Annotated in this window: 107 protein-coding genes and 1 pseudogene (2 of these 108 cut by a window edge); 51 read left to right on the forward strand and 57 right to left on the reverse strand. The window is 67.0% G+C overall.

Annotated elements, in window-relative coordinates:
- On the forward strand, positions 1–42 hold the 3' portion of the coding sequence (locus AC3WMA_RS10985) for an aminotransferase class III-fold pyridoxal phosphate-dependent enzyme (protein WP_492285394.1). The gene continues 2,967 nt to the left of window position 1, outside the view; only the last 42 of its 3,009 coding nucleotides appear in the window; its start codon lies off the left edge, out of view; its stop codon occupies positions 40–42.
- Positions 43–128: 86 nt separating this feature from the next.
- Entirely contained in the window at positions 129–1,157 is a 1,029-nt protein-coding gene (locus tag AC3WMA_RS10990) for a LysR family transcriptional regulator (protein ID WP_492285395.1), read from the forward strand.
- On the opposite strand, the gene AC3WMA_RS10995 is transcribed toward AC3WMA_RS10990, so the two are convergent.
- The 10 genes and pseudogenes from AC3WMA_RS10995 to pip all read right to left on the reverse strand — a co-directional run bounded on the left by AC3WMA_RS10995 (position 1,076) and on the right by pip (position 13,160).
- A complete protein-coding gene (locus AC3WMA_RS10995; protein WP_492285396.1) occupies positions 1,076–2,428 on the reverse strand; it encodes an MmgE/PrpD family protein in 1,353 nt (450 codons plus the stop codon). The genes AC3WMA_RS10990 and AC3WMA_RS10995 overlap by 82 nt on opposite strands.
- A gap of 37 nt (positions 2,429–2,465) precedes the next feature.
- Entirely contained in the window at positions 2,466–3,476 is a 1,011-nt protein-coding gene (locus AC3WMA_RS11000; protein ID WP_492285397.1) for a serine hydrolase domain-containing protein, read from the reverse strand.
- Between the two features lie 43 nt (positions 3,477–3,519).
- Entirely contained in the window at positions 3,520–4,314 is a 795-nt protein-coding gene (locus tag AC3WMA_RS11005; protein ID WP_492285398.1) for an ABC transporter ATP-binding protein, read from the reverse strand.
- Positions 4,311–5,099 (reverse strand): annotated as a pseudogene (locus AC3WMA_RS11010) (ABC transporter ATP-binding protein); the annotation flags it as partial. The gene AC3WMA_RS11005 and the pseudogene AC3WMA_RS11010, both read right to left, overlap by 4 nt.
- Before the next feature lie 70 nt (positions 5,100–5,169).
- Positions 5,170–6,102: an ABC transporter permease gene (locus AC3WMA_RS11015; RefSeq protein ID WP_492285399.1), complete on the reverse strand. Its 933-nt coding sequence runs from the start codon at positions 6,100–6,102 to the stop codon at positions 5,170–5,172.
- Positions 6,103–6,105: 3 nt separating this feature from the next.
- Entirely contained in the window at positions 6,106–7,176 is a 1,071-nt protein-coding gene (locus tag AC3WMA_RS11020; protein ID WP_492285400.1) for an ABC transporter permease, read from the reverse strand.
- A gap of 10 nt (positions 7,177–7,186) precedes the next feature.
- Positions 7,187–8,824 carry an ABC transporter substrate-binding protein gene (locus AC3WMA_RS11025; protein WP_492285401.1) on the reverse strand — a complete coding sequence of 546 codons (1,638 nt, stop codon included), beginning with the start codon at positions 8,822–8,824 and terminating at the stop codon, positions 7,187–7,189.
- Positions 8,825–8,914: 90 nt separating this feature from the next.
- Positions 8,915–10,342, reverse strand: a complete 1,428-nt coding sequence (locus AC3WMA_RS11030) for a M20 family metallopeptidase (protein WP_492285402.1) — start codon at positions 10,340–10,342, stop codon at positions 8,915–8,917.
- A 15-nt stretch (positions 10,343–10,357) separates the two neighbouring features.
- On the reverse strand, positions 10,358–12,172 hold the full coding sequence (locus AC3WMA_RS11035; RefSeq protein ID WP_492285403.1) for a S9 family peptidase: 1,815 nt from the start codon (positions 12,170–12,172) through the stop codon (positions 10,358–10,360).
- A gap of 10 nt (positions 12,173–12,182) precedes the next feature.
- The gene (gene pip / locus AC3WMA_RS11040; RefSeq protein ID WP_492285404.1) at positions 12,183–13,160 is read right to left on the reverse strand and encodes a prolyl aminopeptidase; all 978 of its coding nucleotides are present in this window, start codon (positions 13,158–13,160) and stop codon (positions 12,183–12,185) included.
- Positions 13,161–13,402: 242 nt separating this feature from the next.
- Between pip and AC3WMA_RS11045 the strand changes: the two genes are divergently transcribed.
- Positions 13,403–14,446, forward strand: a complete 1,044-nt coding sequence (locus AC3WMA_RS11045) for a transporter substrate-binding domain-containing protein (RefSeq protein ID WP_492285405.1) — start codon at positions 13,403–13,405, stop codon at positions 14,444–14,446.
- A gap of 177 nt (positions 14,447–14,623) precedes the next feature.
- Positions 14,624–15,142 carry a phosphatase domain-containing putative toxin gene (locus AC3WMA_RS11050; protein WP_492285406.1) on the forward strand — a complete coding sequence of 173 codons (519 nt, stop codon included), beginning with the start codon at positions 14,624–14,626 and terminating at the stop codon, positions 15,140–15,142.
- Here AC3WMA_RS11050 and AC3WMA_RS11055 read toward each other — a convergent pair.
- The 3 genes from AC3WMA_RS11055 to AC3WMA_RS11065 form a co-directional block, all read right to left on the reverse strand.
- Complete coding sequence (locus tag AC3WMA_RS11055) at positions 15,118–15,804, reverse strand: GntR family transcriptional regulator (protein WP_492285407.1); 687 nt, start codon at positions 15,802–15,804, stop codon at positions 15,118–15,120. The two genes, AC3WMA_RS11050 and AC3WMA_RS11055, sit on opposite strands and share 25 nt — an antisense overlap.
- Before the next feature lie 75 nt (positions 15,805–15,879).
- Positions 15,880–16,977 carry an amino acid ABC transporter permease gene (locus tag AC3WMA_RS11060; RefSeq protein WP_492285408.1) on the reverse strand — a complete coding sequence of 366 codons (1,098 nt, stop codon included), beginning with the start codon at positions 16,975–16,977 and terminating at the stop codon, positions 15,880–15,882.
- Between the two features lies 1 nt (position 16,978).
- Entirely contained in the window at positions 16,979–18,247 is a 1,269-nt protein-coding gene (locus AC3WMA_RS11065; RefSeq protein ID WP_492285409.1) for an amino acid ABC transporter permease, read from the reverse strand.
- 120 nt (positions 18,248–18,367) lie between these two features.
- Here AC3WMA_RS11065 and AC3WMA_RS11070 point away from each other — a divergent pair, with 120 nt between their 5' ends.
- The 3 genes from AC3WMA_RS11070 (at position 18,368) to hpxZ (ending at position 20,697) form a co-directional block, all read left to right on the forward strand.
- Complete coding sequence (locus AC3WMA_RS11070; RefSeq protein ID WP_492285410.1) at positions 18,368–18,928, forward strand: phosphatase domain-containing protein; 561 nt, start codon at positions 18,368–18,370, stop codon at positions 18,926–18,928.
- 192 nt (positions 18,929–19,120) lie between these two features.
- A complete protein-coding gene (locus tag AC3WMA_RS11075) occupies positions 19,121–20,296 on the forward strand; it encodes an amidase (RefSeq protein ID WP_492285411.1) in 1,176 nt (391 codons plus the stop codon).
- On the forward strand, positions 20,293–20,697 hold the full coding sequence (gene hpxZ, locus AC3WMA_RS11080) for an oxalurate catabolism protein HpxZ (RefSeq protein ID WP_492285412.1): 405 nt from the start codon (positions 20,293–20,295) through the stop codon (positions 20,695–20,697). The genes AC3WMA_RS11075 and hpxZ overlap by 4 nt, the downstream gene beginning before the upstream one ends.
- A 15-nt stretch (positions 20,698–20,712) precedes the next feature.
- Here the strand turns inward: hpxZ and AC3WMA_RS11085 are convergent, their stop codons facing one another.
- The 9 genes from AC3WMA_RS11085 to AC3WMA_RS11125 form a co-directional block, all read right to left on the reverse strand.
- On the reverse strand, positions 20,713–21,015 hold the full coding sequence (locus tag AC3WMA_RS11085; RefSeq protein ID WP_492285413.1) for an alkylphosphonate utilization protein: 303 nt from the start codon (positions 21,013–21,015) through the stop codon (positions 20,713–20,715).
- Positions 21,016–21,202: 187 nt separating this feature from the next.
- Positions 21,203–21,748: a carboxymuconolactone decarboxylase family protein gene (locus AC3WMA_RS11090; protein WP_492285414.1), complete on the reverse strand. Its 546-nt coding sequence runs from the start codon at positions 21,746–21,748 to the stop codon at positions 21,203–21,205.
- A 17-nt stretch (positions 21,749–21,765) separates the two neighbouring features.
- Positions 21,766–22,629, reverse strand: a complete 864-nt coding sequence (locus AC3WMA_RS11095) for a carbon-nitrogen hydrolase family protein (RefSeq protein ID WP_492285415.1) — start codon at positions 22,627–22,629, stop codon at positions 21,766–21,768.
- Positions 22,626–24,293 carry an ABC transporter ATP-binding protein gene (locus AC3WMA_RS11100; RefSeq protein WP_492285416.1) on the reverse strand — a complete coding sequence of 556 codons (1,668 nt, stop codon included), beginning with the start codon at positions 24,291–24,293 and terminating at the stop codon, positions 22,626–22,628. The genes AC3WMA_RS11095 and AC3WMA_RS11100 overlap by 4 nt, the downstream gene beginning before the upstream one ends.
- Positions 24,293–25,165 carry an ABC transporter permease gene (locus AC3WMA_RS11105; protein WP_492285417.1) on the reverse strand — a complete coding sequence of 291 codons (873 nt, stop codon included), beginning with the start codon at positions 25,163–25,165 and terminating at the stop codon, positions 24,293–24,295. The genes AC3WMA_RS11100 and AC3WMA_RS11105 overlap by 1 nt, the downstream gene beginning before the upstream one ends.
- A complete protein-coding gene (locus AC3WMA_RS11110; protein WP_492285418.1) occupies positions 25,162–26,106 on the reverse strand; it encodes an ABC transporter permease in 945 nt (314 codons plus the stop codon). The genes AC3WMA_RS11105 and AC3WMA_RS11110 overlap by 4 nt, the downstream gene beginning before the upstream one ends.
- A gap of 99 nt (positions 26,107–26,205) precedes the next feature.
- Positions 26,206–27,786, reverse strand: coding sequence for an ABC transporter substrate-binding protein (locus AC3WMA_RS11115; protein ID WP_492285419.1), 1,581 nt, complete (start codon positions 27,784–27,786; stop codon positions 26,206–26,208).
- A gap of 43 nt (positions 27,787–27,829) precedes the next feature.
- Positions 27,830–29,299 (reverse strand): M81 family metallopeptidase, encoded by a 1,470-nt coding sequence (locus tag AC3WMA_RS11120; protein ID WP_492285420.1) that lies wholly within the window; start codon positions 29,297–29,299, stop codon positions 27,830–27,832.
- Between the two features lie 7 nt (positions 29,300–29,306).
- Positions 29,307–30,632: an aspartate aminotransferase family protein gene (locus tag AC3WMA_RS11125; protein WP_492285421.1), complete on the reverse strand. Its 1,326-nt coding sequence runs from the start codon at positions 30,630–30,632 to the stop codon at positions 29,307–29,309.
- A 240-nt stretch (positions 30,633–30,872) separates the two neighbouring features.
- Between AC3WMA_RS11125 and AC3WMA_RS11130 the strand changes: the two genes are divergently transcribed.
- Complete coding sequence (locus AC3WMA_RS11130) at positions 30,873–31,763, forward strand: MurR/RpiR family transcriptional regulator (RefSeq protein WP_257732721.1); 891 nt, start codon at positions 30,873–30,875, stop codon at positions 31,761–31,763.
- A 6-nt stretch (positions 31,764–31,769) separates the two neighbouring features.
- Here AC3WMA_RS11130 and aptA read toward each other — a convergent pair whose 3' ends face one another.
- Entirely contained in the window at positions 31,770–33,119 is a 1,350-nt protein-coding gene (aptA, locus tag AC3WMA_RS11135) for an omega-aminotransferase AptA (protein ID WP_492285422.1), read from the reverse strand.
- A gap of 140 nt (positions 33,120–33,259) precedes the next feature.
- Here aptA and AC3WMA_RS11140 point away from each other — a divergent pair, with 140 nt between their 5' ends.
- The 5 genes from AC3WMA_RS11140 (at position 33,260) to AC3WMA_RS11160 (ending at position 39,074) form a co-directional block, all read left to right on the forward strand.
- Positions 33,260–33,808 (forward strand): cupin domain-containing protein, encoded by a 549-nt coding sequence (locus AC3WMA_RS11140; protein ID WP_492285423.1) that lies wholly within the window; start codon positions 33,260–33,262, stop codon positions 33,806–33,808.
- A gap of 452 nt (positions 33,809–34,260) precedes the next feature.
- Positions 34,261–35,865, forward strand: coding sequence for an ABC transporter substrate-binding protein (locus AC3WMA_RS11145; RefSeq protein WP_492285424.1), 1,605 nt, complete (start codon positions 34,261–34,263; stop codon positions 35,863–35,865).
- A 10-nt stretch (positions 35,866–35,875) separates the two neighbouring features.
- On the forward strand, positions 35,876–36,817 hold the full coding sequence (locus AC3WMA_RS11150; RefSeq protein ID WP_492285425.1) for an ABC transporter permease: 942 nt from the start codon (positions 35,876–35,878) through the stop codon (positions 36,815–36,817).
- Complete coding sequence (locus AC3WMA_RS11155) at positions 36,814–37,686, forward strand: ABC transporter permease (RefSeq protein ID WP_492285426.1); 873 nt, start codon at positions 36,814–36,816, stop codon at positions 37,684–37,686. The genes AC3WMA_RS11150 and AC3WMA_RS11155 overlap by 4 nt, the downstream gene beginning before the upstream one ends.
- Positions 37,687–37,880: 194 nt before the next feature.
- Positions 37,881–39,074 (forward strand): amidohydrolase family protein, encoded by a 1,194-nt coding sequence (locus AC3WMA_RS11160; RefSeq protein ID WP_492285427.1) that lies wholly within the window; start codon positions 37,881–37,883, stop codon positions 39,072–39,074.
- Positions 39,075–39,373: 299 nt separating this feature from the next.
- Here the strand turns inward: AC3WMA_RS11160 and arcC are convergent, their stop codons facing one another.
- The 6 genes from arcC to AC3WMA_RS11190 all read right to left on the reverse strand — a co-directional run bounded on the left by arcC (position 39,374) and on the right by AC3WMA_RS11190 (position 47,254).
- Positions 39,374–40,357, reverse strand: coding sequence for a carbamate kinase (arcC, locus tag AC3WMA_RS11165; protein WP_492285428.1), 984 nt, complete (start codon positions 40,355–40,357; stop codon positions 39,374–39,376).
- Positions 40,358–40,455: 98 nt separating this feature from the next.
- On the reverse strand, positions 40,456–41,886 hold the full coding sequence (locus AC3WMA_RS11170; protein WP_492285429.1) for a YlbE family protein: 1,431 nt from the start codon (positions 41,884–41,886) through the stop codon (positions 40,456–40,458).
- A gap of 2 nt (positions 41,887–41,888) precedes the next feature.
- A complete protein-coding gene (gene fdrA / locus AC3WMA_RS11175; RefSeq protein ID WP_492285430.1) occupies positions 41,889–43,433 on the reverse strand; it encodes an acyl-CoA synthetase FdrA in 1,545 nt (514 codons plus the stop codon).
- Positions 43,411–44,313 (reverse strand): oxamate carbamoyltransferase subunit AllH family protein, encoded by a 903-nt coding sequence (locus AC3WMA_RS11180; protein WP_492285431.1) that lies wholly within the window; start codon positions 44,311–44,313, stop codon positions 43,411–43,413. The genes fdrA and AC3WMA_RS11180 overlap by 23 nt, the downstream gene beginning before the upstream one ends.
- Before the next feature lie 39 nt (positions 44,314–44,352).
- Positions 44,353–45,585, reverse strand: a complete 1,233-nt coding sequence (locus AC3WMA_RS11185) for an ankyrin repeat domain-containing protein (protein ID WP_492285432.1) — start codon at positions 45,583–45,585, stop codon at positions 44,353–44,355.
- Between the two features lie 94 nt (positions 45,586–45,679).
- Entirely contained in the window at positions 45,680–47,254 is a 1,575-nt protein-coding gene (locus AC3WMA_RS11190) for a SulP family inorganic anion transporter (protein WP_492285433.1), read from the reverse strand.
- Positions 47,255–47,465: 211 nt separating this feature from the next.
- Here AC3WMA_RS11190 and AC3WMA_RS11195 point away from each other — a divergent pair, with 211 nt between their 5' ends.
- From AC3WMA_RS11195 to AC3WMA_RS11255, 13 genes are all read left to right on the forward strand, one after another.
- Positions 47,466–49,151, forward strand: a complete 1,686-nt coding sequence (locus AC3WMA_RS11195; protein WP_492285434.1) for a PucR family transcriptional regulator — start codon at positions 47,466–47,468, stop codon at positions 49,149–49,151.
- Between the two features lie 414 nt (positions 49,152–49,565).
- The gene (locus tag AC3WMA_RS11200) at positions 49,566–50,657 is read left to right on the forward strand and encodes a LacI family DNA-binding transcriptional regulator (protein WP_492285435.1); all 1,092 of its coding nucleotides are present in this window, start codon (positions 49,566–49,568) and stop codon (positions 50,655–50,657) included.
- Positions 50,658–50,798: 141 nt separating this feature from the next.
- On the forward strand, positions 50,799–52,454 hold the full coding sequence (locus AC3WMA_RS11205; RefSeq protein WP_492285436.1) for an FGGY-family carbohydrate kinase: 1,656 nt from the start codon (positions 50,799–50,801) through the stop codon (positions 52,452–52,454).
- Positions 52,451–53,179: an SDR family oxidoreductase gene (locus tag AC3WMA_RS11210; RefSeq protein ID WP_492285437.1), complete on the forward strand. Its 729-nt coding sequence runs from the start codon at positions 52,451–52,453 to the stop codon at positions 53,177–53,179. Before AC3WMA_RS11205 ends, AC3WMA_RS11210 begins: the two co-directional genes overlap by 4 nt.
- A gap of 89 nt (positions 53,180–53,268) precedes the next feature.
- A complete protein-coding gene (locus tag AC3WMA_RS11215; protein WP_492285438.1) occupies positions 53,269–54,309 on the forward strand; it encodes a zinc-dependent alcohol dehydrogenase in 1,041 nt (346 codons plus the stop codon).
- Positions 54,310–54,329: 20 nt separating this feature from the next.
- Positions 54,330–55,790, forward strand: a complete 1,461-nt coding sequence (xylB, locus tag AC3WMA_RS11220) for a xylulokinase (protein WP_492285439.1) — start codon at positions 54,330–54,332, stop codon at positions 55,788–55,790.
- A gap of 73 nt (positions 55,791–55,863) precedes the next feature.
- Entirely contained in the window at positions 55,864–56,541 is a 678-nt protein-coding gene (locus AC3WMA_RS11225) for an HAD family hydrolase (protein WP_492285440.1), read from the forward strand.
- 7 nt (positions 56,542–56,548) lie between these two features.
- Positions 56,549–57,496, forward strand: a complete 948-nt coding sequence (locus AC3WMA_RS11230) for a sugar-binding transcriptional regulator (RefSeq protein ID WP_492285441.1) — start codon at positions 56,549–56,551, stop codon at positions 57,494–57,496.
- Between the two features lie 278 nt (positions 57,497–57,774).
- Entirely contained in the window at positions 57,775–59,088 is a 1,314-nt protein-coding gene (locus AC3WMA_RS11235) for an extracellular solute-binding protein (protein WP_492285442.1), read from the forward strand.
- Positions 59,072–60,079 carry an ABC transporter permease subunit gene (locus tag AC3WMA_RS11240; RefSeq protein WP_492285443.1) on the forward strand — a complete coding sequence of 336 codons (1,008 nt, stop codon included), beginning with the start codon at positions 59,072–59,074 and terminating at the stop codon, positions 60,077–60,079. Before AC3WMA_RS11235 ends, AC3WMA_RS11240 begins: the two co-directional genes overlap by 17 nt.
- A gap of 7 nt (positions 60,080–60,086) precedes the next feature.
- Positions 60,087–60,977, forward strand: coding sequence for an ABC transporter permease subunit (locus AC3WMA_RS11245; protein WP_492285444.1), 891 nt, complete (start codon positions 60,087–60,089; stop codon positions 60,975–60,977).
- 30 nt (positions 60,978–61,007) lie between these two features.
- Entirely contained in the window at positions 61,008–61,748 is a 741-nt protein-coding gene (locus tag AC3WMA_RS11250; protein ID WP_492285445.1) for a glycerophosphodiester phosphodiesterase family protein, read from the forward strand.
- A gap of 3 nt (positions 61,749–61,751) precedes the next feature.
- The gene (locus AC3WMA_RS11255) at positions 61,752–63,236 is read left to right on the forward strand and encodes a mannitol dehydrogenase family protein (protein WP_492285446.1); all 1,485 of its coding nucleotides are present in this window, start codon (positions 61,752–61,754) and stop codon (positions 63,234–63,236) included.
- 57 nt (positions 63,237–63,293) lie between these two features.
- Here the strand turns inward: AC3WMA_RS11255 and AC3WMA_RS11260 are convergent, their stop codons facing one another.
- Positions 63,294–63,596 (reverse strand): hypothetical protein, encoded by a 303-nt coding sequence (locus AC3WMA_RS11260; protein WP_492285447.1) that lies wholly within the window; start codon positions 63,594–63,596, stop codon positions 63,294–63,296.
- 308 nt (positions 63,597–63,904) lie between these two features.
- Positions 63,905–64,594, reverse strand: coding sequence for a GntR family transcriptional regulator (locus tag AC3WMA_RS11265; RefSeq protein ID WP_492285448.1), 690 nt, complete (start codon positions 64,592–64,594; stop codon positions 63,905–63,907).
- 156 nt (positions 64,595–64,750) lie between these two features.
- Between AC3WMA_RS11265 and AC3WMA_RS11270 the strand changes: the two genes are divergently transcribed.
- The 6 genes from AC3WMA_RS11270 to AC3WMA_RS11295 all read left to right on the forward strand — a co-directional run bounded on the left by AC3WMA_RS11270 (position 64,751) and on the right by AC3WMA_RS11295 (position 69,603).
- On the forward strand, positions 64,751–65,737 hold the full coding sequence (locus AC3WMA_RS11270; protein WP_492285449.1) for a TRAP transporter substrate-binding protein: 987 nt from the start codon (positions 64,751–64,753) through the stop codon (positions 65,735–65,737).
- Positions 65,738–65,808: 71 nt separating this feature from the next.
- On the forward strand, positions 65,809–66,342 hold the full coding sequence (locus AC3WMA_RS11275) for a TRAP transporter small permease (protein WP_492285450.1): 534 nt from the start codon (positions 65,809–65,811) through the stop codon (positions 66,340–66,342).
- Between the two features lie 3 nt (positions 66,343–66,345).
- Positions 66,346–67,626 (forward strand): TRAP transporter large permease, encoded by a 1,281-nt coding sequence (locus tag AC3WMA_RS11280; RefSeq protein WP_492285451.1) that lies wholly within the window; start codon positions 66,346–66,348, stop codon positions 67,624–67,626.
- 10 nt (positions 67,627–67,636) lie between these two features.
- Positions 67,637–68,473, forward strand: coding sequence for a 5-dehydro-4-deoxy-D-glucuronate isomerase (gene kduI, locus AC3WMA_RS11285; protein WP_492285452.1), 837 nt, complete (start codon positions 67,637–67,639; stop codon positions 68,471–68,473).
- Positions 68,473–69,243 (forward strand): 2-dehydro-3-deoxy-D-gluconate 5-dehydrogenase KduD, encoded by a 771-nt coding sequence (gene kduD, locus AC3WMA_RS11290; RefSeq protein WP_492285453.1) that lies wholly within the window; start codon positions 68,473–68,475, stop codon positions 69,241–69,243. Before kduI ends, kduD begins: the two co-directional genes overlap by 1 nt.
- 12 nt (positions 69,244–69,255) lie before the next feature.
- Positions 69,256–69,603, forward strand: coding sequence for a cupin domain-containing protein (locus AC3WMA_RS11295; protein ID WP_492285454.1), 348 nt, complete (start codon positions 69,256–69,258; stop codon positions 69,601–69,603).
- On the opposite strand, the gene nagA is transcribed toward AC3WMA_RS11295, so the two are convergent.
- From nagA to AC3WMA_RS11310, 3 genes are read right to left on the reverse strand one after another with little or no spacing between them, the layout of a single operon-like run.
- Positions 69,600–70,715 (reverse strand): N-acetylglucosamine-6-phosphate deacetylase, encoded by a 1,116-nt coding sequence (gene nagA, locus AC3WMA_RS11300; protein ID WP_492285455.1) that lies wholly within the window; start codon positions 70,713–70,715, stop codon positions 69,600–69,602. The two genes, AC3WMA_RS11295 and nagA, sit on opposite strands and share 4 nt — an antisense overlap.
- Complete coding sequence (locus AC3WMA_RS11305; protein ID WP_336810659.1) at positions 70,712–71,485, reverse strand: GntR family transcriptional regulator; 774 nt, start codon at positions 71,483–71,485, stop codon at positions 70,712–70,714. Before AC3WMA_RS11305 ends, nagA begins: the two co-directional genes overlap by 4 nt.
- Positions 71,482–72,408, reverse strand: coding sequence for an N-acetylmuramic acid 6-phosphate etherase (locus tag AC3WMA_RS11310; RefSeq protein WP_492285456.1), 927 nt, complete (start codon positions 72,406–72,408; stop codon positions 71,482–71,484). The genes AC3WMA_RS11305 and AC3WMA_RS11310 overlap by 4 nt, the downstream gene beginning before the upstream one ends.
- A gap of 74 nt (positions 72,409–72,482) precedes the next feature.
- Between AC3WMA_RS11310 and AC3WMA_RS11315 the strand changes: the two genes are divergently transcribed.
- Complete coding sequence (locus tag AC3WMA_RS11315; RefSeq protein WP_492285457.1) at positions 72,483–73,382, forward strand: DMT family transporter; 900 nt, start codon at positions 72,483–72,485, stop codon at positions 73,380–73,382.
- Here the strand turns inward: AC3WMA_RS11315 and AC3WMA_RS11320 are convergent.
- Positions 73,379–74,482 carry an anhydro-N-acetylmuramic acid kinase gene (locus AC3WMA_RS11320; protein ID WP_492285458.1) on the reverse strand — a complete coding sequence of 368 codons (1,104 nt, stop codon included), beginning with the start codon at positions 74,480–74,482 and terminating at the stop codon, positions 73,379–73,381. The two genes, AC3WMA_RS11315 and AC3WMA_RS11320, sit on opposite strands and share 4 nt — an antisense overlap.
- A gap of 166 nt (positions 74,483–74,648) precedes the next feature.
- Between AC3WMA_RS11320 and AC3WMA_RS11325 the strand changes: the two genes are divergently transcribed.
- Genes AC3WMA_RS11325 through AC3WMA_RS11350 form a run of 6 tightly spaced genes read left to right on the forward strand, consistent with a single transcriptional unit; the run spans position 74,649 to position 80,539 of the window.
- Positions 74,649–76,178, forward strand: a complete 1,530-nt coding sequence (locus AC3WMA_RS11325) for an ABC transporter substrate-binding protein (RefSeq protein WP_492285459.1) — start codon at positions 74,649–74,651, stop codon at positions 76,176–76,178.
- A gap of 18 nt (positions 76,179–76,196) precedes the next feature.
- Positions 76,197–77,150 carry an ABC transporter permease gene (locus tag AC3WMA_RS11330; RefSeq protein WP_492285460.1) on the forward strand — a complete coding sequence of 318 codons (954 nt, stop codon included), beginning with the start codon at positions 76,197–76,199 and terminating at the stop codon, positions 77,148–77,150.
- Complete coding sequence (locus AC3WMA_RS11335) at positions 77,147–77,965, forward strand: ABC transporter permease (protein WP_492285461.1); 819 nt, start codon at positions 77,147–77,149, stop codon at positions 77,963–77,965. Before AC3WMA_RS11330 ends, AC3WMA_RS11335 begins: the two co-directional genes overlap by 4 nt.
- Positions 77,962–78,411, forward strand: coding sequence for a GNAT family N-acetyltransferase (locus tag AC3WMA_RS11340; RefSeq protein ID WP_492285462.1), 450 nt, complete (start codon positions 77,962–77,964; stop codon positions 78,409–78,411). The genes AC3WMA_RS11335 and AC3WMA_RS11340 overlap by 4 nt, the downstream gene beginning before the upstream one ends.
- Positions 78,411–79,670, forward strand: coding sequence for a UDP-N-acetylglucosamine 1-carboxyvinyltransferase (gene murA, locus AC3WMA_RS11345; protein WP_492285463.1), 1,260 nt, complete (start codon positions 78,411–78,413; stop codon positions 79,668–79,670). The genes AC3WMA_RS11340 and murA overlap by 1 nt, the downstream gene beginning before the upstream one ends.
- The gene (locus tag AC3WMA_RS11350; protein ID WP_492285464.1) at positions 79,667–80,539 is read left to right on the forward strand and encodes a glucosamine kinase nucleotide-binding domain-containing protein; all 873 of its coding nucleotides are present in this window, start codon (positions 79,667–79,669) and stop codon (positions 80,537–80,539) included. The genes murA and AC3WMA_RS11350 overlap by 4 nt, the downstream gene beginning before the upstream one ends.
- Here AC3WMA_RS11350 and AC3WMA_RS11355 read toward each other — a convergent pair.
- The 14 genes from AC3WMA_RS11355 to AC3WMA_RS11420 form a co-directional block, all read right to left on the reverse strand.
- Positions 80,536–81,099: a histidine phosphatase family protein gene (locus tag AC3WMA_RS11355; RefSeq protein ID WP_492285465.1), complete on the reverse strand. Its 564-nt coding sequence runs from the start codon at positions 81,097–81,099 to the stop codon at positions 80,536–80,538. The genes AC3WMA_RS11350 and AC3WMA_RS11355 overlap by 4 nt on opposite strands.
- Positions 81,100–81,142: 43 nt before the next feature.
- A complete protein-coding gene (locus AC3WMA_RS11360) occupies positions 81,143–82,081 on the reverse strand; it encodes an N-acetylglucosamine kinase (protein ID WP_492285466.1) in 939 nt (312 codons plus the stop codon).
- The gene (locus tag AC3WMA_RS11365; protein ID WP_492285467.1) at positions 82,068–82,751 is read right to left on the reverse strand and encodes an N-acetylmannosamine-6-phosphate 2-epimerase; all 684 of its coding nucleotides are present in this window, start codon (positions 82,749–82,751) and stop codon (positions 82,068–82,070) included. The genes AC3WMA_RS11360 and AC3WMA_RS11365 overlap by 14 nt, the downstream gene beginning before the upstream one ends.
- Positions 82,748–83,602, reverse strand: a complete 855-nt coding sequence (locus AC3WMA_RS11370) for a carbohydrate ABC transporter permease (protein ID WP_492285468.1) — start codon at positions 83,600–83,602, stop codon at positions 82,748–82,750. Before AC3WMA_RS11370 ends, AC3WMA_RS11365 begins: the two co-directional genes overlap by 4 nt.
- Positions 83,602–84,534 (reverse strand): carbohydrate ABC transporter permease, encoded by a 933-nt coding sequence (locus tag AC3WMA_RS11375; protein ID WP_492285469.1) that lies wholly within the window; start codon positions 84,532–84,534, stop codon positions 83,602–83,604. The genes AC3WMA_RS11370 and AC3WMA_RS11375 overlap by 1 nt, the downstream gene beginning before the upstream one ends.
- A 110-nt stretch (positions 84,535–84,644) precedes the next feature.
- Entirely contained in the window at positions 84,645–85,922 is a 1,278-nt protein-coding gene (locus AC3WMA_RS11380; RefSeq protein WP_492285470.1) for an extracellular solute-binding protein, read from the reverse strand.
- Between the two features lie 29 nt (positions 85,923–85,951).
- Positions 85,952–86,899, reverse strand: coding sequence for a hypothetical protein (locus AC3WMA_RS11385; protein ID WP_492285471.1), 948 nt, complete (start codon positions 86,897–86,899; stop codon positions 85,952–85,954).
- 141 nt (positions 86,900–87,040) lie between these two features.
- Positions 87,041–87,487 (reverse strand): DUF411 domain-containing protein, encoded by a 447-nt coding sequence (locus tag AC3WMA_RS11390; RefSeq protein ID WP_492285472.1) that lies wholly within the window; start codon positions 87,485–87,487, stop codon positions 87,041–87,043.
- Between the two features lie 144 nt (positions 87,488–87,631).
- A complete protein-coding gene (locus tag AC3WMA_RS11395) occupies positions 87,632–87,823 on the reverse strand; it encodes a heavy-metal-associated domain-containing protein (RefSeq protein ID WP_492285473.1) in 192 nt (63 codons plus the stop codon).
- 164 nt (positions 87,824–87,987) lie between these two features.
- On the reverse strand, positions 87,988–88,266 hold the full coding sequence (locus AC3WMA_RS11400) for a copper-binding protein (protein ID WP_492285474.1): 279 nt from the start codon (positions 88,264–88,266) through the stop codon (positions 87,988–87,990).
- Positions 88,267–88,291: 25 nt separating this feature from the next.
- Entirely contained in the window at positions 88,292–88,774 is a 483-nt protein-coding gene (locus tag AC3WMA_RS11405) for a cupredoxin domain-containing protein (RefSeq protein WP_492285475.1), read from the reverse strand.
- A gap of 28 nt (positions 88,775–88,802) precedes the next feature.
- Entirely contained in the window at positions 88,803–90,239 is a 1,437-nt protein-coding gene (locus AC3WMA_RS11410) for a multicopper oxidase family protein (RefSeq protein WP_492285476.1), read from the reverse strand.
- 21 nt (positions 90,240–90,260) lie between these two features.
- Positions 90,261–91,784 carry a TolC family protein gene (locus AC3WMA_RS11415; protein WP_492285477.1) on the reverse strand — a complete coding sequence of 508 codons (1,524 nt, stop codon included), beginning with the start codon at positions 91,782–91,784 and terminating at the stop codon, positions 90,261–90,263.
- Positions 91,781–91,999: a hypothetical protein gene (locus tag AC3WMA_RS11420; RefSeq protein WP_492285478.1), complete on the reverse strand. Its 219-nt coding sequence runs from the start codon at positions 91,997–91,999 to the stop codon at positions 91,781–91,783. The genes AC3WMA_RS11415 and AC3WMA_RS11420 overlap by 4 nt, the downstream gene beginning before the upstream one ends.
- Positions 92,000–92,120: 121 nt before the next feature.
- Here AC3WMA_RS11420 and AC3WMA_RS11425 point away from each other — a divergent pair, with 121 nt between their 5' ends.
- Both AC3WMA_RS11425 and AC3WMA_RS11430 read left to right on the forward strand, forming a co-directional pair.
- The gene (locus tag AC3WMA_RS11425) at positions 92,121–92,945 is read left to right on the forward strand and encodes a response regulator (RefSeq protein ID WP_492285479.1); all 825 of its coding nucleotides are present in this window, start codon (positions 92,121–92,123) and stop codon (positions 92,943–92,945) included.
- Positions 92,942–94,360, forward strand: coding sequence for an ATP-binding protein (locus AC3WMA_RS11430; RefSeq protein ID WP_492285480.1), 1,419 nt, complete (start codon positions 92,942–92,944; stop codon positions 94,358–94,360). Before AC3WMA_RS11425 ends, AC3WMA_RS11430 begins: the two co-directional genes overlap by 4 nt.
- 22 nt (positions 94,361–94,382) lie before the next feature.
- On the opposite strand, the gene AC3WMA_RS11435 is transcribed toward AC3WMA_RS11430, so the two are convergent.
- Positions 94,383–95,372, reverse strand: a complete 990-nt coding sequence (locus tag AC3WMA_RS11435) for a GlxA family transcriptional regulator (RefSeq protein ID WP_492285481.1) — start codon at positions 95,370–95,372, stop codon at positions 94,383–94,385.
- 142 nt (positions 95,373–95,514) lie between these two features.
- Here AC3WMA_RS11435 and AC3WMA_RS11440 point away from each other — a divergent pair, with 142 nt between their 5' ends.
- The 10 genes from AC3WMA_RS11440 to AC3WMA_RS11485 all read left to right on the forward strand — a co-directional run bounded on the left by AC3WMA_RS11440 (position 95,515) and on the right by AC3WMA_RS11485 (position 105,751).
- The gene (locus tag AC3WMA_RS11440) at positions 95,515–96,342 is read left to right on the forward strand and encodes an alpha/beta fold hydrolase (RefSeq protein ID WP_492285482.1); all 828 of its coding nucleotides are present in this window, start codon (positions 95,515–95,517) and stop codon (positions 96,340–96,342) included.
- Positions 96,343–96,448: 106 nt separating this feature from the next.
- Positions 96,449–97,228, forward strand: a complete 780-nt coding sequence (locus tag AC3WMA_RS11445; protein ID WP_492285483.1) for an SDR family NAD(P)-dependent oxidoreductase — start codon at positions 96,449–96,451, stop codon at positions 97,226–97,228.
- 28 nt (positions 97,229–97,256) lie between these two features.
- Positions 97,257–97,757: a hypothetical protein gene (locus tag AC3WMA_RS11450; RefSeq protein WP_492285484.1), complete on the forward strand. Its 501-nt coding sequence runs from the start codon at positions 97,257–97,259 to the stop codon at positions 97,755–97,757.
- A gap of 192 nt (positions 97,758–97,949) precedes the next feature.
- The gene (locus tag AC3WMA_RS11455) at positions 97,950–98,378 is read left to right on the forward strand and encodes a RidA family protein (RefSeq protein WP_492285485.1); all 429 of its coding nucleotides are present in this window, start codon (positions 97,950–97,952) and stop codon (positions 98,376–98,378) included.
- Positions 98,379–98,392: 14 nt separating this feature from the next.
- Positions 98,393–99,550: an NAD(P)/FAD-dependent oxidoreductase gene (locus AC3WMA_RS11460; RefSeq protein ID WP_492285486.1), complete on the forward strand. Its 1,158-nt coding sequence runs from the start codon at positions 98,393–98,395 to the stop codon at positions 99,548–99,550.
- A gap of 14 nt (positions 99,551–99,564) precedes the next feature.
- The gene (locus AC3WMA_RS11465; protein ID WP_492285487.1) at positions 99,565–100,278 is read left to right on the forward strand and encodes an SDR family NAD(P)-dependent oxidoreductase; all 714 of its coding nucleotides are present in this window, start codon (positions 99,565–99,567) and stop codon (positions 100,276–100,278) included.
- 71 nt (positions 100,279–100,349) lie between these two features.
- On the forward strand, positions 100,350–101,903 hold the full coding sequence (locus AC3WMA_RS11470; RefSeq protein ID WP_492285488.1) for an ABC transporter substrate-binding protein: 1,554 nt from the start codon (positions 100,350–100,352) through the stop codon (positions 101,901–101,903).
- Positions 101,904–102,099: 196 nt separating this feature from the next.
- Positions 102,100–103,038: an ABC transporter permease gene (locus AC3WMA_RS11475; protein ID WP_492285489.1), complete on the forward strand. Its 939-nt coding sequence runs from the start codon at positions 102,100–102,102 to the stop codon at positions 103,036–103,038.
- A complete protein-coding gene (locus tag AC3WMA_RS11480) occupies positions 103,035–103,925 on the forward strand; it encodes an ABC transporter permease (RefSeq protein WP_492285490.1) in 891 nt (296 codons plus the stop codon). The genes AC3WMA_RS11475 and AC3WMA_RS11480 overlap by 4 nt, the downstream gene beginning before the upstream one ends.
- Positions 103,922–105,751, forward strand: a complete 1,830-nt coding sequence (locus tag AC3WMA_RS11485) for an ABC transporter ATP-binding protein (RefSeq protein WP_492285491.1) — start codon at positions 103,922–103,924, stop codon at positions 105,749–105,751. Before AC3WMA_RS11480 ends, AC3WMA_RS11485 begins: the two co-directional genes overlap by 4 nt.
- A 38-nt stretch (positions 105,752–105,789) precedes the next feature.
- Here the strand turns inward: AC3WMA_RS11485 and AC3WMA_RS11490 are convergent, their stop codons facing one another.
- The 7 genes from AC3WMA_RS11490 to AC3WMA_RS11520 all read right to left on the reverse strand — a co-directional run.
- Entirely contained in the window at positions 105,790–106,395 is a 606-nt protein-coding gene (locus AC3WMA_RS11490) for a histidine phosphatase family protein (protein ID WP_336814700.1), read from the reverse strand.
- Positions 106,392–107,495, reverse strand: coding sequence for an ABC transporter ATP-binding protein (locus AC3WMA_RS11495; RefSeq protein ID WP_492285492.1), 1,104 nt, complete (start codon positions 107,493–107,495; stop codon positions 106,392–106,394). Before AC3WMA_RS11495 ends, AC3WMA_RS11490 begins: the two co-directional genes overlap by 4 nt.
- Entirely contained in the window at positions 107,495–109,234 is a 1,740-nt protein-coding gene (locus AC3WMA_RS11500) for an ABC transporter permease (RefSeq protein ID WP_492285493.1), read from the reverse strand. Before AC3WMA_RS11500 ends, AC3WMA_RS11495 begins: the two co-directional genes overlap by 1 nt.
- Before the next feature lie 62 nt (positions 109,235–109,296).
- Entirely contained in the window at positions 109,297–110,409 is a 1,113-nt protein-coding gene (locus AC3WMA_RS11505; protein WP_492286092.1) for an ABC transporter substrate-binding protein, read from the reverse strand.
- A 42-nt stretch (positions 110,410–110,451) separates the two neighbouring features.
- On the reverse strand, positions 110,452–111,288 hold the full coding sequence (locus AC3WMA_RS11510; RefSeq protein ID WP_492285494.1) for a MurR/RpiR family transcriptional regulator: 837 nt from the start codon (positions 111,286–111,288) through the stop codon (positions 110,452–110,454).
- 181 nt (positions 111,289–111,469) lie between these two features.
- Entirely contained in the window at positions 111,470–112,354 is an 885-nt protein-coding gene (locus tag AC3WMA_RS11515) for an inositol monophosphatase family protein (RefSeq protein ID WP_492285495.1), read from the reverse strand.
- A gap of 42 nt (positions 112,355–112,396) precedes the next feature.
- Positions 112,397–113,219, reverse strand: partial view of an ABC transporter ATP-binding protein gene (locus AC3WMA_RS11520; protein ID WP_492285496.1) — the 3' portion only. It continues 311 nt past the right edge of the window; only the last 823 of its 1,134 coding nucleotides appear in the window; the start codon falls outside the window, past its right edge; the stop codon is at positions 112,397–112,399.

The raw sequence follows: 113,219 nt of genomic DNA on the forward strand, positions 1-113,219 counted from the left end.
CGGCTGCGGATCTGCCTGCGCGAGGTCGAAGCCGCGCGCTAGCCGGCCGGCACGGCGCCTGCATGCACCGGTCCGCTTCTGGCGCGGCCGGGGCGGCCGTGCCATCCTGCGCGCGCGGAGGAGTGGTTATGGAGTTGAAATGGCTGGAAGACGTCCTGAGCCTTGCCTCGACGCTCAGCTTCTCGCGCTCCGCCCGTGAACGGAACGTCACGCAATCGGCCCTGAGCCGCCGGGTCCGGCAGCTCGAGGACTGGCTTGGCGCGCCTCTCTTCGACCGCAGCAGCTACCCGATCCGCCTCACCGAAGCCGGCAAGACGTTCCTGCCACGGGCGCAGGAAATCCTCAGGCAGGTGCAATGTGCCCGCCAGGAGGTGCTCCAACAGCGGGAGGATGTCTCGGAGATGCTGGTCTTCGCGACGCTGAACACCCTGTCGCTCACCTTCTTTCCCGGCCTCGTCCGCCGCATCGAGGACAGGCTCGGCCCGCTGAAGACGCGCTTCTGCGACCAACGCGCCTCCTTCGGCGGCAATGTCGCGCTGCTCAACCGCGGCGAATGCGATTTCCTGCTGACCTATGCGCATCCGACGGTATCGCCGGAACTCGACGCCGAACACTTCATGTATCGCCATCTCGGCAGCGAGCGGGCCATCCCCGTCTCACTGCCCGATGATGACGGCGAGCCGCTTCACGGCTTCTGTTCCGGCGACGCTCCCGTCCGCCTTCTGAGCTACGGCAACAGCTCCTTCTTCGCGCGCCGGCTCGCCCTGCTCTTCGCCGAACGGCCGACGCCGCTGATCACCGTCTACGAGAACCCGATGTCGGTCGGCCTCAAGGCCATGGTGCTGGCCGGGCGTGGCGCGGCCTGGGTTCCCGAGAGCCTCGTCGTCGACGAGTTGCACGACGGCCGGCTCGTCCCGGCGGCCGACCCGTCCTGGTACATCACGGCCGAGATCCGGCTCTACCGGGCCAGGCAGCAGGGCCGGCCCGCCCTCGAGCGATTCTGGGAGGCTATCGCGGTCGAAGTTCAGCCGGAGCCCCCGGCCGAACCGGCCCGGACAGCCGCCGGAAGGCGCGGCTATGCGCGCGCCGCCTCGGCAGGCTCCGACAACAGGAAGCCGAGATCCGCCGCTGCGTCGATCTCGGTAAGCCGGGTATAGAGCGCGTCCGCGCCCGGCAGCCCGGCGCAGCAGTCCGCGAACTTCGCCGCGCGGTCATTGTCGTCGAACGGAACCGCGATCGAGCCCTTGGCTTCCCGCCGCTCGGCCTTGAGCACGCGCCCGTCCTTGAGGCTGATGGTGACACGATGTGGCTGGCGCCCGCCCGCCTCCTCGCTCTTCTCGTAGGATCGCATCACCGTCAGCGGCAGCAGGCGCCGGACTTCTGCGCGCGCTACCGCTTCCGGCGTGAAATCGGCAACCGATAGGCGATCCTGCAAGAGCGCGAGCGCCACGCAGTAATGCATCGAGAAGCGGCCCTGCATCTCGTCCTGCGGATCGGGATAGGCGAGGTTGCGGGCATTGGCGATGCCGACCAGCGTATCGACCGACGCGACGTCGTCGGCGCCGAAACCGTGCTCCGCCCTGAGGTCGAGGATCGCATCGACCGTATTATGCGTCGAGCCGCAGCAGGGATGGCGCTTCGGAGTCAGGCCGTCACTCTCGATCACATGCGGCGAGGCAAGCGCCATCTGGTCCCAGCCGGCGGCGCTATCGTCGCCGAACAATTCAGCGATGCCCATTGGGCATTCCAGGATGTCGAGCCGCCCTGTCATGCCGGCGGCTGCAAGAGCTGCCGCATCGACGGCATTGCGCGCCGCAAGCCCGGCATGAAGCGGCTTTGCCGGCGTGCCGAACTGGCCTTTCGGGCCGGAGGCCATGCTGGCGGCGACGCTCATGGCCCGCGCGATGCCGGCGGCATCGAGCCCCATCAGCCAGGCCGTGCCCGCCGCCGTGCCAATGGCGCCGACGGTCGAGGTCGCATGCCAGCCGATCGTGTAATGCGCCGGGTTGATGCCGCGCCCGACGGCGGCCTGCGCCTCCAGCCCGACGAGATAGGCATCGACGAAGGTCCGCCCGCTCGCACCGCGCCCCTGCGCCACCGCGAGCAGCGCCGGCACCAGCACCGCCGAGGCATGGGTGATGCCCGGCCTGAAATTGTCGTCATAATCGAGCGCATGCGCCGCCGTGCCGTTGACCAGCGCGGCGACCGCCTCCGTCGCCCTGCCACCACCCGCGACCGCAGCCGCTCCCTGCGGGCCGATGCCGGACGCGAAGGCCTGTCGCACGGCCTGCGTCGCCTGATCGCTGATGCCGGCCAGCATGCAGGCCACCGTATCGGTGATGGCGTGATGCGCCCTCAGCCGCGCGAGCGGCGAGAAGACCGGCCCGGAGCGGCTCCATGCGGCGATACGTTCGATGGCGCTGGGCATGATCACTCCCGGTCGGTCTGGCGGAGGCTAAGGCTGCTCAATCCTGCCGGCGTGCTTCGAGGATCAGGCGCAGCAGGCGGCCGAAGGCGAAGCGGTTCACCTCCGTGCCCTTGATGTCGGTGTTGACGCGGTGAACGATCACGAGGTCGAGCGACGGGATGACTAGGCAGTTCTGCCCGCCGACGCCTTGCGCGCTGTAGCTGCCGGCCGGCAGCACGACGCCCGGGAATCCTGCGCCGGAGCGCTCGGTCCACCACATATAGCCGTAGCCGCCGCGCGGCCCGGCATCGGAAAGCGGCAGCACGCTGGTCGCGACCCAGTTGGCCGGGATGACCTGCTTGCCCTGCCAGCGCCCCTGCCGCAGGAACATCAGGCCGAAGCGGGCGAGATCGCGCGTCGACATCCGGAACGGATAGGCAGGGTGAACCGAGCAATCGTCCGGTTCCAGCCAGCCATCGCGCCGCTCGCCGTCGAGGCGGAAATCCTCCATGCCGAGCGGGTGGCCGATCCGCGTCAGGAAATCCTCATGGATGCCGGCGCCGGTCAGCGCCGTGAAGATCGTGCCGAGCGCGTTGAAGTCCCAGTTGTTGTAGAGCCAGAAGGTGCCCGGCGGCTGCGAATGACGCGGCGGCTTGATCGACTTCATCCAGGGCGATTCATAGCCGGCCGGATGGAAGATGCCCGAGCGCGCCGTCAGCAGATCGTAGATCGTCGCGGCCTTCTCGCGCTCGCTCAAGCCTTCCTTATCGTCGATGCCGAGATCGGCGAGCGTGCGCGACAGGTCGATCCGACCCTCTTCCTCATGGATGCCGATCAGCGCGCTGAGGAAGCTCTTGCGGACGGAATGGCACAGGTAGCGATGAGCGAGATCGCCGCGGCTCGCCACCACCCGCCCGCCCTGCACGATCATCACCGTCGCGGTCGAGATGGTGTCGGCATAGCGCCAGGCGCGGTCGAGCCCCTCGCGCGACCAGCCGGCCGCTTCCGGCGCGACGCTCTCCCAGTCCTTCGCCGGCCAATGCTCTCCCGCCAGGGACTTACCCGTCATGCCTGCCTCGTCCATCCGCTGATCTTCCGAAAGTGCCGATCGCTCACGCGATCGGGCGATAGCCCACGCTCGCCTCGAGGAATTCGCGCGTATAGGGCTCCTGCGCTCGGCCGGCCCTGACATCGGCCGAGCTCATCTCCTCGAGGATGCGCCCCTCGCTCATCATCGCGACGCGCTCGCAGAGATGCGTCACCACCGCGAGATCGTGGCTGACCATCAGATAGGTCAGGTCGCGGTCACGGCGGAGCTGCTTCAGCAGGTTGAGGATTTCCGCCTGCACCGAGACGTCGAGCGCCGAGGTCGGCTCGTCCAGCAGCAGCAGCTCCGGCTCGATGATGAGCGCGCGGGCGATCGCGACGCGCTGGCGCTGGCCGCCCGAAAGCTCGTGCGGAAAGCGATAGCGGAAGGACGGCCCGAGGCCGACGGCGGTCAGTATCTCGTCGATGCGCTCCTGCGGCCGGTCGAAGCCGTGGATCTTCAGCGGCTCGGCCAGCACGTTCTGCACCATCTTGCGCGGATGCAGCGAGGCATAGGGGTCCTGGAACACCATCTGCACGCGCCGGAAGAAGGCCTTGTCGCGCGTATGCGGCACTTCGCGGTCATGGAAGGCGATCGAACCGCCATACTCGCTGTTCAAGCCCGCGAGCGCGCGCAGCACCGTCGACTTGCCGCAGCCGGATTCGCCGATCAGGCCAAAAGCCTCGCCATGGCCGAGCGTGAAGGAGACATCGTCCACCGCCTTCAACGCCGACGTACCGCGGCCGAAGATGACGGAGAGATGGCTGACCGTGAGGGCAGCCGGGCGGTTCGCCGCCATGACCGGATCGCTCGCGTTCATGCCCGGCTCCCGCTCTGCAAGGTCGGCCCGTCCAGCCAGGCCGGATCGCGGCTCGGCACCTGCAGCATGTCGGTCTGCCGGTCGAGGCGCGGCAGGCTGTCGAGCAAGGCGCGGGTGTAGGGATGGCGCGCATTGCGCAATTCGCGCGCCGGGATGTCTTCCATGATCCGGCCGGCATACATGACCAGCACGCGGTCGCAGAAATCCGCCACGAGATTGAGGTCGTGGCTGATGAAGATCAGACCGGCGCCGCGCCGCGTCACCAATTCGTCGAGGATGCTCAGCACCTGCCGCCGGATGGTGACGTCGAGCGCCGAGGTCGGCTCGTCCGCGATGATCAGGTCGGGCTCGGGGATCAGCATCATCGCGATCATGATGCGCTGGCCCATGCCGCCCGAAACCTCGTGCGGATAGAGCTTGAAGACGCGGGCGGGGTCGCGGATCTTCACCGCCTCCAGCATGGCGAGCGCCCGGGCCTCGGCCTCCTTGCCGCCGACCTTGTGATGCAGGCGGTAGGCCTCGGTGATCTGCTCGCCGACCCGCATCAGCGGATTGAGCGAGAATTTCGGGTCCTGCAGGATCATCGAGATGCGGTTGCCGCGGATCGTCCGCATCTGCCGTTCGCTGACGCCGAGCAGGTCGATCCCGTCGAAGGACAGTTTCCTGGCGGAGATCGTCGCGGCCTTCGGCGTCAGCTTCAGGATCGTGCGTCCGGTCAGCGACTTGCCCGAACCGGATTCGCCGACGATGCCGACCTTCTCGCGGCCCACGCTGAAGGAGATGCCGCGCACCGCCTGCACCGAGCGATGTGCGCCCTTGAAGGTGACGGAGAGGTCCTCGACCTCGAGCAGCGGCTTATCCATGACGCGGATCCAGGATGTCGCGCAGACCGTCGCCGAACAGGTTGAAGGCCAGGCTGGTGACGAGGATGGCGAGGCCGGGAATGCCGGCGATCCAGCCATTGGTCAGGATGAACTCGCGACCGGACGCCAGCATCGCGCCCCATTCCGGGCTCGGCGGCTGGGCACCCAGACCGAGGAAGCCGAGGCCCGCGGCCGTCAGGATGATCGACGCCATGTTGAGCGTGATGCGCACCACGACGGAAGGGATGCACATCGGCACGACATGGCCGAGGATGATCCGGAGCGGCGACGCGCCTTGCAGCCGCACCGCCGCGATATAGTCGGACTTGCGGATCGACAGCGTCTCCGCTCGCGCCAGGCGCGCGATCGGTGGCCAGGCCGCGAGCGCGATCGCGATGATCGCATGGTCGATGCCGGGGCCGAGCGCCGCGACGAAGGCGAGCGCCAGTACAAGGCTCGGGAAGGCCAGGAAGATGTCGACGATGCGCATCAGCACGATATCGGCCCAGCCGCCGAGATAGCCGGAGGTCGTGCCGACGATCAGCCCCAGCGGCGCCGCGATCACCGCGGTCAGCAGGGCAATGTAGAGCGTGATGCGCGCGCCGAAGACCAGCCGGCTGAAGATATCGCGGCCGAGCTCGTCGGTGCCGAACCAATGCGCGGCCGAGGGCCGTTGCAGGCGGTTCGTCAGGTCCTGCGCGTAGATGTCATGCGTCGCAACCAATGGCGCGAACAGCGCCACCAGCGCGATCAGCACGATGATGGCGAGCCCGAACATGGCGGCGGGGTTCGCCCTGAGCCGCCACCATTTCAGCGAGAGTTGCTGCATCCGCGCCTGGAAGGGCGAGGAGGGCACGGGCGCCGCGAGCCAGGCCCGGAGGCCCCGCTCGCTGGCCTGGTCGATGGAGTGTGGTGTCATGGCCATGCCTCAGCGGGTCCGCGGGTCGAAGACCCGGTAGAGCAGGTCGCACAACAGGTTGAGCGTGACGAAGATGACGCCGACCAGGAGCGTGCAGCCGACGACGGCGTTCATGTCGCCGGCGAGCAGCGCATTGGTCAGGTAGCGGCCGAAGCCCGGCCAGGCGAAGACCGTCTCGGTCAGGACCGCGCCTTCGAGCAGGAAGGCGTAGGACAGCGCGACCACCGTCACCACCTGCACGGCGATATTGCGGAAGGCATGGCCCCAGACGGTCCGCGCCCAGGACAGGCCCTTCACGCGCGCCGTCACGACGTATTCCTGGCTGAGCTGCTCCATCATGAAGCTGCGGGTCATGCGGCTGATATAGGCGAGCGAGCTGAAGGCCAGGATCGAGGCCGGCAGGATGATGTGCGACACCGCATTGCGGAACATCTCCCAGTTGCCGGCAAGCAAGCTGTCGATCAGCAGGAAGCCGGTGACCGGTTCGAGGTCGAACTCATAGGTGAAGTCGATACGGCCGGGGCCGCCGACCCAGCCCAGCGTCGCGTAGAACAGCACGAGCCCCATCAGGCCGAGCCAGAAATTCGGGGCCGAATAGCCGATCAGCCCGACCACGCGGACGATCTGGTCGAGCCAGGAACCGCGATACATTGCCGAGAGCACGCCGAGCGGAATGCCGAAGCTCGTGCCGATCACGATCGCCACGCTGGCGAGCTCGATCGTCGCCGGGAAGACGCGGGCGATATCGGCCACGACCGGCTTGCCGGTGGTCAGCGCCATCCCGAAATCGAGATGCAGCACGCCCCAGAGATAGCGGCCGAACTGGATGTAGAGCGGCTGGTCGAGGCCCAGCTGCTTGTACATCGCCTGATAGGCTTCCTGGGTCACGTTGTCGCCGAGCACGGCGACGACGGGATCGAGCGGCAGCAGGCGGCCGATGAAGAAGGTCAGCGCCGCAAGCCCGAGCAGGGTGACGGCGAAGGAGGCGAGGGTCCGGCCGGAAGCCTTGAGCCAGGACGGGAGGATAGCCCGCCCTGGATCGGAGCTCAGGCCGGGCGCCGCGGCGGCGGTCCGGGACATTGCGGCGGCCTTACTTGGCCGCGCGCTCGTAATAGGTCCGGAAGCCGTTCCAGGTCCACGACTTCAGGTCCTTGCGCACGCCGGCGACGCTGTTCATCTGGAACATGAAGGCCATCGGTCCCTTGGCCATCACTTCCTTCTGGATCGTTGCGTAGAGCGCGTCGCGCTTGGCCGTATCGGGCTCCAGCAGGGCCTGCTCGATCTGCTTGTTGAGGTCGAGATCCTGATAGGCCGAGCGCCAGCTCGGATACTGGGTCTGCTTGGCTTCGAGCCGGTTGTCGGGGTTGAAGACGAGGCGCGAGGCGTTGCCATGCGCGTCCGGCACGCCGGTCTGCCAGGCCAGCATCGCCGACTGATACTCACGCCCGCGCACCTTGCTGAAGAGCTGGGCATTGGCCATGCGCTCAAGCGAGAGCTTGACGCCGACCTTCGCGGCATTCTGCTGGACACTCTGGGCGATCGGATTGGCATGCGGCAGCGTGCCGAAGATCATCGTCGCCTCGAAGCCGTTGGGATAGCCGGCCTCCGCCAAGAGCTGCTTGGCCTTGTCGAGGTCGAGCTTGAAGGGCTGGCCCTCCTTGGCGTCGAGCGCTCCGACGGCGCCGAGCTGGGCGAAGCTGGCACGCGGCACGCCGAGATGGGTCATCACGGTCTTGCCGAGGCCGTCATAGTCGATCAGGTAGCGCATCGCGAGGCGCACCTTCTCCTTGGAGAACGGGCCGTCCGCGACATTGAAGCCCCAGTAGAACAATTGCGGCCGCAGGACCTTGTCGATCGTGATGTCCTTCGAGCTTTCGAGGTCCCTGAGGTCCTCGGGCGTCAGGTCGCGCGCCACGTCGACATCGCCCTGGCTGAGCAGCAGGCGCTGCGTGCCGGGCTCCGCGACATGGCGGATCAGCACGCGCTTCAGCGCCGGAGCCTTGCCCCAATAGTTGTCATTGGCCTCCAGCACGATCGACTCGCCGGCATTCCAGCGCGTCAGCTTGTAGGGGCCGACGCAGGCCGTGCGCGTCGCCAGGTACTTGTTGCCGAGATCGCTGCCCTGCTCGTTCGCCAGCAGGGTCTTCTTGTCCATGACCATGGAAACCCGGTTGGCCGCGATCGCCTGCAGCACCAGCGTCGTCGGATAGGGCTGGTCGAGCTTGAGGGTCAGCGTGTCGCCGGCACCCGCGACGATGCGCTGCTCGATATTGTCCTTGGTGAAGCCGTACTCGGTCAGCGTCGCGGCATTGCCGAAGTTCAGCTTGACGACGCGGTGCAGCGACCAGGCGACATCCTCGGCCGTGACCGGATTGCCGGAGGGGAACTTGGCGCCCTTGTGCAGGTGGAAGGTGATCTCCTTGCGGTCCGGAGAGACATCCCAGCGCTCGGCGAAGCTCGGCACGACCTTGCGCTCGTCGGCCTGGTCAAAATCGACCAACGTGTCGCAAGTGTTCTGCAGAATCTCGTTGGTGACGACCTCGCCGACCTGGGCGGGGTCGAATGTGCTGATCGCGTCGATGTTCCAGGCCATCACCAGGGCGTTCTTGGGCGTCGCGGCAATGGCAGCTCCCGCGCCCGCGCAGAGGGCGGCTGCGGCAACGGCTGAGAGCAACTTGTGCCCGGCGAGGCGCGGCGTGGTTCCGGTCTTGTCGTTTCGGTTGGCCATGATCTCGATCCCGCTCTTTGATTGTTGTTTGATTGAAGACGTCTTGGTCGCCGGGAGCAACTTTGCGGGATGCTCCCGGGAGATGCCGGCTCAGGCGGCCTGAGGCCGCGGCTTGATCGGCGGCTTCACATCGGCCGGGATCGGGCAGACATAGGGCGTCTGCGTCGTCCGCTCGTGGTGATCCTTCTTGGCGCGCGCCAGCAGCGTCTCGTCGCTGATCACGTCGACCGCCGTCGCCGCCATGATCTTGGCGGCATGGACCATGCCCTTATGCGCGGCCGGAGCCTTGCCCTGGGCCGTGATCTGCCAGGAATGGCCAGGCGTGCCGATCGCATGGGTCGCGACCCGCGCCTGGATGGTCGGCACCTTCCAGCTGACATCGGCGACATCGGTCGAGCCGATCATCGGCACGCCGCGCGTACCCTGCGGCACCACGAAATCGCAGAGCGGCGTGTCCTCGCGCGGGGCGATGCCGGTGCGGCGGTAGTCGTTGAGGATATCGGCCGGGCCGAGCGTCGCCTGGATCTTGGCCGCATAGGCCTTGTCGGCCGCATCGAAGGGCACGGGGCCGAGCCGGTCGATGTTCTTGAACATCGCGTCTTCCAATGGCGTGTTGCCGAGCATGTTGGAGACCGCGCTCATGATCGAGATCGAGACCGTGGTCTCGGTCATCAGCGCCGCACCCTCGGCGATCTTCTTCACGCGCTCGTTGAGCTCAAGCATGCCGGCGAGGTCGCGCGCCCGGATGGCGTAGCGCACCTTGGCCGAAGCCTGCACGACGTTGGGCGCGATGCCGCCGGCATCGAGATAGGCATAGTGGATGCGCGCATCGGACGGCGCATGCTCGCGCATGTAGTTGACGCCGACATTCATGAGTTCCACGGCATCGAGCGCCGAGCGGCCGAGATGCGGCGCAGCAGCCGCGTGCGACGCGCGGCCGGTGAACTGGAAATCCATCCGGGTATTGGCGAGCGACAAGGCATCGTCGACCTTGGTCATTGTCGCAGGGTGCCAGGAGATCGCGACATCGACATCGTCGAAGGCGCCGGCCCGCACCATGAAAGCCTTGGCCGCGCCGCCCTCTTCCGCCGGGCAGCCGAAATAGCGCACGCGTCCGGGCCGGCCGGTCTTCGCAAGCCAGTCCTTCACAGCGGTCGCCGCCAAAAGCGCGGCCGAGCCCAGCATGTTGTGGCCGCAGCCATGGCCGTGGCCGCCAGCCTCGACCGGCTTCGGCTCGGCGATACCGGCCTCCTGGCTCAGACCGGGCAGCGCATCATATTCGCCGAGGATGGCGATGACCGGGCCGCCCTCGCCCGCCTCGCCCATCACGGCGGTCGGGATGCCCGCGACGTTCTCGGTGATGCGGAAGCCCTGCTCCTTGAGCATCGCGATATGCTCGGCGACCGAGCCGTACTCGGTATAGGCGATCTCGGGCATGCCCCAGACGCGGTCGCTCAGCGCCTCGAAAGGCTGCCGCTTGGCGTCGACCAGCTCCCAGATGATCTCGGAATTCTGCATGGCTGGTTATTCCTTCTACAGATGCTCTCGCAGGAAAAGGGCCACGCCGCCGAAGACGGTGCGGCGGTTCTCGATCCGGGCGAAGCCATGGCCCTCATGCGGGATGCGCACATACTCGACCGGGCGGCCGAGGCCGCGCAGCACCGAATAGACCATCTCGCTTTCGCCCGGTGGCACGCGGGGATCGTCGAAGCCCTGCGCGATGAAGAGCGGCACGCGGATCTGGTCGAGCTTGTGGATCGGCGAGAAGCGGATCAGGTTCTCGCGGTCGGCGACCGGATCGCCATATTCAACCGCGCGCAGATAGCGCCGCCACGGCCCCGTCGTCTCCAGCAGCGTCAGGAAATTGGCGATGCCGTAGAACTCGATCCCGACCTTCCACAGGTCCGGCTGCTCGGTCAGCGCCGCCAGCACCATGAAGCCGCCATAGGAGCGGCCATAGACCGCGACGCGGTCATCGTTCACATCCGACTGCTCGCGCAGCCAGAGCCTGACCGCTTTGAGATCGGCGACGCTGTCCATGCGCAGATGCTTGTCGTCGAGATGGTGGTAGCTGCGGCCATAGCCGGTCGAGCCACGAACATTCGGCGCGATCACCATGATGCCCTGGCTCAGGAAGAACTGCAGGTCGGCGCGGAAGATCGGGGTCCACTGCGCCTCCGGCCCGCCATGGACCACGACGACGGCCGGATAGCCGCCCTCAGGCGCCTTGCCGCGCGGCCGATAGACGAAGAACGGCACCTCCAGCCCGTCGAAGCTCTTCGTGCTCGCGACCGTCGGCTCGACGAAGGTGGCCTGATCGAGCCCGGCCTTCGAGGCATCCGTCAGCCGCTTGACCTGCTTGGTCGCAATGTCGAAGCGCCAGATGTCCGGCGAGGAGGTCGAGCCGTCGAGCGGGAAGACGAGCCCCGACCCATCCGGGAGCCAGGCAACGGAGCCGATCGAGCCGGCAGGAAACCCTTCGACCTCGAACTCGGCCCCACCGGCGATGTCGCGCACGAAGATGCGGTTCCAGCCGCGATCATTCGCGACATAGGCGAGGCGGTTCTGGTCCGGCGCCAGCGCCACCGCCTCGATATCCTGCCCGTCGCGCTCGACGATCCAGTTCAGCGTGCCCTCAGTCGCCGAGCGGAAGGCGACGCCGAGGAACTCACGGCCCTGATCGGTGATGCTGAAGAAGCCGCTGCCATCCTTCTTCATCCGGTTGGCGGCATAGCGGGCGCGGCCCTCATGCGGCAGCAGGGCCTCGCGCGCGCCGCTTTCGAGATCGAGCCGGTAGAGGTCCTGGTCGTTCATCGCATGCGTGGCATCAGTGACCAGCAGCGAACCCCCGTCCGGGAAGAAGGCCACCGCCTCGCGATAGCCATTGCCCTCGAAGACGCGCCGCGCCGCCCGCGTCGCCATGTCCATCACATAGATGTCCATATGCTCGCGGTCGCGCGCGTTCGAGGCAAAGGCGATGCGCTGCCCGTCCGGCGCCCAGCAGCCCCAGACATGGACCACGGTCGGATCGTCGGTCAGCGGCTGCGGCACGCCGGAGGCGCCCGGCACGAGCCAGAGCTGATGCCGCTCGTCGCCGCCGCAATCCATGGTGAAGAGCAGGTCGCGGCTCTTCGGGTTGAAGGCGATCGCGCCGACCGGTTCCGGCATGTCGGTCAGGCGCCAGGGCGCACCGCCCGCCAGCGGCCTAAGCCAGATCTGATGCGTGCCGCTTTCGTCGCTGAGATAGGCGAGGAGCTCGCCATCCGGCGCAACCGCCGGGCTCTTGGCGCTGCGGATTTCGAGATAGGGCTCGATGCCCAGACGGATCTGGCCGGCGGCTTCGTACATCCTCGTTCCTTCAGGCCGCGAGGGCCAACATCGAGTCGCGCAGGCGATCGGTCGCATCGCGCAGCGCCAACGACAGGGCCGGCGCGCTCGGCGTCGCCGCATGATTGGCCTCGGTCACGATGGTGAAGCGCGCCTCGGGCCAGGCCGTCTTGAGGCGCCAGGCCGTGCACATCGGCGTCACGATATCGTAGCGCCCCTGCACGATCTCCGCCGGAAGGTGCCGGATGCGCGAGACGTCGCGCAGCAATTGGCCGGGTTCGAGGAAGGCGCCGTTGACGCAGTAATGTGTGAAGATGCGGGCGAGCGCGAGCGCCGCATCCGGCTCCGTCAATGCCGCGACATGCTCGGCATCGGGCAGGAAGGTCTGCGTCTTCCCCGAGAACGTGCGCAAGGCGACCGCGGCGGCCAGCTGCTGCTCAGGGTCGGGATCGGTAAGCCGGCGATAATAGGCGCCGAGCAGGTCGCCGCGCTCCGCCTCCGGCACAAATTGGGCGAAGACCTCCCAATGGTCCGGAAAGATCGTGCGCGAGCCGTGGAACCACCAGTCGATCTCGGCGCGCTCGGCCATGAAGATGCCGTGCAGGCGGAAGCCGAGGCAGCGCTCGGGATGAGCTTGGCCATAGGCGAGCCCGAGGCAGCTGCCCCAGGAACCGCCCGTCACCAGCCAGCGCGCGATGCCGAGATGCTCCCGGATGCGTTCGAGATCGGCGATCAGTGCCTGGGTGGTATTGCCCGCCAGTTCTGCCAGGGGGCTGGACCGCCCTGCCCCACGCTGGTCGAAGGTCACGATCCGGAAGGCGGATGGATCGAAGGTCCTGCGCTGCGCCGGCTTGGTGCCGCCGCCGGGCCCGCCATGCAGGAAGACCACGGGAATGCCGTCGGGATTGCCGCTCTCATCGACATGAAGCTCATGCCCGTCGCCGACCGGCAGGCGCAGGGACCGATAAGGCTCAACCGCCTCGTAGAGAGCGTTCTGGTCGTCTGGCACGCCGGGCTCCGCCGAACCGGAGCATCGCGACGCTCCTCGATAGGGGGAGGATGGCATGCCCGAAGCGCTGCTGGCTAATGCATTCGCGGCGCATTGTTATGACGATCTGGAATAGATTAGCGCCTTCCGTGGGCGCGACACCCGACCTTCCCCAAACCTCGCAGCCGATGCAAGAGCGGCGTTTGACGTATGTCTGAGTTGCTGTATACAGCTCTATAGCTCGATAATGGGAGAAGATCGGGATGGCATACAGCATCATTCGTGCGGCGCTCGCCGCGGCAACGCTCACCCTGGTCGCGCCAGCGGCGCAGGCCGGGCCGGTGCTCGACAAGGTCAAGGAAGACGGCAAGATCATCTGCCTGGTGAACCCGAATTCGCCGGGCTTCTCGGTTCCCGACAGCGCCGGCCGCTTCCAGGGCTTCAATGTCGAGTTCTGCCGCATGGCCGCGGTCGCGATCTTCGGCGACGCCAACAAGGCGGAATTGCGCGGCATCGGCTTCTCCGACAGCCTGAAGGCGATCATCAGCGGCAGCGCCCATATCGCCTCGCGCGGCATCACCGCGACCGGCACGCGCGACGCCGATCCCGGCGTCTCCTTCGTCACCACCACCTTCTATGACGGCCAGGGCTTCATGGTGCCCAAGAGCCTCGGCATGACCAAGCTCGCCGACCTGTCCGGCGCGACGGTCTGCGCCGAGGAAGGCTCGACCACCCTGCTCTATCTGGCCGACTGGTTCGGCGAGGCGAAGCTGCCCTACAAGGTCGAGAACATCGCCGACAAGACCGCCCGCCTCCAGGCCTTCTTCTCCGGGAAATGCGACGCCGTCGCGAGCTCGGTCTCGGCGCTCGCCGCCGACCGCCTGCTGGCACCGAAGCCGGACGATTACGTGCTGGTGCCCCAGCGCTCCGCGACCGAACCGCTCGCGCTCGTCTCCCGCCCCGATACCGAGCTGGAGAAGACCCTGTTCTGGGGCGTGCAGGTCATGGTCGCGGCCGAGGAATTCGGTCTGACGTCGAAGAACGTCGAAGCCAAGCTCGCCGCGCTCAAGGACCTGCCGGTCGACGCCCAGCGCCTGATCGCGCCGAACGGCCCGACCGCCGACATGGCCAAGAAGCTCGGCCTGCGCCCGGACTGGGCCTTCCAGATCATCAAGCAGGTCGGCAATTACGGCGAGGTCTTCGAAAAGCATATCGGCAAGGCCTCGCCGCTGGCGATGGACCGCGCCCAGTCGCCGAACCGCCTCGCCCGCGACGGCGGCCTGATCTTCTCTTATCCGGTTCGGTAAGACCCTCGACCGGGATACCCGAACCGAGCCCTTCCGGAGCGATCCGGGAGGGCTTTTCGTTTGAGAGTGCTCCGCACCGGCATGCCTACAAGAGTGGACAATCCCCGCAGCAATCCGCTTCATGGAAGCGACGAGCACCGCATCTCCCGATGGCGGGAAATGAGGGCGGAGGGGCGCATGGCTGAAGGGATCGCCTGGGTCGAGCCGCCGGGCCTGGCCGGGGCGATCGGCATGTTGCCGCTGCCCGGACTCGTAATCGCCCGGCGCGGCGAGCGCTTCGTCGATGCTGCCTTGCAGGAGGAAGTTCTGGACGCCCTCGCCACCCGGCAAACCGCGCTATTGGTGGTCCTGCTCGAAGACGGCGAATGCGACCCCGACGAGATCGAGGATCTCGGTCACGCTGCAAAAGAACGATCGATCGCCCTGCTCGCTGCTCCGATCGCCGATTTCTCCGCGCCCGACCAGCGGCTCGACTGGCCCGCCCTGATCGAACGCCTCGCCGGAGAACTCCGCCAGGGGCGCCGCATCGCCTTCTGCTGCCTCGCCGGCTATGGCCGCTCGGGCATGATGGCGGCACGGTTGCTGATCGCGACAGGCTCGACGCCGGAAGCCGCGATCACGGCCGTGCGGACGGCACGTCCCGGCGCGATCGAAAGCGAGGAGCAGGTCGCCTATTTGCTGTCCTGCACGCCGTAGCGCGCCAACATCCGCTCGAGATGGGCGGCATGTAGCCGGAACAGCTCCGGCGCCGACAGGGCCGTCGCTTTCCCGGCGACCGCCGCGATCTCCTCGACCAGCAGCGCATGCATCGCAGCCGGCTCCTGCTTCAGCCAGCCGACCCAGCTGCGGGCGGTACGGAAGAAGATGGTGTCGTCCATCTGCCGGAGCGCCTCGTCGCCGATCAGCGCATTGCGAACCTCATGATGCGTCCGCCAGACATCCCAGGCCTCCTTCAGCGAGGAAGCCGGCTTGAGCAGCCCCGCCAGCGCCTGCAACCGGGCATAGTCGGAGCCCAGCGTCGAGGGTAATTGGAGCGGGATCAGATCGGCGATCAAGCGCGTGAGCCCGATGCGGAAGCGCAGCATGTCGGCCGATTGCGGGCCTACATAAGAAACGATCGTACCGACGCCGTTGCGGGTCTCGGCGAGCTGTTCGTAGACCAGCCGCTGCAGCACCTGCCGGATCGGCGTGCGGCTGACGCGGAATTCGGTCGCCAGCGCCGTCTCGTGAATGACATGGCCTTCGTCATACTCGCGCAGGCAGATGCGGTCGCGCACGATCTCGAAGATCACGTCGTTGCGCGAGCGGACCAGCTGGCGCAGCTGGCGCGTATCCGAACCGGCGATATCGACCGTCATCGTCTCTCTTCCTGCCCGCCCTGTGCTTAGAGCATCGCTCGCAAGGCTGGCCACTTCTTTTGTTGCTGACGGCTTCTAGCGCGCCTTGACGGCGCCATGGCCGAGGCGGCGGGCCCGTTCCGAGATCAGCCAGCAGCCGATGAAGTAGAACAGGCCGATCGCCAGGTTCGCCTCCAGCGAATAGGCCTGCCATTGCGGATCGGCATAGGCCATGCGCGCGGTCGAGAGCAGGTCGTGCATGCCAACGATCGCGACGAGCGAGGTATCCTTGAAGCTGCCGATGATCGAATTGGTGATGCCCGGGATCGCCGTGCGCAATGCCTGCGGCAGCACGATGAGCCGGATGCGCTGCGCTGCTGAAAGCCCGAGGCTCGCCGCCGCCTCGGTCTGGCCCTTCGGCAGGGCCTGCAGGCCCGCCCGCACATCCTCGGCGAAATAGGCGGCATAGAACAGGGTGAGCACGATCAGGATCGCGGCGACCGGCTCGATCGCGGCACCGCGCGACAGGAGCAGCGGCAGGATGAAGATGCCAGCGAACAGCACCGCGACCATCGGGATCGCCCGGACGGCCTCGATATAGCCGACGGCGAACAGCGATAGACCGCGCTGACCGGACCAGCGCGCCAGAGCGAGCACGACGCCGAGCGGAAAGGCCGCGGCCATGCTGAAAGCCGAGAGGAAGAGGATCAGCGGCAGGCCGTTCCAGCGATGCGATTCGACCACAGGGAGACCGGCGACGCCGCCGCGCAGCAGCAGATAGGCGAAGGCGCCGGAGACCACCACGAGCACGGCCCTGCCTGCAACACCGATGGGCGCCTTGGCGAAGGCGAGGATGGCCGCGATCATCACGGCACTGGCGAGATAGGCGCGCCAGCGCTCGGGCTCGGGATAGGTCCCGGTCAGGACGAGATTGGCCTTCTCGCGCAGGAAGGCCCAGCAGGCGCCGCTCGCCGCCGCGCATTCGGCCCTGCTGCCGGAAAAGGGCACGGCATCGACCAAGCCCCAGCTCAGCGCCTTCGCGACGAAAGCCACGACCCCGTACAGCACGAGCCCGGTGAGCAGCGTGTTCCACCAGCTGGAGAACAGGTTCGACCGAAGCCAGCGGCCGGCCGCAACGAGGCGGCGGCTCCGCGGCGGCCCGGCGACGAGGGGCGTCTCGGCGAGCGTGGTCATCTCAACGCCCCCTGATGCGGAAGACATGGTTGCACCAGTTGACCCCGGCCGAGATCAGCAGGTTCGCGATCAGGAAGAACAGCGCGACCAGCGTCATCAATTCGATCGGCCGGAAGGTCTGGTTGACCGAGGTACTGACCACGCTGAGCAGGTCGGAGTAGCCGATCGCAAGCGCGATCGAGGTGTTCTTCAGCAGGTTGGAATACTGGTTGCCAAGCGGCGGCGTAATGACGCGCAAGGCCTGCGGCAGCACGATCAGGCGCATCGTCCGCAGACGGCTCAGGCCCAGCGCCAGCGCTGCCTCATGCTGGCCGCGCGAGGTCGCCAGGATGCCGCCCTCGACGATCGCGCCGATCTGCCCGCCATGATAGACCGAGAGCGCCAGGACGAGCGCGGCGAATTGCAGGGAGAGCCCCATGCCGCCGCTGACATTGAAGCCGGTGAGCTTCGGCACCGACCAGCCGATTTCCACCAGCCCCGACAGGGTGAGCCCGGCATAGAGCGCGAAGCCCGCCAACAGCACCGGCAGGGCGACCGGCCGGCGCTGGCCTGTCGCGTCCTGATGCCGCTTGACCGCCCGCGCCCAGAGCACCCAGCCGGCGAGCCAGAGACAAGCCGTCAGTATCAGCGCGAGCCCGCCATGCCCGATCACCGGCGACGGCAAGGCGAGCCCGCGATTGCTCAGCATCGCGCCGAAGGGGCCGGTCCAGGCCGCCTTGATATGCGGCAGGCCGCGGACCAGCGCGACATAGAGCGCGATCACGATCAGGAGCTTGGGCAGGTTGCGCAGCAGCTCGACATAGAGCCGCGCGAGATTGCGTACGAGCCAGTTCGAACTGGTCATGGCGATGCCGACGACGAGGCCGATGACGCTCGCCAGCACCAGCGTCACCGCCGCGGCGGCCAGCGTGTTCAGGATGCCGACGAGCAGCACATAGGCATAGGTATCGCGCGGCGAATAGGCGATCAGGCTCTCGCTGACATCGAAGCCGGCCTGCTGCCAAAGGAAGGAGAAATCGATCTCCATCCCGGCCGCCGCGAGATTGGCCGAGACGTTCCGCGCCCCCAGCGTGCCCACACCGACCAGCCCGAGCAGGACGACAAGCGGCCAGACCAGCCCTTGCAGGCGCTCGCGCAAAGGCGCGCCCGGAGGCGGCGGACTCGGCGGCTTGAGTGCGCCGGCAGCGAACGCCTCGCCGCCCAAAGCGGGCACGGGTCCGATCTCGCAGGCAGGGTCGCGTGTGGACAGCATGATGATATAGCTGTACACAGCTATATCATCATGTCAATCAGCGAGCCCTGAAGCTCGTTCGAGCGGCGCGGATGCCGCTTCGCGCCACGCACCTGCCGCAGGTAGAATGCCCCCCTGCTTCACTCTCTGGAGGATTGTTTGCACAGCCCGGCACCTTCCGTATCCAGCCTCAACCTGCCCGGCTTTGCGGGTGCGCTCCTGCTCGGGCCTTGTCCCGGCCGGCGCAAGGAGGTGCTGGACGATGCCGCATCGCAGGCCGCGTTGAGGGATGATCTATCGCGGCTGGCAGAGATGGGCGCAGCCGGGCTGCTCAGCCTCGTCGAAGCCAAGGAATTGCCGGGCGGCCTCGACGGCTTCGCCGCAGCCGTCCATGCCGCCGGACTGGAATGGACCCATCTCGCCATTCCCGATTACGGCGTGCCGGATGCGGACTTCATGGCCGGCTGGCGCCAGCTCGACCTGGCGCGCCGTTTGCGCGAGGGCGAGAGCTGGGCGATCCATTGCCGCGCCGGGCTCGGCCGCACCGGAACGATTGCCGCTCTGCTGCTAGTCGAGAATGGTTTAGGCGCGGCCGAAGCGATCGCACGGATTCGCCGCGAGCATGATGCCGCCGCTGTCGAGACCGAGGCGCAGGAAAGCTTCCTGGTGGCGCACGAACAGGCGGCCGTTCGGCCGGCAGCGGCACGAAGCGTATCCTGACCCAAGGCCAGAGGCACTAGCCGAAACCTTACGTTGATCGGGGTGGCGGCGAACCGCGCACTGCCGTTTGCTGCGGCGGCAAACCTGTTAGGCTGCCCCTCGACCCTGAGTCGAACAGCCGACAGGAACAGAAGCCGTGCCGATGCCGACCCGACCGATCTCCCTGGGCGAAACGCGGTCGCCGAGGCCGTGATGGAGGATCGCGTCAACGCCTTCGTGCCCGGGCCGCGCAGCCGCATCGCTGGCCGGCCCGGCGGGCCGCTCGACGGGCTGACCTTTGCCGTCAAGGACCTGTTCGACGTCGCGGGCACGCCGACCGGCGGCGGCAACCATGACTGGGCCCGAACCAATCCCATCCCGAAACGCCATGCCTGGGCGGTGCAGACCCTGCTCGATGCCGGCGCCGAATTCGTCGGCAAGACCATCACCGACGAGGTTTCACTCGGCATCCTCGGCGAGAACGCCTTCGACGGCACGCCGCTGAACACGGCCGCGCCCGAGCGCGTGCCCGGCGGCTCCTCCTCCGGCTCCGCCGCGGCCGTCGCCGCCGGGCTCTGCGACATCGCCTTGGGCACCGATACCGGCGGCTCGATGCGCGTGCCCGGCAGCTTCTGCGGGCTCTACAGCATCCGGCCGACCCATGGGCGGATTGATCTCACCGGGCTAATGCCGCAGGCGCCGAGCTCCGACACGGCCGGCTGGTTCACCCGCGACGCCGCGACCTTCGCCCGCGTCGGTACGGTCTTGCTTGGCGAGGCGCCCGGCTCGCTGCCAACGAAGCTGCTCGTCGCCGCCGATGCCTTCGGCTTCGCCGATCCGGACGTTGCGGAAGCGCTCCGGCCGATGGTCGAGCGGCTCGCCCGCGTTCTGGGCGCGACACCGCGCGACGAGATCATGGCGCCGCAGGGCCTGTCCGTCTGGGCGCGGGCGCAGCGCAGCCTGCAGCCGGTCGAGGCCTGGCAGACCTTCCGTCCCTGGATCGAGCGGGATAATCCGCGCATGGCCTTCACCGTCGCGGCCGGGCTGATCGCCGGCTCCCAGGTGTCGGCCAACGAGCAGAACTGGGCGGCGCTGATGCGCGAGGAAGCCCGCGCGCGCCTGCGCTATCTGCTGCCAGCGGGCACCATCCTGTGCCTGCCGACGACGCCCTTCCCGGCTCCGCTGCGTGGTTTGCCGATGCCGGCGCTCAGGCCGATGCGCGACCGCATCACCTGCCTCTGCGCACAAGGCGGCTTGGCAGGCCACCCGCAGGTCAACCTGCCCGGCGCTTTCGTCGACGGCGCGCCCGTCGGCCTGTCCATCATCGGCGGGCGCGGCACGGATGCCAGCCTCATCGCCGTCGCACAGGCCATGGAGGCCGCATCATGACCGACCTGACCCCGAATATCCCAGACGTGGTGGCCGAGATCAGCGCCCTGTTCGAGCGTTACGAACAGGCGCTGGTCGACAAGGATGTCGACGTGCTCGACGCCTCGTTCTGGAACAGCCCCTACACGATCCGCTACGCGCTGCATGAGAACGGCTACGGCTTCAAGGAGATCCACGGCCACCGCGTCGCCCGCCCGCCGGGACCGGGGATCAAGGAGAAGCGGATCCGGCTGGAGATCCTGACGCTGGGGCGCGACATTGCCACGGTGAACCTGGAGTTCAAGGTGCGCGGGCGCGACGTCATCGGCCGGCAGAGCCAAAGCTGGGTCCGCTTTCCCGATCTGGGCTGGAAGGTCGTCTCCGCCCATGTCTCGACGATGGAGGGGCCGCGCCTCTGGTAGGCACGGCCCAAAGCCTCAGCGCTTGCGCACGAACTCCGTCCGCAGCACGAGCCCCTTGATCGCGTCGTGGCGGCAATCGATCTCCTCGACATTCTCCGTCAGGCGGATCGTGCGGATCACCGTGCCCTGCTTCAGGGTCTGGTTGGCACCCTTCACCTTGAGGTCCTTGACCAGCACGACGGAATCGCCGTCGGCGAGCGCGTTGCCGGCAGCGTCGCGCACCACCGGCGCAGCAGCGGCCGCGGCCGTCTGCTTCACGTCCGAGGCCGGGCGCCATTCCCCGGTCGCCTCGTCATAGATGTAATCGTCGTCGGACATGTCTTTCCCGTCTTGCGGCCGGGCGCTCGCCATCGGCCCGGTCGGGCGGGGTTACACGATGCCCGGCGACTTCGCCAAATCGAGGCTAGAGTATCGGACTGAGTACCGTGCTCAGTCCGATACTCTAGCTCTTTGATCTTGCATCGGCTTTGCCCGAAAACCGCGTGCCACTTTTCGGGCCGATGCTCTAGACGTTGCCCAGCGGCTTCTCGGCCATCTCGGTCGCGATGGCCTCATCGATCGGCGTCTCATAGGTCATCAGCATGTAGCCGAGCACCGAGTAGAAGCCGACCGTCGCGATCAGGTCGAACACCGCCTCGCGCCCGATCGCCGCGGCAAGCTCGGCCTCCTGCGGCAGCGAAAGGCGCTTGCTATCGAAGAGCGCATCGACCGCCCGCACGATCAGCCCGTCCTCGCCATCAGGCTCGCCGCGCAGCGCGGCGATGCGGGCGTCGCTCATGCCGAGCACCCGCGCCCGGCTGACATGATGCGCCCATTCATAGGGCGAGCCCATGCGATGGGCCGCGCGCAGGATCACGACTTCGGAGCGCACCGGCCCGAGCGCGCTGTCCTTGACGACATGCTGGCGCAAGGGCGCCCAGGCCTTCAGCAGCGCCGGATGATGCGCCATCGTCCGGTAGACGTTGAGTGCGGTGGCGAAGCCGCCCTTCATCTCGGCGAGCGCTTCGGGCCAGTCGGCATCGCTGATCGGCGGGCAGGGAGAAGTCGTCATCGAAGGTCTCGTCGGGATCAGGGTGTCAGGTACTTGGCGTAGAGAGCGGGCGCCCGGTCGGCCCAGATGCCCGTGAAGCTGCGATAGCGCGCGACCTCGGCCAGGTCGATCTCGACCCGCAGCACGTCCTCGCGATCATGGTCGAGCGCGCCGAGCACGCGTCCGTCCGGCGCGACCGCACAGGAGCGGCCGAAGAAGCGCTGCCCGCCGCGGCTGCCGCTGCGATTGCAGCTCAGGAAGAACACGCCGTTCTCGGTCGCCCGCGTATAGGCGCGGTGGATGAAGAGCGCCTCGTCGGTGACCGGCGCGTTCTCGGCCCCGAAGGAAGCCCAGACCGAGGTCACGATGCTCGCGCCCTGAAGCGCGAGGATGCGGGTGATCTCAGGGAAGCGGATATCGTAGCAGACCTGCATGCCGAGCCGCGTCCCGAAGGCGGGATAGGTGTCGATGCTGTCGCCGCCGGTGAAGAACAGCTTCTCGTTCTGCCACTGGTGGATCTTGGTGTTGTCGCCGATCACGCCTTCCGGCCCGATCAACAGCGAGGCATTGCGCATCACACCGGCGCGAAGCGGATCGCGCAGGCCGAGCCCGATGACGAGATGCACGCGATGCTTCGCAGCGAGCGCGACGAGCGCCCTGATCTCCTCGCCGTCCGGCGCCGCGCAGGCCTCGTAGAGCGCCGCCCCGAAATGCGGGACATCGCTGATCACAGCCCCACCCGGCACCAGCGGCTCGACATAGCCGGTATTGGCGAGCTCCGGGAACAGGATGAGCTGCGCACCCTTCGCCGCTTCGGTCGCAACGAAGTCGTGGATGCGCCGGAAATTCTCGGCCGGCGCCAGGGACTGGACGTCCATCTGGACGAGGCTGGCGGAAATCATGCGGTCGCTCCAGCGATGCGGCGCCCGGCCGCGAAATCCCAGTCCCGGCCCGGCGCCGCGTTGATCAGCGCACGGGTATACTCATGGCTCGGCCTGCCCAAAACCTCGGCGGCCGGCCCCATCTCGACGACGCTGCCGCGCTGCATCACCATCACCTCGTCGCAGATCTGCGCGGCCACGCGCAGATCATGGGTGATGAACAGGACCGCCAGATTACGCCGCTCCTGGATCTCGGCCAGCAGCGCGAGCACCTGCGCCTGCACGGAGACGTCGAGCGCCGAGACCGCCTCATCCGCGACGATCACCTCCGGCTCCATCATCAGGGCGCGCGCGATCGCGATGCGCTGGCGCTGGCCGCCGGAGAACTGGTGCGGGAAGCGTTCGAGGCTCGTGCTGGGCAGGCCGACCACCTCCATCAATTCACCCGCACGCTTGAGCGCAGTCTCGCGGCCCTCGCCGAGATTGAGCGGCCCCTCGATCAGGCTCTCGCCGATGCGCAGGCGCGGGTTGAGCGAGCGGTTCGGGTCCTGGAACACCATCTGCACGCGTCGCCGCGCCGGCGCCAGAGCCTGCTGGCCCTGCAGGTTGGCGATGTCCTGCCCGTTGACGCGGATTTCGCCGCCGGTCGGATGCTCCAACCGCATCAGGCAGCGCGCCACTGTCGACTTGCCCGATCCGCTTTCGCCGACGATGCCGAGCGTGCGCCCGCGCGCCAGGCCGAAGCTGACATCCTTCACCGCGCGCACGCTGCGGCTCTCGCGACCCATCAGCTTTCCAAGCAGCGAGCCGAAGCTGAAGGTCTTCTCGAGATTGCGGATTTCCAGCACCGTCTCGCCCCCAGCCGATGCGCGCGGGGCGCGCGGCGTCAGTGACGGCACCGATTGCAGCAGGTCGCGCGTATAGGCCTCGCGCGGCCGGCTCAGCACCTGCTCGACCGCTCCGGTTTCGACGATCTCGCCGCGGCGCATCACGCAGACCCGGTCCGCGATATCGACGACCACGCCCATGTCATGGGTGATGAACAGGACGGCGGTATTCTGCTTGTCCTGCAATTCGCGGATCAGGCTGAGGATCTGCTTCTGCGTGGTGACGTCGAGCGCGGTCGTCGGCTCGTCGGCGATGAGCAGCTTAGGCTTGAGCGCGAGCGCCATCGCGATCATCACGCGCTGGCGCTGCCCGCCCGAAAGCTGGTGCGGATAGCTGTCATAGATGCGCGGGGGATCAGGCAGATGCACGGCCTCGAATGCGGCGAGCGCGGCTTCCTTGCGTTCCTTCGGCCGCATCTTCGTATGGGCCCAATAGACCTCGTCCATCTGCAGCCCGATGGTCAGCACCGGGTTCAGCGCGGTCATCGGCTCCTGGAAGATCATCGCCATCTCGGCGCCGCGCAGCGCCTTGGTCCGGGCCGGCGTCGCGGTCAGGATATCTTCGCCATTGAGTCTGACCGTGCCGGCCGTCGCGCGCAATTCGTCGCGCGGCAGCAGGTCCATCGCGACCAGCGAGGTCACCGACTTGCCGGAGCCGGATTCGCCGACGAGGCAGAGCGTCTCGCCGGGATGGATGTCGAAGCTGATGCCCTTCAGGATGTCGCTGGGCTGGCGCCCCCGCGTCGCGACCTTGAGGTCGCGGACGGAGAGCACGGGCTGGGTCGCGGCGGTCGCCATCACGGAGCCCTCCCCTGCATTTTCGGATCGAGCCGGTCGCGCAGCGCGTCGCCGAGCAAGTTGATCGAGAGGATGCAGAGCGACAGCACGATCGCCGGCCAGAACACCAGCCAGGGATTGATCGCGAAATAGAGCCGCCCCTCGGCCATGATATTGCCCCAGCTCGGAACCTCGGTGCCGATGCCGACGCCGAGGAAGGAGAGCGCCGCCTCGGTCAGGATGGCGGAGGCGTACATATAGGTACCCTGCACGATCAATGGCGCGATCGTCGTCGGCAGCAGATGCTTGCGGATCAGCTTGCCCGGCCGGGTGCCGAGCAGCACGGCGGCATCGACATAGGTCTCCTCGCGCGCCGCGATAACCCGCGCCCGGACGAGGCGCACCACCTGCGGGATCGCTGGGATCATGATCGCGATGATGACGGTGACCAGCCCGCCCCGGACCAGCGCGACGATGGCGATGGCGAGCAGGATCCCGGGGATCGCCATCAGCCCGTCCATCATCCGCATCAGCACGCCGTCGATGCCGCGATACCAGCCGGCGATCAGGCCGAGCGGCAGTCCGATCACGATCGCGCCGATGGCGACGCCCGCCCCGACCAGCAGCGAGACCCGCGCGCCATAGACCACGCGCGAATAGAGATCGCGGCCGAAGGAATCCGTGCCCAGCCAATAGGTGTCGGAGGCCGGCTTCAGACGCATCGCGGCGTTGAGCTTGGTCGGCTCGAAATTGGCGAGCTGCGGCGCGAACACCGCCATCACGATCACGGCGACGAGCACCACAACGGCGAGCACCGTCGTCCAGTGCGGCGGATTGTCGAGCAGGCGGCGGCGCGGATGCGCACCCTGCGCGGGGTTCGACGGAGCGCTCATTGGTAGCGGATCCTCGGGTCGGTCAGGGCATAGGAGAGATCGATCAGCAGGTTGATCAACACATAGGTGCCGGCCGTCAGCAGGATGATCGCCTGGATCAGCGGATAGTCGCGGGCGAGCACGCCATCGACCACGAGCCGGCCGAGACCGGGAATGTTGAACACCGTCTCGGTGACAACGACGCCGGAAACCATCATGGCAAAGCCCGTTCCGACCACGGTAAGGATCGGGATCGCCGCATTGCGCAGCGCATGGCGGAACAGCACGATCCGCTCGCCCAATCCCTTGGCGCGGGCCGTGCGGACATAGTCCTCCCGCAGCACCTCCAGCATCGAGGCCCGCGTCATCCGCGAGACCAGCGCGATATAGAAGAAGGAGAGCGCCAGGCCGGGCATCAGGATGCGGTGGAAGAACGGGCCGAAGCCCTCGGCCAGTGGCCTGTAGCCCTGCACCGGGAACCATTTCAGGTTGACCGCGAAGACCGCGATCAGCACGTAGCCGATCACGAAGATCGGCACGGAGAAGCCGACGACCGAGAGCGCCATGACGAAGCGGTCGACCATGCCGCCATGGCGCCAGGCGGCGAGCACGCCGAGCGGCAGCGAAATCACCACCGTGAAGATCATCGCCATGACGGCGAGCGCCAATGTCGGACCGACGCGCTGGCCGATCATCTCCAGCACGGGGCGCTGCGAGATCAGCGACGGCCCGAAATCGCCCCCGGCCATGTTGGCGATCCAGGAGATGAACTGACCGGCAATCGGCTTGTCGAGGCCGAGATTCTCGCGGATGGCCGCAAGCTGCGCCGGCGTCGCCTGATCACCGGCGATGGCCTGCGCCGGATCGCCCGGCGTCAATCGCAGCAAGAGGAAGACGAACAGCGCCACGAAGAATATGACGGGGATCGCCATCGCGAGCCTGCGCAGGAAATAGGAAGCCATGGAGTTCTCCACGCGCCTGGGCATCCACCCAAGCGGGCGATGCCGGAAACCGGGCCGGTCAGGCCGGGCGGTGGATCACCGCCACCCGGCGCCTCGGCGTTACTTGCTGACACCCCAGAACAGGGTGATCGGGCCGGGCTGAAGGTTCTTCAGCTTGGCGTTCCAGGCGGCGACGGACTGGAACTCGCCGGCATTGAAGTAGAAGCCCTCGTCGAAGGCGATCTGCTGGATCTCCCGGCCGATCTTCTTCTGCTCGTCGAGGGTCGCGGCGGTGATGTAGGCCGTGCGCAATTCCTCGACGCGGGCGCTCTTCGGCCAGCCGGACCAGGCGGTGTCGGCGCCGGACGCGTCGAGCATCGCATGCACGGTCGGGTTCCAGATGCCGGACACGCCCCAATAGGTGAAGAACATGTTCCAGCCGCCCTGCGCCACCGGCTGCCAGCCGTTCTTGCGCGACTGCAGCGTGGCCCAGTCCATCGAGGCGACATCGACCTTGAAGCCGGCCTCGCGCAGGCGCTCGGCCGCGACGATCGGCTGGGTCGAGAGGATCGTCAGGTCCGTCGGCTGCATCATCAGCACCGGCGTGCCGTTGTAGCCGGAGGCCTTGAGCAGCTCCTTCGCCGTGGCCATGCGCTCCTTGGCGCTGCCCTTCAGGTAGTCCGCGCCGGCATCGGAGGCGAGCGGCACGTCGCAGCCATAGACCGAGGCGCAGAGCTTGTAATGCTGGCTGTCGCCGATCGCGGTCTGCATCAGCTGGTCCTGGTCCAGCGCATACATCGCCGCCTGGCGGACCTTCGGATTGTCGAAGGGCGGCAGGCGATGGTTGAAGCGGCCGGTCACCTGGCTGCCCAGCGCGTTGATGGCGCCGGTCTTGATCTCGTCATTGGCCTTGAGCAGCGGCAGCAGGTCGATCGTCACCTGCTCGATCAGATCGACATCGCCGGACTGGAGCGCGTTGATCGAGGTCTGCATGTCCGGCATCGCCTTCCACACGACCTTGTCGACATTGATCACCTTGCCGCCGGCGGTCCAGCTCATCGGCTCGGAGCGCGGCTTGTAGTCCTTGTTCTTGACATAGACGGCCTGATCGCCCGGCCGGTACTGCTCCGCCACGAAGCGGAACGGGCCGGAGCCGACCATCTCGGTGACCTGCTTGCCGGCCGGCGTCTCGGCGAGGCGCTTCGGCATCATGAAGGGCGGCACCGGCGAGGGCTTGGCCAGCAACTCCAGCACCTGGCCGAAGGGCTTGGCCAGCTTAATCACCAGCACGGTGTCGGAGGTCGCCTCGATCGAGGCGACATGCGCCATCATCGTGCGGGCGGCGCCGTCGTTCTCGCCCCAGCGCTTCAGCGAAGCGACGCAATCGGCGGCCGTCACCGGCGTGCCGTCATGCCATTTCAGGCCGTCGCGCAGCGTCAGAGTATAGGTCAGCTTGTCGGCCGAGACGGCGTAGTCGGCCATCTGCGGCTGCGGGTTGTACTTGGCGTCCATGCCGAGCAGCGTGTCGAACACCATGAAGCCGTGCGTGCGCACGATCTGCGCTGTGCTCAGGATCGGGTCGAGCGAGCGAAGCGGCGCCTGCATGACGACATTGAGCGTCGTCTCGGCCAGGGCCGGCATCGCGGAAAAGGAGCCTGCGACCAGCGCGGCAGCCCCGAAAGACTTGAACCGAAACGTCATTGTTATCCCCTCGTTTTTGGTTGCTTGGATGGGTCGAGCGTCGTCAGGCGGGAGCGTTGCTCCACGGGTAGGCCTTGGCCGTATCGAGCTGGCGGTATGGGATCAGCCTGACATCGGCGGGGCCGAGATCGGGCGTGTCGACCACGAGGATGCGGTCGGCCATCGGCTCGTAATAGTCGCGGAAATGCGTCTTCGAGCGCAGCAGGATGACGTCGTAATCTTCCGGCCGCTCGCCGAAGATGAAGAACGGATCGCCATCGACCGCGAAGGCGAAATGCGAGACCACGGAGACGCGGATCGCCCCGATCTGGAGGAGCGCGGTGAGCCCGAGATCGACGAATGAGCCGCGCTGGTAGCGCCCGGAGACGTTGAAGGATTTCGGCCCCGACCAGATGACCCGCGCCACGGCCTCGACCGGCCCGCCGGTCTCCGGCGCCGTCTTGCCGGCGAGCGCGACCTTGATCTCGGCGCCCTCGCCTGCCGCGTGGGCCTGAGCGGCGGTCTCTGGATCGAGCAGGAAGGGCACATTGACCCGCCCGACATCGCACTTGAGCAACGCCTGCAGCAGATGGGTCGAGTCGTTCATCCGGTCGGCATGTTCGAGCAGCACGATCGGCCGGCCCTGCGCGGGTTGGCGCTCGATATCGGCGAGCGCTTCCTCGACGCTCAGGATCGGCATGGCGTTCGCGATCGCCGCGCGCCCCGCGCGCAGACGATCCGAAAAGGCCTGCGCCTTAGCTTCGGCCGCCTCCTGCCCGTCCCAGTCCAGGCAGATCACCGACATGCCGGTATTGGCGCTGTCGGCATAGGAGAAGCCGGCCATGATCGAGATGTCGCAATCGCCCACCTGCTCGGCGACGCGCGCCTCGGCGATGATCGAGGCCAGCGGCTCCAGTGCCGTCGCCGACATGATCGAGGGAATGACGACATCCGGCCGCGCCGCCGCGAGACCGGGCCGGCGCCCCTCGCGCAGCAAGCGGATCAGCGCGCGGGCCGCGCGTTCGCCGGTCTCGCCCATGTCGATATGCGGGGAATGGCGATAGGCGACGGCGATATCGGCGCCGCGCAAGGTCTCGCGATCGATATTGCCGTGATAGTCGAGCGCGACGGCGATCGGCAGCGCCGGGAAGGCCGCGCGCACCGCGTCGATGACATGACGCTCGACATCGGGATATCCCGCCGCCCAGCAGGCGCCGTGCAGGAACAGGATGACGCCGTCGAGCGGGCCGCTGCGGGCGAGCCCTGAGATGATCTCGCTGGTGTAGTGCGCGACAGCCTCATGCGCCGTAGGCCCAAGCGCGCCGAGCAGCGTGTGGAACAGCGGCACGAATTCCGCGCCCTCCGCCTCGCAGATATTCAGGCAGCCGCCCGGCACGGTGTTGGTGCCGCGAAACCGCTCCGTCAGCTCCGGCCCGCGCACGCAGACGCGCTCGAACTCCGCCAGCTCCACGATCTGCGGAACGGCCGTGACCGATTCGAGATTGAAGCCGGCGAAGGCGATGCGAAGCGTCATGCCGGCATCAGCCCTTGACCGCTGCGTCGATCGCGCCGGCGATCCGCTCGACGATCTGGTCGATCTCTTCGGGGCTGATGATGTAAGGCGGCGCCAGCAGCACATGATCGCCCAAGCGCCCGTCGATGGTGCCGCCCATCGGGTAGCACAGCAGGCCGCGCGCCATCGCTTCCTTCTTGATCCGGGCATGCATCTTCAGCGCCGGGTCGAAGGGCGTCTTGGTCTCCTTGTCGGCGACGATCTCGATGCCGCGGAACAGGCCGCGCCCGCGGATATCGCCGACATGGGGATGCTGGCCGAGACGCGCGTCGAGCCCGGCCTGCAGGCGCTCGCCCATCAGGCGGACATTTTCCAGCATCTCCGGCTGCGAGATCAGCTCGACGACCTTGAGCGCCGCCGCCGCCGCCATCGGATGGCAGATATAGGTGTGGCCGTGCTGGAACAGGCCGGAGCCTTCGGCGAAGGCGCGGTAGATATTCTCTGAGAGCAGCACGGCGCCGATCGGCTGGTAGCCGCCGCCCAGCCCCTTGGCGATGGTGACGAGATCGGGCGAGATGCCCTCCTGCTCGCAGGCGAACACCGTGCCGGTGCGGCCCATGCCGCACATCACCTCGTCAAGGATCAGCAGGACGCCGTATTTGTCGCAGATGCTGCGGATGCGGGCGAAGTAATCCGCGACCGGCCCGACGGCGCCGAGCGTCGCGCCGACCACCGGCTCGGCGATGAAGGCGATGACCTCGTCCGCGCCAAGCTCCAGGATCTTGGCTTCCAGCTCGTCGGCCAGCCGGGCGGCATAGGCTTCCGGCGTTTCGCCGTCCTTCTGGTCGCGATAGGCGTAGCAGGGCGAGACATGGTGCGTCTCGGGCAGGATCGGCTGGAACTGCGCCCGCCGCCAGGCATTGCCGCCGGCGGCAAGAGCGCCCAGCGTGTTGCCGTGATAGCTCTGCCGGCGCGCGATGAAATGGCGGCGCTGCGGCTGGCCGATCTCGACGAAATACTGCCGCGCCATCTTCATGGCAGCCTCGACGGCCTCCGAGCCGCCCGAGACGAGATAGACGTAGTCGAGCCCCTCCGGTGCCAGCGCGACCAGCCGCTCGGCCAGCTCCTCCGCGACATCGGTGGTGAAGAAAGACGTGTGGGCGTAGGCGATACGGTCCATCTGCGCCTGCATCGCGGCCATGACCTCGGGATGGCCGTGGCCGAGGCAGGAAACGGCGGCGCCGCCGGAACCGTCGATGTAGCTGCGCCCGTCCGCGTCGGTGATGAAGACACCCTGCCCCGCGACGGCTTGCGGCAGGCGGCCGCCGATCGAGCGATGGAGAATCCTGGTCATCTCGACATTCCCGGATTGGCGCGGACAGAGCGCCGCGGCGCGCAGCCTCATGACACGCCTCGCGCAGAGATGCAACATTTGTTTTATATGATACAAAAACGAAACGATTGACTTCTAAACTGTTGCGACGGAACAATCCGACGCAACAGCCTTTTAGGCTGAGGGAAAGCCGAGAAACCGTTTGAAATCCGTCCGCCGCGCGGGAATGGTCGCGATCGGACAGAGAAGGGCGCGATTCAAATGTTGCAGGCCGATCCCTTGCGCGAGCGCATCGTCAGCCTCTTCGACGGCATGTCCCCGCAATTGCGGCAGGCGGCGCGCTACATCATCGAGCATCCGCAGGAGGTGGCGCTGGTCTCGATGCGGGAACTCGCCCGCAATGCCGGCGTGCAGCCCTCAACGATGACGCGGCTCGCCAAGTTCCTCGGGCTTGCCGGCTATGACGACATCCGCGCCCATCATGCCGAGGCGATCCGCTTCCGCGTCGACGGTTTCGCAGCGCGTGCGATGCAGACCGAGGAGAACGAGCAGGACATGGCGGCGGCGCAATTGTCGCGCCGCATGCTGCAGGGCCTCGCCGCCCAGATCGCGCGCCTGACGGAGCCGGCCTCGCTCGAACGCCTCGCCGCCGCCGCCGACCGGCTGGCGCAGGCCCGCCGCATCTTCGTGCTCGGGCTGCGTTCATGCCATTCGGTGGCCTGGCACTTCCATTACGTGATGACGCTGCTCGGCGAGAAGACGACCCATCTCGATGGGCCGGCCGACACGGTGGGCGACGGGCTGATCCGGGCCGGCGCGGAGGATGTCCTCCTCGCCATCTCGATCAACCCCTATGCCCTGCACAGCCTGGAGCTGGCGCAACTCGCCCGCGAGAAAGGACTCGGCATCGTCGCGATCACCGATAGCGAGGTCTCGCCACTGGTCGGGCTCGCCGATCTCACCATCCTCTGCTCGACCGAAAGCCAGAGCTTCTTCCACACGCTGGCGCCGGCGCTGGCGATCTCCGAGGTGCTCTGCGGGTTGCTCGCCAACAAGGACCGCACGGCAGCGCTCGCCGCGCTCCAGCGCGCCGACCGCCACCTGCTCTCGCTGAACACCTATGCGACGGCGATTCCGCGCCGCCGCATCTGAGGACCGTCAGGCGACCCGCTTCAGCGCGCCGCGCAGCGTCTCGACCATCTCGCCGATCTGGTCCTCCTCGACGATCAGCGGCGGCGACAGCGCTATGATATCGCCGGTGACGCGGATCAGCAGCCCCTTCTCGAAGCAGTCGACGAAGACCTCATAGGCGCGCGCGCCGGCAGCGCCATCGCGCGAGGAAAGCTCGATGCCGGCGACGAGGCCGAGATTGCGGATGTCGATCACATGCGGGGCATCCCGCAGCGAATGCATCGCGTTCTCCCAGGCCGGCGCCAGCTTCGCCGCCCGCGTCAGCAGCCCTTCGGCGGCATAGATATCGAGCGTGGCGATGCCCGCCGCGCAGGCGACCGGATGGCCGGAATAGGTATAGCCGTGGAAGAGCTCGATCATGCCTTCCGGCCCGGTCATCAAGCCATCATGCACCTTCCGGCTGGCGAAGACCGCGCCCATTGGCACCGCGCCGTTGGTCAGGCCCTTGGCCGTGGTCATCAGGTCCGGCATCACCCCGAAATAATCGGCGGCGAAGGGCGTGCCGAGACGGCCGAAGCCGGTGATGACCTCGTCGAAGACCAGGAGGATGCCGTGCTTGGTCGCGATCTCGCGCAGGCGCTGCAGATAACCCTTCGGCGGCAGCAGTACGCCGGTGGAGCCGGCCATCGGCTCGACGATCACGGCGGCAATCGTCTCCGCGCCATGCAGCGCGACCAGCCGCTCGAGATCGTCGGCAAGCTCGGCGCCATGCTCGGGCATGCCGCGGGTGAAGGCGTTGCGTGCAAGATCATGGGTATGGCGCAAGTGGTCGGTGCCCGGCAGCTGCGGGAAGACGCGGCGGTTGTTGACGAGACCGCCGACCGAGATGCCGCCGAAGCCGACGCCGTGATAGCCACGCTCGCGCCCGATCAGGCGGGTCCGCGTGCCCTGGCCGATGGCGCGCTGATAGGCGACCGCGATCTTGAGCGCGGTATCGACCGATTCCGACCCAGAGCCGGTGAAGAACACCCGGTCGAGCTTGTTCGCGCCCTCGCCCGGGGCGATGGCGGCGAGCCGCTCGGCAAAATCAAAAACGATCGGATGGCCCATCTGGAAGGCCGGCGCGAAATCAAGCTCGGCGATCTGGTGCGAGACGGCCTCGCTGATCTGCCGGCGGCCATGGCCGGCATTGCAGCACCACAGGCCCGCGGTGCCGTCCATGACCTTGCGGCCATCCTCGGTGGCGTAATGCATGCCGCTGGCGCTGGCGAGCAGGCGCGGCGCCTGCTTGAACTGCCGGTTCGCGGTGAACGGCATCCAGAAGGCATCGAGCGAACGGGCGTTCTGCAGCGCGGACGGCTTGGTGTTGACGGTCATGACGGCCTCCCTTTATGGCCCGTCAGTGCTCATGTTTTCGTCAGCGCAACAAGTCTGTTTCAGTGTCGCTTTAATCCCTTGAAAAATATGGACTGATCTGGATAACGTTCAAGATTCAGAACAGCAGGAACAGGCCGGCGATGCATATCGATGTCGGAGCCCGTCTCAGATATGTCCGGATGCAGCGGGGCCTGTCTCAGCGCGCGCTCGCCAAGCAGGCCGGCGTGACCAATTCCTCGATCTCGCTGATCGAGGCGAACGAGGTGAACCCCTCGGTCGGCGTCCTCAAGCGCATCCTCGACGGCATCCCGATCAGCCTGTCGGAGTTCTTCGCCTTCGAGCCGGAGAAGCCGCGGCAGGTCTTCTACCAGGCCGAAGAGCTGGTCGAGATCGGCAAGGGCGGCATCTCCTTCCGCCAGGTCGGCGAGAACCTGTTCGGCCGCGCCCTCCAGATCATCAAGGAGCGCTACGAGCCCGGCGCCGATACCGGCCGCGTGCTGCTGACCCATGAGGGCGAGGAAGGTGGCGTCGTGCTCGCCGGCCGGATCGAGCTCACCGTCGGCGAGGAGCGTCGCATCCTCGGCCCCGGCGACGCCTATTATTTCGAGAGCACCCGCCCGCACCGTTTCCGCTGCGTCGGCCCGGTCGCTTGCGAGATCGTCAGCGCCTGCACGCCGCCGACCTTCTAGCCTCCGCTAGTTTGACACGGACCCACGCCGTCATTCCGGGGCGGGCCGCAAGGCCCGAGCCCGGAACCCATGAACACTACAGTCGCTCATCAAGGCACCCGTTTGGCTGCGTTTCTCAATCACCGTCGTGTTCATGGCTTCCGGGCTCTTCGCTGACGCGAAGCCCCGGAATGACAGCGGAGCCACGACGAGGCCGAAGCGGCCAAACGCCCCCCGGGGCCCGGATTGCCATGCCTCCCCATTCAATTCCTGCATGATAATAATTGGATGATTTAATTTGAAAATCGGAGAGATCGCCTCATCATAAAACCCGAATAATATAACAATTCCGGGGCATAATACTCGACCTCCCTTGACGATGCCGATGCCGTCGACAGTGGATGCTGCCGGCGCGCGGTCCCACAGGCTTGGTCGAAACCAAATCAACTTCCCGGCAACATCAGGGATGAAACATGAATAGGCGCGATTTCCTCAAGATTGCCGCTCAGTCGGCCGTCTTTACGCAATTGACTCCGTTCTTCACTGCGCCGGCGCATGCGGCTGGCAAGAAGGAACTGCGCTATATTCCCGAAGCCGACCTGAACATTCTCGACCCCGTCTGGAGCACCTCGACCATCGTCCAGGTCTATGGCCATCTGGTCTTCGACACGCTCTACGGCTTCGACAAGGACTACAACGTCCATCCGCAGATGGCCGAGGGCCATGTCATCTCAGACGACAAGCTGCAATGGACGATCAAGCTGCGCGACGGGCTGCAATTCCATGACGGCACGCCGGTCCTGGCCAAGGATTGCGTCGCCAGCATCAACCGCTGGGGCAAGCGCGACTTCATGGGCGCGGCCCTGCTCGGCGTCGTCGACACGATGACCGCGGTCGATGACCGCACGCTCCAGTTCAAGCTGAAGAAGCCTTTCCCGCTGCTGCCGATGACGCTCGCCACCAGCGGCTCGAACATGCCGGCGATCATGCCGGAACGCATCGCCATGACCTCGCCGACCGAGCAGATCCGCGAGAGCATCGGCTCAGGCCCCTATCGCTTCGCCAAGGAGCAGTGGGTCTCCGGCTCCAAGGCCGTCTTCGAGAAATTCGCCGGCTACAAGCCACGCAGCGACTCCTTCGCACCGACCTACACGGCCGGTCCCAAGATCGCGCATTTCGAGAAGATCGTCTGGAACATCATCCCCGACGCCTCGACCGCCGCCGCCGCCCTCCAGGCCGGCGAGATCGACATGATCGAGATGGTCGGCGCGGACTTCCTGCCCGTGCTCAAGGCCGATCCCAATATCCGCCTGCTGCCGCGCACGACGCCGAATTTCGCGGTGATGCGCTTCAATCATCTGCAGCCGCCCTTCAACAACCCGGTGATCCGGCGGGCGCTGCTCAAGGCCTTCGACCAGCGTGCGATCATGTCCGGCACCTTCGGCGAGGAGAACGCGGCGTTCTGGCAGTCCGGCGTCGGCTTCTTCAGCCCGGATTCGCCGATGACGACCACGGTTGGCCTGGAGGCTTTCACCAGCCCGCGCGACGTCAAGAAGGCGGCCGAGGAGATCAAGGCCGCCGGCTATAACGGCGAGCGCGTCGTGGTGCTCGATCCCGTCGACTACCCCTGGACGCATCCCTGCACGCTGCTGGCCGCCGACACGCTGAAGAAGGTCGGCCTCAATGTCGACATCCAGGCGATGGACTGGGGCACGCTGATGCAGCGCCGCCTCAGCAAGGAGCCCGCGGACAAGGGCGGCTGGAACGTCTTCCTCACCGCGCTGTCGGGCATGAGCAACTTCAACCCGGTCGGGCATATCGGCCTGCGCGGCAACGGTAACGACGCCTGGGTCGGCTGGCCGACGGCGCCGCGACTCGAGGAGCTGCGCCAGCAATGGCTCGATGCGCCTGACGTCGCGACGCAGAAGACAATCTGCGAGGAGATCCAGAAGCAGGCCCTGATCGACGTGCCCTATATCCCGCTCGGCGGCTTCGCCACCGTCAGCGGTTACCGGAGCAACGTGACGGATATCCAGCTCCAGCGGCCGCTCTTCTTCACGATGACCGCCAAGGGCTGAGACAGGGCCCATGCTCTCCCATATCGCACGCCGGCTGCTCGCAGCGCTGCCGGTCATGACCTTCGTCGCGCTGTTCGTCTTCGGCCTGCTCTATCTCGCGCCGGGCGATCCCGCCGCGATCATGGCAGGCGACCAGGCGACGGCGGCCGACATCGCCCGCATCCGCGTCGCCCTGAAGCTCGACGACCCGTTCCCGATCCGCTTCGGGAACTGGGTCTGGAGCCTGCTCCGCGGCGATCTCGGCCTCTCGCTCTTCACCAACCAGCCGGTCGCAGCAATGATCGTGCAGCGCCTGGAACCGACCTATCTGCTGATGCTGATGACGCTCGTCGTCTCGGTGACACTGGCGCTGCCGATCGGCGTGATCGCCGCCTGGAAGCACAACACGGCGAGCGACCGCATGGTCATGGTCTTCGCCGTGCTGAGCTTCTCGGTGCCCTCCTTCGTCGTCGGCTACCTGCTCGCCTTCGTCTTCGGCCTGCAGCTGCGCTGGCTGCCGGTGCAGGGCTATGTGCCGATGTCCAACGGCCTCTGGCCGGCGGTCCGCAGCCTGATCCTGCCGGCGATCGCGCTCGGCAGCGTCTATATCGGCCTGCTCGCCCGCATCACCCGCGCCACCATGCTGGAGGTGCTGGCGCAGGACTATGTCCGCACCGCCCGCGCCAAGGGCGCCGAGGAACGCAAGATCCTGTTCAAGCACGCGCTGAAGAACTGCTCGGTGCCGATCATCACCACCATCGGCAGCGGCGTCGCGCTGCTGATCGGCGGCGCGATCGTCACCGAGACGGTCTTCGCCATTCCCGGCCTCGGCCGCCTGACCGTCGATGCCATCCTGCGCCGCGACTACCCCGTCATCCAGGGCGTCATCCTGCTGTTCAGCTTCATGTACGTGCTCGTGAACCTGCTGGTCGACATGCTCTACACCGTCTTCGATCCGAGGATCCGCTATTGACCGCCATCACCTCCGACGCCGCGCCGCGCGGCGGCCGGCAGAGCCGGCTCGGGCAGCTCGCCCGCAATCCGAGCATCGCCTGCGGCGCCGCCGTGCTCGTCCTCCTCATCCTGGTCGCCCTGCTCGCGCCCGTTCTCGGCACGCGTGACCCGACGGCGATCTCGGCCTTCGACCGTGCCAAGCTGCCTTCGGGTGCCTTCTGGTTCGGCACCGACATGCTCGGCCGCGATCTCTACTCCCGCGTGCTCTACGGGACCCGCGTCTCGCTCATCGTCGGCTTTTCGGTCGCGATCGGTTCGACCATCCTCGGCGTGCTGATCGGCGTCTTCGCAGGCTTCCTGCCCCGCTTCGACGCCTTCGTCATGCGGGTCATGGACGGGCTGATGGCGATCCCCTCGATCCTGCTCGCCATCGCGCTGATCGCGCTCAACCGCGCCTCGATCTGGAACGTCATCCTCGCGGTCACCATCGCCGAGACGCCGCGCGTCGTGCGGCTGATCCGCGGCGTCGTGCTCTTCCTGCGCGAGGAGCCCTATGTCGAGGCCGCCCGCTCCTGCGGCGCCAGTGTTCCCTGGATCATCTTCCGCCACATCCTGCCCAACACCTTCGCGCCGATCGCAGTCCAAGCGACCTATATCTGCGCGGTCGCGATCCTGGCGGAAGCGGCGCTCTCCTTCATCGGTGCCGGCGTGCCGCCGTCGACCCCGTCCTGGGGCAACATCATGGCCGAAGGTCGCGCGCTCTGGCAGATCAAGCCCTACATCATCTTCTTCCCGGCGCTGTTCCTGTCGATCACCGTGCTTGCCATCAACATGCTCGGCGACGGCCTGCGCGATGCCCTCGACCCGCGCCTGCGCAAGCGGGTGTGAAACCCGGACGCCTCCACGGGGAGCCAAGCTCGGTACGCCCCACTCCCCGTGGACAACTCGCCCCGCCGTGCGACACCGGCGGGGCGCCTTTTATGCCGACGGCTGCGGCGGGCTGGTCCTATGATCCGGCCGGCCAAAGCCGTCATCGACGTTGAGAAGCCGGCATGCGCCGGTCTGGAAGAAGGAGATGCCTCGTGACTGATACCCTCTTGATCCGGAATGTCCGCCCGGCCGGCGGGGCGGCGACGGATGTGCTGGTCCGTGACGGGCGCATCGCGGCGATCGGCGCCGGCGCAACCGGGGCGGACGTAACCTTCGATGCCGGCGGCCGCTTGATGATCCCCGGTCTCGTCGAGGCCCATACCCATCTCGACAAGAGCTTCTGGGGCATGGGTTGGCACAAGCACACCGCCGGCCCTGCCCTGATCGACAAGATCGAGACCGAGCGCCGCAACCGCCGCGAATTCGGTATCGACGCCGACCGCCAGTCCGGCCGGCTCGTCGCCCAGATGGTCAAGCTCGGCACCACCCATATCCGCAGCCATGTCGACGTCGACACGGAGGTCGGCCTGGCCGGCATCGAGGGTGTCTTGGCCATGCGCGAGCGCCTCAAGGACGTGATCGATGTCGAGATCGTCGCCTTCGCGCAGTCGGGCATGCTGATCCGCCCCGGCACGCTCGAACTGCTCGATCAGGCGATGGCGATGGGCGCTGATGTCGTCGGCGGCCTCGATCCCTGCACGCTCGACCGCGACCCCAAGGGTCATCTCGACGCGATCTTCGGCCTCGCCGAAAAATACGGCCGCCCACTCGACATCCATCTGCACGAACGCGGCGAGGTCGGCGCCTTCTCGATGGAGCTCATCATCGAGCGCACCCGCGCGCTCGGCATGCAGGGCAAGGTCGCGATCAGCCACGCCTTCTGCCTGGGCATGCCCGATGCCGACTATGTCCGCCGCCTGATCGAGAGCCTGGCCAAGGAGCGCATCGCACTGGTCACCACCGCGCCGGCTTCCTCGCCCGCCCCCTCGGTCATGGCCTGCCTCAAGGCCGGCGTGGTCATCAGCGGCGGCTCGGACGGCGTGCGCGACAGCTGGAACCCCTATGGCATGGGCGACATGCTGGAGCGGGCGACGCTGGTCGGCCTGCGCAACAATTTCCGCCGCGACGAGGAAATGGAGCTGGCGCTCGACGTCTGCACCTATCAGGGCGCCAAGACGATGGGCATCGCGGATTACGGCCTCGATGTCGGCTGCATCGCCGATCTCGTGATCCTGCCGGGTGAGACGATCTGCGAAGCCATCGTCGAGCGCCCGGCCGACCGCACCGTCGTCAAGCGCGGCAGGATCGTCGCGCGCCACGGCGAACTGACCCAGCCCATCGCCTGACGGGCCGATCCCGTATCGTCAGCGGCGTCGCGGAGCTTCACGCTCGCGGCGCCGTTTTCGTTTGCCGACCGGTAGATGGCCGGTGGCATGAAAAAGGGCCGCCGGTCATCCGGCGGCCCGCTCCATATCTTTTGCCCCGAGGCTGTTCGTTATCCTCGGAAACACACCGTCATCCCGGGCTTGCCCCGGGATCCATCGGAGGGCTCGGAGCTCTACGATGGGTCCCGGATCGGCGCTGCTGCGCAGCTTGTCCGGGATGACGGCGAGGTTCCGAGAAACGCGACAAGCGTCGAAGAAACTCAGGCCGCCGCCGCGAAGGCCTCGTCGGAGACGATCTGCGTGCCGGCCTCGCCGCGGAGCGCCGCGACCGCATCCTCGATGCGCGCGATGATGCAGCGCCGGCCGCCGCCTTCGATGAACTGCACGGCCGCGTCGATCTTCGGCCCCATGCTGCCGGGCGGGAAATGCCCCTCTTCATGCAGGCGCTTGATCTCGGACAGGCTGACGCGATCGAGGAAGCGCTGCTCCGGCTTGCCGAAATGCACGGCGACGCGCGGCACGGCGGTCAGGATGATCATGTCCGGGATGTCGAGCAGGTTCGCCATCTTGGCGGTGGTGCGGTCCTTGTCGATCACCGCCTCGACGCCACGGCTCTGGCCGTTGGGCTGGCGCACCACCGGCACGCCGCCGCCGCCACCCGCGATCACGACCGCGCCCTTCTCCGCCAGCGCCTGCACGAGGTCGAAATCGACGATGTGCTGCGGCAGCGGCGAAGGCACGACATGGCGCCAGCCGCGGCCGGAATCCTCCTTCATCAGCCAGCCCATCTCGGCGCTCAGCGCCTTGGCCTCCTCCTCGGTGTAGAAATAGCCGATCGGCTTCGACGGGTTCTGGAAGGCCGGGTCGTTCGGGTCGACCTCGACCTGCGTCAGCACGCAGGTCACCTCGCGCGGATTGCCCTTGGCGCGCAGCGCGTTCTCCAGCGCCTGCGTCAGGAGATAGGCGATGCCGCCCTGGCTATGGGCGACGCAGATGTCGAGCGGCATCGGCGCGACGCGATGGCGGGCAATGGCATGGCGCAGCAGCATCTTGCCGACGACCGGGCCATTGCCATGGGTGATGATCAATTGCGAGCCGAGCTCCATCAATGGCAGCAGGGCGGCGCCCGTCTCGGCCGCAAGCTGCCCCTGCTCCTCGGCGGTGCCGCGGATGCCCTCGGGATGGATGGCGTTGCCGCCGATGGCGATGATCAGGCGATCCGGAACGGCGTCGATCGAAGTCATGAATCCTCCTCCCACGCGCCGGCCGGCAGGTCGCGGCGCATGTTGAAATTGTTCGTTGGTGCGGAACGCGGGCCGCGAGAGGCGGCCCGCGGCAGTCTTCAGCCCGCGACGCCTTCCTGGCGTGCGAAGGCCAGCAGAGCCTTCTCGAAAGCCTCCATCGGCGGATAGGTGATGCCGGCGCCGATCATGCCGATGCCGGCTTCCTTATGGGCGATGGCGGTGTTGATGACGGGCATGATGCCGGTCTGCAGCACCTTGCGCATGTCGATGCCGGTCGGCACGCCCTTGAAGTTGAGCAGGGGCACCGTGACGTTCGGGTTCTCGGCCGTGGTGATCTCGGCCATGCGGACGGAAAAGCCGATGGCTTCATCGACCGTGCCACCGACGAGCGGCACGATGGCCGGCGCCGCCGCCATGGCGAAGCCGCCAATGCCATAGGTCTCGGTGATCGCGCTGTCGCCGATATCGAGGCCTGAATCCTCCGGCTTGTAGCCGGCGAACATCGGGCCGATGACCTTCTGCGCCGGGCCGGTGAACCAGGTGAAGCCCGGCACGCCGCTGATGCGGATGCCGAACTCGACGCCGTTGCGGCACATCGTCGTCAGGATCGTCGAGTGGGGCACATCATGGGCAGCGTCGAGCGCGCATTTGCACATCGCCATCCAGGTCGGGCCGGAGAAATAGTCGCTGCTGGCGACGAAATCGAAGACCTCGCGCTTCTGGGCCGTCGTGAACGAGGTCTCCAGGATGAAGGGCGCGAGCTTCTGGATCAGGATCGTCGTGCCGGCCACGTTGCGGTTATGGCACTCGTCGCCCATGTGCAGCGCCTGCGAAAGCAGCAGGCGCAGGTCGATTTCGCCGGCGATCTGCATCGCCTCGCGCAGGATCGGGCCGAGCACGTCGCGCATCCAGTTCAGCCGGGCGATGACGGTCTCGTCATTGGCGCCCATGCGCAGGATCTTGGAGAGCTGCTCGCTGAGATTGGTGTAGGCGACGTTGCCATAGGTCTTGTTCTTGACGATATGCATGAACATCGAGGCCGAGGTCACGCCGGCCATCGAACCCACGCAGTTATGCTCGTGGCAGGGCGAGAAGGTGATCTCACCGGAGGCCGCGAGCGCGGCCGCCTCCTCCAGGTTCTTGGCGAGCCCCTCGAAGACCAGCGCACCGGTGACCGCGCCCTTCATCGGGCCGGACATCCGCTCCCAGGTGATCGGCGGGCCGGCATGCAGGATGGTGGTCTTGGTCATGCCGGGCACGACCTCGAGCGCCGGGCCGAAGCCGACCAGCACGGGCTGCGACTTCAGGATGCGCTCGACCGCCTCCTGGTTCGCTTTCTCGATGCGCGCCGCGATCTCGGGGCGTGCGAGGGCTTCAAGCGCGTCGATCAGTTCGGGCTTGCCGCCGGCCGGCGGGCGCCAGTCGAGATGGACGGCGCTGCCGCCCTGCTTCTCGATGTCGTCCTTGAACATTTCGAGGCCGATATTGATGACGCTGACCTTGCTGAACAGGTCGTTGATGCTGGACATGATCAGTTCTCCTTGGAGACGAAACCGCGCGCCAGCAGGCCGGCATTGGTGCAGCTGCTGGCAATGGTGACGCCCACTTCCGAAAGCTTGGCCGTCTGCTCGGCGAGCGACTGGCTGCCGAGATCCGTGCCGAGGACATAGCCGAGGATCTCGAGATGGCGTCCCTCGGCCGCCGCGATCTGCTTGGCCTCGACGAGGGCGGGGATCATCACGCCGGCCGGGTCCTCATGGGCGCCGTAGCCGAGAATGAAATCGAGCACGATGACGCCGACCGAGGGGTCGCGCGCCTCCTGCACCAGCCGCGCGAGGCGCTGGGACGGGTCGATCATCGGGTGCGGCCGGCCGCGGGTGAAATCGTCGTCGCCGAAATCGATGAAGGTATGCTCGATGCTGGTGGAGACATCCTTCAGCTTGCGCGCCGGGTCCTTGGCGATGTTGCTGTAGACGTTGTCGTAGCTCTCCTTGGCGATCAGCATCATCTCCTCGCAGAGCGTGCCGCCGCAGAGCAGCGCGCGGATATAGCGCTGCTCGGGCTTCAGCTTGGCGCGGGTCTCGGCAATCAGAGGCAGGTTGAGCGCCCGCTTGTTGATCTCCTCCTCCTTCCGGCCAGCCAGGATGACGGCCTTCAGCGCGGCCTCCTTGGTGGTCTTGCCGAATTGCAGGCCGGCCTCGGTGACGGCCTCCTCCGAGCCGCCGAGCAGGCAGGCGACGACCGGCTTGCCGCAGGAAGCGGCCGCCGCCAGCACCTTGTCCCGCACCGACTTAGCCGGGGGCTTGGAGACCAGCACGATCACCTCGGTCGCCGGATCGCGGGCAAGCGCATTGATGCCATCGATCATCATGATGCCGCCGACCTTCTCGTTGAGGTCGCGCCCGCCGGTGCCGATGATCTGGGTGATGCCGCCGCCGAAATCGTGGATGCGGGCCGCGACCTCCTGGCTGCCGGTGCCGGAGGCGCCGACGATGCCGATATTGCCGGCGCGCACGGCGTTGGCGAAGCACAGGCCGACGCCACCGATATAGGCGGTGCCGCAATCCGGCCCCATCATCAGCAGGCCCTTGTCATGGGCGAGCGTCTTGAGGGCGACCTCGTCCTCGATCGAGACGTTGTCGCTGAACATCATGACATGCAGGCCGCTCTCCAGCGCGCGGCGCGCCTCGCGGCTGGCGAACTCGCCGGCGACCGCGATGATCGCGAGATTGGCGCCCGGCACATGGGCGACGGCCGACTCGATCGTCGCGTAGTTCATCTTGCGGCCGGTCTCGTTGCCGCCCTTCTGCTTGAACAATTCGTCGATCTCGACCAGCGCCTGTTCGGCGATCTCGTCGGACGCCGAGCGCACCACGATCATCAGGTCGCCGCTCTGGGCCTCCGCCGCTTCCGGCGTCAGCATGCCGACATTCTGCAGCACCTCCTTGTTCATGGCGGTGCCCATGCCGATCATCGCCTGGTCGACGCCGGCAACCGCATTGGCCCGCCCGGTCACCGACATCAGCGAGACTGAGTCGAAATAGGTGTTCCGCTTAATGGCGGTCTTGATGGCCATGATCCCATTCTCCGTTGTCGATGAGCGACGCCAGCCCACGGATGACGCCGAAAGCGATCTCGGTCCCGGATGAGGAGCCGATCGCGAGAACCTGTGCGAGCGCCTGCGATGAGGGCTCCGCTGTCGCGCTGCCGAGCGCGATGATGAGGCGCGCGACGCGCTCGCGAACCTCGCCGCGCGCCGCCTTGGCGATGGCGGCATAGGCGATCGGGTTGGTCGCGCTTTTGGCGAGCCTGATCACGCCGTGCGCGAAGGCATCGCTGCCGAGATCGGCCTGCCGACGGCAGAGCGCGCGGGCCGCGAGCAGCCCGGTCAGGAAGTCGTCGCCCGAAGGCGTGAGCCCCGGCCCGAGGCCGAGCAACCGGCCGGCATGCGCCAGCGCCGCCTCCGTGTCGCCGCGCCCCAGCGCGAGCGCGAGCCCGTCCGCGCCTTCATGCAGCATCCGGGTCGTCAATCGCGCGATCTCGGTATCGGCCATGCCCTCGATGAAGCCGCCGGGCGTGCCGTTGCGCCAGATCGCCGCCTCGGCTTCCGCCAATCGCCGGCGCAGCAGCCCGGTCGCGCAATGCGTCTCCGGCACGGGCGTGCGCCAGACGACCGCCCCGTCGACGGTCACCATCGCCTTGCCGGCAATGGCGAGGCTGCCGCCTCCGGCCCTGACGCTGTCGCCCTGGCAGATGCCGATCGCGAGGAAATCATCGGCCGTGACGACCAGCGAATTCGGCCCGTCATCGAGATCGCCGGTGACGAGCGTGTGCAGTTCGCCATTGCTCAGGCAGGCGATGTTGACCGCCCGGTGGAAGGCGCTGTGGACCACGCCCGCGAAGGCCGCGCCGTTCACGCGTGCCAGGAAGGCGCCGTCGCCGGACCTTGCCTGCATGGTGACATGCGCGCGCATTGGGGCGGGCCCAGCCAGCATTCAGCTGGCGCGGACGGCCGGAGGCCGGCCTGATGCTGCGAGCTCGGCCTGTGCCTCGGCCTCGCGGCCGAGAAGCCGAAGCGACTGCGCCTTGTGCTGGCGATAGAGCGGGTTGCCGGGATCGGACGCGATCGCGATCTCGATCGCGCTGATCGCCTCCTCGTGCCGGCCGAGCGAGCGCAGGCTGTTGCCCTTGTGGAAGGCGAAGTCGTAGCGGCCGGGAGCGCGCGCGAGCAGTTCGTCCATCACCGCGACGGCAGCCTCGTGCCGGCCGAGTTCGCGTAGGTAATTCGACTTGTGATAGCGCAGGAACAGCGCCTGGGGCTGCTTCGCGATACCTGCATCGAAGGCCGCGAGCGCGGCTTCCGGCTGCTTCATCGCCCGCCAGGCATAGGCGATGTAGAAATGGAACTCGATCGCCCCGGGGGGCGCGGCGAGCACCGTCTCGAAGACGCGGATCGCCTCCTCGTTGCGCCCGAGCTCGTAGAGATAATAGCCCTTGTAGTAGCCGAGATCGGCATCGCCCGGATGCTGCGCCAGCGCGGCCTCGACGATGGCGAGCGCCTCCTCGTAGCGCTCCGCCTTCTCGGCCTGCTTGGCCTGCCGGATCGCCGCTGCGCCCGGCCCGGATGCGGCGCCTTCGCCGCGGAATATCTTCAGAACCCGCTCCTGGCCGAGCGCATGCGCATGCTCCAGCGAGGACTTGCCGTCGCGATCCCTGAGATGCGGGTCCGCGCCCGCCTCGACCAGCGCCTCGACCACGTCGCCATAGAGCCGACCGCCATCGCCGAGGATCACGGCTTCGAGCAGGGCCGACCAGCCGAGATCATTGGCGCGATCCACCGGTATGCCGGCCGCCAGACAGACGCGCACCGTGCGCAAAAAGCCCTTCTCGCTCGACGGCAGCAGCGGCGTGCCGCCGAAGCGGTTGACGCTGTTCGGATCGGCGCCCGAGGCGATGGCGAGCTTCAGGATCTCGTTGAAGCCGTTCGCGCCCGCGCAGAGATAGGGCGAGAGCATGGTGATGTCGCGGGCATTGACGTCGCTGCCGGCCGCGATCAGGCGCCGCGCCAGCGGCAGGTTGTTCTTCTGGGTCGCCGCCATCAGCGCCGTGCGCCCGGTCTCGTCCTTGGCATCCACCTTGGCACCCTCGGCGAGGAGGCGCTCGATCGTAGCCATGTCGCCTTTGTCGGCAGCGGCGATCAGGGGCGGGTTGGCGGGCGCGGCGTTCATCGGGTCTTCCTGTCGATCGGTGGGGCGGCGCCCGGACGGGCGCCGCGGAGAACATGAAAGGCAATCGCAGAGCGAGCGGGCCCGCGCCGCAGGCTCATGCCTTGCTGGTGGCCGGCTTCATGTCGCTGGCCGAGCCGATGCCGGTCTGCATCGCGCGATCCACCTCGCGCAGGTTGAGGTAGTGCTTGAGCACGAAGACGCCGGCAATCATGCAGTATGCATAGACCAGTGGCATGGCGTGCGGCTGAGCGAAGCCGACGGTCGGCGCGTGGATAACGCCGAACAGCGTCAGGAAGCCGCCGACCAGCGCCGCGACCGCGCCGCGCATCGGCTTGTCGGTGATCGCGAAGATCGTGATGCAGCCCCAGGTCATGCTGCTCAGCGGCGCGCCATTCCCGAGATTGGACAGGCCCTGATAATAGACGCCCTTCTTGGCGAGCGCCTCGACGCCGACGGTCTTGGCGGCGGTGCCGGCGGCCGACAGCGTGTTATTGGTCAGCGTCAGCGCCCAGTTGGCGATCCACGGGAACATCGTGACGAAGATCACCGGCACTTCGTCGCGTGGCGATTCCCGCACCACCTGGTTGGCCGTGACGATGCCGATATAGACGAGGATCGGAACCACCGCGACCATCGGGATCAGCGCCAGCAGGAAGGCGCCAAGCCCGAACAGCGAGACCAGGAACATGGTCAGGCCGGTGAAGAAGGTGTAGCCGGTGCCGGCGCCGATCGATTTCCAGCCGGAATGGCCGATATAGACGGTGACCGGGAACGGATTGCCGAAGAAGGCGCCGAGCGTGGAGGACAGGCCGTTGGCCATCATCACCTGGCGCGTCGGATAGGGATCGCCGGCGGCATGCGCGCTCTCGATATTCTCGAGGTCGAACACGTAATTGGCGAGGCCGAGCGGCACGGCCGAGGCGAGATAGGGCAGCGCATGCGGCAGGCCCTGCATGAAGCTGGAGATATGCAGCGTCGGCGGGTTGAAGCCGAAGGTCGACAGCGAGTTCTTGATCTCGGCCGGGCTCTGCAGGCCGAATATCCAGGCCAGCGCCGTGCCGGCCGCGAGCAGCAGGAAGCCGGTCGGCACCTTCGGGAAGATCGGCTTCTTGCCGAACCAGTTCAGGAAGATCAGCGCGAGCACCACGAAGGCGACGGTTGGCGTCTCGAAGGACTGCAGCATCGGGTTCATCGCCAGCAGCAGCAGGCCGAGACCGGCGAGGCAGGACAAGAGCACCGTGCGCGGGATCGTCTTGCGGATGGTCTCGCCCAGGAAGGAGCCGCCGACCAGGATCATCGCCTCGACGAAGCACCAGACCAGCGCGATCTGCAGCGCGAACTCAGCATCCTTGGTCTGCAGATAAACCGGCAGGATGACGAGGAAGGTCACCGTGAAGATCGACGGCGCGCTCGGGCCGGAGGGCAGCGCGGTCACGTCGGCGCGGCCGGTTTCCTTGACGAGCTTGTAGGCGAAATAGGTGTACCAGAGGCTCGCGGCGAAGACGGCGAGACCGAAGGCCGGGGCGATCCGGCCGTAGACCATCTCCTTGGGGAAGCCGACAACGAAGAGCAGCAGGCCGATCATCGTGAGCAGATTGGTCAGGTTGTTGGCCAGCAGGCCGAAATACCCGCCCCAGTCGCCCTTTCGCCAGATAAACGATCTATCCATCGATTGTCCCCATTCTCTCGGGCGCGCTCCAGCTGCGCGATCCCCGCCGTCGAACGATCTTCTTTTGAGGGGAGCCTAGTGAGCCGGCGACAGGCGAACCATTGCCAGGCCACCTAAATTGACCGGCCTTGTTTTATCCAGGATGGACAAAAATCGAACCATTCTAACCGGGTTTGGCTTGCGGATACCCGCCATTCACGCATAGATCGGCATGGCGGAGTGGTCGCTGGCGCGGCAGGAATGGCAGGCGCGGGCCACCCTGGGAGCCCGGACCATGGCCCATCAGCTCAAGATCTCCGAACTGCTGCAATTCGCGCCGTTCAGGCAGGCCCGCCTGATCTGCGGGGAAGAGGGCCTGTCCAACCCCGTCCGGGGCGTCAATGTCATCGAGGCGCCCGATGTCACCGACTGGGTGCAACCCGGCGACGTCCTCCTTACCAATTTCTATTCGCTCGACCGCCTGCGCCCGCTCGACGCCTTCATCGCGAAGGTCGCGGCCCGCAAGCTCAGTGCCTTGATCGTCAAGACCGGGCTCTTCGTGCAGGAGGTCCCGGAGGAGATCGTCGAGGCGGCGCGCAGGCACCGCCTGCCCGTCATCGAGATCCCCCGCAACGTGCTCTACCGGACGATCGTCCTGTGCATCTCCGAGCATCTCCTCAGTGAGCGGCTCGGCGTGCTCGAACGCTTCAAGGAGATCAGCGACCATTTCCTCAGCGCCTCGCTGGCGAACCAGGGCGCCTTCCGCATCCTGAAATCGCTGGAGACCTTCATCGGCAATCCGGTCGGGCTCTATGACGAGAAGCTGCAATGCCTCGCCGGCACCACCGGCAGCTCGGTGAGCCTCACCCCGCCCGAAGGCCATCAGGAGGGCGCGCCCTATTACATCCAGACCATCACCTCCCCCGAGGCCGACGACCGCATCTGCAACCGCTACGTCTTCTCGGTCCGCGTCGGTGACGAGGTCAGGCTCTATCTCACCGTGCTCGAACTGAACGGTGAGCTGGAGGATGTCCAGTCCATCGCCATCGAGAGCGCCATCAACGCGCTGGCGCTGGATTTCCTCAGGCAGCAAGCCGTGATCGAGGTCGAGAAGCAGTTCCGCTTCGATCTGATCGGTGATCTGCTCGGCGGCAGCGCCCTGCCCTCCAGCGAGTTGCATCGCCGCGCCGGCCTGATCCAGTGGGACCTGAAGCGCAGGCACGCCGTCGCCGTGCTCGGGCTCAAGGCCACCCAGAAGCAGCCCGCTCCCGGTCCAGGCGATGGCAAGAAGCTCGAGCGACTGGCGCAGCTTCTCACCGACCTCATCGACAACGCCCATGCCCAGGTCCGAGGCGGCCATGTCGTGCTGTTCTGGCCAGCCGGCGAGGGCCGCGAATGGCGCACGCAGCTCGAACGCCGCTTCGCCGAACTGAACGCGCTCTGGTCACGCGGCGAGGAACGCGCCGTCCTGCATGCCGGGATCGGTGAGATCGCGGCCGAGATCGAAAGCCTGCCCCGGAGCTACCGGCAGGCGCTCGACGCGCTCAATATCGGCATCCGCGCGCGGTTCGCGAAGCAGATCGTCGCCTTTCACGAGCTCGGCATCTACCGCATGCTCTGCCGGCTCGCGCCACAACACGAGCTCCAGGAGATGGTCCCGCCCTCGCTGCAGCGGCTTGTGTCGGTCAGAACACGGGCGCGCGCCGATCTCGTCGAGACGCTGGAGGCCTATATCGCCTGCAACGGCAATGCGCTCAAAACCTCGCGGCGCCTCGACGTCCACCCCAAGACGGTCCTGTACAGGCTCGACAAGATCAGGTCGGAAGCAGGCATCGATCTCGACGATGCAGACGAGATGCTGATGGTCCAGATCGGCCTCAAGATCCTGAAAATGGAGAATGCCGCCGATGCCGCCTAGAGCCGGCAATTCCTTCTCCCCGAGCCCGAAAACTTGAAAGTCCCTGCGATTGACCCGCTTCCATATTCCCCGGATGCTCAAATCCATCGGAGCGATCCGGTCGCGGGATTTGTCGGAGCAGCTTGCGCCACGTCAACAACGCTAAAAGCACCACGGTCTATCGTGGGCTCCCGACAAGGAGACACGGGCGTGGTCTATGCTCTGATCATCAACAGCCTGCTGCGGCTGTCAGCCTTCCTGCGCTGGACGCGAACCGGCTGAGGCGAAGGCCGCTCGCTCGGTCACATCGCCCGCCATCTCCGAGCGGCGAACCGCAGCGAAGAATCTCGATACTGCCACCGCGGCCAACCCGTCTTGCGGCGCTCCACCTACCCTGTTAAACGTTTTTCTGTAAAACGTTTAACAGGGTAGGCAATGGTCACGGCCCGCGTCACGATCCGAGAGGTCGCCGCCCGCGCGGGCGTATCGATCGCGACCGTCTCGAACGTTTTCAGCGGCAACAAGCCGGTGAATGCCGAATTGCGCGAGCGCGTGCTGGAGGCGGCCGAAGAGCTCGCCTATCAGGTCGATCGCGCGGCATCGCAACTCCGCTCGGGCCAGGCCCGCGTCGTCGGCGTGCTCGTGCCCGATCTCGACGACGTTTTCTTCACCTCGCTCGTCTCGCAGCTCGAGGTGCTCGCCCAAAAGGATGGCTACGACATCCTCGTCGCCAGCTCCCGCGACGATCTCGGGCTGGAACAATCGCGATTGCGAACTCTGCTCGCCTGGCGCCCCTCGGGGCTGATCGCTGTGCCTTGCTCCGACACCGTTCCTGAAGCGCTACGCGGCGAGATCGGCCGCCTGCCGATCGTCTTCGCCGATCGCGTGCCGCCGGAAGGCTCAGCTGTCGACACCGTCGCGATCGACAACCGCGAAGCCGGCGAGATCGCGGCCCGGCATCTCCTCGCCAGAGGCCATCGCGACATCGTCCTCGCCGCCTCCAGCCTCGCCATCTCGCCGATCCGCGAACGCGTCCGCGGCGCCAGTGAATTGATCCGGACCATGCTCGACCGCGAGCCGACCGTGATCGAACTCGGCTCCAACGCGGATCGCGGCACTGCGACCTTCCTGCACTGGCTCGAACGGCACCAGCCGCCCAGCGCCGTGATCGCACTGACCAATGTCACGACGCTCGGCACGCTCTCGGCGCTCGCCCGGATGCGGATCGACATCCCCGATCCCGTCTCGGTCGTCGGCTTCGACGATTATCCCTGGATGAGCGCCCGCAAGACCGGCCTCACCGCGATCCGCCAGCCGATCGCGGAGATCGCCGAGACAGCATGGTTGCGCCTGCGCGCCCGCATGGCCGGCGACCGGACGCCACCCACCCGTTCCGTATTGCAGACAAGCTTGCAGGTCCGCGATTCCGTGCGCGACCGCGCCGTTGCGGCCGAAAGCAACGACCACGATCCCGATCCTCATCCGAACCCGGAAAGGCCGGCCGCTTCGCCCAAGGCGGTGCACTGACGAAGACAACCTGCGGGCGCCCAGGTGCCCGCGCCACCGGGCCAGCAGAGCCCGGAGGAAAGAAACTCTGGAGGACGATGTGCAGCTTCGACGAACCGCGCGCCCCTCATGCCTGGCGACAGAACCGCGCCGCGGCCTGAGATGAGTGGGCATTTCATCGGCATCGATGTCGGCACCGGCAGCGCCCGGGCCGGCATTTTCGACCGGACCGGGCAGATGCTCGCGACGGCCAGACACGATATTGCGCTCTATCGCGACGGCCCCGATCTCGCCGAGCAGTCCAGCGCGGATATCTGGGCGGCCGTCTGCGCGAGCGTACGCGCGGCGATGGCCGAGGCCGGGCTCGCGCCGGACGATATCGCCGGCATCGGCTTCGACGCGACCTGTTCGCTCGTCGTGCTCGGACCGGGCGGCGTGCCGCTACCCGTCGGGCCGCATTGCGACACGAAACGCGACATCATCGTCTGGATGGACCACCGTGCCATCGCACAGACCGCGCGCATCAACGCGACCGGCCATCCCGTGCTCGCCTATGTCGGCGGCACGATTTCGCCGGAGATGCAAACGCCGAAGCTGCTCTGGCTCAAGGAGAACCTGCGCACGACCTATGACGCCGCTTGGCAATTCCTCGACCTGCCGGATTTCCTCACCTGGCGTGCGACCGGCTCGCTCGCACGCTCGACCTGCACGGTCACCTGCAAATGGACCTATCTCGCTCATGAGGGACGCTGGGATGCGAGCTATTTCCGGCAGATCAGCCTCGATGATCTCGCCAATGAAGGATTCACCCGGATTGGCACGGAGATCGTTCCGGGCGGCACCGCGCTTGGACAGGGCCTGACCCAGCAGGCCGCCGCCGAGCTCGGCTTGAATCCCGGCACCGCCGTCGCGGCTGGCCTGATCGACGCCCATGCCGGCGGCGTCGGCTCGGTCGGCCTGCGCTCGTCGCACGGCACCGCGCTGACCCGCATGGCCTATGTCTTCGGTACTTCGGCCTGCACCATGGCAAGCAGCACCGAGCCGATCTTCATTCCCGGCATCTGGGGTCCCTATTTCTCGGCGATGGCACCCGGCCTCTGGCTCAGCGAGGGCGGACAATCCGGCGCCGGCGCCGCCATCGAGCAGCTCATCGGCTTCCACCCGGCGGCGCCCGAGGCGCAGCGTCTTGCCGAAACGGAGGGTCTCTCGCTGCCCGATTGGCTCGCGGCACAAGCGGCCCGGAATCCTGCCACACCTTCGGACGCAGCCCGCCTCGCCGGCGAGATCATCGTCGTGCCCGATTTCCTCGGCAATCGCTCGCCCCATGCCGATCCGCAAGCGCGCGCCGTGATCGCCGGGCTCGGCATGGCGCGCGATCTCGACAATCTCGTTTCGCTTTACGTCGCCGGCCTCACCGGGATCGGCTACGGCCTGCGCCAGATGATCGAGGCCAGCCGCGCGAAGGGCGCCACGATCGAGGCGATCGTGCTCAGCGGCGGCGCTGGCCGCCATCCCCTGATCCGGCAAGTGCTGGCGGATTGCGCCGGTCTGCCGCTGCTGGCCCCCGATGACGTCGATCCCGTCCTGCTCGGCTCGGCCATGCTTGCTGCAACCGCCGCGCATGCCTTTTCCGGCCTCGGCGCGGCCATGACCGGAATGGCGCCGGGCGCCACCGTCTTCATGCCCGCTGTTGGCGACATCGCCGAACTGCACGCGGGCCGCCTCGCCGCTTTCGAGGCGCTGCAGGCCGCAGCCCGTACGGCCCGCAACCTCATGCAGCCCGCCCGGATTCAGGCCTCACCGGAGACCGCAACGTGACGCAGAACCTCACCGGAAAGACCGCCGCGATCACTGGCGCCGCTTCGGGGATAGGCCTCGCCTGCGCGAAGCGCCTGCTCGCGGCCGGGTCTCGTGTCGTCCTGATCGACCGCGACGGCGATGCCCTTGCGCAGGCCTGCGCGCCGCTCGGCGCCGAGGCCATCCCGCTCGTCGTCGACCTGACCGACCCGGCCTCCGTCGCCGGCATGCTGCCTGCGATCCTCGACAAGACCGGCCCGCTCGACATCTTCCACGCCAATGCCGGCTCCTATGTCGGCGGCCCCGTCAGCGAGGGCGATCCCGACGCCTGGGACCGGATGCTGAACCTCAATATCAACGCCGTCTTCCGCAGCATCCACGCTGTGCTGCCGCACATGATCAACAGAAAGACCGGCGACATCCTCGTCACCAGTTCGGTCGCCGGCGTCGTTCCCGTGGTCTGGGAGCCGGTCTACACCGCCTCGAAACATGCAGTGCAGGCCTTCGTCCACACCTTGCGCCGGCAGGTCATCCCGCATGGGCTGCGCGTCGGCGCCGTCCTGCCCGGCCCTGTCGTCACCGCCCTGATCGCCGACTGGCCACAGGAGAAGCTCGATGCCGAGCGCGCCCGCGGCGGCCTGATCGAGGCGGAGGAGGTGGCGGAGGCCGTGCATTTCATGCTGACCCGCCCGCGCAACGTCACCATCCGCGACCTCGTGATCCTGCCGCAAAGCACGGACCTCTAGCCGCGATGCCTTGAAAGCACTCGATAAAGTCAATTTCGGCGACAGGCAGGTTTGCTTGCGTCCTGTTCGCCAGGGGAGTTTCGATCGCCATGTCCCGAGCCGTCTTCCTTCACGCCGCCGGCGATGCGCGCGTCGCGCCGTTCAATCTTCGCGAGGGTGCGGCGGGCGAGACCCTGCTCGATGTCGCTGCCGTCGGCCTCTGCGGCAGCGACCTGCACTATTACAAGGATGGCGGCATCGGCTCGGCCGTGATCGCGGCGCCTTTCGTGCCCGGCCACGAATTCAGCGGCTGGCTGACCGAGGATCTGCCGGAACTTGGCCTGGGGCGCGGCGCCCTCGTCGCGGTCGATCCCAACCAGGCCTGCGGCCAGTGCGAGCATTGCCGCAGCGGACATCCCAATCTCTGCCCCGAGGTCGTGTTCATCGGCGCGCCCCCGCATGACGGGGCCATGACCGAGCGCATCTGGGTGCCGAAATCGCAGATCGTCGCGGTGCCCCAAGACTTCTCGCCGAGCGATGCGGTGATGCTCGAACCGCTCGGCGTCGCGATCCATGCCGTCGACCTCGCCAAGCCGCGTCTGCTGGAGCGCGTGGCGCTGATCGGCTGCGGCCCGATCGGCCTCCTGATCCTGCAAGTGCTGCGCACGGCCGGCGTCGGTGAGGTTCTCGCCTGCGATCCGCAGCCGCATCGCCGCGAACTGGCTCTCAGGCTGGGCGCCAGCAAGGCCGGCACCAGCGTCGCCGACATCGCCGAATGGACGAAGGGCGAGGGCCTGCCTCTGGTGATCGAGGCGACCAATGCCCCCGAGGGATTCCGTGACGCGATCCGCGCCGCCCGCATCGGCGGGCGCGTCGTGCTGGTCGGTATCCCCGACGGCGACAGCTATGTGATCCCGGCCGCGGAAGCCCGCCGTCGCGGGCTGAACATCAAGTTCTCGCGCCGGATGGGCCATGTCTACCCGCGCGCGATCGAGTTGGTGGCGCAAGGCAAAGTCGATGTCGAGGCGGTCGTGAGCCACCGCTTCCCGCTCGCTGACGGACCGGCCGCCTTCCGCCGCCATGCCGATAACGAGGTCGGCATGGTCAAGAGCATGATCTATCCGGGCGGCCTGCCCGAAGATCGCCGCTGAAACCGCAAGCAGGAGCTGATGTGAGCTTCATCGGCATTGATCTCGGAACCTCCTCGGTCAAGGCCGTGCTCGTCGATGACGAGCAGCGCGTGCTCGCCGCCGCGGCACGGGAACTCACGGTCACGCGCCCTGCCCCGCTCTGGTCGGAGCAGGCACCGGCAGACTGGGTCACCGCCACGATGGCAGTCCTGCGCAGCTTGAAGGATACCGCCCCGGAAGCTTTCCGGCGCTGCGCCGGAATCGGCCTCTCCGGACAGATGCACGGCGCGGTGCTGCTGGACGCGCGCGACGAGCCGCTGCGCCCCTGCATCCTCTGGAACGATGGCCGCGCCGCAGCCGAATGCGCCGAGATCGAAGCCGGCGAACCGGCTTCGCGCACGATCACCGGCAACATCGCCATGCCCGGCTTCACCGCGCCCAAGCTGCTCTGGGTGCGCAAGCACGAGCCCGACATCATCCGCCGCACCCGCAAGGTCCTGCTGCCGAAAGCCTATCTCCGGCTCGTCCTCACCGGTGAGGCGATCGAGGAGATGTCCGATGCGTCCGGCACGCTCTGGCTCGATACCGGCCGCCGCGACTGGTCCGACCGGATGCTGGCCGAGACAGGACTGGGTCGCAGCCACATGCCCACCCTTGTCGAAGGCTCGCAGGCTGCCGGGCGCATGCGCCCCGAACTCGCCCGTGAACTCGGCTTCGACGCCCTGCCGCTCTTTGCTGGCGGCGCGGGCGACAATGCGGCCGGAGCGGTCGGGCTGGGCGCGGTCGGCCCCGGCAGCAGCTTCCTGTCGCTCGGCACCTCCGGCGTCCTGTGGCGCACGACGGCTGGCTTCGAGCCGCGCGCCGACAGCGCCGTGCATGCCTTCTGCCACGCCCTGCCCGGTCGCTGGCACCAGATGTCGGTGCACCTTTCGGCTGCGGCCAGCCTGAGCTGGTGGTCGTCCATCGCCGGGCAATCCGAAGCGGCGCTGCTCGGCGAGCTCGGCGGGCAGATCGACCGCCCCTCGCCTGTGCTCTTCACGCCCTATCTCTCCGGCGAGCGCACGCCGCATAACGACCCGCAATTGCGCGCCGGCTTCCACGGTCTCGGCCACGATACGGACCGCAAGGCGATGACCCAGGCCGTGCTGGAAGGCGTCGCCTTCGCCTTCCGGGACGGCAAGGAAGCGCTTGAAGCCGGGACATCGCCGATCGGCGAGGCCATGGCCATCGGCGGTGGGGCGCGCTCGGATGCATGGCTCGCGATCCTCGCCGACGTCTTGAACCTGCCGCTGACACGCTACCGCCAAGCCGAGGCCGGCGCGGCCTTCGGCGCCGCACGTCTCGCCCGGCTCGCCTGCACCGGCGAAAGCCCGGAGGCGGTCTGCACGCCGCCATCCGGCGAGGCCGATATCTTCATGCCGCACCCCGCCAGGGCGGCGGCCTATGCCGAGCGCCATGCCCTCTGGCGCCGCGCTGCGGAGGTCAGTCGCGCGCTGCGCTGACCGAGGCGAAGTTTGACAGATGATCGGGCGAATGCTCTTCATGTGAGCATTCGTTCAAATCGACTGTTGCCCGATGCTCACTCCGCGCCAGCCCTTCGACCTCGTCATCCTCGACTGCGACGGCGTGCTCGTCGACAGCGAAACCATCAGCTGCCAGACCCTGGTCGATATTCTCTCGCCTTTCGACGAGAGCTATGATCTGGAGACGGTCATGCGCCGCTATCTCGGGCGGCCGGCCAGCGCAGTGATCGAGGATTACGAGAGAATGACCGGTCGCCCGGCCTCGGCCGACTTCACGCAGGACTGGCGCGCCCAACTCTTCGCTTCTTTCAGGAGCGATCTCCAGCCCGTCGACGGCGTCCGCGAGGCCGTCGAATCCTTCGCCAGCGATTATTGCGTCGCCTCCTCCAGCGACGAGGAACGCATCGAGTTCTGCCTGCGCAAGACTGCGCTCTGGGACCTGTTCGAAGGCCGGATCTTCAGCACGACGCGCGTGAAGCGCGGCAAGCCGGCGCCCGATCTCTTCCTGCTGGCCGCAAGCGAGCGCGGCGTCCCGCCCGAACGCTGCCTGGTCATCGAGGACAGCGTCAGCGGCGTGACCGCGGCGAAAGCAGCGGGCATGACGGCCTATGGCCTCGCCGCAGGCAGCCATTTCGCCGTGCTCGACCAGCGTCAGGCACTTATGGCGGCCGGAGCCGATCGGCTTTTCGAATCCTGGCGAGAGCTTGCGCTCGCACCGGCGCCCCACTGAGATCGCGATGGCCGAGAACGATAGCACCCGCCTCGACGACGCCGCCCGGGCCGGTTGGCTCTATTACATCGCCGGGCGCACGCAGGACGATATCGCGCAGATCCTGAACATCTCGCGCCCGGCGGCCCAGCGCCTCGTCTCGCTCTGCCGCAGCGAGGGCCTGATCAGCTTCAGGATGAACCATCCGATCAGCACCTGCATGGATCTCGCGGCCCGGCTGCGCGACCGTTTCGAACTGCTGCATTGCGATGTCGCCCCCTCCGACGGCTCGCCAGACACAGGCGTAGCCGGCGTCGCCGCGCTCGGCGGCGTGCTGATCGAGCGCTGGCTGCGCTCGCGGAAATCGCTGGTCATGGCGCTCGGCACCGGCCGCTCGATGCGCGCCAGCATCGAGCGCGTGCCCTCGATGTCCTGCCCATTGCACCGGCTGGTTTCGCTGGTCGGCACGATCTCGCCGGACGGCTCGGCCAGCCCGTTCGACACGCTGGTGAAGCTCGCCGAAATCACCAAGGCGCAGCATTTCCCGATGCCGCTGCCGCTCTATGTCTCGAGCCCGGAGGAGCGCGCCCAGCTCGTCGAGATCGAGTCGATCCGGCGCATCCGCGCCATCGCCGGCGAGGCCGATCTCTGGGTCATGGGCATCAGCCAGATCGGCGAGGACGCCGTGCTCTATCGCGACGGCTTCATGAATCGCAGCGAATTGCTCGACATGGTCCGCCACGGCGCCGTCGGCGAGGTGACCGGCTGGGTCTTCGATGCCGAAGGCCGCTTCCTCGATCGCGGCACCAACCTGCGCGTGACCAGCGTGCCGCCGGAACCGGGCAGCACGCGCCTGCGCATCTGCATCGGCCAGGGCCTGGCCAAGGTCTTGCCGCTGCGCGCTGCCCTGACCGGCAAGATCATCAACGGCCTCGTCACGGACGAGGACACCGCCCGCGCCCTGCTCGCGGACTGACTCCACTGTTATTACAGCGCGCCGCGCAGCGGCGATCCCGGAAGCCCGGATAGAGCGTCATTCTCGGGCTTGACCCGAGAATCTCCGGACAGTGGAGCGCAGGAGCCTCGCTCGGCCAGAGATGCTCGGGTCAAGCCCGAGCATGACGGCATGGTTCGAGCCATCGCACGCGGCTGTCATGCGGCCGTCACCAACGGTTGACATAACAGGCCAGTGTGCGAGCATATGCTTCAACAAAGAGCATATGCTCGCAGAAGACGAATGAGGGAGGCTTTGACATGCGACCTTTCTATGGTGCTTTGGCGGGCGCAGGCGCCCTGCTGCTGACGGGGATATCCGCCGTGCAGGCGGCAACCGAAATCGAACTCTGGCACGCAATGAGCGGCGCGCTCGGCGAGCGGGTCGACGAGGTCGTGAAGAAGTTCAACGACTCGCAGAAGGACTACGTCGTCAAGTCGATCGCCAAGGGTACCTATGACGAGGTCCTGAACGGCACGATCGCGGCCTATCGCGCCAAGCGCCAGCCCGAGATCGTGCAGTCGAACGAGCGCTCCTTCCTGACCATGGTCAATTCCGGCGCCATCGTCCCGACGAACGAATTGATGGCCGAGCAGGGCATGCCGCTCGACACCTCGAAATTCATCGCCCCGGTGGTCAGCTACTTCGCCATCAACGGCAAGCTGCAGGCGATGCCGTTCAACTCCTCGACGCCGATTCTGTTCTACAACCGCGACCATTTCAAAGCCGCCGGCTTTGACAAGCCCGGCGCGACCTGGCAGGAGCTCGAGCCGCAGCTCGACGCGATCAAGGCCAAGGGCGTCTCGAAATGCGCGATGGTGCTCCCCGGCGACTACGAGTGGAGCTTCCTCGAGAACTACAGCGCCGTGAACGACATCCCGTACGCGACCAAGCGCAACGGCATGGACGGCCTCGACACCAACTTCGTCTTCAACAAGGGCAAGCTCGTCGGCCAGGTCGAGCGGATGAAGCGCCTCGTCTCGTCGGGCGTGATGCAGCTCGCCGGCCAGGGCATCATCCCGATCCAGCTCTTCACCTCCGGCGAATGCTCGACGATCATCGCCTCCACCGCCTCTCATGCTGCCGTGGTTGCGGCCGCCAAGTTCGACTGGAGCGCGAGGGAAATCCCCTATGAGCAGGGCGTCACGCCGAAGAACAGCGTCATCGGCGGCGCCGCGCTCTGGACCCTGAAGGGCCATACGCCGGAGAAATACAAGGCGGTCGCCGCCTTCTACGACTTCCTCGCCAAGACCGACACGCAGGTCTGGTGGCACCAGGCGACGGGCTATGTCCCGGTCACGACCGCCGCCTATGACGCCGCCAAGGCGCAGGGCTATTACGAAAAGAACCCGACCCGCGAGATCGCCGTGCTGCAGCTGATGCGCGGTACGCCCAGCGACAATTCGCTCGGCTTCCGCATCGGCAACAGCAACCAGATCAACGTCGCGATCATGGAAGAGGTCTCGGCCGCCTTCCTGGGCCGCAAGCCGGTGCAGCAGGCACTCGACGATGCCGTGTCGCGCGGCAACGAGGCGCTGCGCCGCTACGAGCAGCTCAATGCTGGCAAGAAATAAGCCGGCTGGCCTCACCCAGGCGGCTGGCGGGGGCGCTCTGCGCCTCCGCTCGCCGCTGCGGCGCCTTTTCCTGAAGGGTGCCGACGATGGCCAGGCGGAAAGCGGGCTCAAGCGCGCGCATTTCAAGGAATGGCGTCTGCCCTTCTGGCTGCTCGCGCCGCAGCTCTTCATCCTGCTGCTGTTCTTCTTCATCCCCTCGATCAGGGCGCTGATCCAGGCTTTCCAGTTGACCGACCCGTTCGGCGCCACGACCCAATGGGTCGGCTTCCAGAACTTCGAGCGGCTCTTCCGCAGCAACGTCTACTGGTCCTCGGCGCAAGTGACGCTGATCTTCACGATCGCGCAGAACGTGCTGACCCTGTCGCTCGCGCTGCTGCTCGCCTTCGCCTCGAACCACATCCTGCGCGGCCGCGGCGCCTATCGCACCGTGCTGCTCCTGCCCTATGCCATCGCGCCGGCGATCGCCGGCATCATGCTCGCCTTCCTGTTCAATCCCCGCGTCGGCCCCGTCGCCCATATGCTGCAGGGGATGGGTCTGGACTGGGACCCGAACCGCAATTCCTGGCATGCGCTCGCGCTGGTCGTGATGGCCGCCTCGTGGAAGCACATCTGCTACAACTACATCTTCCTGGTCGCCGCGCTGATGTCGGTGCCGCAGTCGATCCTCGAATCCGCCTATCTGGACGGCGCCGGGCCTATCCAGCGCTTCCTGCGCATCTCGCTGCCGATGATCGCGCCGACGCTGTTCTTCCTGATCGTGATCAACTTCGTCTACGGGCTGTTCGAGACCTTCGCCATCGTCGACGCGACCACGCGCGGCGGCCCGGCCGGCGCCACCTCGATCCTGGTCTACAAGGTCTATCAGGACGGCTTCGTCACGCTCGACCTCGGCTCGTCGGCCGCGCAATCCGTCGTGCTGATGGCGCTCGCTTTGCTCCTGACCTTCGCGCAGTTCCGCTTCGTGGAGCGCCGCGTGAACTACAGCGTCTAGGCCCGCGATGAACGAGCGCACCCCCGTCATCGACGCTCTCTGTCACCTCATCCTGCTGGTGGGCGCGGCGCTCGTCTGCCTGCCGATCTATTTCGTCTTCGTCACCGGCTCGCTGACGCAGCAGGAGATCATGCGCGTGCCGATGTCCTGGCTGCCGGGCAGCCAGTTCCTCGCGAACACGCAGACCGTGCTGAGCAACGCCAATTTCGGCCGGCTGCTGCTCAACTCCTTCATCATCGCCACCGGCATCACCATCGGGAAGCTCGCGGTCTCGGTGATCGCGGCCTTCGCCGTCACCTATTTCCGCTTCCCCTTCCGGATGACGGCCTTCTGGCTGATCTTCATGTCGCTGATGCTGCCGATCGAGGTGCGCATCGTCCCGACCTATGAATCTGCCGCGAATGTCGCGCTGCCGCTCAACATTCTCGGCTCCTGGCTCGGCATCAAGGCGCTGGTCGATCTCGACTGGAACCTGGTCAACACCTATTCCGGCCTGATCCTGCCGCTGATCGCCTCGGCGACCGCGACCTTCCTGTTCCGCCAGTTCTTCCTCACCGTTCCCGACGAACTCTGCGAGGCCGCGCGCATCGACGGCGCCACGCCCTGGCAGTTCTTCCGGCTGATCCTGCTGCCGCTCTCGCGCTCGAATATCGTGGCGCTGGCGATCATCCTCTTCCTGATGGGCTGGAACCAGTATCTCTGGCCGCTCCTGCTCACCACCGAGCCCGCCATGGCCAATGCCGTGATCGGCCTGAAGAAGCTGATGCCCCAGAGCGACTCGCTGCCGACCTGGCATCTCCTGATGAACGCGGCCTTCCTGACGATGCTGCCGCCGACCATCGTCATCCTCATCCTCCAGCGCTGGTTCGTGAAGGGGCTGGTGGATAGCGGCAAATAACCCGCCCACGGGCAAGCAAGGCTTTTCGACATGCGGATCATCGGTCATCGCGGCGCGCGCAACATCTGGGCGGAGAACAGCCTGAGCGGCTTCCGCAACGTCTGCGCCCTCGGCGTCGACGCCGTCGAGCTCGACGTGCATCTCTCCAGCGACGGCGAGATCATGGTGATCCACGATCCGCTGCTGGAGCGCACCACCGACCACAAGGGCCCGGTCGCGCATCTCTCGCGCGCGGCGCTCGCCAAGGTGACGCTCGACGACACGCTGGGCGAGACGATCCCGACCTTGCCGGAGGTGCTCGACGTCTTCGGCCCGACCGGGATCGAGCTCGAGATCGAGATGAAGATGGATGCCTTCGGCAATCCCTATCCCGGCCTGCTCGACAAGGTCATCGCCCTGGTCGAAGCCCGCAAGATGGCCTCGCGCGTCGTGCTGACCTGCTTCGTGCCGGAGGTGATCGAGGAAATCCGGGCGAAGGCGCCGCATATGCGCCGGCTCGCCTCGGTCGATCGCCGCTCCTGCGAAGCCTTCGGCGGCGTCGACCGCACCTTGCAGCGCTTCGTCGATCTCGGCTGCATCATCGCCGTCGAGCAATCACTGCTGCGGCTCTGCGTCGATCGCGCCGTCGGCATCGTCGGGCGCGACAAGCTCGGCGCCTGGGTGCCCAACACGGTGCGCGATCTCGATTTCTGGCTGGGCCAGCCGATCGCGCAGATCACCAGCGACCGGCCCGACCTCGCCTTGATGCTGCGCGCCGCACGGAAAGGCTGAGCCATGGCGACACGCCTGTCGCTGGCAACTCTCGGCCAGTTCCCGCCCTCGGTCGGTGTTCCCGACTATCGGCGGGACGAGCTGCGCCCCGGCATCGTCCATATCGGCGTCGGCAATTTCCACCGCGCCCATCAGGCCGCCTATCTCGACGAACTGTTCGAGCGTGGGCTCGACCGCGATTGGGCGATCATCGGCACCGGCGTCCGCGAAAGCGACGCCGAGATGGGCCGCGATCTCGCCGCGCAGGATTTGCTGACCACGGTGGTGACGCAGGAGGCCGAGAGATCGCAAGCGCGCGTCACCGGCGCGATGATCGATTTCGTGGCGCCGGGCGATACGGCTGCGATCCTCGAACGGCTCGTCGATCCCCGCACGCGGATCGTCTCGCTGACCGTCACCGAGGGCGGCTACTATATCGACCCGGCGACGCAGGCCTTCGATCCCGGCCATCCCGATATTGTCGCCGATGCGGCTGACCGCCTCGCCGCCCCGAAGACCGCCTTCGGCGTGATCGCCGCCGGTCTCCTCAGGCGGCGCGGGGCCGGCCTGCCACCCTTCACGGTGATGTCCTGCGACAACCTGCCGGGCAACGGCCATGTCACGGCGGATGCCGTCGCCGGGTTGGTCGATCTGATCGACCGGAACGACGCGAGCTGGATCCGTGGCAGCGTCGCCTTTCCCAACGGCATGGTCGACCGCATCACCCCCGCGACCTCGGAGCGCGAACGCCAGTCATTGCGCGAGGATTTCGGCGTCGCGGACCACCGCCCGGTCTTCTGCGAGGATTTCCGGCAATGGGTGCTGGAGGATCATTTCCCGGCCGGCCGCCCGCGCCTTGAAGAGGTCGGCGTGCAGTTCGTCGCCGATGTCGCGCCCTTCGAACTGATGAAGATCCGCATCCTCAATGGCGGCCACGCCGCGATCGCCTATCCCGCCGGCCTGCTCGACATCCACTTCGTCCATGAGGCGATGCAGGACGCCCAGATCGCCCGCTTCCTGTCGGCCCTGCTCGACGACGAGGTCATTCCCGTCGTGCCGCCGGTGCCGGATACCGATCTCACCGATTACAAGCGCACGATCGAGCGGCGCTTCGCCAATCCCAAGATCGGCGACACGATCCGCCGGCTCTGCCTCGACGGCTCGAACCGCCAGCCGAAATTCATCCTGCCGACGCTGCGCGATGCCTTGCAAGCAGGCAGGCCAATCGAGGGACTCGCCCTGGTGAGCGCCCTGTGGTGCCGGTACTGCTACGGCGAGACAGAAAGCCGGCAAACCATACAAGCCAACGACCCCAACTGGTCACGCTTGACCGAGCAGGCCCGGCTCGCGCGGGACGCTCCCGAGGCCTGGCTCGCGATGCAGGACATCTATGGCGATCTCGCGCAGAACGAGCGCTTCAGACACGCTTTTACACAGGCGCTCCAACGGCTCTGGCAATCGGGAACCCGCGCAAGCCTCGGCCACTATCTGGCCTCGCATAGCTCCTGACCGGGAACAGGTGCCCGCGGCCTCCAGCGTCATCTCATCGAAAGTGCGGATAGAGCGCTAGGCGACGTCGTGGCCATGCGAAACCGCGCGAAGCTCGACATATCGGCGGCGCGTTTCGGCAGTGTTGGGCAAACCGGTTTCATGCAGCCATGCCAGGAATTCGGTCGGCTTGATCGTGACGATCTCGAGCGCCCGCCCACGCGCGAGCCAGGCATTCATCACCGCGACCGCATTGCGATGCCAGGTCGCGTAATCCGCCGGCATCTCCTCGCGGTCATGCGCGAGTTCCCAGAGCTGAGAGAAATCCTCCCGCTCGTACCACGGCATCGCGATCGTATAGGCCTCGACAGTAGGCTTCACTTTGAGCCCATCGTCCGCATAGAGCGCGGAAATTTGAGGATGCTGATCGCCTGATCTGGTGGGTCGTCAGCTTGCTTTGAGTAGGCGCCGGGCCAAGCAGGAAGTCAATGCGACACGCTGCAACAGCCATGCGCTGACGGCGCCGAAATGCCATGAGACGGCGTCCCAAAACTGGCGGACATGGAGCCATCGAGACCTGCCGATTGATCGGCCCGCCACAGAACGGCAGTCGGCTACGCAACCGGCGTGACGACTCCATTCAAGCATCCCCGCGACGATCTGCTTGACCGCCGGACAGAGGCACGCCCCTACTCGAACAGATCGGGATAATTCGCCTCGGTCTTCGGCAGGGCGCGCAGGATCTCGGTCAGGTGGTGGCGCATGGCGGCCTCGGCCTCGGCCGCATCGCCCGCATCGATCGCCGCGATGATGCGCCGATGCTGCTGGATCAATGGCAGCATCGCCTCCGGCCCCGGCAAGGTGAGTTGGCACACCCGGTCCATATGCGCCTTGATATCCCGGATCGCCTCCCAGGCGAGCGGCATGCCGACACCTTCCGTCAACTCGATATGGAACAGCTCGTCATAGCGCTGGAAGGTCGCATGGTCGTTCCGCGCCGCCGCCTTGTCCTGCATCTCCAGAAAATCGGCAATGCGCTGCCGGCTTTGGGCGGCAAAGGACTGGCAGGCCTGCCGGACGATCGCGACCTCGACCGCCTCGCGCACGAAGCGCGATTCCATCATCTTGCGGACCGAGAACTTGACCACGACCGTGCCGCGCTGCGGCTGGATATCGACGAGCCGCGTCTTGGCGAGCGCGATCAGCGCCTCGCGCACCGGCTGGCGAGAGACCCCGTATTTCAGCGCGATCTCCTGCTCCGACAGGCGCGTGCCCGGCGGTAGTTCGAGCGCGATGATCGCCCGGCGCAATTCGGCTTCGACGCGCCCGGCCGCCGAAGCGCCCGAGGCGAGGGCGGGTGACGCCAACGAAAGGCTCAAGTCGAAAACCTCCACAGCCTGTTGCGTACCATACCGCAACATACTACCATACAATCACTGCCGCAACCGAGACGGGGCGACAGCAAGCTTACGTTCGGGCCGCCAGCGAACAAGCCGGGAAACGGCAGCGCGCCCGAAAACACGGGAGAACGCACCATGACCGCACGCCGCACATTCCTCGCTTATACCGCAGCGTTCGCCTTCTCGGCCGCTGCCGCGACTTCAGCCCTGGCCCAGAGCGTGACGCTGCGCTCAGCCGACATCCACCCGACCGACTACCCGACCGTCGAAGCCGTCCGCTATCTCGGCAAGCTGCTTGAGGAGCGCACGCAAGGCCGCGTCAAGATCAACGTCTTCCACTCGGCCCAGCTCGGCCAGGAGAAGGACACGATCGACCAGACCCGCTTCGGCGTCATCGACATCAACCGCATCAACATGGCGCCGTTCAACAACCTGATCCCGGCGACCAACATCCCCTCCCTGCCCTTCATCTTCCGCTCGGTCGATCACATGCGGAAGGCGATGGACGGGCAGATCGGCGACAACCTGCTCAAGGAGTTCGAGAAGCACGACCTGATCGGCCTCGCGCTCTACGATTCCGGCTCGCGCTCATTCTATAATTCCAAGCGTCCCATCAACAGCCCCGCCGACATGAAGGGCATGAAGATCCGCGTGCAGCAGTCCGACATGTTCGTGGCGCTGGTCTCGGCGCTCGGCGCCAACGCCACGCCGATGCCCTTCGGTGAGGTCTATTCCGCTCTGCAGACCGGCGTCATCGACGGTGCCGAGAACAACTGGCCGTCCTATGAATCGACCCGCCATTTCGAGGTCTCCAAGTTCTACTCGGTGACCGAGCACTCGCTCTCGCCGGAAGCGCTGGTGATGTCGAAGAAGAGCTTCGAGAAGTTCAACGCCGCCGATCAGGCGATCATCAAGGCCGCCGCGAAGGAATCGGTCGCCAAGATGCGCGAGCTCTGGGATGCGCGCGAAAAGGCGTCTGAAGCCAAGGTCAAGGCGGGCGGCGCCCAGATCAACCAGGTCGACAAGAAGCCCTTCATCGAAGCGATGAAGCCTGTCTACGACAAGTTCGTCACCGACCCGAAGCTGAAGGACATGGTCGCCGCTATCCAGGCGGTGAACTGAGCCTCGTCCAGGCAGGGCGGCCCATCACAGCCGCCCCGCTTCCGGCCCCTTGCCAGCCCCGGGCAGATTTCATGCGCGCTTTCACCGCCTTCCTCACACGTATCGACGCCAAGCTCAGCTTGTTCGCGCTGATCGCCGCCGGGGCCGGCCTCGTCCTGATGACCGTGATGGTCGCCTGGGGCGTATTCGGCCGCTATGTGCTGAACGACACGCCGATCTGGGTCGAGGCCGGATCGCTCTTCCTGATGTCTTGGTTCATCCTGCTCGGCGCCGCCGTCGGCGTGCGCGAGAGCGACCATCTCGGCTTCGAGGTCGGGCTGGTGATGTCGCCGCCGCCGGTGCGGGCCGCGCTGATCGTCATCGGCGAGGCCCTGGTCTGCGCCTTCGGACTGGCGATGCTAGGCTATGGCTGGCAGCTCGCCGCCGGCACCTGGGACGACCGCATACCGATCATCGGCATATCCCGCGGCTGGGACTATGTCCCGATCGCGGCCGGCGGCGCCCTGATCGCGCTGTTCGCGCTGGAAAAGCTCCTCCTCTTCATCACCGGCGAGCAGCAGGCGCCGCTCGGCTTCGTCCATTTCGGCGAAAGCCAGGAGGCCTGAACGATGGAACTCTGGATTCTCTTCGGCGTCTTCTCCGTCCTGCTGCTGATCGGCGTGCCCGTCGCCTTCTGCCTCGGCATCGCCTCGGTCGCGACCGTCGCCTATATGGGCCTGCCGCCGGTCGTCGTCTTTCAGCAGATGAATTCCGGCATGAACGCCTTCGCCATGATGGCGATCCCGTTCTTCATCTATGCCGGCGACCTGATGATCCGCGGCGGCATCGCCGAGCGACTGATCCAGATGGCGGCGAGCCTCGTCGGCCATCTGCGCGGCGGCCTCGGCCAGGTCAATGTCGTGACCTGCACGCTCTTCGGCGGCATCTCGGGCTCGGCCGTGGCCGATGCCTCCGCCGTCGGCGGCCTGATGATCCCGCAGATGAAGAAGCGTGGCTATGACGCCGACTACGCCGTCAACGTCACCGCAAACGCGGCGATCATCGCACTCCTGATCCCGCCCTCGCACAACATGATCATCTATTCGCTCTCGGCGGGCGGCAATCTGTCAATCGCAGACCTGTTCACAGCCGGCATCGTGCCGGGCCTCATGCTCTGCGCTGCGCTGATGGTCGCCGCCTGGGCGGTGGCGGTGAAGCGCGGCTATCCCCGCGAGCCCTTCCCCGGCTTCGCGACCGTGGGGCGCTATGTCGTGCTGGCGCTGCCCGGCATCCTCTTGATCGGCATCATCTTCGGCGGCGTCCGCTCCGGCGTCTTCACCGCGACGGAATCCTCCTGCGTCGCCGTCGTCTATGCCATCCTCGTCACGATCTTCGTCTACCGCCAGCTCACCTGGACCGCCTTCGTCGAGGCGACCTTGGGCGCGGTACGCACCACGGCGATGGTGCTCTTGGTGATCGGCACGGCCGGCGCCTTCGGTTGGCTGATGGCCTTCCTGCAGGTGCCGCAGGCGACGATCGCCGCGATGAAGGCGGTCTCCGACAATCCGATCGTCATCCTGCTGATGATCAACCTGATCCTGCTGGTGCTCGGCACCTTCATGGACATGGCGCCGATGATCATCATCTGCACGCCGATCTTCCTGCCGGTGGTGAAGGCCTTCGGCGTCGATCCCGTGCATTTCGGCGTGATCCTGATCCTCAACGCCGGCATCGGCCTCAACACCCCGCCGGTCGGCTCGGTACAGTTCGTCGCCTGCGCCATCGGCCGCATCTCCATCGGCGAGTCCATGCGCACGATCTGGCCGTTCTACGGCGCCAGCGTCGCCGTGCTCCTGCTCGTCACCTATGTGCCCGGCCTGTCGCTCTGGCTGCCGCGCCTGTTCCACTGAAGGACCGATCATGACCATCGAGATTCGCCAGGTTTCGCACCCCGAGGCCGTCAAGGGCTTCGACACGGCGGAGCTGCGGCGCCACTTCCTGATCGAGACGCTGTTCGCGCCCGGCGAGGTCAAGCTGACCTACAGCCATCTCGACCGCGTCATCGTCGGCGGCGCCATGCCGACGGCAAGTGCGATCGTGCTGCCGACGCCGAAGGCCGTCGGCACCGACGCCTTCCTGAAGCGTCGCGAGCTTGGCATCGTCAATGTCGGCGGCCCCGGCAAGGTCTCGGTCGGCGGCAAGGATTACACGCTCGCCAAGCGCGATGCGCTCTATGCCGGCAAGGAAGCGGGCGAAGTCTCCTTCGCCAGCGACGATGCGGGCAATCCCGCCAAGTTCTACCTGCTCTCGACGCCGGCCCATGCCGTGCATCCGACCAGGGTGATCCGCGAGTCAGATGCCAAGACGCTGGCGCTCGGCGAGCAGGCGACCGCCAACAAGCGCGTCATCCGCCAGTACATCATCCCCGGCGTTTGCGAGACCTGCCAGCTCGTGATGGGCGTGACCACGCTGGAGGAAGGCAGCATCTGGAACACCATGCCCTCGCATGTCCACGACCGGCGGTGTGAGATCTATCTCTATTTCGACGTCCCCACTGATGCGCGCGTCTTCCACCTGATGGGCGAGCCGCAGGAGACCCGTCACCTCGTCGTCGCCAACGAGCAGGCGATCCTCTCGCCCGGCTGGTCGATCCATTCCGGCGTCGGGACCAAGGCCTATTCCTTCATCTGGGGCATGGGCGGCGACAATGTCGACTACACCGACATGGACATGGTCGCGACCGGGGACCTGCGCTGATGTCTTCAGCCTTCGATTTGAGCGGCCGGACCGCGATCGTCACAGGGGCCAATACGGGCCTCGGTCAGGCGATCGCGGTCGCGCTCGCTCAGGCTGGCGCGGGCATCGTCGCGGTAGGCCGCTCCAGCATGGCCGAGACGAAGACGCTGGTCGCAGCGACGGGCCAGTCCTTCCATGAGATCTCGGCCGACCTCGCGACGCTGGAGCCGATCGGCCGGATTGTCGAAGAGGCAGCGGCCGCCGCGAAAGCCGATGGCTCGCGGCTCGACATCCTCGTCAACAATGCCGGCATCATCCGCCGCGCCGATGCCCTCGACTTCACCGAGGCCGACTGGGACGCGGTGATGGACGTGAACCTGAAATCGACCTTCTTCCTGACTCAAGGCGTGGCGAAGCGCATGCTCGCCGACGGCAAGGGCGGCAAGGTGATCAACATCGCCTCGCTGCTGTCCTTCCAGGGTGGCATCCGCATCCCCTCCTACACCGCCTCGAAGAGCGGGCTCGCCGGGCTGACGCGGCTGCTCGCCTGCGAATGGGCGAGCAAAGGCATCAACGTCAACGCCATCGCGCCGGGCTATTTCGTAACGAACAATACCGAGGCCTTGCGCGCCGATCCCGAGCGCAACGCCGCGATCCTCGCCCGCATTCCCGCTGGCCATTGGGGCAAGCCGCAGGAACTCGGCGGAGCCGCCGTGTTTCTTGCCTCGGATGCCGCCGCCTACATCCATGGCGTCGTGCTGCCGGTCGATGGCGGCTGGCTCGCGCGCTGAGAAAGAACCGACATGGACCGCAAGAACGAGCCCTTCGCCCATGATGCCGACCTCGCCTGGGAGCCGGCCGGCGAAGGCGTGACGCGCAAGATCCTGACCTATCGCGACGAGGTCATGATGGTGCGGGTGCGCTTCGAGGCCGGCGCGATCGGCCCGGCACACAGCCACCCGCATATCCAGTGCTCGCTGGTCGAGAGCGGCGTCTTCGACATCACCATCGCCGGCCACACCGAGCGCCTCGTCGCGGGCGACAGCTTCACCGTGCCGCCCGATGCGGTCCACGGCGCCGTCAATATCGAGGCCGGCGTGCTCGTCGACGTCTTCACGCCGATGCGCCGGGATTTCGTGGCGTCCGCCTAGTTCGCTATCCGCAAGATGGAGAATTCTGCCTTCCGGCCCGGCGCGATTCGGCCATGGCTGCCGGAGAGGCCGAGATAGGCGGCCGGCACCGTGCTCGCCATCGCCAGAGCCTCGGCGAGGGTCGCGCCGCCAAGGCGATGCGCATTCAGGATCGCCGTGTTCATATCGAGATGGGCTCCCGCGAGCCGGCCCTCGACATTGACCAGGCGTCCGCCACTGACGCGGATCGTCTCGCCGAACAGCTCGAAAGCGTCGCGCGGCGAACCGATCGTCGCCATCGCGTCGGTGACCAGCATCATCCGCTCCGGCCCGATCGCACGGAACGCCGCCTGGAACGAGGGCCAGGCCACGTGATGGCCATCGGCGATGATGCCGGCGGAAAGCCCGTCATCCGACATCGCAGAGCCGACCACGCCCGGCTCGCGCGAGCCGAGCTGCGACATGGCGTTGAACAGATGCGTCACGCCGGAGAGCCCCTCGGCCCGGGCCCGCGCCATCTCCGCCGCGGTGGCATTGCTGTGGCCGGCGCAGACCTTGACGCCATTATCGACCAGGGCCCGGATGAAGCCGCTCGGCACGCATTCGGGCGCGAGCGTCACCAGCGTCACGCCGCTGGGCCCAAGCGACGCGAGCAGGTCGATATCGGACGGCTCCGGCCGCAGCATATTGGCGAGCGGGTGGGCGCCGTTGCGCTGGGGATTGATGAAGGGCCCCTCGATATGGATGCCGAGTGCACCGGGCACGCGCTGCGCGATCGCCTCGCGGGCCGCTGCGATCGCGCGGGCGATGTCGGCGCGGCTGGCGCTGATCAGCGTCGGCAGCAGGAAGCGGGTGCCGAAGCGGGCATGCGCGGCGCAGATCATGGCGATGCCCTCGGCCGACAGGCTGTCGTTCAGCATCACGCCGCCGCCGCCATTGACCTGGATATCGATGAAGCCCGGCGCCAGGACGGCGTCCTCCGGCAACTCCTCGACCGCGCAACCGGGTGCGGCATCGCCGGCAAGGATCACACTGACGATGCCGTCCTCGGCAATGACGATCCGGTCCGTTTGAATCGCTGTCCCGTCGAACAGGCGCCGCGCACGCCAGGCTTGTCGCTCCGGGAACGTCACGATTGCGGCCCCATCGCTTCGCCCTTCAACGTGGCGACGAAGTCGTAGCGGTCGCCGCGATAGGCGGAGACCGTGAATTCGACCGGCTTGCCATTGCCGAGGAAGGCGCGCCGCTCGATCCGCAACAGGGCGCTGCCGGCGGGCACGCCGAGATGTTTCGCTTCTTCCGCCGTGGCGAGACCGGCATGGATGCGCTGCACGCCATGGGCCGGTGCCGCGCCGCGCTCCGCCAGGGCGGCATAGAGCGAGGTTCCGATCAGGTCCGGCGACGGCAGGATCGTCGCCGGCACGACCGCGCATTCGATCGCAAGCGGCTCGCCATCAGCCGTCCTGACGCGGGTCAGGCGCACGACGCCGTCAGCGGGGCCGAGGCCCAGCGCCATCGATTCCTGCGGCTTCGGCCGCGTCAGCTCCTTCGACAGCCAGATCGAGCCGGGCCGCCCGCCACGGTTCTCGATATCGGTCGAGAAGCTCGCCAGCACCGAGAGCGGCTGCTCGATGCGCGAGGCGACGAAGGTGCCCGAGCCATGCCGGCGCGAGAGTGTGCCGCTGCGGATGAGTTCGTCGATGGCGTTGCGCACGGTGACGCGGGCATAGCCGGTGAGCTGGGCGAGGTCGCGCTCGGACGGAACCGCATCGCCCGGCTGGAAGACATCACTCTCGATCAGGCGCGCCAGCGCACCGGCGAGCCTGAGATAACGCGGCGTCGGGTCGTCGCCCGCCAGCGCCTGCAGGATCGCCTGCTGCTTGGCGGGCATCGCCTCGCTCACGGCACCGCCCTGGGCCGGGCCGGCGCTTCGGCCGCCAGCCCGGAGCCGAGATCGACGAGGGCGAGGCGCAGATTGCCGCGATGGCGGGTGAGCAGTGTTTCGGCCAGCGCAGCATCGGCGCCGCTGGCCAGCAAGGCCGCCCGTTTCACGTCGCCGCGGGCACGGTCGAGATGCCGGGCTGCCGCCTCGATGCCGCAACCGGTGATCATGTCGACCATCTCGGCCGCGCGATGCCTGAGCTTGGCGTTGGTGGCCCGCATATGGACCATCAATCCGCGATAGACGCGGCCCAGCCGGATCATCAGCAGGGTCGAGAACAGGTTGAGCACGATCTTCTGCGCGGTGCCCGCCTTCATCCGCGTCGAGCCGGCGACGACCTCCTCGCCGGTCTCGATCAGGATGCCGAGATCGGCTGTGCGCAGCAGGGCCGAGCCGCGATTATTGGCGACGCCGAGCGTCAGCGCGCCACGCGCCTTGGCCTCGCCGATCGCCGCGAGCGTATAGGGCGTACGGCCGCTGGCGGCGAGGCCGATGACGACGTCGTTCGCGCCGACTTTGGCCCGGCGCATCGCCTCGGTGCCGTCATCGACCGAATCCTCGGCGTTCTCGACCGCATGCAGGATCGCCTCGTCCCCGCCCGCAATGGCGAAGCCGAGCCGTTCCTCGGGCCAGTCGAAGGTCGGGGTCAGTTCCGCGCCGTCCTGCACGCCGATGCGCCCGGAGGTGCCGGCACCGGCATAGATCAGGCGCCCACCGGCCTCGAGCCGCGGCACGGCAGCCGTGACGGCCTCGGCGATCGCAGGCAGGGAGGTCGCGATCGCCGCGACCGCCGCGAGCTGCCCCTCGTAGAGCGCCTTCAGGATATCGAGATCGCCCCAGGCGTCGAGTTCCTGAAAGCGCGCGCTGACATCTTCGGTCGCCATGAACAGCCTCTTGTGACCAGACCAAATTAAGTCCACTTTAGCCCAGTAGCAAGCCGGAAGCGGACAGGGAACCCATGTCGCAACCAGAACCGCCGATTTCCCTTCCCGCCCGCGCCGCACGCCTGACCGCCAATGTCTCGCCCTTCCTGCTCGGCCTCGCCGGAATCGCCTTGCTGACGGCAATGGACGGCGTCGTGAAGGCGCTTTCGCCGCGCTACAGCGCCTTGCATCTCACCTTCCTGCGCTTCGCCGTGACAGCCGCGATGGGCGCCCTGCTCTTCCTCGCCCTGCGCGCCCCGCTGCCGGATCGTGGCGTCGTCACCGGCAATCTGCTGCGCGGGGTACTGGTCGCGCTATCGACGCTCGGCTTCTTCTACGGGCTTGCCGTACTGCCGCTGGCGGAGGTCTTCATCATCTCCTTCATCGCGCCACTACTGGTCGCGCTGATCGCAATCCCGCTGCTCGGCGAGCGGCCGAGGCCACTGGTCTATGTCGTACTCGCGCTCGGCTTCATCGGCGTCCTGGTGACGGCCGGCGGCTTCAGCCTCGCGACGATCGCGCCGGAGCGGATGCTCGGGATCGCGGCGGTCCTCGGCTGCGCCGTGGCCTACGCGCTCTCCATCGTGCTGCTGCGCCAGCGGGCCAAGCGCGGCGACCCGCCCCTGACGATCGCGCTGTTCCAGTCGGCGATCCCGGCCGCCATCCTCGCACTGCCGGCGGCCTTGTTCTGGACGCCGATCGCGACCGCCGACTTGCCGGCCCTCATCCTGATCGGCGCGCTCGGCCTTGCCGGCCATGTCGCGTTGGCGCTGGCTTTCGCGCGCGGCGAGGCGAACCGCCTGGTCGCGGTCGAATATACCGGACTGATCTGGGCGATCCTGATCGGCCTCGTCTTCTTCGCGGAAATGCCGACGCCGCAGGCCCTGCTTGGCGCCGCGCTGATCATCGGCGCCTGCTGGCTGCTGCGGCGCTAGGCCGGAAGATTCAGCCGCCCGCCGGTCAGGGGCTGCGGTACGCCGGTCGTGCCGGGCAGGCTGAGGGCCAAGCCCTTCACGGAGCGGATCGCGAGATAGCCGAAGGTCTGTGCCTCGATGACGTCGCCGGCCCAGCCGGCCGCCTCGACGGGCTCGACGGGCACGCCGAGACGCGCCTGCAGGCGGCGCATGAAATGACCGTTCAAGCGCCCGCCGCCGGTGACGAGCCAGCGCCGCGGCGCCTTCGGCACATGCCGCAGCGCATCGACGACGCTCTCGACCGTGAAGGCTGCGAGCGTCGCCGCGCCATCGGCATCGGAGAGCGCCTCGACCACCTGGGCACGGCGGTGGAAATCGTTGCGATCCAGCGATTTGGGCGCCGGCCGGTCGAAATAGGGATTGACCATGAATTCCGCGACGAGGTCTTCGCGCACCGTCCCGCTCGCCGCCAGCACGCCGTCGGCGTCATAGGTCTTGCCGAGGCGGCGCAGGACGAAATCATCGAGAATGGCGCTGGCCGGGCCGGTATCGAAGGCGATAACCTCCTCGCCGTCGATATAGGTGACATTGCCGACCCCGCCGAGGTTGAGCACCATCACCGGCTGCTCCAGCCCCTGGGCCAGCGCCCGGTGATAGAGCGGCGCGAAGGGCGCCCCTTCCCCACCAGCCTCGACATCGGCATGGCGGAAGCGGTCCACCGTCGGGATGCCGAGCGAGCGAGCCACCGCAGGCCCGTCCATCAACTGGCGCGTGAAGCGGATTTCGGGGCGGTGATAGACGGTCTGCCCATGCAGGCCGACGAGATCGACGCTCTCTGGCTTGATCCCCTGCTCCGCCATGAAGCGCCTGATCGCATCGAGATGAGCCGCTGTCACGGCGGCCTCCAGCTCCTGCAGCGGCTCCGTCACCGCGCGCTCGGCTTCGGCGATCAGCGTCTGCAGCTCACGGCGGGTTTCGGGCGGATAGGGATAGGAGGCGCCGGCGCCGAAGCTGAGCTGCTCACGGCCGTCGCTCTCGACGATCGAGACGTCGATGCCGTCCATCGAGGTCCCGCTGATCACGCCGATCGCCGTCAGCACCGGCTTGTCGAGGTCACGCATCGCCGCTTCGCTCCCCTGCAACCTCGCGCGAAGCTGCCGCGAGGCTTGCACCGGCTCTAGGCGATCGGCTAAGCCTTGTCCAGATTGGTCCATAAGTGGTCCATATGCGACAAGAACCTGCGCGAGCGCCGGCCAAGGCGCCGTCTCATCATCTGGAGGGGTGATCATGCAACATGTCGTGAAGCCGGGTTTCGGGCTGCGCCGCGCCTTGCGCTGCAGCGTCGCGGCGGCAGCCTTCGCCCTGATCGCCGGCACCGCTTCGGCGCAGGTGCTCGAAGTCGCCGTCGAGGCCTCGCCCGCGGGGCTCGACCCGCATATCGTCACGGCCTTCGCCTCGTCGCAACTGGTGCTTGGCCCGATCTACGAGGGCCTGACCGCGCTAGACAAGGACCTTAACATCATCCCGGGCCTCGCCCAGTCCTGGACCGCCTCGGCCGACGGCAAGACGGTGACCTTCAAGCTGCGTCCCGGCGTCACCTTCCATGACGGCAAGCCGATGGAGGCGGAGGACGTCGCCTCGTCGCTGCGCCGCGTGTTGTCGAAGGATGTCGGCTCGCCGCTCGCCAGTCGCCTCTCCGCGATGGAAAGCGCGACCGCCGTCGATGCGACGACGCTGGAATTGAAGCTCAAGGAGCCCTCCGCGCCGCTGCTCGCCTCGCTCACCGGCATCGCCATCGTGCCGCGCGGGCTTGAGGGCAACAAGGACGCGCTGCAGCGCGCGCCCATGGGCACCGGCCCGTTCAAGTTCGAGGAATGGCAGCCGAACGGCTTCATCCGCCTCGCCAAGCATGCAGGCTACTGGAACGCCGCCGAGGTCAAGCTTACTGGGGTGAAGTTCAACTTCGTGCCGGAGGCCGCGACGCGCCAGGTCGGCATCGGCAACGGCCAGTTCGCGCTGCTGCCGCATATCGATGCCGCGACCGCGCTTCAGCTGAAGGGCAAGCCGAATATCGCGATGCGCGAGACGACCGAGCTCGCTTACACGCTGATCGGCATGAACACGTCGAAGCCGCCCTTCGACAATGCGAAGGTGCGCGAGGCACTGAATTATGCGCTGAACCGCAAGGAGATCATCGACGCCGCGTTGTTCGGCAGCGGCACGCCGGCCGCGCCGCTCCCAGCCGTCCTCAAGGACTGGGCGGTCGATGTGAAGGACCTGCCATGCTACACCTATGACCCGGCCAAGGCCCAGGCGCTGCTCAAGGAAGCCGGCGTCGCGACGCCGGTCACGGTCAGCATGACGGTGTTGCCGCGGCAGGACATCCGCGATATCGCGCAGGTGGTGCAGCAGCAGCTCGGCAAGGCCGGTTTCAAGGTGGAGCTGAAGAACCCCGAACTCGGCCAATTCGTGCAGGATTGGCGCAACTCGAATTTCGACCTCTTCGCCTCGACCAATGCCGGCAGCATCGAGCCGGACGATTATTTCTACCGCGCCTTCCGCACCGGCGGCTCGACCAATGTCTTCAAGTACAGCAACCCCGAACTTGATACGCTACTCGACAAGGGCCGCGCGACGCTGGACAAGCCGGCGCGCCAGGCCGCCTATCGCGACGCGCAGAAGATCCTGGGCTGCACCGGGCCTGCGGCGCATATCGCCTATCCAACGCTGTTCAGCGCGGTGCGCAGCAACATGCAGGGCTACGACATCTATGCCAATCGCTCGCTGGTCTCGCTCGGCCGCGCCAGCCTACGCTGACCTGACAAAGGCCGAGGCATGCTCCGTCACCTGCTGCAGCGCGGCCTCGACCTCCTGATCGTGCTGTTCGGGATCTCCGTGATCGTCTTCCTGATGATCCGGCTGATCCCGGGCGACGCGGTGGCGATCATGCTCGGCGCCAATACCGAGGTGACGCCGGAGCGCATCGCCGCGATGCGCGGCGAACTCGGGCTCGACCGGCCCTTGCTGGAGCAATACTGGGTCTGGCTCAGCCATGCCCTGCGCGGTGATTTCGGCACCTCGATCTGGACCGGCCGCCCGGTGATGCAGGAGATCGCAGCGCAGATCTGGCCGACCCTCCAGCTCACCCTGTTTGCGCTGGTGCTCGGCGCCGGCCTTGCGATCCCGGTCGGCTGCCTGATGGCGCATTGGCGCGGCGGACGCGCCGATCTGGTGCTGCGCGTCGGCGCTATCGCCGGGCTCACCATCCCCTCTTTCTGGCTCGGCATCGTCATGCTGATGACGGTCGCGACGCTGGCGCCGAGCTTCGCCTCGCTCGGCTATGTCCCGTTCAGCGAAGACCCGCTCGGCAATCTCCAGCGGCTGCTGCTGCCGGCGATCGCGCTGGCGTTGCCGATCCTGGCGAACCTCTCGCGGCTGGTGCGCACCGCGATGCTCGATGCGCTCGGCCAGGACTATATCCGCACCGCCCGCGCCAAGGGGCTGGGCGAACGGGCGGTGCTCTACCGACACGCGCTACGCAACGCGCTGATCCCCTTCGTGACCAGCGTCGGCATCATGACCGGCTATCTGCTCGGCGGCGCGATCGTGGTCGAGCAGGTCTTCTCCATCCCCGGCCTCGGCCGGCTGATCCTCGGCGCCATCGCCGAGCGTAACTATCCGCTCGTCCAGGCCACGATCCTCGTCGTCACCGTCGGCTTCGTGCTGGTCAACGCGCTGGTCGATTTCGCCTATGCGCTGATCGACCCAAGGCTCAGGACCGCGTCATGAGCCAGAGCCGCCGCATCGCCGTCGTCGCCGGCATTTTCGTCGTCCTGCAGATCGCGCTCGCGCTCGCCGCACCGCTGGTTGCGCCCTATGACCCGCTGGCGCAGGACATCGTCGCCCGGATGAAGGGGCCGAGCGCCGCGCATTGGCTGGGCACCGACCATCTCGGCCGCGATATCCTCTCGCGCATCCTCTACGGCTATCGCACGGCGCTGATCGCCTGCGGCATCGCTGTCGGGCTCGCGCTCATGATCGGCGGCAGCCTCGGCCTGCTCGCCGCCTTCTATCGCGGCTGGTGGGATCGCATCATCATGCGGGCGATGGATATCCTCTTCGCCTTCCCGGTGATGCTGCTGGCGATCGGCATCATCGCCATGCTCGGCCCGCGCACCGAAAGCGCCGCGATCGCCATCGCCGTGGTCTATGTGCCGATCTTCGCGCGCCTGATCCGGGGGCCGGCCATGGTGCTGGTCGAGAGCGATTTCGTCGCCGGCATCCGGTCAATCGGCGCGACCGATCTCCGAATCATGCTGCGCCATATCCTGCCCAATCTCGCCTCGGTCATCCTGGTACAGAGCTCGCTCCTGCTCTCGGCCGCGATCCTGGTCGAAGCCTCGCTCTCCTTCCTCGGCCTCGGCACCCAGCCGCCGACGCCCTCGCTCGGCCTGATGCTGGCGGAGGGCCGCAATTTCGTGCTGCTCTCGCCCTGGAACGCGATCTTCGCCGGGCTCGGCATCCTCCTGCTCTCGCTCGGCTTCAACCTGCTCGGCGACGCCCTGCGCGACGAACTCGACCCGCGGCTCCGAGGCCAGTCGTGATCATCCGTAGGGCGGTCGCGGCCGATATCACGCCGGCCGCCGCGCTGATGGCACAGGCCTATGCCACGCATTTCCAGCCAATCATGGGCGATGCCGCACTCGGTTTCGACCAGGCGCATTTCGAGGCGCGCTTCGCCCGCGAGCTGGGAGAGCTGACAGTCCTCGACATGAACGGCGTGCGCGGCGTGCTGCTGATCAAGGACGGGCATATCGCGATGCTCTTCGCTGCGGAGACGGGGCACGGCCATGGCGCCACACTGCTCGCCCATGCCGAAGCCCATGGCGCCCGGTCGCTCGAAGTCTTCGCCAACAACGAAGGCGCGCGGCGCTTCTACGAGCGCGCCGGCTGGCAGATCACCCGCGACTACGAGCGCGAGTTCGCCGGCGCGCGGCATCGCTTCCTGCGCTATGAGAAGCCGGTGATCCCGGCACGGAGACAGGGCTGATGGACAAACTCCTGATCCGCGGCGGCCAGAGGCTGTCCGGCACGGTCGAGATTCGCGGCGCGAAGAATGCCGCGCTGCCGGCCTTCGCCGCAGCTTTGCTCTCGGACAAGCCGTTGACGCTGCGCAACCTGCCCGATGTCGTCGACGTCAAGACGATGCAGGCTTTGCTCGAAGGCTATGGTGTCGCCTTTTCGGGCCGGGGCGCCGATGCGCTGACGCTCGACGCCGCCAAGGCCGGGCCGCGCGAGACGAGCTACGACACCGTCCGCAAGATGCGCGCGACCATTCTGGTGCTGGGGCCGCTGGTGGCGCGCTTCGGCGAAGCCCGCGTCTCGCTGCCGGGGGGGTGCGCCATCGGAGCGCGGCCGGTCGACCTGCATATCAAGGCGCTCGAAGCGCTCGGCGCCGAGATCGACGTGGCCGGCGGCTATATCGAGGCCAAGGCGCCGCGAGGATTGATTGGCGCGCGGATCGTCTTCCCCTTCTCCTCGGTCGGCGCGACCGAAACGGCGCTGCTGGCGGCGAGCCTCGCCAAGGGCGAGACAGAGATCGTCAACGCCGCCAAGGAGCCGGAGGTGCTCGACCTCGCGCGTTGCCTCACCGCGATGGGCGTCAGGATCGAGGGCATCGGCAGCCATCGCCTGCTGGTCCAGGGCGCGCAGAGCCTGTCGCCCGCGACCCATGAGATCGTCGCAGACCGGATCGAGGCCGGCACCTATGCGGTCGCCGCGGCGATCACCGGCGGCGAGCTCGAACTGGTTGGCGCGCGGCTCGAACATCTCGCCGCCGTCGGCGAGGCCTTGGAGGCGGCCGGCGTCCGGCTCTGGCCAAGCGATCGCGGCCTGATGGTGACGCGGCCCGGCAGGCTCACCGGCATCGACATCATGACCCAGGCCTATCCCGGCTTCTCGACCGATCTGCAGGCGCAGTTCATGGCGCTGATGAGCGTGGCGGACGGCACCTCGCTGATCCGCGAAACGGTGTTCGAAAACCGCTTCATGCATGTACCGGAGCTGGTCCGGCTCGGCGCCGACATCATGCTGAAGGGGACGAGCGCGACCGTGCGCGGCGTCGCCAGCCTGAAGGCGGCGCCGGTGATGGCGACCGACCTGCGCGCCTCGGTCAGCCTTGTGCTGGCCGGGCTCGTCGCCGAGGGCGAGACCGTGGTCAGCCGCATCTACCATCTCGACCGCGGCTATGAGGCGCTCGACCGCAAGCTCAAGCGCTGCGGCGCCGATATCGAGCGGGTCCCGGCATGAGCGCGCCAGCCGATCTCTATCTCGGCGTCGATGGCGGCGGCACCGGCTGCCGCTGCCGCCTCGAAACCGTAGCCGGCGAGGTGCTGGGCTCCGGCATCGCCGGCCCGGCCTCGCTCCGGCTCGGGCTGGACACATCGCTCGCCGCCGTGATGCAGGCGGCGCGCGGCGCCATCACTGAGGCCGGCCTCACCGAGGTTGATTTCGCACGGGTCCATGCCGGCATCTGCCTCGCCGGCATCGGGCGCAAGGGCATGCAGGAGGCGCTTGCCGCCTGGGAGACACCTTTCGCGGAAACGGTCTTCGAGAGCGACGGCCTGGCCGCCTGCCTCGGCGCGCATGCCGGCGAGGATGGCGGCATCGTCATCATTGGCACCGGCTCGATCGGGCTCGCGCGGGTGAACGGCGAGGAACTTCGCATCGGCGGCTACGGCTTTCCGATCGGCGACGAGGGCAGCGGCGCCGATCTCGGCCTCGCCGCCATCCGCGTCTCGCTGCGCGCCCATGACGGGCGCGAGCCGGCGACACGCTTCACTGGGGATGTGCTGGCGCGCTTCGATGCCGATCCCTTCGAGGTCATCGCCTGGATGGACAAGGCCCATGCCACCGACTACGCGACGCTGGCGCCGCTGGTGCTGCGTCATGCCGATCTCGGCGATTCCCATGCCCGCATGATCATGCAGAACGCCGCCGCGATGATCGACGCGATGGTGCGCACGCTGTTCGAGCGCAGCGTGCCGCGCGTGGCATTGATCGGCGGCCTGTCCTCGGCGATGGAAGCGTGGCTCGCGCCGGATGTCAGGCGGCGGCTGTCGCATGTGAAGAGCGATGCGATCGCCGGGGCGCTCTCGCTGGTTCGGCCGAAGGCCTAGAACGCGGCACCGGCCGGTTCGGGGACGATGTCGCGCCAGCCGTGATGCAACGTCTGGCTCGTTATGTCGAAAGTGAAGTAACAGCCGCCGCCGGCAATGGGCTGGCCGTGCCGGCGCGAGATCGGCTCGCCCTTGAGATCGCTGAGCAACAATGTGCCGACGCCGCCATGGGCGAAAATCACGAGATCGCCCGTGCCTTGCCGCCCAGCGATGCAGGCCGCAACGCCGGCCATGACCCGCGCCTGTGCGTCCCGCGCTGTCTCCCAACCAAGAATGCTGGTATCCGGCTCTCCGAAGAACTGGTCGACGATCTCCCAGAAGCGCGGCGGCGCGACATAGCCGGTGGCCGAGCGGTCGTTTTCGCGGAGGTCTTCGCGCGCCGTGAAAGGCAAGCCGCGAGCGCGCTGCAAGGCTTCGGCACAATCCATCGCCTTGCGCTCATCGCTGGTAAAGACATCGGTTACGCCAGCCAGTTCCGGTCGCTGACAGAAGGCCTCAATGCGCGTCCAGCCGATGGCGGACAGCCCCCAGTCCGGCACCGGGACCTGCGGATCGACCACGACTTCCGGATGGGTGACGAAATAGACGGTCGCCATGCTATTCCTAGAACTGCTTCTCATTAGCGTCAGCAAGCTCGCAAGCCAGACTGGCTGCACAGCCGGGCACATCGACTTGCGTTTGGCCCCATGCGACCGGCGGCGCGACGAGCGTCTGGAAGCGTTTCGCGATCAGGGGCGACAATGTTGCGGCGCGGCCGCAGAGGGCTACTGGTTTGTTCCCGACGCGCGCTCGCAGCGCATTAGCGAGCCGTGCCAACTCCTCGCCGGCTTGCGAGAATATCGCTGCGGCCGCCGCATCGCCTGCTTCCGCCGCCACCGCAACCGAACGCGCCAGCAGGCCAAGGCTGCCGCGATCGCCGCCATAGACATAAGTCCGCACGGCATCCCATGAGGCTCCACCCAGCGCCTGCGCGAGCGCATGACCGAGCGCGCTGCCCCAACCGGAACCCGGAACCTCATCCTCGCGGCGCAGCAAACGGCGCAGGGCCTCGGCCGCAATCCAGGCGGCGGAGCCACCATCGTCGATCAGCACGCCGCGCCCGCCGGCGCGGATGATCTCGCCTTCGGTGCTGAGATGGTAGCCGATCGAGCCCGTGCCGGAATAGACGATGATACCCTCACCGGGCTGGAAGCGGGCGCGGTAGCCCAGCCACATGTCATCGACCACGAGGATCTGCGCTTCGGAGCATCCGAAGGCCGACGCCAGCATGGCGGAGAAGACGGCCCTGACGGCACTTTCCGGCCCAAGGCCGGTGACACCCGCGACGATAGCCGCTGGTCTTCCCACGCCATCGAGTTCGGTCGTCAACCTTTTGAAGATACCGCTCACTCGCTCACGCTCAGACTGCGTGAAGACATGGCCGGTCATCGGCTCGATCTCGCCCCGCGCGAGGATCGCGCCCGAGGCGGCGGACAGGCACCAGCGCGAGCCGGTGCCACCCGTCTCGATGCCAAGGCCGAGCCCTGCGTCAGGCGCCGGCATGGCGAGCGAAGCGGCGGGTGATTTCGCGGGGATTGGTGATCGCCGTGCCGACGACGACGGCATGCGCACCGGCCTTGAAGGCGGTCTCCAGTTGCTCCGGCTGCTCGAAGCGTCCTTCGGCGACGATCGGCACGGAAACCGTCTTGGCCAGCGCCTCGATCAGGGCGATGTCGGGGCCGAGCGCCTTCCGGGCTTCCGTCTCGGGCGTGTAGCCAGAGAGCGTCGTCGCGATGTAGCTCGCACCCAACGCAGCCGCTCGCACGCCATCCTCCAGTGTCGCGCAATCGGCGAAGACCGGCTTGCCCAACTCGTCGCGGATGCGAGCGATCAGCCGGTCCAGCGGCTCGCCGTCACGCGCCCTCGCGGTGGCGTCGAGGGCGACGATATCAGCCCCCGCCTCTGCGATCGCCGAGGCACTGACGAAATCCGGCGTGATGTAGACCGGGAACCGATCATCCCAACGTTTGAGGATGCCGATGATCGGCAGGCGGCTGACGGCGCGGATCGCGGCGATATCGGCCGGGCCGTTGGCGCGCAAGGCGAGCGCGCCGCCCTGTTCGGCCGCCTGCGCCATCGCCGCCATGAAGGCTGGCCCATGGAGCGGGTTGTCAGCCCGCGCCTGGCAGGAGACCGCAAGGCTGCGGCGAGGGATCAGGGGCTCAGTCGTCACTTCACCGCTCCGGCGGTCATGCCACGGATGAACTGGCGCGACATCAGGATGTAGACGATGGTCAGCGGCAGGGCCGCGATGGTGAGGCCGGCGAAGAGCATGCCCCAGTCGGTGGTGTATTCGCCCATGAAGACCGAGAGGCCCTGCGGCAGGGTCTTGCGGGCGTCGGTCTGGATGAAGACCAACGGGAAGAAGAAGTCGTTCCAGGTCGGCACCGCGTTCTGGATCGCGGCGATCACCATCGGCGGGATCGAGAGCGGCAGCATGATCGAGAGCATGATGCGCGGCTCGGAGGCGCCGTCGATGCGCGCGGCCTCCTCCAGCTCGACCGGCAAGGTGCGCAGGAAGCCCGTCATGATGAAGATGGTCGAGGGCAGGCCCATCGCCGTGTAGATCAGGATCAGGCCGAGCCGGGTGTCGAGCAATCCGAAGTCGCGCATCTGCAGGAAGAGCGGGATCACCGCAAGCTTCAGCGGCAGCATCAGGCCTGCCAGGAAGAACATGAAGATCGCCGAATTGCCGGGGAAGCTGTAGCGCGCCAGCCCATAGGCCCCCATCGTGCCGAAGAGCAGCGTCAGCAGGATCGACGTCCCGGTGATGATGACCGAGTTGACGAAATAGCTGGGAAGGCTGGTCTCGCCCCAGATCCGCATGAAATTGTCGACATAGGCGAAATCCGGCACGGCGAAGGGCGCGTCGAAGATCTCCGGCGTCGTCTTGAAGGCCGAGAAGACCATGATGACGATCGGATAGAGCATCAGCACGGAATTGCCGATGAGCAGTGCGGCGGCGATCAGGCTCCCAGTGCTGCTGCGCGGAAAGAGGGGGTCGTTGCTGGCGGTACGGAACATCACAGCGCGACCTCCCGCCGGCGCAGGTACTGGGTGATGATCGTCGCGACCACCGCGATGAATAGGAACATCAGCACGGCCAGCGCATTGCCGTGCCCGAAATCCTGCAGGCCGGCGGTCTGGTTGCCGAAGGCGGTGCGGTAGAAATACAGGCCGAGCACGTCGGTCGAGCCATAGGGCGAGCCGTCAAGTCCCGCCATGATGTAGGGCAGCTCGAACCAGTTGAACGCGCCGATGAAGAGCAGCGTCAGCGTGATCGTGGTCGAGGGCGTGACCAGCGGCCAGACCACGCGGGTCAGCATCTGCCAGCCATTGCAGCCGTCGAGCTTGGCGGCCTCCAGGATCTCGCGCGGAATGCGCTGCATGCCGGCGAGATAGACCAGCGCCGGAAAGCCGATCCAGTGCCAGGCATTGGCCAGCACCAGCGCCGGCAGCGCCGTCGTCTCCTGCCCGAGCCAGGGCTGGCGCAGGTTGCCGAGCCCGATCATCTCGAGCAGCTGGTTCACGAGCCCGAAATTCGGGTCGAGGAACAGCTTCCACAGGAAGCCGACCAGCACGGTCGACAGGATCACCGGCATGAAGATCGCGATGCGGTGGAAGCGGAAGCCGAACGGCTCGCGATAGATGAACCAGGCAAGCAGGAAGCCGACGCTGTTCTGCACCACGAAGAGTGCGAAGAAGACGAAGAGGTTGTGGCGGAAGGCGCGCCAGGTCAGCGCCGCGAAATGATCGCCGAACAGCACGTCGGCGAAGTTCTTCAAGCCGATGAATTCGCCCTGCGCCATGCCGTCCCAGCGATAGAAGGCGGCGCTCAGGGCCGAGAGCAGCGGCCAGACCACGAAGGTCAGCATGATCGCGAGCGGCGGCAGGATCAGGAAGGCGATCCAGGCCGCACGCCTGCGTCTCTCGCGATTTCGGTAATCCGTCTGCATCGGCTCTGGCCCTCGGGATGCGCCGGGGAGGCGAATGGCGGCTGCACGAAGCCAGCGCTCACGGCCGCAGACCGGCCGTGAGCGTCAGGCGAGCGCCGCCGCTGTCGCGCTTACTTCTTGAAGGGCGCGTAGTAAGTCGCGATGCCCTTGGTGATTTCGGCGCCGATTTCGGCCGGCGTCGCCTTGCCGGCGAGCATCTTCTGCACGCCCGACTGCAGCAGCACCGAGCCGGTCGGCTCCTGATAGCGGAAATTGACCAACATGATGTAGGACATCGCGCTCTGGTTCAGCGCCGCGACCTCCTTGAGCAGCGGGTTCTCGAAGGCCACGCCCTTGATCGGCGAGATGTTCTGCAGATCGTTCGAGAAGGCCGTGCCGAACTCGGACGTGCCGAGGAAGCGCAGGAACTTCAGCGCCGCGTCCTTGTTCTTCGACGCCGCGTTGATGGCGAAGCCGCCGTCATAATAGAGCGCAACCAGTCTGGGATCGCCGGCCTTGGCGACGGGCGACGGGAACAGGCCGAGCTTCAGCTTGGGGTTCTGGCGCAGGAAATTGGCGATCTCGAAGGAGCCGCCGGCGAACATCGCCGCACGGCCGGCCGCGAAGAGCTGCTGCGACGCCGCATAGTCGACGCCCGAGAAGTTCGGCGCGAAATAGTCCTTGATCTCGTTGAGCTTGGTCAGGGCGCCGACGAAACGGGCATCGCTGAAGTCGGCCTTGCCGGCGAGCACGTCCTGCTCGAACTGCGCACCGATCTGCGAGGAGAGCAGCGCACCGACGATGGTCTCGTTCTGCCAGGCCGTCGCCGTGCCGTTGCCGAAGGGGTTGATGCCCTTCTCCTTCAGCGTCTTGGAGACGCTGACGAGCTCGTCCCAGGTGTTCGGCGGCGTCACCCCGGCCTTCTCGAACAGCTCCTTGTTGTAGATGATCAGCATCGTCTGCGAGGCCAGCGGCACGGCATAGAGCTTGCCGTCGGCGCGCATCGTCTCGGCCGCGATGGCGGAATCCGGGAAGTTCGCGAATTCCGGGATCATCGTCTTGTCGAGCGGCACGAGATAGTCGGGCTTGCCGACGCCGAGCGTGCCATAGGCGCGCACCTGGACGATGTCCGGCCCCGTGCCGCCGGCAAGCGCGGTCGAGAGCACGGTGTTGTAATTCGCCGCCTCGAAGGCCTCGAACTTCACGTTGATGTCGGGGTGCTGCTTGCGGAAGGCGGCGATGAACTTGGCATAGGCCGCCTTGTCCTCCTGGCGCCAGCTCCACAGGGTGAGGTCCTGCGTCTGTGCCTGTACCGGCGCAGAGAAGGCGGTCGCGGCGGCGAACAGCGTGAGCGCCAGCTTTCCAAGCGTCCGCCTGACGATGGATTTGGTCTGTGTCCCGGCCTGCATTGTCATTCTCCCTCGTTGTCCTGATCGTCTTATGACGACTTTTCGATATCGGTGTCGTTCAGGTTCGGTCTCACGACCAGCGCGGTGGCATCGTCATGGATCTTGACGCGCCTGTAGCGCTCCGCACGCACATCGGCGCTTTCGAGCCCGCGCAGTTCGGCGATGACGCCGGCAGCGCCTGCGCGCTCCACCGCGTCCATCAGCCCGGCTTCGTCGTGATGCGCGATGACATCGACGAGGCGCATGAAGCCGTCGGACGCAAGCAGCACGGTCGCGTCCGGCGAGACCTCGGCCGAGAACAGACGCAGGCCCGCCGTCCAGCTCAGCCCGGGATTGGCAGCCCAATAGCCGCCCGGCCGGTTGAGTGAACGCCGGTTGCGCAGGACCTGCGCCAGAGCAGAGGCGGAGATTACCTCGCCGGGGCAGTGCCCGTCCGCGGTCGCTGCCGCGATGGTCAGGGCCTCGAAGGGGCCGGAAGAGGGATCGGTCCAGCGCTCGAGCCGGTCGCCATCGCGGATCAGGATCGAGACATCGCCGATGACCGCGCCTTCGATGCGGCAGCGATCGCCCTCGCGCCGCAGCCGGACCAGGCCGAATACGGCTGAAGGCCCCTCGCCGGCCTCGCGCTCCGGATGCCCCTGCCCGAGAGCCGCATAATCCTGTCCCAACTGCTGTTCGAGCTGCGCAGCCCAGACGGGAAAGGACGCATTATCAGGCGGGTTGGCCCGCAGCGCCGCGTCGATCCGACGGACGAACCAGGCTCCCTCGGATTCCCCGGCAGTCCGGGCCGCGCCATTGAAGAACGCCGAACCGTCGACGATCCAGGCGCAGGACCCGGCAACGCCGGCAATGTCCTCGTTATAGGCGGCGCTGCCCTGCTCGCTGGCCTGCGAAAGCACACGCCAGCCGGGGCCGGCCTCATGGGCAACCGGCGCGCGGCGATCGACCGATAGTGAAGCGCATCCCTCGCCCTGCACCGTTCCGGATGCTCCTGATCTGCCAAGCCTGACGCGAGCCGCGCCCTCGACATAGACCAATATAGAACCAGTTCAGTCGGCACAAGTCGGAATCTGGCGGAGCGGCGACAGGATGGCGATGATGCGGGACCCTACGGCGGTTCAGCTCCGTTCAAGCCCGCGGTAGCGCGCGAAGACGTTCTGCCGCCCGGCCGAGAAGATCGTCACCTCATAGCTGTCCGGCGCCTGCCCGCGGACCTCCATGCCGGGCGAGCCGACGGGCATGCCGGCAACCGCGAGCCCGATCGCCTTGGGGCGCTCGGCCAGCAGGCGCTTGATTGCCTCGGCCGGCACATGACCCTCGACGACATAGCCGCCGACCTCAGCGGTGTGGCAGGAGGCGAGCGCATCGGGCACGCCGAGCTTCGTCTTGAGCGGCGCGACATCATCGATCTCGATAACCTCGACGGGGAAGCCCGCAGCCTTCACATGCGTGACCCAGGCTCCACAGCAACCGCAATTCGGGTCGCGCGTGACGGTCATCTTCGGCAAGGCCTCGGCAGCGGTCGCCGGGCGCCACAGCATCAAGCCGGCGGCGATCTGGGTCATGCCGAGCATCAAGGCGCGGCGCGTTGACGAAAATCCGTGCGTCACGAGGTTTCCTCTTATCCTCACATTCATGTCTGCCCCGCCCGCAACCGGGCGGTGCGAGCCGATCACACAGGACCGGCCCGCATGGCGTCAACGGGACGGTCACAGACCCGGCGTATAACCCGCCGCCGTAACGGCAGCCTTGATCGCTTCATGGTCGGCCGAGCCCAGAACGCTCACCCGTTTGCTGCCGGGATCAGCGGTCACCGTCGTTCCCGGCAAGCGGGCTTCGATGGCACCCTTGATCCGGCCGGCGCAGTGGCCGCAGGTCATGTCCTCGACCTGGAAGGTCACGGCATCTTCGGCCGGCGCGGCCGTCTCCGTTGCGGGCTTCGCATGCTGTTGGCAGGAGCACATCTGCATCATCCTTTCGATGTGGCGATGACCGTAGCCTGCCCCTTCCCATCGTGGGAAGGTCAAGCGGCATTGTCACGGACGCCCGCCCTCCTCCGGTGTCGTCACTTGGCCTTCTGGAGCTTGGTGACGGTGATCTGGCCGTTGACGCGGTCCGCGTCGAACCTGACCTTGGTTCCGGCCTTGAGCCCCTTCAGCATCTCGGGCTCGCCGGCTTTGAACACCATGGTCATGGCGTCCATGTCGAGGTTCTTGATCGGGCCGTGATTGATCGTGAGCTTGCCCTGGGCCTCATCGACCTTGGTGACGGTGCCGCTGACCGACTGCGCGGCGGCCGGCAGCGCGGCGATCAGGAAGGCGAGGGTGGCGGCGGTCTTCAGCATGGCAGGCTCCTTTCGTTGAAATCGTTCACTTGACGATGATCTTGCCGGTCATGCCGGCCTCGCGGTGCCCCGGGATCAGGCAGGAGAAATCGAACTCACCCGCCTTGGTGAAGGCCCAGACGATCTCGCCGGTCTTCTTCGGCGCGAGCCGCTTGGCGTTCGGGTCGTCGTGCTCCATGTCGGGGTTCTTCTGCATCTCGACGGCGTGCTTGAGGTTCTCCTCCAGCGTCGCCAGCACCAATTCATGGTCGAGCTCGCCATTGTTGCGCAGCTGGAAGCGGATCTGCTCGCCGCGGCGGATCTCCAACCGGTCCGGAATGAAGGCCATCTTGCCGTCGCGCTCGCTCATCACGACCTGAATAATGCGAGCCGGCTTCTTCGGATCGCCTGCCTTGCCATAAGCGGTCTCGCCGCCATGGCCATGGCCGGCCCCGCCTGGGCCTGCGAGCGCTACCCCGGCGGAAAGAAGGACCGCGATTGCGGCAAGCTTGAAGGCTGCTGTACTCATCTGCCTCTCCTGATCGTGGGCATGCTTGTCAGTGGTTGGAATGCGGGTTCTTGCTCGCCGGGCGCGGCTTGCCGTTGGGCCCGAGGCTCGGCTTGCGTGGGTCCTTGGCGCGCCACGCGGCCGCCTTGGCGCCGCCCTCGGGCGGCGCAGCGCGCGGCGCCTCCCCAAGCTTCGCTCCCTTGAGTTCGTAGGCGACGGTTCCCTCGGGATGCTTGAACCAGCCGGGGTCCTTGTAGTCGCTCTTGGCCAGCCCTTCGCGAACCTTCACCACCGAGAACATCCCGCCCATCTCGACCGGGCCGAACTGGGCATAGCCGCTCATCATCGGCAGGGTGTTTTCGGGCAGGGGCATCTCCATCGAGCCCATCTCGCCCATGCCGTTCGAGCCCATCGGCATGTAGCCGGGCGCGATCTTGGCGATGCGCTTCGCCAGGTCCTTCTTGTTCACGCCGATATAGTTCTTCACCGAATGCCCCATGGCATTCATGGTGTGATGCGACTTGTGGCAGTGGATCGCCCAGTCGCCCGGCTCGTCGGCGACGAAATCGAAGGCGCGCATCTGGCCGACGGCGACGTCGATCGAGACCTCGTCCCAGGCTGCCGCCGGATCGACCCAGCCGCCATCGGTGCAGGAGACCTTGAACTCGTAGCCGTGCATATGGACCGGGTGGTTCGTCATGGTCAGGTTGCCGAAGCGGATGCGGACCTTGTCGTTCTTGCCGACGACGAAGGGATCAAGCCCCGGAAACACGCGGCTGTTCCAGCACCACATGTTGAACTCGGTCATCTCCGCGACGCGCGGGACATAGGAGCCGGGCTCGATGTCGAAGGCGTTGAGCAGGAAGACGAAATCGCGATCGACGCGACGGAAGGCCGGGTCCTTCGGATGGACGACGAAGAAGCCCATCATGCCCATCGCCATCTGGACCATCTCGTCCGAATGCGGGTGGTACATGAAGGTGCCGGAGCGCCGCAGCAGGAACTCGTAGACGAAGGTCTTGCCGGGCGGGATATGCGGCTGCGTCAACCCGCCGACGCCGTCCATGCCGTTGGGCAGGCGCTGGCCGTGCCAGTGCACCGCCGTATTCTCCGGCAATTTGTTGGTGACGTAGATGCGGACCTTGTCGCCCTCGACCGCCTCGATGGTCGGCCCCGGCGACTGGCCGTTATAGCCCCAGAGATAGGCCTTCATGCCGGGCGCAAGCTCGCGCACCACCGGCTCGGCGACGAGATGGAACTCCTTCCAGTCGCCGTTCATCCGCCAGGGCAGCGACCAGCCGTTGAGCGTCGCGACCGGCTGATAGTCCGGCCCGGTCGTCGGCAAGAGCGGCGCCTGCGTCGCAGCCTCCGTCATGGTCGGCGCTTCCGGCACGGCGGCGAAGGCGCTGCGGCCCGAGACGGCGGTGGCTCCGGCCAGCACGAGACCGGATGAGCCGATGAATCCTCTGCGCGATAGCGTGGTCATTGTTGCGCTCCTTCCGCCCGCTCAGTGTCCGCCGCCACCGGCATCGCCGCCGCCAGCCGCGGCGACTGTGGCTGAGCCACCTCCGCTGCCGCCGCCGATCAGCGCGTGCTTGAAATCGGTATGGGCGATCCAGAAATCGCGGCGGGCATTGATCGCCGCGACATTCGAGAGGATGCGACTGCGGGCATCCGCGATCAGGTCGGTCACGTCGTTGAGCATGCCGCTGTACTGCAGCAGCGACTGCTCCTGGATGATCCTGCGCAGCGGCAGGACGTTGCTCTGGTACTGGCGCGTGATGTCGTAATGGGCGCGGTAGGCGGTGTAGGCCTCGCGCGCTTCCGAGCGGATATTGACCGCCTTCTCCGCCAGCTTGTTGGCGGCCTGCATATAGGTCTGCTCGGCGAGTGCGACCTTGGACTGGCCGAAATCATAGATCGGGATGTCGATCTCGAGCTCCAGCGTGCGGCTGCGGCTGGATTCGCGCTCGACATGGCCGTGGTCGTTGATGCTGCGGCTGCGGTCATAGGTTCGGCGGCCGAGCAGGTCGATATCGTTGACGAAGCGCGTGGCTTGCGTGAGCCCCAGCGACTTGGCGAGGATGTCGAGATCGGCCCGCGCGATCCGGAGATCGACCCGCTTGCGCAAGGCCTCGGTCTCGATCGCCTTCACCGATTGCAGGCGCGGCAGAGGCGGCAGGCTGCCCAGCTGGAACTTCAACTCGTCGCCCCAGAGGCCGAGCTGGCGGACGAGGCGCTCGCGCTCCTGGCGCTGCTGCTGGCGGGCCTGCGCGAGCTGGACGGTCAATTCGGCCTCGAAGGCGAATTCGCGGGCCTGGTCGATCTTGTTGACGCCGCCGGATTCGCCGAGCCGCTTGAGCAGCTCGGACGCTGCATCGGCCGACCCCTTCGCCTCCTGGTAGAAGGCGACCTGCGCATTGGCAGCAACCGCCCGGTAGTACTGGCGGCGGGTGTCGGCCGCGAGCCTGAGCACAGCTTCGGCCGTCCGCATCTGCGCGGTCTGGAAGCGGTCGCGGGCGATCTCGGCCCGGGCCGGGAGAGTGGCGAGCGCCAGCAGGCTGCCGACGATCTGGCGCTCGATCTCGACCTCGAAACGGCCCGAGAGCTTGGAGATGCCCAGGCGCGGATTGGGCGGCAGGCTCGCCGCGACCATCTGCGCCTCGGCCATGCCAAGCTCGTTGAAGGCGGCCTGCAAGCCGCGATTGTTGAGCAGCGCGACCTGCACCGCCGCATCCGCCGTCAATGGCTTGCGCAGGAGCTGGTCGACGCGCGCCTTGGCGGTGAGCGCGGCTTGGTCATCGGCGATCTTTGCGACATCCTTGCCGATATCCGCATAGGTCGCGCTCTGGATCGCGCTCATGCCGCCATCGGCGGAAAACCCGGCGCAGCCGCCGAGCAGGGCGGCGGCGCCGGCAAGCAGGGTCCAGCGCAGCAGGCGCCGGGCTTTCGGAACAGGAGAGGAGGACAAGGCCGGTCCTTGGACAGTGGCGCGCGACGGCGCGGCGGCAGGCTGGTTCGGCTGCGTCATGATGTCGGCCCGACCCGGCGGTTGAGCTCGCGCCAGTCCTTGGGGTCGGCCGGGCGATAAGTGGCGGCGCCCGCCGTCACGCTGCCGTAGGTGACGGCTGGGACGCGGGCATTCGGATCGGCCGACCGGGCCAGATGGTCTGGAACGGCGGAGACCGTGCAGGCGCCCAGCGCCAGACCGATCGCCGCCAGGAACGGCAGCTTCACCAAGCTCACGACTCATGGCTCCCCTGTTGCGGTGAGGCAGGGGTAGCAACGCCGCTTCCTCGGCGTCCGTTACAAATTGTTTCAAACCGGGGCGGGCAACGGCGCAGCGGGCGCGCTATGGTCGGGACAGATGGGAAAGGAAAGCGTGCGCTCGAACGGCATGGCGATGTCAGGGACTACAAGCAGCGAGACGGATCAGGCCCCCGTCGCGCCGATCACCGACGATCACGGCCATATCCTGGTGGTGGATGATGATCCGCAGATCAGGCTTCTCGTCGCGCGCTTCCTGCAGCGGCACGGCTACCAGGTCACCGGCGCGCCGGATGGCCGCGCCATGCTGGAGACGCTGGCGCACAGCGCCGTCGACCTGATCGTGCTCGACCTGATGCTGCCCGGGCGCTCCGGCGTTGAATTGTGCCGCGACGTGCGCGCGAACTCGCAGGTTCCGATCGTGATGCTGACCGCGCGCAACGAGGAGAGCGACCGTATCACCGGCCTCGAAGGCGGGGCGGACGACTATGTCACCAAGCCGTTCAGCCCGCGCGAATTGCTCGCCCGCATCCGTGCGGTGCTGCGCCGCGGTCGGGCGCCGCGGAACTCGGTCCTGACGCAGCCGAGCGGGATCGTGACGTTTGACGGCTGGCGCATGGACCTGCGCCGCCGTGAGCTGCAATCGCGGGCTGGCACGTTGATCGATCTCTCGACCGGCGAGTTCGACCTGCTCGTCGCCTTCGTCGAGCATGCCAACCGCGTGCTGTCGCGCGAGGCGCTGATGCAGTTCGCCAAGGCACGGATGAGCGACGATCCGTTCGACCGGACGATCGACGTCCAGATCAGCCGCCTGCGCCGCAAGCTCGATGCCGATGCCAGCGGCGGCCAATTGATCAAGACGGTGCGCGGCGCGGGCTATCTGTTCGCCTCCACGATCGGGCGCGAGGAAGGACAATCCGCGTGACGAGACTGCTCGGACGCTTCTGGCCCGACACCGTGGCGAGCCGCGCGATCCTGATCCTGGTCGCGGCCCTGCTCGCCTTCCACCTGCTCGGCTATTGGGCCTTCCGCGTCGGCGTCGAGAGCTTCGCCGCGGCCGGGCGCGACGGCAGCCTCGCCGAGCGCATCGTCTCGATCAAGCGCGCGATCGCCAGCCTGCCCGACGGGGCGGAACGCGACCGCGTCGCGCATGACCTGTCGAGTGCGAGCCTCGAAGTGCACTGGAGCAAGGTCAGCCTCGTGCTCGGCAGTGCGCCTGCCACCGAGCGCACGCGCGCGCTGGAAGCGCGTTTGAGAGAGCAGGCTCCCGATCTGGTGGCCGCCTCCTTCCGTGTCGGGCAGGTCGATGACGGGGCGCTTCCGACCGGTACCGCCAATGCGGACCGGCACATCATACTGGTTTCGATCCGGCTCGACGATGGCAGCTGGGTCAATTTCTCGTCCTCGGCGCTCGGCGCCGCGCAGCATCTCGACTGGAACCTGACCGCGATCATGATCTGCTTCGCTGTCGGGATCGTCGTGGTCGCGCTACTGCTGCTGCGCTGGGCGACCCGGCCGCTGCGCGATCTCGCGCTGGCCGCCGAGCGCTTCAGCCTGGATCAGGTGCCGCAGCCCTTGCCGGAAGACGGCCCGGCCGAGGTGCGCCGCGCGGCGCGGGCCTTCAACACCATGCGCGAGCGCATCCAGCGCCTCGTCAGCGAGCGGATGCAGGCGATGGCGGCCGTGTCGCACGACCTGCGCACGCCGATCACCCGGCTCCGCCTGCGCTCCGAATTGCTCGACGACGACGCGACGCGACGCCTGATCGATGCCGATCTCGGCGAGATGGAGGAGATGATCGACTCGACACTGGAATATCTGCGCGGCGGGGTCTCCAGCGAGGCGGCCCGACCGGTCGATCTTGCCTCCATCATCGAGACGATCGTCGACGAGCATCTCGACCAGGGCCATCGTGTCAGCCTGTCGGGTCTCAATACGGCACCGATCCTGGGGCAGGTGCTGCCGCTGAAGCGGGCCTTCTCCAATGTCATCGCCAACGCGCTCAAATACGGCGGTTCGGCTATAGTCGGCATCGCCGAAGCCGGCGGCCGCTTCATCGTCACGGTCGAGGACGAAGGGCCGGGCATCCCCTCAGTCGACATGGAGCGCGCCTTCCTGCCGTTCGTGCGGCTGGAGGAATCGCGTGGCCGCGAAACCGGCGGCTCCGGCCTCGGCTTGACGATCGCCCAGGCCGTCGCCCGCTCGCATGAAGGTTCCGTCACGCTCGAAAACCGAATCACGGGCGGCCTGCGCGTCATCGTTTCCTTGCCCCGGCTCGATCGCCCGGCGGACAGCCATGCCCCGCGCAGCGAGACGCTGACCCGTACTGGAAACGCCTAACGGGCTCCGCGAGCAGGCATGCTCACGCGGCGGCCACCGCGACGAAGCGATGGCGGTAATCGCCCGGCGAGAGCCCGACGAGGCGGTGGAAGAGCTTGCGGAAGGCGGCGACATCCTCGTAGCCGACGGACCAGGAAATCTGCTCGATCGAGCGCCGGGTGAATTCCAGCAACTCCCGCGCCTTGCCGACGCGCAGGTGCTGGGCATATTCGATCGGCTTCATCCCGGTCGCCGCCTTGAACCGGCGCTGGAAGGTGCGCTCCTCCATCGCCACGACCTTCGCCATGTCGCCGACGCTGATCGCCTTGGCCTCGCGCGCCTGCAGCCAGTGCTGCACCTTCAGGATCGCCTCGTCGCCATGGGTCAGGCGCGGTGCGAAACGCGAATAGTGACGCTGCTCGCGCCCGGCGGAATCGATCAGCATGAAGCTGCCGGTCTCGGCCATCACGGTTGAACCCAGCAGCCGGTCGACAAGCCGGAGGCCAAGATCGGTCCAGGCCATCAATCCGCCGGCCGTGATGATGTCGCCGTCCTCGATCACCATCTTGTCGGTATCGAGCCGGACATCGGGAAAGCGTTCGCGGAAGGCGTCCGCGAAGAGCCAATGCGTCGTCGCCGGGCGCCCCGACAGCAGGCCGGTCGCCGCCAGCGCGAAGACCCCGCCGCAATTGGCCGCGAGCGTCGTGCCCTGGGCATGGCGGTCGAGCAGCCAGCGCGCATAGGGCGTCGCCTCCTCGATCTCCATCGGGCCGGTGAGCCGCCCGGGCACGACCAGCACGGCGGGCTCCATCGGCCGCTCGAAATCGGGGTGGCTGTCGAAGACCCGGCCGAGGCAGCCGTCATCATCCGGCCGCCAGTGGCTGACGCGCAGCCCCGGCCCGCCGCGCCGGGCGGAGAAATGCCCGGCAATGTCGAGAAGATCGGTCATGCCGTGGACCATGGCGGTCTGGCAGCCCGGATAGAGCACGAGCCCGATCTCGGCCTTCGGCGGCGCTGGAATGGCTGCGACCATGACTCGTCTCCACGATTGTCGGTTTTGGCCCGGTGAATGTCGGTTCCGCCAATCCCGATCATTCCTCACGCGGCGTAATCCTTCAACCACGGGGCGCGGACGTCCCGGTGAGTTTCCTCAAGGCACTGAAAGGATGACGACAATGGCCACGATCACCACCAAGGACGGCACCCATATCTTCTACAAGGACTGGGGCCCGAAGGACGGGCAGCCGATCGTCTTCTCGCATGGCTGGCCGCTGACGGCCGATGCCTGGGACGCGCAGATGGTCTTCTTCGCCAATCAGGGCTTCCGCACCATTGCCCATGACCGGCGCAGCCATGGCCGCTCCGATCAGGTCTGGGCCAACAACACCATGGACCAGTATGCCGACGACCTCGCCGAGCTGATCGAGCAGCTCGACCTGAAGGACGCGATCCTGGTCGGCCATTCCACCGGCGGCGGCGAAGTCACCCGCTATATCGGCCGCCACGGCACGAGCCGGGTCGCCAAGATCGGCCTGATCGGCGCGGTGCCGCCGCTGATGCTCAAGACCGAGGCCAATCCGGGCGGCCTGCCGCTCGATGTCTTCGACGGCATCCGCAAGGGCACCTACGACAACCGCTCGCAGTTCTTCCTCGACCTGACGATCCCGTTCTACGGCTACAACCGGCCGGGCGCCGTGATCTCGGAGGGCATCCGCCAGAGCTTCTGGCAGCAGGGCATGATGGGCGGGCTCAAGGGCCAGCTCGACTCGATCCGCGCCTTTTCGGAAAGCGACTTCAACGCCGACCTGAAGCGCTTCGACAAGCCGACGCTCGTGCTGCATGGCGACGACGACCAGATCGTGCCGATCGGCGCCGCGGCGCTCTCGACGGTGAAGATCGTCAAGCACGCCGTCCTCAAGGTCTACGAAGGCGCCGATCACGGCCTGACCCAGACCCATCAGGATCGCTTCAACGCCGACCTGCTGGCCTTCATCAAGGGCTGATCGCCCGCCGGCCGGGCCGACCCGGCCACCCCACACTCATCGCGAAACCAGGCGCCGGACGGCACTCGCGCCGTCCGCTCGCTCCCTCACGTCCCGGAGAACCCCAATGACCAAACAGACCTTCCTAGTGACCGGCGCCTCGAACGGCATCGGCGCGGTCTATGCCGACCGCCTCGCCAAGCGCGGCCATGATCTCGTCCTCGTCGCCCGCAGTGCCGACAAGCTTGAGGCTCTCGCCGAACGCCTGCGCCATGAAACCGGCGTCGCCGTCGAGGTGCTCGCCGCCGATCTCGGCAAGGCCGGCGATCTCGCGAAGGTCGAAGCCAGGCTGCGCGAGGACGCCGCGATCACCGGGCTCGTCAACAATGCCGGCATCGCCGGCGAAGGGCCGATCCTGACCGCCGACCCCGCCCATATCGACAACATGATCGCGCTGAACGTCTCCGCCGTGACACGGCTCGCCGCCGCGATCGCCCCGCGCCTCGCCACTCGCGGTTCAGGCACGATCATCAACATCACCTCGGTGACGGCGCTGATGCCGGAGGCTTTCACTGCCGTCTATCCGGCGACCAAGGCCTTCGTGCTCGCCTTCAGCGAAGCGCTTCAGGCCGAGCTCGGCCCGAAGGGCGTGCATGTCCAGGCCGTGCTGCCGGGCATCACCCGCACGGCGATCTGGGAGGAGGAGCGCCTCGCCCAGATCCCCGCCGAGATGGTGATGTCGGTCGACGACATGGTCGATGCAGCGCTTGCCGGCCTCGATCTCGGGGAGCGGATCACCATCCCCTCGCTGCCCGACACCGCCGATCTCGAGCGCTTCCTCGCCGCCCGCGGCGCGCTGCGCCCGAACCTCTCCCTTCGCAAGCCCGCTCCGCGCTACGGCGCCTGAAGCAGCAACCACACTAAGGACAACGATCATGATTCCCGGACTTTCCATCCAAACCCTGCTGACCGTCCATGTCGCGGTCAGCCTGATCGGCATCGCCACGGGGCTCGTGGCCATGCCGGCCCTCGCCGCCGGCCGCTGGCTCGTTGGCTGGCAGGCGGCCTTCCTGATCACGACGGCGCTGACCAGCGTGACCGGCTTCCTGTTTCCGTTCAGCGGCGTGACGCCGGCCTTCCTCTTCGGCGTGATCTCCATGGCGGCACTCGCCGTCACCGCCGCGACCTGGCCGTTCCGGGCGCAGCGCGCCGCCGGCATCGCCTATGCCGTCACTGCCACGCTCGCGCTCTACCTCAATATCTTCGTGCTGATCGTGCAGTCCTTCCAGAAAGTCCCGGCCCTGCAACCGCTGGCGCCGACGCAGAGCGAGCCGCCTTTCGTGATCGCCCAGACCATCCTGCTGATCGCGGCGCTTGCTGTCGGCACCCTGGCAGTGCGCGCAACGCGCCGCCAGGAGATCCAAACCGGCAGCTAGGGCATATTGGTATACACCAGAACTTCCACCACTGCCCCTGCACCAGAACCATAGCGGTTATCGGCAACTCCATAGCGGATCGGCATGTCCTTGACAGCCTGGATCAACTCAAGTGGTATACACCAATCCTCACAATGGGTGCCTGCCGGCGAAGGCTTCCGGCAGCGCCGGGTGCAGCCTCCGGAGACCGTCATGAGCGAGATCGTCAAAGTCAAATCCGGCAGCAAATACGAGACCCTGAACAGCTATTCGCGGGTCGTCGTCGCCGGCGACATGATCTTCGTCTCGAACACGGCGGGGCGGAACTACAAGACCCGCGCCATCGCCTCCGACGCCAAGGGCCAGGCCGAGCAGGCCTTCAGCAATATCGAGGGAGCGCTCGCCGCCGTCGGCGCCTCGCTGAAGGATGTCGTCGCAGTCAAGGTCTTCGTGCCGGATATCGCCGACATGGACGAGGTCAACGCGGTCGTCGGCGCCAAGTTCAGCGGCATCGACCCGGCCAATACCACGACCTGCACGCCGCTCGGCCAGCCCGAGCTGAAGGTCGAGTTCGAGGTCACCGCCTATAAGCGGCGCAACCCGGACCAGCCCGAGCAGCGCATCAGCGTCGACCTCTCCTGAAATCGGGCGCTGCCATGCCGGACGTCGTCATCGTCGGGGGTGGGATCAGCGGAGTTTCGGCCGCCTACGAGATCGCGCGGGCCGGCCAGTCCGTGACGCTGCTCGAAGGCCGCAGCCTCGCGGCGATGGCGTCGAGCTGGACGCTCGGCGGCGTCCGCCAATCCGGGCGCGACCCCGCCGAACTGCTACTGGCGCAAGCCGCGGTCGAACGCTGGGGCGGGCTCGACGAGGAACTCGGAGCCCCGACCGGCTATCGCCGCCACGGCAATCTGCGGCTGGCGCGAACCGAGGCGGAAGTCGCTGTCATCCGCGAATTGGTCGCGCAGCAAAGCAAGCTCGGCCTCACCATCGAATACCTGCCGGACAACATTGCGGTGCGAGACAGGGCGCCGGCGATCGGGCCCGGCATCCTCGCCGCCTCCTTCTGTCCGGGAGACGGCCATGCCGATCCGGTCCCGGCTGTCCGCGCCTATGCCGACGCCGCCCGCCGGCATGGCGCCATCATCCACGAAGGCGTGCCGGTGCACGCCCTGACCCGCTCGGGCGACCGGATTACCGGCGTCGAAACGCAAGCCGGCGAAACAATCGCCGCCGATCGCGTCATCGTGGCGACGGGCATCCACACGCCGGAACTGCTGACCCCGCACGGGCTGGACCTACCGCTCTCGGTCAAGCTGGTCTGCGTGATGCAGAGCGTGCCGCTTCCGCCCTTGCTCGCGCCGGTCTTCGGCGTCGCCAATGCGGATTGCGCCGGACGGCAGGAGATCGACGGGCGCCTGCGCGTCACCACAGGAATCGGCGACTGGCCACACGATCCGGCGAGCTGGACCGAAGCCTCGCTCGCCCCGCGCAGCCGCGATATCGCGGCGCTGATCGCGCGCACGACGCAGGTCCTGCCGGCGCTGGCGGAGGCCGGCATCGCTCGGCTCTGGGGCGGATTGATCGATCTCACGCCGGACGCCCTGCCCGCGATCGACGCCGATACCGGCCTCGACGGGCTCGTCATCGCCGCCGGCTTCTCCGGGCACGGTTTTGGCATCGGCCCCGTCACCGGCGAGATCCTGGCCGATCTCGCGCTGGGACGCCGATCGCGCTTCGATCTCTCGCCCTTCCGGCTGAACCGCTTCACGCATGGCCAACGACAGGCCGCCGAACTCACCTTGCACGGATAGGACAATCTCCCGCCATGCTGCCCTCTGATGGACGCGTCATCCTGATCTCCGGTGCCAATCGCGGCATCGGCCGCGCCATCGCTGAATTGCTGCAGGCGCAGGGCTACAGCCTGAGCCTCGGCGGGCGCGACCTGAATTCGCTGAAGACGATGAGCGCCGGCTGGGACCCGTCGCGCGTCCATGTCGCCCGCTACGATGCCGCCGACTGGGCGAGCCATCGCGCCTGGGTCGATGCCGCCGCCGTCCGCTTCGGCCGGATCGACGGGCTCGTCAACAATGCCGGCATGCACAGCGCCATGACCCTGCGCGCGCCCGACGAAGCCGCGCTCGACGCGATCTGGGCGGCGAACTGCAAGGGGCCGCTCAACCTGATCCATTGCGCCCTGCCGCATCTGGAAGCCAGCGGCGCCGGGCGCATCGTCAATGTCGCCTCGCTCTCCGGCAAACGCGTGCGCAACGACCATGTCGCCTACAACATGACCAAGCACGCGATGATGGCGCTGAACCACACCGCACGGCGCATCGCCTGGGACAAGGGCGTGCGCGCGACCGCGCTCTGCCCCTCCTTCGTGCGCACCGACATGACGGCTGCGAGCACCGCGCTGCCGCCGGAAGCCATGAGCCAGCCCGCCGATCTCGCCGCGCTGGTTGCCACCGTCCTGGCCCTGCCCAACAATGCCACCATCGCGGAATTGCTGGTCAATTGCAGGCTGGAGGACACGCTCTGACGAAGGCGCCGGGAGAGCGTCGCTACCCGATCTCGATCATCACGCTCAACGACAAAAGCAGGGGAAGAGCCATGAAGAGACCCGTTTCGATCCTCGCCGCCCTGGTGGCCGGCGCCCTGATGGCCGGGCCGGCCCTCGCGCAGAAGACCGTGCTCACCGTCGGCATGCAGAGTTCGGATGCCGGCGTGCTCGACCCGCATCTGAATTCCGGCACGCCCGGCAAGGCGATGTTGCAATGGATGTTCAACGGGCTGGTGCGGATCAAGCCGGGCGAGCTCTCACCGGAATTCATGGAACCTGATCTCGCCGAGAGCTGGGCTTCTTCCGCCGACGGCAAGGAATGGACCTTCAAGCTGCGTCAGGGCGTGCAGTGCCATCACGGCTATGGCGAGTTCACCGCCGAGGACGCGGTCTATTCGCTGAAGCGCGCCGCGACCAAGGAAAGCTCGGCCTTCTCGTCGGACTATGCGGCCGTCGACGCGATCGAAGCGCCCGACAAATACAGCGTCAAGATCACGCTGAAGCAGGCGATCCCGAGCCTGCTCGGCATCGTCATGAACTACCATGGCGGCAACATGGTCTGTAAGAAGGCCGCCGATGAGCTGGGCAAGGACGGCTTCGCCAAGAAGCCGGTCGGCACCGGCCCGTTCATGTTCCAGGAATACGTGCCGCAGCAATACGCCAAGCTCGTCGCCAACCCGAACTACTTCCGCGGCAAGCCCAAGCTGACCGAGATCCTCTACCGCTTCATTCCCTCGGATTCCTCGCGCGACCTCGCCTTCCAGTCCGGCGAGCTCGACATGATGCTTGGCCGGCAGGAGCAGGCCTGGGTCGACCGCATGACGGCGCTGCCCGGCATCAAGGTCGTGGCGATGGGGCCGGCCGAGATGTCGGTGCTGCACCTCAATACGAGCCAGCCGCCGCTCGACAACATCAAGGTCCGGCAGGCCTTCGCCCATGCCATCGACCGCAACGCGATCTGGCAGTTCCGCGGCAAGAACATCTCGCGCCCGGCCGTCTCGGTCGTACCCTCGGGCTATCTCGGCACGGATGAGAAGGCCCCGCTCCTGCCCTTCGACCTCGCCAAGTCGAAGGCGCTGCTGGCGGAGGCCGGCTTCCCCAACGGCGTCACCATCAAGGCGATCAACACCACCCTGCCCTCGATGCTGAGCTTCACGGAAGCGACGCAGGCCCTGCTGAAGCGCGCCGGCATCACGCTGGAAATCCAGCCGGTGGAGCACGCAACCTTCCACCAGCAGATCCGGCAGGACCTCTCGCAGGTCGTGCATTTCCAGGCGGCCCGCTTCCCGGTGGCGGATGTCTATCTCTCGCAGTTCTTCCACTCGCGGGCGATCGTGAAGACGCCGACGGCGGTGACCAACTTCTCGCATTGCAAGGTGGCGGATGCCGAGATCGACGCCGCCCGCTCCGAGACCGACAAGGTGAAGCAGCTCGCCCTGTGGAAGACGGCGCAGGAGAAGATCATCAAGGAAGTCTGCGCCGTGCCGGTCAACGAGATGATGCAGCTCTGGGCCTACAAGGACAGCCTCGACCTCGGCTACGAGCTCAAGGCTTCGCTCAATCTCGGCCCGCCGGTGCTGGAGACGACGCGCTTCACGAAGTGAGGTCGGATTTCCCGATCTCACGAGGAACCTCCGCGTCATCCCGGACAAGCCGCGAAGCGGCGCCGATCCGGGATCCATCGTAGAGCTCCGGCGCCCTTCGATGGATCCCGGGCAAGCCCGGGATGACGGTCGAGTGTCCGCACGCAGCGATCCGGGTTTCTCGCCCGGTCAACGGCTTCTAGAACAGGGCGGCATCATGAGCGCCTTTCTCGTCAAACGCCTCGGCTTCGCCATCGTCACGCTCTGGGCCGTGCTCTCGCTGGTCTTCGTGGTGGTGCGGATCGTGCCCGGCGACCCCGCGCAGGTGATCCTCGGCGATCAGGCCGATGCCGCGGCCATCGCCGCGATGCGCACGCGGCTCGGCCTCGATGCCTCGATGAGCGAGCAATACACCTCCTTCCTCGCGGGCGCCGTGCGCGGCGACTGGGGCGTCTCGCTCGTCACCGGCCGGCCGGTGATCCAGGAGGTGCTCGCCGTTCTGCCCTGGACGATCGAGCTCACCATCGTCTCGCTGGCGATCGGCATCGTCATCGGCGTGCCGCTCGGCGTCTGGGCCGCGGTCAACCGCAACCGCATGCCGGACTATGTCACGCGCATCGCCTCGCTGCTCGGCCTCTCCTTCCCGCCCTTCGTCTCGGCGATCATCCTGCTGATCGTCTTCGCGATCATGCTGCGCTGGTTCCCGGTGATCAGCGCGGGCAGCGGCTCGGCCTCGGCCTGGTTCCAATCCATGGCCCTGCCCGCGCTCAATCTCGGGCTGATCATGGCGGCCTACATCACCCGCGTCGCCCGCTCGGCCATGCTGGAGGTGATGCAGGAGGATTATGTCCGCAGCGCCCGCGCCAAGGGCGTGCCCTGGCGCGTGGTGATCTGGCGCCACGCGCTGCGCAACGCGCTGATCCCGATCATCACCATCGTGGGCCTGTATTTGGGCATCCTGATCGGCAACTCGGTGCTGACCGAGATCGTCTTCAACCGGCCGGGCCTCGGCAAGCTGATCGTCGGCGCGCTGAACCAGCGCGACTACACCATGCTGCAGGGCATGATGGTGATCTACACGCTGATCGTCGTGCTCGTGAACATCGCGACCGACATCACCTACGCCCTCGTCGATCCCAGGGTGAAGCTGTCATGAGCACCTCCGTCCATGATGCCGCCCCCGTCGCCCCGCCGCGCCTGCGCTGGCTCAAGGCGACGATCGGGGCCTTCAACGCCAACAAGACCTCCTGGGTCGGGTTCGCCATCGTCGTCGCGGTGATCCTCGCGGCGGCGTTGGCGCCGGTCATCGCGCCGCATGACCCGCTGGAGCAGAACATCCTGTCGCGGCTCCAGCCACCCCATGAGAACTACTATCTCGGCACCGATTATTTCGGCCGCGACATCCTCTCCCGTCTGCTCTACGGCGCGCGGATCTCGCTGGTGATCGGCATCGCATCGACCGTCATCGCCATGGTCGTCGGCTCCCTGATCGGGCTGCTCGCCGGCTATTATGGCGGGCGCTTCGACATCGTCGTGATGCAGGCGATGGACATCCTGCTCGCCTTCCCCTCGCTGATCCTCGGCCTGATCCTCGTCGCGATGCTCGGCCCCTCGATGGAAAACATCACCATCGCGATCGCGCTGACCTCGATCCCCTCCTTCGCCCGCATCGCCCGCGCCCCGACGATCACGGTCAAGGAACGTGACTATATCGGCGCCGGCCGGGCCCTGGCCTTCTCCGACGCACGGATCATGGCAGGCCACATCCTGCCCAACATCTTCCCGGAAATCCTGGTGATGGCCTCGCTCTGGCTCGCCAACGCGATCCGCACCGAGGCCTCGCTCGCCTTCATCGGGCTCGGCGTCAAGCCGCCGATCGCGACCTGGGGCGGCATGATCCGCGAGGGCTTCGAGAACATCCTCGACAGCTATTGGCTGGTGCTGGCGCCGTCGCTGGCCATTCTCGTCGTCGTCTTCGCGCTCAACGTCCTCGGCGACGGCCTGCGCGACGCCATCGACCCCAAGCTGAAGGGCGAGCGATGAGCGGCCCTGTGCTGTCCGTCGAGAACCTCCAGACCGCCTTCCGCATCGGTGGGCAATGGCGCTGGGCCGTCGAGGACCTGAGCTTCGACGTCGCGCCCGGCGAGACCGTCGCGATCGTCGGCGAATCCGGCTCGGGCAAGAGCGTGACCGCGCTCTCGGTGATGCGGCTGGTCTCGGCTGCCAATGGCCGCATCCAGGGCCGGATTGCGCTCGAAGGCCGGGACCTGCTCGCGCTCAGCGAAGAGGAGATGCGCAAGGTCCGTGGCAACGATGTCGCGATGATCTTCCAGGAGCCGATGACGAGCCTGAACCCGGTGCTCACCGTCGGCTTCCAGATCGCCGAAGCCCTGCGCTATCACCGCGGCCTCGATGCCGGCGCGGCCAAGGCCGAGGCGCTGCGCATGCTCGACAAGGTGCGCATCCCCTCGGCGAAGACGCGCTTTGACAATTACCCTCACCAGCTTTCCGGCGGCATGCGCCAGCGTGTGATGATCGCGACCGCGCTCGCCTGCAAGCCAAAGCTCCTGATCGCCGACGAGCCGACGACGGCGCTCGACGTGACGATCCAGGCGCAGATCCTCGAGCTGATCAAGACACTGCAGGACGAGGAGCGCATGTCCGTGCTCTTCATCACCCACGACATGGGCGTCGTCGCCGAGATCGCCGACCGCGTCGTGGTGATGTGGAAGGGCCGGAAGCTGGAGGATGCGCCGGCCTCACAGGTCTTCAACAACCCGGTCCACGGCTACACCAAGGCGCTGCTCGCAGCGGTGCCCAAGCTCGGCGATATGCACGGTCATTCGAAGCCGCTGCGCTTCCCGCGCATCGACCCCGACAATGGCAAGGTCGAGGGCAAGCCGGTCGAGCAGCCCGACACGGTGCAGGCGGCCGAACCGCCTCTGCTCGAAGTCTCCGGACTGACGACCCGCTTCGGCATCCACGGCGGCGTGTTCGGCCGACTGCGCGGCCAGGTCCATGCCGTCGAAGACGTCAGTTTCAGCCTGCGACGCGGCGAGACGCTGGCGCTGGTCGGCGAATCCGGCTGCGGCAAATCGACGACGGGGCGCTCGATCCTGCGCCTCGTCGAGCCCTCCTTCGGCACGGTCCGCTTCGGCGGGCGCGACGTCACCGGGCTCGGCAAGAGCGACTTGCGCGATGTCCGTCGTGACATGCAGATGATCTTCCAGGACCCGTTCGCCAGTCTCAACCCGCGCAAGAGCGTCGGCAGCGCGCTGGCGGAACCGATCCTCGTTCACGGCCTCGCGAAGGGTGCGGAGGCGCAGGAGCGCGTCGCCGAATTGCTGCGCAAGGTCGGGCTCGCGCCCGAGATGCATGTCCGCTTCCCGCATGAATTCTCCGGCGGCCAGCGCCAGCGCATCGCGATCGCCCGCGCGCTCGCGCTTTCGCCGAAACTAGTGGTGGCGGACGAGGCGGTGTCGGCGCTCGACGTTTCCGTGAAGGCGCAGGTGCTGAACCTGATGCTCGACCTGCAGGCCGAGCTCGGCCTCGCCTATCTCTTCATCTCGCACGACATGGCGGTGGTCGAGCGCGTCAGTCATCGCGTCGCGGTGATGTATCTCGGCGAGATCGTCGAGATCGGCCCGCGCGAGGCGGTGTTCTCCGATCCGCGCCACCCCTATACGCGCAAGTTGCTGGCGGCGGTTCCCGTTCCAGATCCAAGCCGCCGCGCGCTCAGGCGCGAGCTTGCCGTCGACGAGTTGCCGAGCCCGATCCGCAAGCTCGGCTGGCAGGCCCCGCCGACGGCTCTGGTGGAAGTCAGCCCCGGCCATTTCATCCGCCAGGTGACGGAGACCGGCCGGGCGTAAACAGGATCGGAGCGCCGCGAGACAGCGCTCCGACGAGATCAATCCGCGACGGAGACGTCCGGCGCGACCGATCCGATATTGTAGCCTTCGAGCTGGGCAGCCGGCGCATCGGCGGAGGCGAAGTTCAGGATCGTCGCCGTGCCCGGCGTCACCGGGATCACCCGCGACGGCGGCAGGCCGATGAATTCGTGGCAGGCAGCGCGGATGACGCCGCCATGGACGACCGCCAGCAGGTCGCCCTGCGCCTTGTGCAGCCAGTCCCGGATTCCGGCTGCGACCCGGGCGCGAAAATCGCCCCAGCTTTCGCCCTTGTCCGGCGTGAACGTGCCGGCCCGCCAGGCGTGGTAGCGCTCCGGCTGCTCGGCGATCAGGTCGCGCTTCCGACGGCCCGTCCATTCGCCCATGTCGAGCTCGCGCAGCCGGGAATCCGACGGTGCGTCCGGATAGCCGATGAGGCCGACCGTCTGGCGGGTGCGGCCGAGATCGGAGGAGACGACATGCGCCGGCAGCAGCGCCCTGACATAGGGCACGAATTCGCGCGCCTGCCGGATGCCGCGCTCCGAGAGCTCGGAATTGTCGTGCCCCTGCAGCCGCTGCTCGACGTTCCACAGCGTCTCGCCATGGCGCATCAGGATAAGTCTCATGGATCGATCCTTTCGCCTTCCATCGTGAAGGCGGCATCGGGTGTGCTGGAGAACGACAGGCCGACCTCGTCGCCCGGTGTCGCGGTGAAGAATCCCTCGGCCATGCCGGTGAGGCGCAGGTCGCCGACCATGACCGTGACCATCGACTGGCCGGCGATCGGCGCCGCCTCGGCGAAGCGCCCGACGAGCTGGTGCCCGTCGCCGACCCGCCCGATCGCGACGTCCTGCGCGCGGTAGAGCAGCTGCACCCGCTCATGCCCCGCGGCGAAGGCGGCCGGGGCCAGCGGCACATCCGCGAAGACGAACCGGTCCTGCACGCGGGTGACGGGCAGAAGATTGGCCGGCGGCGTGCCGAGGAATGAGGCGACGAAGGTCGTCGTCGGCCGGCGCAACAGGTCGATCGGCGCGCCGAACTGCTCGACGCGGCCATGGTTGAGGACGGCGACATGACTGGCCATGGTCATGGCCTCGACCTGGTCATGCGTGACATAGACCGATGTCGCGCCGGTTGCCCGGTGGATGCGCATCAATTCGCTGCGCATCTCGATGCGCAGCTTGGCGTCGAGATTCGACAAGGGCTCGTCGAACAGCAGGATGCTCGGCTTCGGCGCGATGGTGCGCGCGATCGCAACGCGCTGCTGCTGGCCGCCGGAAATCTCGGCCGGGTAGCGATCGCGCAGGGCCGAGATGCCGAGCAACGCGAGCACCTCGTCGACCCGGGCGTTCCGGTCGGCCTTGGACCAGCGCGCGACCTTGAGCGGCCAGGCGATGTTGCCCGCCACCGTCATATGCGGCCACAGCGCATAGGACTGGAAGACCAACCCGGCATCGCGCGCACCGGCATCGGCGATGACGCCGCCCGTCCCGCTCGACACCGTGCGGCCGACGAAGGCGATCTCTCCCGCGCTCGGCTCTTCCAGCCCGGCGAGCATGCGCAGCAGCGTGGACTTGCCGCAGCCGGAGGGGCCGACGAGCACCAGGAAGGCTCCGCGCGGCACTGAGATGTTCACGTCCTTGACGGCGGAAACGTCGCCGAAGCGTTTCACCAGCTGGCTGATGCGAATGGCGTCCTGCGCCGGGGCGGTCGATGCGGGCGCCATCACTGCTTCCACTTCTGCACACGGGTCTGGATGAGATGCGCCGCCAGCGAAGCCGCCAGGCAGATCACCAGGATCACCAGCGTGATCGCGTTGGCGAACTGCATGAAACCCTCGGACGCATAGCGGTAGGCGACCATGCTGAGCACCGGCGAGGTCGCGGTGAACAGCAGCACGACGAGCGACAGGTCCCGCACCATCTTGACGAAGACCAGGATCGCGCCGGCGAGCAGGCCACGGATCGTCAGCGGGAAGATGATGAAGACGAGGCGGGTGAAGAGCCCCGCGCCGGTCAGGCGGGCGCTCTCCTCGATATCGTTGGAGATCTGGCCGAGGACGGAACGGCCAGACTGCACCGCATAGGGCAGGTTATGCGCGGTTGCCGCCAGCACCAGAAGGGCGAAGGTGCCATAGAGTGACGGCAGCGGCCCGATCGGGGCGCCGAACAGCGCGATATAGGCCGCGGCGAAGGCGATGCTGGGAACGAGCAGCGGCAGGAAGGCGAGCTGGCTAAGCACCGCCGCGAGCCAGGTCCCCTTGTTGCGGACGATCGTATAGGCCAGCGCCAGCCCGAGCAGCATGGTCGTGAGCGCCACCGTCAAGCCGAGCTTGAGCGTGTTCCACAAGGCCTCGACGATCATCGGGTTGCGGAACAGGCCGGCCTGACCTTGGGCGAGCGCGCCGCCGCCCTCCCCGATCCAGAAATGCAGCGTCCAGTTCGAGAACAGCGCCCCGCCCTGCGGCGCGAGGCTCGACGCCGCCAGCACCAGAACCGGCAGGACCGAGGTCGCGAGCCCGATCACGAGGGCGACGGCGAAGAGCGGCCAGCGCCAGGCTCCGAGCGGAAAGCGCTTGATCCGCCCGCCCTTGCCGGTGACGGTGGTGAAGGCCTTGCGGCCGGCGACGAGCCGATCGCTGAAGAACAGCAGCGCGGCCGAAACGGCAATCAAAAGCAGCGCCAGCACGAAGCCGCGCTCGGTCTCGCCGGTCTCGATCATGCCGAACAGCCGGGTGGAGAGCGTCTGCATCCTGACCGGCAGGCCGAGCAGGGCCGGCGCGGCGAAATTCGCTACCGCACCGGCGAATGTCAGCGAGGCCGCGGCGATCAGGGCCGGCGTCACCACCGGCAGGACGATGCCGAAGAAGATGCGCCCCCGTCTTGCCCCGGCGACCTGCCCGGCCTCGATCAGGTCGGCACCGACCGAGCTGAGCGCGGCGGCGATGATCGTGTAGGCGAGCGAGAAATAATGCGCGATCAGGACGATCATGGTCGGCGCCAGCCCCCAGGCCAGCCAGTCCGGCACGTCGAAGCCGTTCGCCTGGAAGAAGCCGGGCGAGCCGCCGAGCCGCTCGTTGCGGAAAAGGGTGCCCCAGGCCAGCGCACCGGCGAAGCTCGGGATCATGAACGGCAGGGTCGAGAGCGTCGCGACGAGGCCGCGTCCCGGCAGGTCGGTCAACGTCACCAGCCAGGCGAGGAACCCGCCGACCAGCAGGCAGCCGGCCGCCACGCCGAGGCCGAGCAGCATCGTCGTCAGCAGCGGGCGCCACCAGAGATTGGCCGAGAGCGGGCTGGCAAGGACGGTCGTCCAGGCCTGGAGCCCGTCCGGCGTGAGCGTCGCCAGCAGGATCTTGACCAGCGGCGCCGCGACCAGAAGCGCGATCACCACGGAGAGGACGAGCGGCAGGACACGGTTGGCGCGCAGCAGCGGCGCGCGCCCGGACAGAAGCGCGAGTGAGGTCATGGCAGCGTTTCCCGGAGCGAGGCCGGCCTCTCCTGCGAGAGGGCCGGCTCGCGGCGTCGGCGTTACTGGAGCGAGATGATGAGGTCGTTGATGCGCTTCCGCGCCGCGGCCGTCCGCGCCGGGTCGATGCGCCAGGCCTTCAGCTTGTCGAGCGGAACGGAATCCGGATCGTCCGCGATCGTCTTGCGCGTGGCATAGTCACCGGGAACGTTGAACGGCTCGAAGGCGGGGCCGCCGGTCGGCGAATTGTCGCCGAACATGAAGTCGATCAGCAGGCGGGCGGCGGCCGGGTGCGGCGCCTTGCTCGCGATCGTCAGCACGGCCGGAAACAGGATGCCGTTGGCCGGCTCGACATTGTTCGCCACCTGCAGCGCCCAGCCTTCCTTCTTGTTGTCGCGCCTGTCGGAATAGGTGCTGAAGCCGACGGGCGGGTTCTTGCTGGTCTTGTCGCCCACCGCCTTGTTCACGAGGTCGCTGTTGGCGACCAGGATCAGGTCGTTCTTGAACAGGGCGCGGATGAACTGCTCGCCGGCCCCCTTCAAATCCTTGTCGACGGCGATGTCCTTGCCGAACTGGGCCTTGTAAGCCGCCGCCATCTCGTCCGGGTGCAGGGCGATCTCGGTCATCAGATCGAGCAATTCGCCGCGCTGCGCCGGATCGACCATCAGCACCTTGCCGCGCCATTGCGGGGTCGTGAGCTGCCAGAGATTGGTGACCGGCGAGCCGTTGGGATGCGCGGCCTCGTTATACATCAGGACCTTGGTCGAGAGCCGGTGCACGAGCAGCGGCGCCTTGTGCGCGGCATCGATCTCGCCCGCGACTCGCGGCGGCACGTAAGTCTGGATCCGGCCTGCCTTGAGCAGCTTGTCGTAGACCACCGGCGTGTCCGCCAGATACAGCACGTCCACGGCACTCACGCCCGCTTGCTGCTCGGCCTCCAGCCGCGCGATCTGCTTGACCGAGCTCATGTCGAGGCCGATCAGGTCGATGCCCGGATAGGCGCTTTCGAACGCCTTCTCGATGCGGGCGATCCGGCTCGACAGCGAGAAGATCGTCACGCTGCCTTCCTTGACCGCCTGGGCGACGAGCTGCTCGTGCGTCATCGTGTCGAGATTCTGCGCGACCGCGCCGCTTGCCGCCAGCAGCATCACCGGCAAGAGCAGAGACCGCGCCAGTTTCGATAGGATCTGCATCCGTCCCTCCCGTTTATAGTTATGTCATTCGAATTCTGAGAACAGGTCTGCGAGCTTCTCGAGCCGGCCCATGATCGGATCCTGATGTCGTCCTGCGACCGTCATCAGGATGGCGTTGACGATCGCGAAGGGGATGGTGGGCGTCTGGAACTCGCTGCCGGAACGCCCGCGCGGCGCCGCCAGCAGGAGCTGCGCCTCCGGCTTCATCATCGGCCCGGCGAGGTCCGAGATCAGGAGCGTCGCGGCGCCCACCTGCGCGGCATGCCGCATCAGCGGCTCGTAGCTTGCGGGCTGCTTGCGGAAGGCCAGCGTCAGGACGACATCGTCGGCCTTGAGACTGACCACCCGCTCCGCAATGTCGCGTCCGCGCCCGGACAGGGCGATCGCCGTCATGCCGAACCGGTCGAGGCGCCGCTGCAGGAAGCTCGCGACGGAGCGCGCATGGCCCTGAGCGAAGATGAAGACGCGCCCGGCCGCGAAGATCATGTCCGCCGCCTGGTCGATATCGGCCTGCGAGATGCAATGGCTGAGCTCGTTGAGCGCAGCGATCTCGGCGCCGATCAGATCGGCGAGGAAGTTCCCGCCCTCGACCTTGGCGACCGAGCGGCGCATGCGGTTGGCCGCATCCTGCCCTTCGAGAACCTCGCGCTGGAGCTGGTTGCGCAGTTCCGGATAGCCCTTGTAGCCGAGCTTCTGCGCCAGCCGCGTCGCCGTCGCCTCATGGACCTGCGCCCGTTCGGCCAGCTGGATTCCGTTGAGATAGGCGGCTTCGGCCCGGTTCTCGAGCAAGGTCGTGACGAGCCGGCGATCAGCATCGGTCAATTTGTCAGAATGCGACTTGATCCGCTCGAGGATGCTCATGGCTTTCCTGCAAAATTGTTTGCATCAGAAAGCTAGATCACAAAATCCCCTGCCGTCAATGACAATTGTAGAGATAGAAGCGACTGCAAAAGAAATTGCAGCCCCCACAAGCGCATTCGGCTGGCCGTCCGTGCCGATGACGAACGCCAACCGTTTGGAAGAGTAGGGTAAGCCGGGCCCGTCATCCCCGCAGACTGGCGAGCCGCCCGATCCCGGCGGCCCTGACCGGGCCCTCAGCGGGAACATCGAACAGGGTATCGCGCAGCAATCGCCAGCTATCTTCGTCCGGTGCGCAGAGGATACCGCCGCTATGCGTCGTCGCATTGTAGGGCGAGCCATCGAAACGCGCCGCAAACCCGCCGGCTTCGCGATGGATCAGCCAGCCCGCGGCATGGTCCCACGGCATGATCTTGCCCTGCAGCAGGAAATGATAATGCCCGCCCGCGATCATCCGGTATTCGTGCGCGCCGCAGCGATAGCTCGGCGCCGCCCGTACCTTGGCGAGATTGGTCAGCAGGGTGGTCTTGACCGGCTCGACCAGCTGGTTCCAGGCGACGCAGCCGACCATGTCGTGCAAGGGCGCGGCTTGCGCCACGCGAAGATCGTTTCGCCGGCCATCGACCGTCTCGATCCAGGCGCCCTCCCCCCGCAAGCCGATGGCGACGTCGTTACCGATCGGATCGAGAATGAACCCGGCGATCACCTCGCCCCGATGAGCGACTCCGATGATGACGCCGAAGAGCGGCAACCCGGCCGAGAAATTCTTGGTTCCGTCGATCGGGTCGACGATGAACGCCAACTCGGCCTCCGCCAGACGGTCGAGCAGTGCCGGATTGGCGGCAGTGGCTTCCTCTCCGACCACCGTCGCGCCGGGAAAGCGCGCGCGCAGCATGGCCGTGATCGCGGTTTCGGCCGCCTCGTCGGCATCCGTCACGATGTCATGGATCGATGTCTTGAACCGGATGGCGCCCGGCGACAGGTTGCGCCAGCTCGGCAGGATTTCGGTCCGTGCCACGTCGCGCATGATCTCGACGACGGAAAGGGCGTCGCCGCTGGAGAATTTCATCGGAATTGTCCCATTCTTGAACGACCGCTGCCCATCGAATGATTAGCCTCCGGCCACTTGCCTGAGGTCCCGCGGCGCTGCCGGCCCGGACCTGCGACACAACCGCTGCTCCCGGTCGAAGACCAGGATGTGCTCCGGATTGAAGGCGATATGGACTTCGCCCTGTCCGAGATCCTGGGCGAATTTCGGGATCAGGGCGGTGATGGGATGTCCCATGATGGTCAGCGAGACGATCGTCTGCGACCCCGTCGGCTGCACGATATCGACGACGGCCGGGACCGAGCCGGGAACGGCCTTCGCGTGAATCTCGACATGCTCGGGCCTGATGGCGAAAGTCACCTCGCCTTCGATATCGTGGCCTTCGCCGAGCGGCACGCTGAAATCTGCGAACACGGCCCGCGGACCCTGCCCATCATCGGCAATGCGGCCGGCGAGGATGTTGATCTTCGGGTCGCCGATGAACTCGGCGACGAAGAGGTTGGCCGGCTCGTGATAGAGTTCGTGCGGCCTGCCCTGCTGGGCGATCACGCCGTCCTTCATGACGACGATCACGTCCGACATCGTCAGCGCCTCGACCTGGTCATGCGTGACGTAGATCGTCGTGGCCCCGAGATCGGCGTGCAGCCGCTTCAGCTCCTTGCGCATTTCAGTGCGCAGCTTGGCATCGAGGTTAGACAGCGGCTCGTCCATCAGGAGGATCGCATTGCGGGCCGCGATCAGTCTCGCGACCGCGACGCGCTGCTGCTGCCCGCCTGAAAGCTCGGAAGGATAGCGATCCTCCAGGCCCTTCAGCTGCACCTTGGCGAGGGCGTCCTCGAGCCTGTTTCGCACCTCAGCCGCCGGCATGCGGGCCTCGGTCAGCGCG

Source organism: Allobosea sp. FW305-C-101, from assembly GCF_058783685.1.

What these genes read in the sequence shown, in the direction of transcription:
- AC3WMA_RS11030 (WP_492285402.1), bottom strand. Translation starts at nt 10,342, where the DNA reads ATGCAGAATTCCGAGATCATCTGGGAGCTGGTCGACGCCAAGCGGCAG.
- AC3WMA_RS11440 (WP_492285482.1), top strand. Translation starts at nt 95,515, where the DNA reads ATGGCCACGATCACCACCAAGGACGGCACCCATATCTTCTACAAGGAC.
- AC3WMA_RS11150 (WP_492285425.1), top strand. Translation starts at nt 35,876, where the DNA reads ATGCTCTCCCATATCGCACGCCGGCTGCTCGCAGCGCTGCCGGTCATG.
- AC3WMA_RS11455 (WP_492285485.1), top strand. Translation starts at nt 97,950, where the DNA reads ATGAGCGAGATCGTCAAAGTCAAATCCGGCAGCAAATACGAGACCCTG.
- AC3WMA_RS11095 (WP_492285415.1), bottom strand. Translation starts at nt 22,629, where the DNA reads ATGATTTCCGCCAGCCTCGTCCAGATGGACGTCCAGTCCCTGGCGCCG.
- AC3WMA_RS11205 (WP_492285436.1), top strand. Translation starts at nt 50,799, where the DNA reads ATGAGTGGGCATTTCATCGGCATCGATGTCGGCACCGGCAGCGCCCGG.
- AC3WMA_RS11350 (WP_492285464.1), top strand. Translation starts at nt 79,667, where the DNA reads ATGAGCGCGCCAGCCGATCTCTATCTCGGCGTCGATGGCGGCGGCACC.
- AC3WMA_RS11130 (WP_257732721.1), top strand. Translation starts at nt 30,873, where the DNA reads ATGTTGCAGGCCGATCCCTTGCGCGAGCGCATCGTCAGCCTCTTCGAC.
- hpxZ (WP_492285412.1), top strand. Translation starts at nt 20,293, where the DNA reads ATGACCGACCTGACCCCGAATATCCCAGACGTGGTGGCCGAGATCAGC.
- AC3WMA_RS11475 (WP_492285489.1), top strand. Translation starts at nt 102,100, where the DNA reads ATGAGCGCCTTTCTCGTCAAACGCCTCGGCTTCGCCATCGTCACGCTC.
- AC3WMA_RS11050 (WP_492285406.1), top strand. Translation starts at nt 14,624, where the DNA reads ATGGCTGAAGGGATCGCCTGGGTCGAGCCGCCGGGCCTGGCCGGGGCG.
- AC3WMA_RS11140 (WP_492285423.1), top strand. Translation starts at nt 33,260, where the DNA reads ATGCATATCGATGTCGGAGCCCGTCTCAGATATGTCCGGATGCAGCGG.
- AC3WMA_RS11375 (WP_492285469.1), bottom strand. Translation starts at nt 84,534, where the DNA reads ATGCAGACGGATTACCGAAATCGCGAGAGACGCAGGCGTGCGGCCTGG.
- kduD (WP_492285453.1), top strand. Translation starts at nt 68,473, where the DNA reads ATGTCTTCAGCCTTCGATTTGAGCGGCCGGACCGCGATCGTCACAGGG.
- AC3WMA_RS11115 (WP_492285419.1), bottom strand. Translation starts at nt 27,786, where the DNA reads ATGACGTTTCGGTTCAAGTCTTTCGGGGCTGCCGCGCTGGTCGCAGGC.
- AC3WMA_RS11200 (WP_492285435.1), top strand. Translation starts at nt 49,566, where the DNA reads ATGGTCACGGCCCGCGTCACGATCCGAGAGGTCGCCGCCCGCGCGGGC.
- AC3WMA_RS11320 (WP_492285458.1), bottom strand. Translation starts at nt 74,482, where the DNA reads ATGCGTGACCTCGACAAGCCGGTGCTGACGGCGATCGGCGTGATCAGC.
- AC3WMA_RS11275 (WP_492285450.1), top strand. Translation starts at nt 65,809, where the DNA reads ATGCGCGCTTTCACCGCCTTCCTCACACGTATCGACGCCAAGCTCAGC.
- AC3WMA_RS11035 (WP_492285403.1), bottom strand. Translation starts at nt 12,172, where the DNA reads ATGTACGAAGCCGCCGGCCAGATCCGTCTGGGCATCGAGCCCTATCTC.
- AC3WMA_RS11460 (WP_492285486.1), top strand. Translation starts at nt 98,393, where the DNA reads ATGCCGGACGTCGTCATCGTCGGGGGTGGGATCAGCGGAGTTTCGGCC.
- AC3WMA_RS11105 (WP_492285417.1), bottom strand. Translation starts at nt 25,165, where the DNA reads ATGAGCGCTCCGTCGAACCCCGCGCAGGGTGCGCATCCGCGCCGCCGC.
- AC3WMA_RS11075 (WP_492285411.1), top strand. Translation starts at nt 19,121, where the DNA reads ATGGAGGATCGCGTCAACGCCTTCGTGCCCGGGCCGCGCAGCCGCATC.
- AC3WMA_RS11230 (WP_492285441.1), top strand. Translation starts at nt 56,549, where the DNA reads ATGGCCGAGAACGATAGCACCCGCCTCGACGACGCCGCCCGGGCCGGT.
- AC3WMA_RS11335 (WP_492285461.1), top strand. Translation starts at nt 77,147, where the DNA reads ATGAGCCAGAGCCGCCGCATCGCCGTCGTCGCCGGCATTTTCGTCGTC.
- aptA (WP_492285422.1), bottom strand. Translation starts at nt 33,119, where the DNA reads ATGACCGTCAACACCAAGCCGTCCGCGCTGCAGAACGCCCGTTCGCTC.
- AC3WMA_RS11480 (WP_492285490.1), top strand. Translation starts at nt 103,035, where the DNA reads ATGAGCACCTCCGTCCATGATGCCGCCCCCGTCGCCCCGCCGCGCCTG.
- AC3WMA_RS11485 (WP_492285491.1), top strand. Translation starts at nt 103,922, where the DNA reads ATGAGCGGCCCTGTGCTGTCCGTCGAGAACCTCCAGACCGCCTTCCGC.
- AC3WMA_RS11435 (WP_492285481.1), bottom strand. Translation starts at nt 95,372, where the DNA reads ATGGTCGCAGCCATTCCAGCGCCGCCGAAGGCCGAGATCGGGCTCGTG.
- AC3WMA_RS11425 (WP_492285479.1), top strand. Translation starts at nt 92,121, where the DNA reads ATGGGAAAGGAAAGCGTGCGCTCGAACGGCATGGCGATGTCAGGGACT.
- AC3WMA_RS11195 (WP_492285434.1), top strand. Translation starts at nt 47,466, where the DNA reads ATGGCGGAGTGGTCGCTGGCGCGGCAGGAATGGCAGGCGCGGGCCACC.
- AC3WMA_RS11060 (WP_492285408.1), bottom strand. Translation starts at nt 16,977, where the DNA reads ATGACCACGCTCGCCGAGACGCCCCTCGTCGCCGGGCCGCCGCGGAGC.
- AC3WMA_RS11515 (WP_492285495.1), bottom strand. Translation starts at nt 112,354, where the DNA reads ATGAAATTCTCCAGCGGCGACGCCCTTTCCGTCGTCGAGATCATGCGC.
- AC3WMA_RS11325 (WP_492285459.1), top strand. Translation starts at nt 74,649, where the DNA reads ATGCAACATGTCGTGAAGCCGGGTTTCGGGCTGCGCCGCGCCTTGCGC.
- AC3WMA_RS11445 (WP_492285483.1), top strand. Translation starts at nt 96,449, where the DNA reads ATGACCAAACAGACCTTCCTAGTGACCGGCGCCTCGAACGGCATCGGC.
- AC3WMA_RS11170 (WP_492285429.1), bottom strand. Translation starts at nt 41,886, where the DNA reads ATGTCCAGCATCAACGACCTGTTCAGCAAGGTCAGCGTCATCAATATC.
- AC3WMA_RS11215 (WP_492285438.1), top strand. Translation starts at nt 53,269, where the DNA reads ATGTCCCGAGCCGTCTTCCTTCACGCCGCCGGCGATGCGCGCGTCGCG.
- AC3WMA_RS11465 (WP_492285487.1), top strand. Translation starts at nt 99,565, where the DNA reads ATGCTGCCCTCTGATGGACGCGTCATCCTGATCTCCGGTGCCAATCGC.
- murA (WP_492285463.1), top strand. Translation starts at nt 78,411, where the DNA reads ATGGACAAACTCCTGATCCGCGGCGGCCAGAGGCTGTCCGGCACGGTC.
- AC3WMA_RS11495 (WP_492285492.1), bottom strand. Translation starts at nt 107,495, where the DNA reads ATGGCGCCCGCATCGACCGCCCCGGCGCAGGACGCCATTCGCATCAGC.
- AC3WMA_RS11360 (WP_492285466.1), bottom strand. Translation starts at nt 82,081, where the DNA reads ATGCCGGCGCCTGACGCAGGGCTCGGCCTTGGCATCGAGACGGGTGGC.
- fdrA (WP_492285430.1), bottom strand. Translation starts at nt 43,433, where the DNA reads ATGGCCATCAAGACCGCCATTAAGCGGAACACCTATTTCGACTCAGTC.
- AC3WMA_RS11270 (WP_492285449.1), top strand. Translation starts at nt 64,751, where the DNA reads ATGACCGCACGCCGCACATTCCTCGCTTATACCGCAGCGTTCGCCTTC.
- AC3WMA_RS11015 (WP_492285399.1), bottom strand. Translation starts at nt 6,102, where the DNA reads ATGGCCATGACACCACACTCCATCGACCAGGCCAGCGAGCGGGGCCTC.
- AC3WMA_RS11370 (WP_492285468.1), bottom strand. Translation starts at nt 83,602, where the DNA reads ATGTTCCGTACCGCCAGCAACGACCCCCTCTTTCCGCGCAGCAGCACT.
- AC3WMA_RS11415 (WP_492285477.1), bottom strand. Translation starts at nt 91,784, where the DNA reads ATGACGCAGCCGAACCAGCCTGCCGCCGCGCCGTCGCGCGCCACTGTC.
- AC3WMA_RS11000 (WP_492285397.1), bottom strand. Translation starts at nt 3,476, where the DNA reads ATGACGGGTAAGTCCCTGGCGGGAGAGCATTGGCCGGCGAAGGACTGG.
- AC3WMA_RS11120 (WP_492285420.1), bottom strand. Translation starts at nt 29,299, where the DNA reads ATGACGCTTCGCATCGCCTTCGCCGGCTTCAATCTCGAATCGGTCACG.
- AC3WMA_RS11180 (WP_492285431.1), bottom strand. Translation starts at nt 44,313, where the DNA reads ATGCAGGCAAGGTCCGGCGACGGCGCCTTCCTGGCACGCGTGAACGGC.
- AC3WMA_RS11510 (WP_492285494.1), bottom strand. Translation starts at nt 111,288, where the DNA reads ATGAGCATCCTCGAGCGGATCAAGTCGCATTCTGACAAATTGACCGAT.
- AC3WMA_RS11500 (WP_492285493.1), bottom strand. Translation starts at nt 109,234, where the DNA reads ATGACCTCACTCGCGCTTCTGTCCGGGCGCGCGCCGCTGCTGCGCGCC.
- kduI (WP_492285452.1), top strand. Translation starts at nt 67,637, where the DNA reads ATGACCATCGAGATTCGCCAGGTTTCGCACCCCGAGGCCGTCAAGGGC.
- AC3WMA_RS11410 (WP_492285476.1), bottom strand. Translation starts at nt 90,239, where the DNA reads ATGACCACGCTATCGCGCAGAGGATTCATCGGCTCATCCGGTCTCGTG.
- AC3WMA_RS11190 (WP_492285433.1), bottom strand. Translation starts at nt 47,254, where the DNA reads ATGGATAGATCGTTTATCTGGCGAAAGGGCGACTGGGGCGGGTATTTC.
- AC3WMA_RS11295 (WP_492285454.1), top strand. Translation starts at nt 69,256, where the DNA reads ATGGACCGCAAGAACGAGCCCTTCGCCCATGATGCCGACCTCGCCTGG.
- AC3WMA_RS11245 (WP_492285444.1), top strand. Translation starts at nt 60,087, where the DNA reads ATGAACGAGCGCACCCCCGTCATCGACGCTCTCTGTCACCTCATCCTG.
- AC3WMA_RS11225 (WP_492285440.1), top strand. Translation starts at nt 55,864, where the DNA reads ATGCTCACTCCGCGCCAGCCCTTCGACCTCGTCATCCTCGACTGCGAC.
- AC3WMA_RS11025 (WP_492285401.1), bottom strand. Translation starts at nt 8,824, where the DNA reads ATGGCCAACCGAAACGACAAGACCGGAACCACGCCGCGCCTCGCCGGG.
- AC3WMA_RS11310 (WP_492285456.1), bottom strand. Translation starts at nt 72,408, where the DNA reads ATGGCGACCGAAGATGTCAGCGCGCGCTTTCAGGAACTCGACGCCTGG.
- AC3WMA_RS11085 (WP_492285413.1), bottom strand. Translation starts at nt 21,015, where the DNA reads ATGTCCGACGACGATTACATCTATGACGAGGCGACCGGGGAATGGCGC.
- AC3WMA_RS11380 (WP_492285470.1), bottom strand. Translation starts at nt 85,922, where the DNA reads ATGCAGGCCGGGACACAGACCAAATCCATCGTCAGGCGGACGCTTGGA.
- AC3WMA_RS11280 (WP_492285451.1), top strand. Translation starts at nt 66,346, where the DNA reads ATGGAACTCTGGATTCTCTTCGGCGTCTTCTCCGTCCTGCTGCTGATC.
- AC3WMA_RS11470 (WP_492285488.1), top strand. Translation starts at nt 100,350, where the DNA reads ATGAAGAGACCCGTTTCGATCCTCGCCGCCCTGGTGGCCGGCGCCCTG.
- AC3WMA_RS11255 (WP_492285446.1), top strand. Translation starts at nt 61,752, where the DNA reads ATGGCGACACGCCTGTCGCTGGCAACTCTCGGCCAGTTCCCGCCCTCG.
- AC3WMA_RS11405 (WP_492285475.1), bottom strand. Translation starts at nt 88,774, where the DNA reads ATGAGTACAGCAGCCTTCAAGCTTGCCGCAATCGCGGTCCTTCTTTCC.
- AC3WMA_RS11145 (WP_492285424.1), top strand. Translation starts at nt 34,261, where the DNA reads ATGAATAGGCGCGATTTCCTCAAGATTGCCGCTCAGTCGGCCGTCTTT.
- AC3WMA_RS11020 (WP_492285400.1), bottom strand. Translation starts at nt 7,176, where the DNA reads ATGTCCCGGACCGCCGCCGCGGCGCCCGGCCTGAGCTCCGATCCAGGG.
- AC3WMA_RS11235 (WP_492285442.1), top strand. Translation starts at nt 57,775, where the DNA reads ATGCGACCTTTCTATGGTGCTTTGGCGGGCGCAGGCGCCCTGCTGCTG.
- AC3WMA_RS10995 (WP_492285396.1), bottom strand. Translation starts at nt 2,428, where the DNA reads ATGCCCAGCGCCATCGAACGTATCGCCGCATGGAGCCGCTCCGGGCCG.
- AC3WMA_RS11100 (WP_492285416.1), bottom strand. Translation starts at nt 24,293, where the DNA reads ATGGCGACCGCCGCGACCCAGCCCGTGCTCTCCGTCCGCGACCTCAAG.
- AC3WMA_RS11330 (WP_492285460.1), top strand. Translation starts at nt 76,197, where the DNA reads ATGCTCCGTCACCTGCTGCAGCGCGGCCTCGACCTCCTGATCGTGCTG.
- AC3WMA_RS11450 (WP_492285484.1), top strand. Translation starts at nt 97,257, where the DNA reads ATGATTCCCGGACTTTCCATCCAAACCCTGCTGACCGTCCATGTCGCG.
- AC3WMA_RS11490 (WP_336814700.1), bottom strand. Translation starts at nt 106,395, where the DNA reads ATGAGACTTATCCTGATGCGCCATGGCGAGACGCTGTGGAACGTCGAG.
- AC3WMA_RS11240 (WP_492285443.1), top strand. Translation starts at nt 59,072, where the DNA reads ATGCTGGCAAGAAATAAGCCGGCTGGCCTCACCCAGGCGGCTGGCGGG.
- AC3WMA_RS11390 (WP_492285472.1), bottom strand. Translation starts at nt 87,487, where the DNA reads ATGACCCAGATCGCCGCCGGCTTGATGCTGTGGCGCCCGGCGACCGCT.
- AC3WMA_RS11005 (WP_492285398.1), bottom strand. Translation starts at nt 4,314, where the DNA reads ATGAACGCGAGCGATCCGGTCATGGCGGCGAACCGCCCGGCTGCCCTC.
- AC3WMA_RS11090 (WP_492285414.1), bottom strand. Translation starts at nt 21,748, where the DNA reads ATGACGACTTCTCCCTGCCCGCCGATCAGCGATGCCGACTGGCCCGAA.
- AC3WMA_RS11125 (WP_492285421.1), bottom strand. Translation starts at nt 30,632, where the DNA reads ATGACCAGGATTCTCCATCGCTCGATCGGCGGCCGCCTGCCGCAAGCC.
- AC3WMA_RS11400 (WP_492285474.1), bottom strand. Translation starts at nt 88,266, where the DNA reads ATGCTGAAGACCGCCGCCACCCTCGCCTTCCTGATCGCCGCGCTGCCG.
- AC3WMA_RS11315 (WP_492285457.1), top strand. Translation starts at nt 72,483, where the DNA reads ATGTCGCAACCAGAACCGCCGATTTCCCTTCCCGCCCGCGCCGCACGC.
- AC3WMA_RS11110 (WP_492285418.1), bottom strand. Translation starts at nt 26,106, where the DNA reads ATGGCTTCCTATTTCCTGCGCAGGCTCGCGATGGCGATCCCCGTCATA.
- arcC (WP_492285428.1), bottom strand. Translation starts at nt 40,357, where the DNA reads ATGACTTCGATCGACGCCGTTCCGGATCGCCTGATCATCGCCATCGGC.
- AC3WMA_RS10990 (WP_492285395.1), top strand. Translation starts at nt 129, where the DNA reads ATGGAGTTGAAATGGCTGGAAGACGTCCTGAGCCTTGCCTCGACGCTC.
- AC3WMA_RS11045 (WP_492285405.1), top strand. Translation starts at nt 13,403, where the DNA reads ATGGCATACAGCATCATTCGTGCGGCGCTCGCCGCGGCAACGCTCACC.
- AC3WMA_RS11250 (WP_492285445.1), top strand. Translation starts at nt 61,008, where the DNA reads ATGCGGATCATCGGTCATCGCGGCGCGCGCAACATCTGGGCGGAGAAC.
- AC3WMA_RS11185 (WP_492285432.1), bottom strand. Translation starts at nt 45,585, where the DNA reads ATGAACGCCGCGCCCGCCAACCCGCCCCTGATCGCCGCTGCCGACAAA.
- AC3WMA_RS11055 (WP_492285407.1), bottom strand. Translation starts at nt 15,804, where the DNA reads ATGACGGTCGATATCGCCGGTTCGGATACGCGCCAGCTGCGCCAGCTG.